At 72.5% G+C, this 114382-nt stretch carries 100 protein-coding genes, 5 tRNA genes and 1 pseudogene (2 of these 106 running past the window's edge); 73 read left to right on the top strand and 33 right to left on the bottom strand.

All coding sequences use genetic code 11. From position 1 onward, the window contains the following. A protein-coding gene (locus ACSHWO_RS10805; RefSeq protein ID WP_361088700.1) for an N-acetylmuramoyl-L-alanine amidase crosses the window boundary here: on the bottom strand, positions 1-228 show its 5' end (the start). The gene continues 456 nt to the left of window position 1, outside the view; 228 of the gene's 684 nt are visible here — the first part of the coding sequence; its start codon is at positions 226-228; its stop codon lies beyond the left edge, outside the window. A gap of 69 nt (positions 229-297) precedes the next feature. Here ACSHWO_RS10805 and mnmA point away from each other — a divergent pair, with 69 nt between their 5' ends. Further along, positions 298-1431, top strand: a complete 1134-nt coding sequence (mnmA, locus tag ACSHWO_RS10800; RefSeq protein WP_385846391.1) for a tRNA 2-thiouridine(34) synthase MnmA — start codon at positions 298-300, stop codon at positions 1429-1431. Between the two features lie 40 nt (positions 1432-1471). Here mnmA and ACSHWO_RS10795 read toward each other — a convergent pair whose 3' ends face one another. Next, on the bottom strand, positions 1472-2401 hold the full coding sequence (locus ACSHWO_RS10795) for an NADP-dependent oxidoreductase (protein ID WP_438311446.1): 930 nt from the start codon (positions 2399-2401) through the stop codon (positions 1472-1474). A 113-nt stretch (positions 2402-2514) separates the two neighbouring features. Between ACSHWO_RS10795 and ACSHWO_RS10790 the strand changes: the two genes are divergently transcribed. From ACSHWO_RS10790 to gatB, 10 genes are all read left to right on the top strand, one after another. Further along, positions 2515-3486: a GlxA family transcriptional regulator gene (locus tag ACSHWO_RS10790; RefSeq protein WP_438311444.1), complete on the top strand. Its 972-nt coding sequence runs from the start codon at positions 2515-2517 to the stop codon at positions 3484-3486. 85 nt (positions 3487-3571) lie between these two features. Next, on the top strand, positions 3572-3919 hold the full coding sequence (locus ACSHWO_RS10785) for a DUF1330 domain-containing protein (RefSeq protein ID WP_385846406.1): 348 nt from the start codon (positions 3572-3574) through the stop codon (positions 3917-3919). 67 nt (positions 3920-3986) lie between these two features. Continuing rightward, positions 3987-4676, top strand: a complete 690-nt coding sequence (locus ACSHWO_RS10780) for an SDR family oxidoreductase (protein WP_361088690.1) — start codon at positions 3987-3989, stop codon at positions 4674-4676. Continuing rightward, positions 4673-5656: a methionine synthase gene (locus ACSHWO_RS10775; RefSeq protein ID WP_438311440.1), complete on the top strand. Its 984-nt coding sequence runs from the start codon at positions 4673-4675 to the stop codon at positions 5654-5656. Before ACSHWO_RS10780 ends, ACSHWO_RS10775 begins: the two co-directional genes overlap by 4 nt. 31 nt (positions 5657-5687) lie before the next feature. After that, entirely contained in the window at positions 5688-7889 is a 2202-nt protein-coding gene (ligA, locus tag ACSHWO_RS10770) for an NAD-dependent DNA ligase LigA (protein ID WP_438311438.1), read from the top strand. Between the two features lie 387 nt (positions 7890-8276). Next, positions 8277-10475, top strand: a complete 2199-nt coding sequence (locus tag ACSHWO_RS10765; RefSeq protein WP_438311436.1) for a putative bifunctional diguanylate cyclase/phosphodiesterase — start codon at positions 8277-8279, stop codon at positions 10473-10475. Positions 10476-10604: 129 nt separating this feature from the next. Next, a complete protein-coding gene (gene gatC, locus ACSHWO_RS10760; RefSeq protein ID WP_179177790.1) occupies positions 10605-10901 on the top strand; it encodes an Asp-tRNA(Asn)/Glu-tRNA(Gln) amidotransferase subunit GatC in 297 nt (98 codons plus the stop codon). 5 nt (positions 10902-10906) lie between these two features. After that, positions 10907-12406 (top strand): Asp-tRNA(Asn)/Glu-tRNA(Gln) amidotransferase subunit GatA, encoded by a 1500-nt coding sequence (gene gatA / locus ACSHWO_RS10755; RefSeq protein WP_385846422.1) that lies wholly within the window; start codon positions 10907-10909, stop codon positions 12404-12406. Further along, a complete protein-coding gene (locus ACSHWO_RS10750) occupies positions 12403-12642 on the top strand; it encodes a hypothetical protein (protein ID WP_361088682.1) in 240 nt (79 codons plus the stop codon). Before gatA ends, ACSHWO_RS10750 begins: the two co-directional genes overlap by 4 nt. A gap of 72 nt (positions 12643-12714) precedes the next feature. Next, on the top strand, positions 12715-14166 hold the full coding sequence (gatB, locus tag ACSHWO_RS10745; protein WP_385846556.1) for an Asp-tRNA(Asn)/Glu-tRNA(Gln) amidotransferase subunit GatB: 1452 nt from the start codon (positions 12715-12717) through the stop codon (positions 14164-14166). A 123-nt stretch (positions 14167-14289) separates the two neighbouring features. Here the strand turns inward: gatB and ACSHWO_RS10740 are convergent, their stop codons facing one another. The 4 genes from ACSHWO_RS10740 to ACSHWO_RS10725 form a co-directional block, all read right to left on the bottom strand. Continuing rightward, positions 14290-14904, bottom strand: coding sequence for a GNAT family N-acetyltransferase (locus tag ACSHWO_RS10740; protein WP_438311432.1), 615 nt, complete (start codon positions 14902-14904; stop codon positions 14290-14292). Beyond that, a complete protein-coding gene (locus ACSHWO_RS10735; protein ID WP_438311429.1) occupies positions 14901-16964 on the bottom strand; it encodes a penicillin acylase family protein in 2064 nt (687 codons plus the stop codon). The genes ACSHWO_RS10740 and ACSHWO_RS10735 overlap by 4 nt, the downstream gene beginning before the upstream one ends. 82 nt (positions 16965-17046) lie before the next feature. Continuing rightward, a complete protein-coding gene (locus ACSHWO_RS10730) occupies positions 17047-17547 on the bottom strand; it encodes a DinB family protein (protein ID WP_361088674.1) in 501 nt (166 codons plus the stop codon). Positions 17548-17636: 89 nt separating this feature from the next. Next, the gene (locus ACSHWO_RS10725; RefSeq protein ID WP_438319040.1) at positions 17637-18446 is read right to left on the bottom strand and encodes a GNAT family N-acetyltransferase; all 810 of its coding nucleotides are present in this window, start codon (positions 18444-18446) and stop codon (positions 17637-17639) included. Positions 18447-18506: 60 nt separating this feature from the next. Here ACSHWO_RS10725 and ACSHWO_RS10720 point away from each other — a divergent pair, with 60 nt between their 5' ends. The 5 genes from ACSHWO_RS10720 to ACSHWO_RS10700 all read left to right on the top strand — a co-directional run bounded on the left by ACSHWO_RS10720 (position 18507) and on the right by ACSHWO_RS10700 (position 25466). Then, the gene (locus ACSHWO_RS10720; protein ID WP_361088672.1) at positions 18507-18896 is read left to right on the top strand and encodes a signal peptidase I; all 390 of its coding nucleotides are present in this window, start codon (positions 18507-18509) and stop codon (positions 18894-18896) included. A 219-nt stretch (positions 18897-19115) separates the two neighbouring features. Next, positions 19116-21365 carry an MMPL family transporter gene (locus ACSHWO_RS10715; RefSeq protein WP_438311427.1) on the top strand — a complete coding sequence of 750 codons (2250 nt, stop codon included), beginning with the start codon at positions 19116-19118 and terminating at the stop codon, positions 21363-21365. A gap of 39 nt (positions 21366-21404) precedes the next feature. Continuing rightward, positions 21405-21959 (top strand): GNAT family N-acetyltransferase, encoded by a 555-nt coding sequence (locus ACSHWO_RS10710; protein WP_385846444.1) that lies wholly within the window; start codon positions 21405-21407, stop codon positions 21957-21959. Between the two features lie 172 nt (positions 21960-22131). Further along, positions 22132-22329, top strand: coding sequence for a hypothetical protein (locus tag ACSHWO_RS10705; RefSeq protein ID WP_385846449.1), 198 nt, complete (start codon positions 22132-22134; stop codon positions 22327-22329). 80 nt (positions 22330-22409) lie between these two features. Then, positions 22410-25466, top strand: coding sequence for a helix-turn-helix transcriptional regulator (locus ACSHWO_RS10700; RefSeq protein WP_438319038.1), 3057 nt, complete (start codon positions 22410-22412; stop codon positions 25464-25466). Here ACSHWO_RS10700 and ACSHWO_RS10695 read toward each other — a convergent pair. From ACSHWO_RS10695 to ACSHWO_RS10685, 3 genes are all read right to left on the bottom strand, one after another. Then, entirely contained in the window at positions 25429-25599 is a 171-nt protein-coding gene (locus tag ACSHWO_RS10695) for a DUF6191 domain-containing protein (protein WP_385846567.1), read from the bottom strand. The genes ACSHWO_RS10700 and ACSHWO_RS10695 overlap by 38 nt on opposite strands. 51 nt (positions 25600-25650) lie before the next feature. Beyond that, a complete protein-coding gene (locus tag ACSHWO_RS10690; protein WP_438311424.1) occupies positions 25651-26919 on the bottom strand; it encodes a PQQ-dependent sugar dehydrogenase in 1269 nt (422 codons plus the stop codon). A 122-nt stretch (positions 26920-27041) separates the two neighbouring features. Further along, entirely contained in the window at positions 27042-28049 is a 1008-nt protein-coding gene (locus ACSHWO_RS10685) for an aldo/keto reductase (RefSeq protein ID WP_438311421.1), read from the bottom strand. Between the two features lie 73 nt (positions 28050-28122). Between ACSHWO_RS10685 and ACSHWO_RS10680 the strand changes: the two genes are divergently transcribed. The 7 genes from ACSHWO_RS10680 to ACSHWO_RS10650 all read left to right on the top strand — a co-directional run bounded on the left by ACSHWO_RS10680 (position 28123) and on the right by ACSHWO_RS10650 (position 38674). Beyond that, on the top strand, positions 28123-29070 hold the full coding sequence (locus ACSHWO_RS10680; protein WP_361088658.1) for a 2-hydroxyacid dehydrogenase: 948 nt from the start codon (positions 28123-28125) through the stop codon (positions 29068-29070). A 272-nt stretch (positions 29071-29342) separates the two neighbouring features. Further along, complete coding sequence (locus tag ACSHWO_RS10675) at positions 29343-32279, top strand: putative bifunctional diguanylate cyclase/phosphodiesterase (RefSeq protein ID WP_438311419.1); 2937 nt, start codon at positions 29343-29345, stop codon at positions 32277-32279. 204 nt (positions 32280-32483) lie between these two features. Beyond that, positions 32484-34370: an acetolactate synthase large subunit gene (locus ACSHWO_RS10670; RefSeq protein WP_361088656.1), complete on the top strand. Its 1887-nt coding sequence runs from the start codon at positions 32484-32486 to the stop codon at positions 34368-34370. Between the two features lie 31 nt (positions 34371-34401). Then, complete coding sequence (ilvN, locus tag ACSHWO_RS10665; protein WP_189809055.1) at positions 34402-34926, top strand: acetolactate synthase small subunit; 525 nt, start codon at positions 34402-34404, stop codon at positions 34924-34926. Positions 34927-35038: 112 nt separating this feature from the next. After that, positions 35039-36040 (top strand): ketol-acid reductoisomerase, encoded by a 1002-nt coding sequence (gene ilvC, locus ACSHWO_RS10660; RefSeq protein WP_361088653.1) that lies wholly within the window; start codon positions 35039-35041, stop codon positions 36038-36040. A gap of 271 nt (positions 36041-36311) precedes the next feature. Then, a complete protein-coding gene (gene serA, locus ACSHWO_RS10655) occupies positions 36312-37904 on the top strand; it encodes a phosphoglycerate dehydrogenase (RefSeq protein ID WP_385846478.1) in 1593 nt (530 codons plus the stop codon). Positions 37905-38044: 140 nt separating this feature from the next. Further along, complete coding sequence (locus ACSHWO_RS10650) at positions 38045-38674, top strand: TetR/AcrR family transcriptional regulator (RefSeq protein WP_438311414.1); 630 nt, start codon at positions 38045-38047, stop codon at positions 38672-38674. Positions 38675-38781: 107 nt separating this feature from the next. Here the strand turns inward: ACSHWO_RS10650 and ACSHWO_RS10645 are convergent, their stop codons facing one another. After that, positions 38782-40155: a PucR family transcriptional regulator gene (locus tag ACSHWO_RS10645; protein ID WP_438311411.1), complete on the bottom strand. Its 1374-nt coding sequence runs from the start codon at positions 40153-40155 to the stop codon at positions 38782-38784. 200 nt (positions 40156-40355) lie between these two features. Here ACSHWO_RS10645 and ACSHWO_RS10640 point away from each other — a divergent pair, with 200 nt between their 5' ends. Both ACSHWO_RS10640 and pruA read left to right on the top strand, forming a co-directional pair. After that, on the top strand, positions 40356-41282 hold the full coding sequence (locus tag ACSHWO_RS10640) for a proline dehydrogenase family protein (RefSeq protein ID WP_438311409.1): 927 nt from the start codon (positions 40356-40358) through the stop codon (positions 41280-41282). 256 nt (positions 41283-41538) lie between these two features. Beyond that, complete coding sequence (gene pruA, locus ACSHWO_RS10635; protein WP_361088643.1) at positions 41539-43170, top strand: L-glutamate gamma-semialdehyde dehydrogenase; 1632 nt, start codon at positions 41539-41541, stop codon at positions 43168-43170. 115 nt (positions 43171-43285) lie between these two features. Here pruA and ACSHWO_RS10630 read toward each other — a convergent pair whose 3' ends face one another. After that, a complete protein-coding gene (locus ACSHWO_RS10630; RefSeq protein ID WP_385846485.1) occupies positions 43286-43987 on the bottom strand; it encodes a nitroreductase family protein in 702 nt (233 codons plus the stop codon). 88 nt (positions 43988-44075) lie between these two features. Here ACSHWO_RS10630 and ACSHWO_RS10625 point away from each other — a divergent pair, with 88 nt between their 5' ends. Next, positions 44076-44783, top strand: coding sequence for a tyrosine-protein phosphatase (locus ACSHWO_RS10625; RefSeq protein ID WP_438311406.1), 708 nt, complete (start codon positions 44076-44078; stop codon positions 44781-44783). Beyond that, positions 44780-45328: a GNAT family N-acetyltransferase gene (locus ACSHWO_RS10620; protein ID WP_438311403.1), complete on the top strand. Its 549-nt coding sequence runs from the start codon at positions 44780-44782 to the stop codon at positions 45326-45328. Before ACSHWO_RS10625 ends, ACSHWO_RS10620 begins: the two co-directional genes overlap by 4 nt. A 46-nt stretch (positions 45329-45374) precedes the next feature. Here the strand turns inward: ACSHWO_RS10620 and ACSHWO_RS10615 are convergent, their stop codons facing one another. Further along, positions 45375-47411, bottom strand: coding sequence for a phosphocholine-specific phospholipase C (locus ACSHWO_RS10615; RefSeq protein WP_438311401.1), 2037 nt, complete (start codon positions 47409-47411; stop codon positions 45375-45377). A gap of 119 nt (positions 47412-47530) precedes the next feature. After that, positions 47531-48544 carry an NADP-dependent oxidoreductase gene (locus ACSHWO_RS10610; RefSeq protein ID WP_438311399.1) on the bottom strand — a complete coding sequence of 338 codons (1014 nt, stop codon included), beginning with the start codon at positions 48542-48544 and terminating at the stop codon, positions 47531-47533. Between the two features lie 101 nt (positions 48545-48645). Between ACSHWO_RS10610 and ACSHWO_RS10605 the strand changes: the two genes are divergently transcribed. From ACSHWO_RS10605 to ACSHWO_RS10585, 5 genes are all read left to right on the top strand, one after another. Further along, complete coding sequence (locus ACSHWO_RS10605; RefSeq protein ID WP_438311396.1) at positions 48646-49554, top strand: LysR family transcriptional regulator; 909 nt, start codon at positions 48646-48648, stop codon at positions 49552-49554. Positions 49555-49811: 257 nt separating this feature from the next. Continuing rightward, positions 49812-49946 (top strand): hypothetical protein, encoded by a 135-nt coding sequence (locus ACSHWO_RS10600; protein ID WP_361088629.1) that lies wholly within the window; start codon positions 49812-49814, stop codon positions 49944-49946. A 95-nt stretch (positions 49947-50041) separates the two neighbouring features. Then, entirely contained in the window at positions 50042-51082 is a 1041-nt protein-coding gene (locus ACSHWO_RS10595) for a 3-isopropylmalate dehydrogenase (RefSeq protein WP_438311394.1), read from the top strand. A 230-nt stretch (positions 51083-51312) separates the two neighbouring features. Next, the gene (locus ACSHWO_RS10590) at positions 51313-52398 is read left to right on the top strand and encodes a branched-chain amino acid aminotransferase (protein WP_361088625.1); all 1086 of its coding nucleotides are present in this window, start codon (positions 51313-51315) and stop codon (positions 52396-52398) included. 248 nt (positions 52399-52646) lie between these two features. Further along, the gene (locus tag ACSHWO_RS10585) at positions 52647-53078 is read left to right on the top strand and encodes a hypothetical protein (protein WP_385846516.1); all 432 of its coding nucleotides are present in this window, start codon (positions 52647-52649) and stop codon (positions 53076-53078) included. Between the two features lie 69 nt (positions 53079-53147). Here the strand turns inward: ACSHWO_RS10585 and ACSHWO_RS10580 are convergent, their stop codons facing one another. Continuing rightward, the gene (locus tag ACSHWO_RS10580; protein ID WP_438311392.1) at positions 53148-54587 is read right to left on the bottom strand and encodes a cytosine permease; all 1440 of its coding nucleotides are present in this window, start codon (positions 54585-54587) and stop codon (positions 53148-53150) included. A 166-nt stretch (positions 54588-54753) separates the two neighbouring features. Here ACSHWO_RS10580 and ureA point away from each other — a divergent pair, with 166 nt between their 5' ends. From ureA to ACSHWO_RS10550, 6 genes are all read left to right on the top strand, one after another. After that, positions 54754-55470: an urease subunit gamma gene (ureA, locus tag ACSHWO_RS10575; protein WP_438311389.1), complete on the top strand. Its 717-nt coding sequence runs from the start codon at positions 54754-54756 to the stop codon at positions 55468-55470. Continuing rightward, positions 55467-57200 (top strand): urease subunit alpha, encoded by a 1734-nt coding sequence (locus ACSHWO_RS10570; RefSeq protein ID WP_438311387.1) that lies wholly within the window; start codon positions 55467-55469, stop codon positions 57198-57200. Before ureA ends, ACSHWO_RS10570 begins: the two co-directional genes overlap by 4 nt. A gap of 27 nt (positions 57201-57227) precedes the next feature. After that, the gene (locus ACSHWO_RS10565; protein WP_438311385.1) at positions 57228-58277 is read left to right on the top strand and encodes an agmatine deiminase family protein; all 1050 of its coding nucleotides are present in this window, start codon (positions 57228-57230) and stop codon (positions 58275-58277) included. 39 nt (positions 58278-58316) lie between these two features. Further along, a complete protein-coding gene (locus ACSHWO_RS10560; RefSeq protein ID WP_361088613.1) occupies positions 58317-58925 on the top strand; it encodes a TetR/AcrR family transcriptional regulator in 609 nt (202 codons plus the stop codon). A 281-nt stretch (positions 58926-59206) separates the two neighbouring features. Next, positions 59207-60835, top strand: coding sequence for a citramalate synthase (cimA, locus tag ACSHWO_RS10555; protein WP_361088611.1), 1629 nt, complete (start codon positions 59207-59209; stop codon positions 60833-60835). A 107-nt stretch (positions 60836-60942) separates the two neighbouring features. Next, on the top strand, positions 60943-62259 hold the full coding sequence (locus ACSHWO_RS10550; RefSeq protein WP_438311381.1) for a hypothetical protein: 1317 nt from the start codon (positions 60943-60945) through the stop codon (positions 62257-62259). A 61-nt stretch (positions 62260-62320) separates the two neighbouring features. On the opposite strand, the gene ACSHWO_RS10545 is transcribed toward ACSHWO_RS10550, so the two are convergent. After that, a complete protein-coding gene (locus ACSHWO_RS10545) occupies positions 62321-62932 on the bottom strand; it encodes a YceI family protein (protein ID WP_438311379.1) in 612 nt (203 codons plus the stop codon). Positions 62933-63188: 256 nt separating this feature from the next. Here ACSHWO_RS10545 and ACSHWO_RS10540 point away from each other — a divergent pair, with 256 nt between their 5' ends. Together ACSHWO_RS10540 and ACSHWO_RS10535 are read left to right on the top strand one after the other, a co-directional pair. Then, a complete protein-coding gene (locus tag ACSHWO_RS10540) occupies positions 63189-64772 on the top strand; it encodes an acyl-CoA carboxylase subunit beta (protein ID WP_438311376.1) in 1584 nt (527 codons plus the stop codon). Between the two features lie 23 nt (positions 64773-64795). Beyond that, positions 64796-64999 carry an acyl-CoA carboxylase subunit epsilon gene (locus ACSHWO_RS10535; RefSeq protein ID WP_438311374.1) on the top strand — a complete coding sequence of 68 codons (204 nt, stop codon included), beginning with the start codon at positions 64796-64798 and terminating at the stop codon, positions 64997-64999. Positions 65000-65269: 270 nt separating this feature from the next. Here ACSHWO_RS10535 and ACSHWO_RS10530 read toward each other — a convergent pair whose 3' ends face one another. The 8 genes from ACSHWO_RS10530 to ACSHWO_RS10495 form a co-directional block, all read right to left on the bottom strand. Further along, a complete protein-coding gene (locus ACSHWO_RS10530; protein ID WP_037792108.1) occupies positions 65270-65851 on the bottom strand; it encodes a GTP-binding protein in 582 nt (193 codons plus the stop codon). Further along, positions 65832-66386, bottom strand: a complete 555-nt coding sequence (locus ACSHWO_RS10525; RefSeq protein WP_385850000.1) for a DUF742 domain-containing protein — start codon at positions 66384-66386, stop codon at positions 65832-65834. The genes ACSHWO_RS10530 and ACSHWO_RS10525 overlap by 20 nt, the downstream gene beginning before the upstream one ends. 93 nt (positions 66387-66479) lie before the next feature. After that, positions 66480-66893 carry a roadblock/LC7 domain-containing protein gene (locus tag ACSHWO_RS10520; RefSeq protein ID WP_114058494.1) on the bottom strand — a complete coding sequence of 138 codons (414 nt, stop codon included), beginning with the start codon at positions 66891-66893 and terminating at the stop codon, positions 66480-66482. A gap of 10 nt (positions 66894-66903) precedes the next feature. Then, positions 66904-70086: a sensor histidine kinase gene (locus ACSHWO_RS10515; protein WP_385850001.1), complete on the bottom strand. Its 3183-nt coding sequence runs from the start codon at positions 70084-70086 to the stop codon at positions 66904-66906. 292 nt (positions 70087-70378) lie between these two features. Further along, positions 70379-70960: a GTP-binding protein gene (locus ACSHWO_RS10510; protein WP_114054330.1), complete on the bottom strand. Its 582-nt coding sequence runs from the start codon at positions 70958-70960 to the stop codon at positions 70379-70381. After that, a complete protein-coding gene (locus tag ACSHWO_RS10505) occupies positions 70941-71336 on the bottom strand; it encodes a DUF742 domain-containing protein (protein WP_125541140.1) in 396 nt (131 codons plus the stop codon). Before ACSHWO_RS10505 ends, ACSHWO_RS10510 begins: the two co-directional genes overlap by 20 nt. Positions 71337-71487: 151 nt before the next feature. Further along, a complete protein-coding gene (locus ACSHWO_RS10500; RefSeq protein WP_179172601.1) occupies positions 71488-71901 on the bottom strand; it encodes a roadblock/LC7 domain-containing protein in 414 nt (137 codons plus the stop codon). A gap of 9 nt (positions 71902-71910) precedes the next feature. Further along, positions 71911-75663 (bottom strand): nitrate- and nitrite sensing domain-containing protein, encoded by a 3753-nt coding sequence (locus ACSHWO_RS10495; protein WP_438311369.1) that lies wholly within the window; start codon positions 75661-75663, stop codon positions 71911-71913. Positions 75664-76229: 566 nt separating this feature from the next. On the opposite strand from ACSHWO_RS10495, the gene ACSHWO_RS10490 reads away from it, so the two are divergent. The 9 genes from ACSHWO_RS10490 to ACSHWO_RS10450 all read left to right on the top strand — a co-directional run bounded on the left by ACSHWO_RS10490 (position 76230) and on the right by ACSHWO_RS10450 (position 80299). Beyond that, on the top strand, positions 76230-76415 hold the full coding sequence (locus tag ACSHWO_RS10490) for a hypothetical protein (protein ID WP_361095149.1): 186 nt from the start codon (positions 76230-76232) through the stop codon (positions 76413-76415). Positions 76416-76558: 143 nt separating this feature from the next. Then, positions 76559-77377 carry a fumarylacetoacetate hydrolase family protein gene (locus ACSHWO_RS10485; RefSeq protein WP_438311367.1) on the top strand — a complete coding sequence of 273 codons (819 nt, stop codon included), beginning with the start codon at positions 76559-76561 and terminating at the stop codon, positions 77375-77377. Next, positions 77370-78854: a glutamate--tRNA ligase gene (gene gltX, locus ACSHWO_RS10480; protein ID WP_438311365.1), complete on the top strand. Its 1485-nt coding sequence runs from the start codon at positions 77370-77372 to the stop codon at positions 78852-78854. The genes ACSHWO_RS10485 and gltX overlap by 8 nt, the downstream gene beginning before the upstream one ends. A 130-nt stretch (positions 78855-78984) precedes the next feature. Further along, positions 78985-79710: an HAD family hydrolase gene (locus tag ACSHWO_RS10475; RefSeq protein WP_385849186.1), complete on the top strand. Its 726-nt coding sequence runs from the start codon at positions 78985-78987 to the stop codon at positions 79708-79710. An 88-nt stretch (positions 79711-79798) separates the two neighbouring features. After that, positions 79799-79870: transfer RNA gene (locus ACSHWO_RS10470), tRNA-Gln, on the top strand. 28 nt (positions 79871-79898) lie between these two features. Beyond that, a tRNA-Glu gene (locus ACSHWO_RS10465) sits at positions 79899-79971 on the top strand. A gap of 61 nt (positions 79972-80032) precedes the next feature. Continuing rightward, positions 80033-80105: transfer RNA gene (locus tag ACSHWO_RS10460), tRNA-Glu, on the top strand. A gap of 22 nt (positions 80106-80127) precedes the next feature. Then, positions 80128-80199 (top strand) — tRNA-Gln (locus ACSHWO_RS10455). Between the two features lie 27 nt (positions 80200-80226). Continuing rightward, positions 80227-80299 (top strand) — tRNA-Glu (locus tag ACSHWO_RS10450). Positions 80300-80465: 166 nt separating this feature from the next. Here ACSHWO_RS10450 and ndgR read toward each other — a convergent pair. Next, complete coding sequence (ndgR, locus tag ACSHWO_RS10445; protein WP_114054338.1) at positions 80466-81182, bottom strand: IclR family transcriptional regulator NdgR; 717 nt, start codon at positions 81180-81182, stop codon at positions 80466-80468. 184 nt (positions 81183-81366) lie between these two features. Here ndgR and leuC point away from each other — a divergent pair, with 184 nt between their 5' ends. The 4 genes from leuC to ACSHWO_RS10425 all read left to right on the top strand — a co-directional run bounded on the left by leuC (position 81367) and on the right by ACSHWO_RS10425 (position 84584). Then, positions 81367-82791 (top strand): 3-isopropylmalate dehydratase large subunit, encoded by a 1425-nt coding sequence (gene leuC, locus ACSHWO_RS10440; RefSeq protein ID WP_438311361.1) that lies wholly within the window; start codon positions 81367-81369, stop codon positions 82789-82791. A gap of 3 nt (positions 82792-82794) precedes the next feature. Then, positions 82795-83388, top strand: a complete 594-nt coding sequence (gene leuD / locus ACSHWO_RS10435) for a 3-isopropylmalate dehydratase small subunit (protein ID WP_438311359.1) — start codon at positions 82795-82797, stop codon at positions 83386-83388. Positions 83389-83525: 137 nt separating this feature from the next. Next, positions 83526-83753, top strand: coding sequence for a hypothetical protein (locus ACSHWO_RS10430; protein WP_361095164.1), 228 nt, complete (start codon positions 83526-83528; stop codon positions 83751-83753). Between the two features lie 144 nt (positions 83754-83897). Further along, a complete protein-coding gene (locus tag ACSHWO_RS10425) occupies positions 83898-84584 on the top strand; it encodes an HU family DNA-binding protein (protein ID WP_361095167.1) in 687 nt (228 codons plus the stop codon). Between the two features lie 289 nt (positions 84585-84873). Here ACSHWO_RS10425 and cofC read toward each other — a convergent pair. Further along, positions 84874-85551: pseudogene (gene cofC / locus ACSHWO_RS10420) on the bottom strand (2-phospho-L-lactate guanylyltransferase); the annotation flags it as partial. A gap of 170 nt (positions 85552-85721) precedes the next feature. Between cofC and ACSHWO_RS10415 the strand changes: the two are divergent. From ACSHWO_RS10415 to ACSHWO_RS10405, 3 genes are read left to right on the top strand one after another with little or no spacing between them, the layout of a single operon-like run. Continuing rightward, on the top strand, positions 85722-86474 hold the full coding sequence (locus ACSHWO_RS10415; protein ID WP_361095170.1) for a lysophospholipid acyltransferase family protein: 753 nt from the start codon (positions 85722-85724) through the stop codon (positions 86472-86474). After that, positions 86471-87481: an NAD(P)H-dependent glycerol-3-phosphate dehydrogenase gene (locus ACSHWO_RS10410; protein ID WP_361095173.1), complete on the top strand. Its 1011-nt coding sequence runs from the start codon at positions 86471-86473 to the stop codon at positions 87479-87481. The genes ACSHWO_RS10415 and ACSHWO_RS10410 overlap by 4 nt, the downstream gene beginning before the upstream one ends. Before the next feature lie 39 nt (positions 87482-87520). Continuing rightward, on the top strand, positions 87521-88678 hold the full coding sequence (locus ACSHWO_RS10405; RefSeq protein WP_385849188.1) for a D-alanine--D-alanine ligase family protein: 1158 nt from the start codon (positions 87521-87523) through the stop codon (positions 88676-88678). A gap of 76 nt (positions 88679-88754) precedes the next feature. Here ACSHWO_RS10405 and ACSHWO_RS10400 read toward each other — a convergent pair whose 3' ends face one another. Further along, entirely contained in the window at positions 88755-89252 is a 498-nt protein-coding gene (locus ACSHWO_RS10400) for a DUF3515 domain-containing protein (RefSeq protein ID WP_438319036.1), read from the bottom strand. A 23-nt stretch (positions 89253-89275) separates the two neighbouring features. Beyond that, on the bottom strand, positions 89276-89509 hold the full coding sequence (locus ACSHWO_RS10395) for an Lrp/AsnC family transcriptional regulator (protein ID WP_179172577.1): 234 nt from the start codon (positions 89507-89509) through the stop codon (positions 89276-89278). 245 nt (positions 89510-89754) lie between these two features. On the opposite strand from ACSHWO_RS10395, the gene ACSHWO_RS10390 reads away from it, so the two are divergent. Next, entirely contained in the window at positions 89755-90738 is a 984-nt protein-coding gene (locus ACSHWO_RS10390; RefSeq protein ID WP_385849189.1) for a thiamine-phosphate kinase, read from the top strand. Continuing rightward, complete coding sequence (thiD, locus tag ACSHWO_RS10385) at positions 90735-91538, top strand: bifunctional hydroxymethylpyrimidine kinase/phosphomethylpyrimidine kinase (RefSeq protein ID WP_438311354.1); 804 nt, start codon at positions 90735-90737, stop codon at positions 91536-91538. Before ACSHWO_RS10390 ends, thiD begins: the two co-directional genes overlap by 4 nt. Positions 91539-91699: 161 nt before the next feature. On the opposite strand, the gene rpmB is transcribed toward thiD, so the two are convergent. Then, positions 91700-91885 carry a 50S ribosomal protein L28 gene (gene rpmB / locus ACSHWO_RS10380; protein ID WP_064070327.1) on the bottom strand — a complete coding sequence of 62 codons (186 nt, stop codon included), beginning with the start codon at positions 91883-91885 and terminating at the stop codon, positions 91700-91702. Between the two features lie 240 nt (positions 91886-92125). Here rpmB and ACSHWO_RS10375 point away from each other — a divergent pair, with 240 nt between their 5' ends. The 9 genes from ACSHWO_RS10375 to mutM all read left to right on the top strand — a co-directional run bounded on the left by ACSHWO_RS10375 (position 92126) and on the right by mutM (position 101230). Beyond that, positions 92126-93796, top strand: coding sequence for a DAK2 domain-containing protein (locus ACSHWO_RS10375; RefSeq protein ID WP_438311351.1), 1671 nt, complete (start codon positions 92126-92128; stop codon positions 93794-93796). 16 nt (positions 93797-93812) lie between these two features. After that, a complete protein-coding gene (gene recG, locus ACSHWO_RS10370) occupies positions 93813-96026 on the top strand; it encodes an ATP-dependent DNA helicase RecG (RefSeq protein ID WP_438311349.1) in 2214 nt (737 codons plus the stop codon). 85 nt (positions 96027-96111) lie between these two features. Further along, complete coding sequence (gene rsmD, locus ACSHWO_RS10365; RefSeq protein ID WP_361095192.1) at positions 96112-96690, top strand: 16S rRNA (guanine(966)-N(2))-methyltransferase RsmD; 579 nt, start codon at positions 96112-96114, stop codon at positions 96688-96690. Positions 96691-96719: 29 nt separating this feature from the next. Continuing rightward, on the top strand, positions 96720-97199 hold the full coding sequence (coaD, locus tag ACSHWO_RS10360; protein ID WP_361095465.1) for a pantetheine-phosphate adenylyltransferase: 480 nt from the start codon (positions 96720-96722) through the stop codon (positions 97197-97199). Positions 97200-97302: 103 nt separating this feature from the next. Further along, on the top strand, positions 97303-98409 hold the full coding sequence (locus tag ACSHWO_RS10355) for a cell division initiation protein (protein WP_438311347.1): 1107 nt from the start codon (positions 97303-97305) through the stop codon (positions 98407-98409). A gap of 111 nt (positions 98410-98520) precedes the next feature. Next, complete coding sequence (locus tag ACSHWO_RS10350) at positions 98521-99189, top strand: YceD family protein (protein ID WP_385849194.1); 669 nt, start codon at positions 98521-98523, stop codon at positions 99187-99189. Between the two features lie 2 nt (positions 99190-99191). Then, positions 99192-99365 carry a 50S ribosomal protein L32 gene (gene rpmF / locus ACSHWO_RS10345; RefSeq protein WP_026165248.1) on the top strand — a complete coding sequence of 58 codons (174 nt, stop codon included), beginning with the start codon at positions 99192-99194 and terminating at the stop codon, positions 99363-99365. Positions 99366-99384: 19 nt separating this feature from the next. Then, positions 99385-100215 (top strand): ribonuclease III, encoded by an 831-nt coding sequence (gene rnc / locus ACSHWO_RS10340; protein ID WP_361095199.1) that lies wholly within the window; start codon positions 99385-99387, stop codon positions 100213-100215. Between the two features lie 154 nt (positions 100216-100369). Further along, positions 100370-101230, top strand: a complete 861-nt coding sequence (gene mutM, locus ACSHWO_RS10335; protein ID WP_361095203.1) for a bifunctional DNA-formamidopyrimidine glycosylase/DNA-(apurinic or apyrimidinic site) lyase — start codon at positions 100370-100372, stop codon at positions 101228-101230. On the opposite strand, the gene ACSHWO_RS10330 is transcribed toward mutM, so the two are convergent. Continuing rightward, positions 101203-101583 carry a winged helix-turn-helix transcriptional regulator gene (locus ACSHWO_RS10330; RefSeq protein ID WP_361095206.1) on the bottom strand — a complete coding sequence of 127 codons (381 nt, stop codon included), beginning with the start codon at positions 101581-101583 and terminating at the stop codon, positions 101203-101205. The two genes, mutM and ACSHWO_RS10330, sit on opposite strands and share 28 nt — an antisense overlap. 94 nt (positions 101584-101677) lie before the next feature. Then, positions 101678-102688, bottom strand: coding sequence for a CAP domain-containing protein (locus ACSHWO_RS10325; protein ID WP_438311342.1), 1011 nt, complete (start codon positions 102686-102688; stop codon positions 101678-101680). A gap of 136 nt (positions 102689-102824) precedes the next feature. Here ACSHWO_RS10325 and ACSHWO_RS10320 point away from each other — a divergent pair, with 136 nt between their 5' ends. The 4 genes from ACSHWO_RS10320 (at position 102825) to ACSHWO_RS10305 (ending at position 109108) form a co-directional block, all read left to right on the top strand. Next, positions 102825-103106: an acylphosphatase gene (locus ACSHWO_RS10320; RefSeq protein ID WP_438311339.1), complete on the top strand. Its 282-nt coding sequence runs from the start codon at positions 102825-102827 to the stop codon at positions 103104-103106. Between the two features lie 350 nt (positions 103107-103456). After that, on the top strand, positions 103457-103672 hold the full coding sequence (locus ACSHWO_RS10315) for a hypothetical protein (protein ID WP_030162422.1): 216 nt from the start codon (positions 103457-103459) through the stop codon (positions 103670-103672). A gap of 154 nt (positions 103673-103826) precedes the next feature. Then, a complete protein-coding gene (gene smc / locus ACSHWO_RS10310) occupies positions 103827-107438 on the top strand; it encodes a chromosome segregation protein SMC (RefSeq protein ID WP_438311336.1) in 3612 nt (1203 codons plus the stop codon). A 230-nt stretch (positions 107439-107668) separates the two neighbouring features. After that, positions 107669-109108 (top strand): sugar porter family MFS transporter, encoded by a 1440-nt coding sequence (locus ACSHWO_RS10305; RefSeq protein WP_361095218.1) that lies wholly within the window; start codon positions 107669-107671, stop codon positions 109106-109108. Positions 109109-109156: 48 nt separating this feature from the next. Here the strand turns inward: ACSHWO_RS10305 and ACSHWO_RS10300 are convergent, their stop codons facing one another. Beyond that, entirely contained in the window at positions 109157-110143 is a 987-nt protein-coding gene (locus ACSHWO_RS10300; RefSeq protein ID WP_438311333.1) for an LLM class flavin-dependent oxidoreductase, read from the bottom strand. An 85-nt stretch (positions 110144-110228) separates the two neighbouring features. After that, positions 110229-111710, bottom strand: coding sequence for a cytosine permease (locus tag ACSHWO_RS10295; protein ID WP_385849198.1), 1482 nt, complete (start codon positions 111708-111710; stop codon positions 110229-110231). Positions 111711-111888: 178 nt separating this feature from the next. On the opposite strand from ACSHWO_RS10295, the gene ftsY reads away from it, so the two are divergent. Next, the gene (gene ftsY / locus ACSHWO_RS10290; RefSeq protein ID WP_438311330.1) at positions 111889-113106 is read left to right on the top strand and encodes a signal recognition particle-docking protein FtsY; all 1218 of its coding nucleotides are present in this window, start codon (positions 111889-111891) and stop codon (positions 113104-113106) included. A gap of 86 nt (positions 113107-113192) precedes the next feature. Here the strand turns inward: ftsY and ACSHWO_RS10285 are convergent, their stop codons facing one another. Then, complete coding sequence (locus tag ACSHWO_RS10285) at positions 113193-113861, bottom strand: bifunctional DNA primase/polymerase (protein ID WP_404242064.1); 669 nt, start codon at positions 113859-113861, stop codon at positions 113193-113195. Between the two features lie 394 nt (positions 113862-114255). On the opposite strand from ACSHWO_RS10285, the gene nsdA reads away from it, so the two are divergent. Further along, on the top strand, positions 114256-114382 hold the 5' portion of the coding sequence (gene nsdA / locus ACSHWO_RS10280) for a transcriptional repressor NsdA (protein WP_438311327.1). Its footprint extends 1379 nt past the window's final position; 127 of the gene's 1506 nt are visible here — the first part of the coding sequence; the start codon lies at positions 114256-114258; its stop codon lies beyond the right edge, outside the window.

Raw genomic sequence — 114382 nt, 5'->3', positions numbered from 1 at the left:
CCAGTTCGCCGGCGAGGCCGCGGTCCAGCCCGCGCCCGCGTAGTCCAGCTCGCCCTCCTTGCGCGGCTTGGACACCCCGGGCAGCAGCCACCACAGCCGTCGCGCCTCGTCGGCTCCGGCCACCCCCGCCACCGCGAGGAGCCCGAGCCCCCCGAACAGCACCGCCCGGCGGGTCCTGCTCCTCCCCGCCCCGGCCGCCGCCCCCGTCGTCGCACCCTTGTCCGCCATGTGATCCACCCCCTGCACCCGACAACGCGCTGTGACCCCGGACGGTTCCCCCGTACTCTGGAAGGCGCTATGACTGAGAACCCGCAGCGCACCGCCCGTCCCCTCCGCGTCCTGGCCGCCATGTCCGGCGGCGTGGACTCCGCCGTCGCCGCCGCCCGCGCGGTCGAAGCCGGGCACGACGTGACCGGGGTCCACCTGGCACTCTCCGCGAATCCGCAGTCCTTCCGGACCGGCGCGCGCGGCTGCTGCACCATCGAGGACTCCCGCGACGCCCGCCGCGCCGCCGACGTCATCGGCATCCCGTTCTACTGCTGGGACCTCGCCGAGCGCTTCCGCGAGGACGTCGTCGAGGACTTCATCGCCGAGTACGAGGCCGGGCGCACCCCGAACCCCTGCCTGCGCTGCAACGAGAAGATCAAGTTCGCGGCGCTGCTGGACAAGGCCCTCGCCCTCGGTTTCGACGCCGTCTGCACCGGCCACTACGCGACGATCGTGGTCAACGAGGACGGCTCCCGCGAGCTGCACCGCGCCTCCGACATGGCCAAGGACCAGTCGTACGTCCTCGGCGTCCTCGACGAGCAGCAGCTCGCCCACGCCCTCTTCCCGCTCGGTGACACGATCACCACCAAGGAGGAGATCCGCGCCGAGGCGGAGCGCCGCGGGCTCGCCGTCGCGAAGAAGCCCGACAGCCACGACATCTGCTTCATCGCCGACGGCGACACCCAGGGCTTCCTCGCGAAGCGCCTCGGCAAGGCCGAGGGCGACATCGTCGACGAGTCCGGTGCCAAGGTCGGCAGCCACGACGGCGCGTACGGCTTCACCATCGGCCAGCGCAAGGGCCTGCGCATCGGCCACCCGGCCCCCGACGGCAAGCCGCGCTACGTCCTCGACATCTCCCCGGTGAACAACACGGTCACCGTCGGCCCCGCCGAGTCCCTCGACGTCGGTGCCCTCACCGCGATCCGCCCCCGCTGGTGCGGCTCCACGCCCGCCGCCGCGGGCACCTACACCGCGCAGCTGCGCGCCCACGGCGGCGAGACCGAGGTCTTCGCCGAGGTGGTGGACGGCGAGCTGCGGGTGCGCTTCACCGAGCCGGTCCGCGGCGTGGCCCCCGGCCAGGCGATCGTGCTGTACGACGGCACCCGCGTCGTCGGCTCCGCCACCATCGCGACGACCACCCGCGCCGCCGCCGCGTCCGTCTGAGCCCTCGGGCCAGGCGGGCCCGGGGGGCCGGAGGGAGCGGTCAGGCCACCGTCAGGACGATCTTGCCGGTGGTGCGGCCCTGCTCGCCGATCTCGTGGGCCTTCGCGGCCAGCTCCAGCGGCAGCACCGTCTCGACCAGCGGCCTGAGCAGCCCCCGGTCGGCCAGGGCGGCGATCTCCTCCAGGCCCTTGCGGTCCGGCTCGACCAGCGTCCAGGCCGCGTGCACCCCGCGCTCCGCGGCCCCGGCCGGGACGTCGTCCGGCCCCGGCAGGGACACCAGGCGCCCACCCGGCTTCAGGACCTCCAGCGACCGCTGGGCGATCTCGCCGCCCAGGGTGTCCAGCACCACGTCCACGTCCGCGACGACCTCGGCGAAGTCCTGCGACCGGTAGTCGACGACCTCGTCGGCGCCCAGCTCGCGCAGGACCCCGTGCTTGGCGGCGCTCGCGGTGCCGATCACGTACGCCCCGCGGGCCTTGGCGATCTGCACGGCGAGGTGCCCGACGCCGCCGGCCGCCGCGTGGACCAGGACGCGCTCGCCCGGCCGGACGTCCGCACCGTCCACCAGGGCCTGCCACGCGGTCAGCGCCGCCAGCGGCAGCGCGGCCGCCTCGACGTGGTCCAGCGAGGCCGGCTTGCGGGCGAAGTGCCGGGCCGGAGCGGCCACGTACTCGGCGTACCCGCCCGCCTGCCGCGGGAAGTGCGGCATGCCGTACACCTCGTCGCCCGGGCGGTACAGCGTCACGCCCGGACCGACCGCCTCGACGGTGCCCGAGACGTCCCAGCCCACGATCGGGACCTCACCCCAGCCGATCAGGGCGCCGCTGGCCCGGGTCTTCCAGTCCACCGGGTTCACACCGGCCGCGTGGACCCGCACCAGGATCTCGTTCAGGCCCGGCTCCGGCCGGGCCGTCTCGACCTCGGTGAGGACCTCGGGACCGCCCCACTCGCTGACGACGACGGCACGCATGAATGTCTCCTTGCTGATGATCTGTGCCGGTTTTCCCGGCCGTGCCACCAGCTTGGACCGCCGCGCACCCTCGTGGTGGTGGCCGGATGGCCACCATGTGACAGAATCTGGCCATGCACCGTGTAGCCGTACTCGCCCTGGAGGGCGTCGCCCCTTTCGAGCTCGGCATGCCCTCGCGGGTCTTCGGGAACGCCGTCACCGAGGACGGCAGCGCCCTGTACGAGGTCACCGTCTGCACCGCCGACGGCCGTCCCGTGGCCAGTGACGCCGGCTTCACCATCGGCGTCACCGCCGGGCCCGAAGCCCTCGCCGCCGCCGACACCGTGATCGTCCCGCCCACCCACGGCATGCCCGGCCTGCTGCGCGGCGAGCCCCTGCCACAGCCCCTCGCCGAGGCCCTGGCCGGGATCCGCCCCGGCACCCGTACCGTCTCCATCTGCACCGGCTCCGAGGTCCTCGCCGCCGCCGGGCTGCTCGACGGCCGCACCGCCACCACCCACTGGGTGCACGCGCCGGAGTTCCGGCGGGCCTTCCCGCGGGTCAGGCTCGACGAGGACGTCCTCTTCGTCGACGACGGCGACGTCCTCACCTCGGCCGGCGTCGCCGCCGGCATCGACCTGTGCCTCTACCTCGTGCGCGCCGACCACGGCACCGCGGTCGCCAACCGCGCCGCCCGGCTGTGCGTCGTGCCGCCGTGGCGCGACGGCGGCCAGGCCCAGTACATCGACCGGCCCGTCCCGGAACCCACCGTCGCCACCACCACCGAGGCCCGCGCCTGGGCCATGGAACACCTCGACGAGCCGCTCACCCTGGGCCAGCTCGCCGAGCAGGCCCGGATGAGCCTGCGCACCTTCACGCGACGCTTCCGCGACGAGGTCGGCATGACCCCGGTGCAGTGGCTGACCGCACAACGCCTCGACCTGGCACGCCAGTTGCTGGAATCCAGCGACCTGCCCGTGGACCTCGTCGCGCACCGCTCCGGCTTCGGATCCGCCAACTCCCTGCGCCAGCACATGCGCAGCTCGCTCGGCACCTCACCGATCGCCTACCGCCGGGCGTTCCGCCCGGCCGCCGCGGCGGCATGACCCCACAGGTCATCGACGCGCCCGCCCGCCCCTTGCGACGATGACCCCAACAGCCCGCGCACCGCACGGAAGTTGGGGGAACACCATGACCGCCTACGCCATCGGCCACATCCGCCCCGAGACGATGAACGAGGACATCCTCCGCTACATCGAGACCATCCAGGCCACGATGGACCCCTTCGGGGGCCGCTTCCTCGTCCACGGCGGCGGCCCGGTCGAAGTCCTGGAGGGGTCCTTCACCAGCAGCCTCGTGATCATCGCCTTCCCGGACATGGAGCGCGCCCGCGCCTGGTACGCCTCGGAGGCCTACCAGGAGATCCTCCCCCTGCGCACCCGCCACATCGAGGGCGACATCTTCCTCGCCGAGGGCGTCCCGCCCACCTACGACGCCACCCGCACCGCCGCCCGGATCCGCGAGGAAGCAGGCCTGTGACGCCGCCGCGGCCGGGCGCGCGGGCCGGGGAGCGGGGGTGGGGCCCCGGGGTGCGAGCATGGGCGGTATGGCTACTCATCTGATCACCGGGGCCGGTGCCGGCATCGGCGCCGCCGTCGCGGACCGGCTGCACGCCCGCGGCGACGACCTGGTCCTGCTCGCCCGCGACGCCGGCCGGGCCCGGCAGCTCGTCGAGCGCTACCCCGGCGCCCGCACGCTCGTCGGGGACCTCGCCGACCCCGACCGGCTGTCCTGGGCCTTCTCCCACCAGACCGTCCCCGACCGGATCGACTCCCTGCTGCACATCGCCGGGATCGTCGACCTCGGGCCGGTGGGGGAGCTCGGCCCCAAGACCTGGCACGAGCAGCTCAACGTGAACCTGGTCGCCCCCGCGGAGGTCACCCGGCTGCTGCTGCCGACCCTGCGCGTCTCCAAGGCCACCGTCGTCTTCGTCAACTCCGGCGCCGGCCTGACCGCCCACGCCGACTGGAGCGCGTACGCCGCCTCCAAGCACGGCCTCAAGGCGCTCGCCGACTCGCTGCGCGCCGAGGAGCGGGCCAACGGCATCCGCGTCACCTCCGTCTACCCGGGCCGCACCGCCACCGCGATGCAGGCCAAGGTGCACTCCCAGGAGGGCAAGGAGTACGACCCGGCCGCCTGGATCGACCCGGAGTCCGTGGCGACCACGATCCTGATGGCCCTCGACCTCCCCCGCGACGCCGAGGTCAACGACCTGACCGTGAGGCCCGGCCGATGACCGCGAGCGCCACCGGCGTCGGCTCCCTGCCCGGCGGAGACGCCCGCGAGGCCGCCAAGACCGTCACCGGGTCCTTCGAGGACTTCCCGTACCTGGCCGAACTGCCCGCCCGCGGGCCGGGCGCCGACATGATCGGCCGCTCGCTCGGGCTGCTCGTCGACCTGTACGCGCACGTCGAGCCCAGCGGCTGGCGGCTCAGCGACCGGCCCGGCCGCGACACCCGGCGCTCCCGGTCCTGGCTCGGCGAGGACCTGGACGCCCTGGAGGAGTTCACCCAGGGCTACGAGGGCAAGCTCAAGGTCCAGGCCGTCGGCCCGTGGACGCTGGCCGCCGCCCTGGAGCTGCACAGCGGCGAGGCGGTGGTCCGGGACGCCGGCGCCTGCCGCGACCTGGCCGCCTCGCTCGCCGAGGGGCTGCGCGGACACCTCGCCGAGGTGCGCAAGCGGATCCCCGGCGCCGAGATCGTCCTCCAGTTCGACGAGCCGTCGCTGACCGCGGTGCTGCGCGGCCGGGTGCGCACGGCCAGCGGGTACCGCACCTACCGGGCCGTGGACCGGCAGGTGGTCGAGGGGACCCTGCGCGAGCTGTTCGCCGTGCACGACGGGGAGGTGGTCGTGCACTCCTGCGCGCCCGAGGTCCCCTTCGACATGCTCCGGCGCGCCGGCGCCGCCGGGGTTTCGTTCGATTTCTCCCTGCTCACGGAGCGCGAGGACGACGCCCTCGGCGAAGCCGTCGAGAGCGGCATGAAACTCTTCGCCGGAGTGGTGCCGGGGACCGATGCCCCGTTGTCGGACCCGGGCGGTAGCGTCATGGGTGTCAGGAAGCTTTGGCGCAGGCTGGGGCTGGCTCCGGGGACTCTGGCGGAGTCCGTCGTGGTCACCCCGGCGTGCGGTCTGGCGGGCGCCTCGCCCGCCTACGCCCGCGCGGTGCAGGCGCACTGCGTCAGGGCGGCGAGATCGCTCGCCGACAACCCTGAGTGACGGACCGAGACGGGGCACGGGAGGACACGGCATGGCAGCCGAACAGCAGGACGCGGCGGTACCGGCGGAGGTGCGCGAGCAGCACCAGCTGCTCGCCGAGCAGGTCGAGGAGCACCGCTTCCGGTACTACGTGAAGGACCAGCCGGTCATCAGCGACGCCGAGTTCGACCAGCTGCTGCGTTCCCTGGAGGCGCTGGAGGAGCAGTACCCGGAGCTGCGCACGCCCGACTCGCCGACCCAGAAGGTGGCCGGGTCGTACGAGACGGACTTCGCCTCCGTCGAGCACCGCGAGCGCATGATGTCCCTCGACAACGCCTTCGACGACGCGGAGCTCTCGGCCTGGGCCGACCGGGTCGCCCGCGACGTGGGCTCCTCGCAGTTCCACTACCTGTGCGAGCTCAAGGTCGACGGCCTCGCCGTCAACCTCACGTACGAGCACGGGCGCCTCACCCGGGCCGCCACCCGCGGCGACGGCCGCACCGGCGAGGACATCACCCCGAACGTACGGACCATCGCGGAGATCCCGGACCGGCTCAAGGGCGACCGGATCCCGGCGCTGGTGGAGATCCGCGGCGAGGTCTTCTTCCCCATGGAGAAGTTCGAGGAGCTCAACGCCCGGCTGGTCGCGGCCGGGGACAAGCCCTTCGCCAACCCGCGCAACGCCGCCGCCGGTTCGCTGCGCCAGAAGGACCCGAAGGTCACCGCCACCCGCCCGCTGCACATGGTGGTGCACGGCCTCGGCGCCCGCGAGGGCTTCGAGATCGGCCGGCTGTCCGAGGCGTACGCCCTGCTGCACGAGTGGGGCCTGCCCACCGCCCGGCACAACGAGGTCGTGGGCAGCCTGAAGGAAGTCCAGGCCTTCATCGCCCGGTTCGGCGAGAACCGGCACTCCGTGGAGCACGAGATCGACGGCGTCGTCGTCAAGCTCGACGAGATCCCGCTACAGGGCCGGCTGGGCTCCACGGCACGCGCCCCGCGCTGGGCCATCGCCTGGAAGTACGCGCCGGAAGAGGTGAACACCAAGCTGGTGGACATCAAGGTCGGCGTCGGCCGCACCGGGCGGGTGACCCCGTACGCCCAGGTGGAGCCGGTGACGGTGGCCGGCTCCGAGGTCGAGTTCGCCACCCTGCACAACCAGGACGTGGTCAAGGCCAAGGGCGTCCTCATCGGGGACACGGTGGTGCTGCGCAAGGCCGGGGACGTCATCCCGGAGATCCTCGGCCCCGTGGTCGACCTGCGCGACGGCACCGAGCGGGAGTTCGTGATGCCCGCCGAGTGCCCCGAGTGCGGCACCCCGCTGCGCCCGATGAAGGAGGGCGACATCGACCTCCGCTGCCCGAACGGGCGGACCTGCCCGGCGCAGCTGCGCGAGCGGCTGTTCTACCTGGGCGGCCGCCAGTGCCTCGACATCGAGAACTTCGGCGCCGTGGCCGCGGCCGCCCTCACCCGGCCGCTGGAGCCGGCCGAGCCGCCGGTGGTCGACGAGGGCGACCTGTTCGACCTGACGATCGAGCAGCTGCTGCCCATCAAGGCGTACGTCCTCGACCCCGACAGCGGGCTGCCCAGGCGCGACCCGAAGACCGGCGAGGAGAAGATCGTCACGGTCTTCGCCAACCAGAAGGGCGAGCCGAAGAAGAACACCCTGGCGATGCTGGAGAACATCGCCGCGGCCAAGGACCGCCCGCTCGCCCGCGTCATCAACGGCCTGTCGATCCGTCACGTCGGCCCGGTGGCCGCCGAGGCGCTGGCCCGCGAGTTCCGCTCCGTCGAGCGGATCGAGCGGGCCACCGAGGAGGAGCTCGCCGCGACCGAGGGGGTCGGCCCGATCATCGCCGCCTCCCTCAAGGAGTGGTTCGCCGTCGACTGGCACCAGGAGATCCTGCGCAAGTGGCGGGCGGCCGGCGTCCGGATGGAGGAGGAGGGTTCCGGCGAGGAGGAGGGGCCGCGCCCCCTGGAGGGCCTCACCGTCGTCGTCACCGGCACCCTGCAGGACCACACCCGGGACGGCGCCAAGGACGCCCTGCAGAGCCGGGGCGCCAAGGTGACCGGATCGGTCTCCAAGAAGACCGACTTCGTCGTGGTCGGCGACAACCCCGGCTCGAAGTACGACAAGGCGGTCCAGCTGAAGCTGGCCATTCTCGACGAGGCGGGCTTCGCGGTGCTGCTGGAGCAGGGCCCCGACGCGGCGCGCGGGGCGGCCCTCCCGCTGGACGGCGGCACTGCGGCGGAATAGCACGGCCGGACGACGCCGCCCGGGGAACCGGGAAAGGTGGACGGATGCGTGGCGTGCGGCCTTACGAGCGGGCGCACGCCCGGCGCGACAGACGGTGGTAAACGGCCGGTACAGGGCTGTTCCCGGGGCAGTTGGCTGTCAGATCATCGGATGGGTGACCCGGGGGTCCTGGTCCAAACTCACCTGTTCGGCGGATACCGTACTGATGAGGATGGCTGGGTCGCATTCGGGCAACCGCCGCCGACCGGTGCCCCTGGGAGCCTCTCGCGTCCTACTGTTGAGGGGTGCGCCTGTCGTGCACGGCTGCGTGATGCGATTCCAGCCGTGATGGCATGACATCGGGGCCATCGCGTGGCATCGGCAGTGCCGGCTGTGAGAGGGACGGGCATGAAACCCACCGAAAGCGCCGACCCGTCACCTGATTTCGGCGGGGAGATCCCGCCCATGCGGACGGGCCGGCCCGGGGTCCTGCGTGCCAGGACACGGGACGGGCACCCGCTCGACACCGGAGCGGGAGCGGCCGGGGCGAAGCAGCGCACCGTGCTGCCCTTCACCGTCGTGGGCCTGGCCGCCGTGGTCCTCGTGGCGGGCATCGCCGCTGCGCTGACCCACCGTCACGCCCTGTTCCCCGGCGGCACGGTCGGCTGGGCGCTCGCCCTGCTGACCGGCATCATCGTGGGCCACCTCGTCGCCCTCGGCCGGGACCGCTGGTGGGGCGGCACCGGATCCGGCGCGGCCCTCACCCTCGGCGTGCTCCTCCTCTACGGCTGGGTGCCCGCCGGGCTGGTCTCCCTCGCCGTGGTCACCCTGGTCGGGGCCGCGCGCCGGCACCGCTGGCGACAGGGGCTGCTGCACGGCGCCGCCGACATCCTCGGCATCGGCGCGGGGGCCCTCGTCCTCGCCTCCTTCGGACAGGCGCCGACCGTGGAATCGCCCTGGCGGCCCACCGAATGGGGGCTGGCGGCCGCCCCCGAGGTCGTCCTGGTCGCCGTGGCCTACCTGCTGGCCAGCCGGCTGCTGCTGTGGCTCGCGCTGACGCCGCGCGGCGGGGGCCTGCGCACCGCCGCCCGCACGGCCCTGCTCCGGCAGGCCTTAGTGGCCGTCGCGCTGCTCGGTATCGCCCCGCTGATCTGCGTGGTGGCCGTCGCGCAGCCGGTGCTGCTGCCGCTGTTCGCCGTACCGCTGATCGCCCTGGACTCCACCCTGTGGATCGCCCGGGCGCGGGCCGAGGAACAGCTGCGGGACCCGCTGACCGGGCTGCCGAACCGGCAGTGGCTGCTGGAGCGGGCCTGGTCCGCACTGGACGAGGCCGAACGCCTGGGTACGCGCTCGGCCCTGGTGCTGATCGACCTGGACCGGTTCCGGGCGGTCAACGACACCCTCGGTCACCTCGCCGGCGACCGGCTGCTGCTCCAGATCGCCGACCGGCTGCGGCAGGCCCTGCCCGAGGAGGCCGAGGCCGCTCGCCTCGGCGGCGACGAGTTCGCCGTCCTCCTGCCCGTCGCCGACTCCACCACCAGCGCCCAGCGGGTCGCCCGCCACCTGGTCGCGGAGCTCAGCTCGCCGCTCGACCTGGACGGCCTCACCCTCGTCCTGGAGGCCAGCGCCGGCCTCGCCGTCTTCCCCGACCACGCGCTGGACGCGGAGGGGCTGCTGCGGCGTGCCGACGTCGCCATGTACCAGGCCAAGCGCGACCGCACGGGCGTGGAGGTGTACGAGTCCAAGCGCGACAGCAACACCCCCGACCGGCTCGGCCTCCTCGGCGACCTGCGCCGGGCCCTGGACGCCGGCGAGGTGGAGCTCCACTACCAGCCCAAGGTCCGCTTCGACGGGCAGGTGGCCGGGCTGGAGGCGCTGGTGCGCTGGGTGCACCCCGAGCGCGGAAGGGTCTCCCCGGACGAGTTCATCGCGATCGCCGAGACCTCGGGGCTGATGCCCCACCTCACCGAGTACGTGCTGGAGACCGCCCTCGCCCAGGTCGCCCGGTGGCGCAAGCAAGGCCTGAAGGTCCCGGTGGCGGTCAACGTCTCGCCGCGCGACGTCCACACCCCCGGCTTCGCCGGCGCCGTCGCCGCCCGCCTCGCCCGGCACGGCGTCCCGGCGAGCGGCCTCCAGCTGGAGATAACGGAACACGTGCTGCTGGAGGACCCCCAGCGGGCCGCGGACACCATGGCGGGCCTGACCGGCCACGGCGTGAAGATGTCCCTGGACGACTTCGGCACCGGCTACTCCTCCCTGGTCCACCTGCGCCGGCTCCCGGTGAGTGAGCTGAAGATCGACCGTTCCTTCGTGGCGCGGCTCGCGGTCGACGCCCAGGACGCGGAGATCGTCCGCTGCACCGTGGACCTCGCGCACTCCCTGGGGCTGCTCGTGGTGGCCGAGGGCGTGGAGGACGACGAGACCTGGGAGCGGCTGCGGGACCTGGGCTGCGACGCCGTCCAGGGCTGGCTGGTCGCGGCCGCCATGCCCCCGCAGGAGGCCACGGCCTGGCTGCTGGCCCGCGGCGAGCGGGGCTGGCGCCGGCCCGCGGACATCACGCGGGAGCTGTCGTCGGCTCCGGCCACGGCGGAGTCCCCGGCCCCGTAGTTCCGGCGGGGCGGCCGCCCCGCCGGGGCCCGCGGCCCTCCCGGGTGGAAACGGTTTCGTGGCTCAGGGGCCCGGCCCCATAGGATTGGGCAGGAAACCACTCACTCACCACCCCCAGAGGATCGCTGCATGCCTGGCATTTCGCGCGAGGAGGTCGCCCACCTCGCTCGGCTGGCACGTATGGAACTGTCCGACGAAGAGCTCGATCACTTCGCCGGACAGCTCGACGACATCATCGGCGCGGTCGCCCGCGTGTCCGAGGTCGCCGACCAAGACGTGCCGCCGACCTCCCACCCGCTGCCGCTGACGAACGTCATGCGCGCGGACGAGGTCCGACCGTCGCTCACCCCCGCGCAGGCGCTCTCCGGCGCCCCCGCCCAGGAGCAGCAGCGTTTCAAGGTGCCGCAGATCCTGGGGGAGGACTAATCACCATGGCTGACACCCACATCATCAAGCTCACGGCCGCCCAGACCGCCGAGAAGATCGCCTCGGGCGAGCTCACGGCCGTCGAGGTCACCGAGGCCCACCTGGCCCGCATCGACGCGACCGACGAGAAGGTCCACGCCTTCCTCCACGTCGACCGCGAGGGCGCGCTGGCCCAGGCCCGCGCCGTCGACGCCAAGCGCGAGCGCGGCGAGGAGCTCGGCCCGCTGGCCGGCGTCCCGCTCGCCCTCAAGGACATCTTCACCACCGTCGGGGTCCCGACCACCGTCGGTTCGAAGATCCTCGAAGGATGGATCCCGCCGTACGACGCCACCCTGACGCGCAAGCTGAAGGAAGCCGACGTCGTCATCCTCGGCAAGACCAACATGGACGAGTTCGCCATGGGCTCCTCCACCGAGAACAGCGCCTACGGCCCCACCGGCAACCCGTGGGACCTCACCCGCATCCCCGGCGGCTCCGGCGGCGGCTCCGCGGCCGCGCTGGCCGCCTTCCAGGCGCCCCTGGCCATCGGCACGGACACGGGCGGCTCCATCCGCCAGCCCGCCGCCGTCACCGGCACCGTCGGCGTGAAGCCCACGTACGGCGGCGTCTCCCGCTACGGCATGGTCGCCTTCTCCTCCTCCCTCGACCAGGGCGGCCCGTGCGCCCGTACGGTCCTGGACGCGGCGCTGCTGCACGAGGTCATCGCCGGCCACGACCCGCTGGACTCCACCTCCGTCGACGCGCCGGTCCCGCCGGTCGTCGAGGCGGCCCGCAACGGCTCCGTCGCGGGCATGCGCGTCGGCGTCGTCAAGCAGTTCCGCGGCGAGGGCTACCAGGCGGGCGTCGTGCAGCGCTTCGACGAGTCCGTCGAGCTGCTCAAGGAGCTCGGCGCCGAGATCGTCGAGCTGGACTGCCCGTCCTTCGACCTCGCGATGGCCGCGTACTACCTGATCGCGCCGTCCGAGTGCTCCTCGAACCTGGCCCGCTTCGACGCCATGCGCTACGGCCTGCGCGTCGGCGACGACGGCACCAGGTCCGCCGAGGAGGTCACCGCGCTCACCCGCGACGCCGGCTTCGGCGACGAGGTCAAGCGCCGCATCATCCTCGGCACGTACGCCCTCAGCTCCGGCTACTACGACGCCTACTACGGCTCGGCCCAGAAGGTCCGCACCCTCATCAGCCGGGACTTCGACAAGGCCTTCGAGCAGGTCGACGTGATCGTCTCCCCGACGACCCCGACCACCGCCTTCGCGATCGGCGAGCGCACCGACGACCCGCTCGCCATGTACCTCGCGGACCTGTGCACCATCCCGACCAACCTGGCCGGCAACGCCGCCATGTCGCTCCCCTGCGGCCTGGCGCCGGAGGACGGACTCCCGGTCGGACTGCAGATCATCGCCCCGGCGATGAAGGACGACCGGCTGTACAAGGTCGGTGCCGCCGTCGAGGCCGCCTTCGTCGAGCGCTGGGGCCACCCCCTGCTTGAGGAGGCTCCGTCCCTGTGAGCGCACTGTCCAAGGCCAAGGGCTTCAAGAAGTCGAAGTCCGGCACCTACCTGTCGATCGCGACCACCGCTTTCGGCGCCATCAGCGTGATCAAGCAGGCCAAGAGGGCCCGCACCGAGCACGACACGCTCCAGCTGGTCGACGCCGTCGTGTCCGCCGCCGCCATCGTCACCGGGCTCGCCATCCTGTACCGCGAGCTGAAGCGCCTCGGCGACGACGACGTCCTGCTGGGCTGAGAGGGAAGTTTCACTGTGACCGTCACCGAACTGCTGTCGTACGAGGACGCCCTCGCGTCGTACGACCCCGTCATGGGCCTGGAGGTCCATGTCGAGCTCGGCACCAGGACCAAGATGTTCTGCGGCTGCTCCACCGAGCTGGGCGCCGAGCCCAACTCGCAGACCTGCCCCACCTGTCTCGGCCTGCCCGGCTCGCTCCCGGTCGTCAACGCGACCGGCGTCGAGTCCGCGATCAAGATCGGTCTCGCCCTGAACTGCGAGATCGCCGAGTGGTGCCGCTTCGCCCGGAAGAACTACTTCTATCCGGACATGCCGAAGAACTTCCAGACCTCCCAGTACGACGAGCCCATCGCCTTCAACGGCTACCTGGACGTCCAGCTGGAGGACGGCGAGGTCTTCCGCGTGGAGATCGAGCGCGCCCACATGGAGGAGGACACCGGCAAGTCGCTGCACGTCGGCGGTGCCACCGGCCGTATCCACGGCGCCTCCCACTCCCTGCTGGACTACAACCGCGCCGGCATCCCGCTCATCGAGATCGTCACCAAGCCCATCGAGGGCGCGGGCGAGCGGGCCCCCGAGGTCGCCAAGGCGTACGTGGCCGAGCTCCGCGAGCTCATCAAGGCCCTCGGCGTCTCCGAGGCCCGGATGGACAAGGGCCAGATGCGCTGCGACGTGAACCTGTCGCTGCGCCCGAACGGCACGAAGGAGTTCGGCACCCGCTCGGAGACGAAGAACGTCAACTCGCTGCGCTCCGTCGAGCGCGCGGCGCGCTTCGAGATCCAGCGCCACGCGGCCGTGCTGTCCTCCGGCGGCACGATCGTGCAGGAGACCCGTCACTTCCACGAGGAGGACGGCTCCACCACCTCCGGCCGCATCAAGGACAACGCCGAGGACTACCGGTACTTCCCGGAGCCCGACCTCGTCCCCGTGGCCCCGGCCCGCGCGTGGGTCGAGGAGCTGCGCGCGGCCCTGCCCGAGATGCCGCGCGTGCGCCGCAACCGCCTCCGCGAGGAGTGGGGCGTCAGCGAGCACGACATGCAGTCGATCCTCAACGCGGGCGCGGTGGACTCCATCGTCGCCACCATCGAGGAGGGTGCCGACTCGGCCGCGGCCCGCAAGTGGTGGATGGGCGAGCTGGCCCGCAACGCCAACGAGCAGGGCGTCGTCGTCGACGAGCTGCCGATCACCCCGGCCCAGGTGGCCCGGGTGGCGGCCCTGGTCGCGGACGGCTCGCTCAACGACAAGCTGGCCCGCCAGGTCATCGAGGGCGTCCTCGCCGGCGAGGGCACCCCGGACGAGGTCGTCGAGAAGCGCGGCCTGAAGGTCGTCTCCGACGAGGGCGCGCTCGGCACGGCCGTGGACGAGGCCATCGCCGGCAACGCGGCCATCGCCGACAAGATCCGCGGCGGCAAGGTCGCCGCCGTGGGCGCCCTGGTCGGCGCGGTCATGAAGGCCACGCGCGGCCAGGCCGACGCGGCCCGCGTCAAGGAGCTCATCCTGGAGAAGCTGGGCGTCTCCGAGTAGGACCCGCCCGGCTCCCGCAGCGCACGAACGCCGAACGGCCCGCACCCCGCCAGGGGGCGGGCCGTTCGGCGTTCCGTCGCGACGGCGGTCACCGGCCGGGCCGGATCGGCGTACCGGCCCCGGTCACCGGCTTTCCGGCAGGGGCCCGCCGAGGAAGGCCAGTCGGGCCCGCTTCGCCGGGAGGTGTACCTCGGGCAGGTCGATCTCCGGCAGCTCGACCTCCGGGCCGAGGATGAAGCCGCTGCGCTCCAGTCGGGCGATCGCCTTGGTGTTGCGGGCGTCCGGCTCCGCGACGATCCGGCGCGTGGTGCCGTCCGAGCGCACGAACGCCAGGAAGAGGCCGATCAGCATCGCGCTGAAGCCGTGCTCCGCCCCGGCCCCGGGCCCGGCCGGGGCGAGCAGCACGTGCACACCGGTGTCGCCGGGCTGCGCCTCGTAGCACTCGGAGACCCGGTCCTCGGCGCACTCGTACGTCTGGAAGAGCCCGACGGGCACCCCGTCGCGGCGGGCGATGAACGCGTGGTGCGTGGTGCGCCGGTCGACGTCCTCGTAGATCTCCCGGACCAGGTCCGGGCCCGCCCCGGTCATGCCCCAGAAGCGGGCCCGCTCCTGGCTCACCCAGCCGTGGATCAGCGCGGCGTCGGCGGCCGGGTCGACCGGGGACAGGGTCACTGTGCCGAAGCCCTCGACGGCACGGGTGAACACGGGCTGCCGCGTCCCGGCGGCGGGCCCGGTCACACGGACTCCCGGGTCAGGCGGGCCCAGTCGGTGACGACGGGGACGAGCTCGCACCGCGCCCACAGCGGGAGCTGGTCGCGGTGGTGGGGGGCGCCGGCGACGCCGTCCGCGCCGAGCGGGACCGCCCACAGGCTGTCCTCGCGGCGGCCGAGGTCCCAGACGTAGCGGGCCGCGGACGCCCGGGCGGTCAGATCGGTGAAGCCGGGGACGGAGGAGGTGGCGTTCACGCAGTCGTGGTCGCCGCCGAGGCCCGGCCACTCGGCGTCCGGGTCCGGGAGCGCCGACCAGGGGACGAGGCGGTGCACCTGCGACCACGGGACGTCGGGGTCGCCGGCCGCGGCCGTCTCCTCCAGGGCGGCGCGTACGTGGCCCACCCGGTCCAGGTCCGGCAACAGGTCCGTGGCCAGCAGCCCTTCGAGGGCGTAGCCGATCCGCGGCACCAGGTACAGCCAGGGGTGGAACACCTCGGGGCCGGTCGGTGCGCCCGCCAGGGCGGCGAGGGCGGGGTCGGCGGCGAAACGGCGCACGGTGGCCGTCCGCAGCGCGGAGAAGACCGTCGCGTCCGTGCTCTGCGCCTCCATGTGCCGGTCCCAGGCCAGCAGCCGGGTGCGCAGTGCCTGCGCGGCCGGCGTCAGCCCCTCCAACCCGGGCAGCAGGGCCAGCAGCGGCTCGGCCGAGGCCAGGTGGGTGTCCCGGTGTACGTCCGCCATCGCGCCGGGCGACCAGTCCGCCGAGCCGGACAGCAGCGCGCGGATCCGGTCGGCGCGGTGCGGCGGTGCGAACTCCACGCCCAGCGGCGAGGCGATGCCGCGCGCGTTCGCCATGACGGCGAAGCCCTGCACCGGCTCGGCCGGGGTCTCGGCCCAGCCCCGCCAGGCGTGCCGGGCGTCCCACGCGGGCACGGGGCGCAGCCGGTTGGCCGGGTCGCGCAGCGGGACCGCGCCGGCGACGCGGTGCAGCAGGCCGCCCTCGGTGTCGGCGGCGTGGACGACGTTGACGGGCTCGGCCCAGCCGTCGAGGGCCCGGTCGATGTCGGCGACGGTACGGGCGCGCAGCAGGGCCGGCAGCACCGCGAAGCCCAGGTCGCGGCGGACGCGGGGCGGGTAGCGCAGGGAGAGCGTCTGGTCCGCGGTCTCCTCGCGGGTGACCACCGGGCCGCGCGCGGTCTCCAGGACCTCCACCTCGACGGGCTCGGCCCCGGCGACCGCGATGGTCTCGGTGTGCCGGTGGACCGGCTCCCAGGTGCCGTCGGGGCCCAGGGCCTCCACGGACAGGCCGTCGGCGGAGGAGCGCAGCTGCTCGACGTACAGGTCCTGGTAGTCGGCCATGGCGTTGGTGATCGCCCAGGCGGCGCTGCCGGTGTGGCCGAAGTGGGCCAGGCCGGGGATGCCCGGGACGGCGAGGCCGAGGACGTCGTACTCGGGGCAGGACAGGCGTATCTGCTGGTAGACGCCCGGGTCCTCGATGAAGCGGTGCGGGTCGCCCGCGATGATCGCGGCGCCGGTGGCGGTGCGGTCGCCGGGGACGAGCCAGCCGTTGCTGCCGGCGGTGCCGGGGCCGTCGGTGGCGAACAGGGTGGTGGCCTCCGGCCCGAGGGCGCGGGCCGCTCGCTCGCGCCACAGCTTGGTGGCGAAGCCGGCGAACAGGATGTGCGTGGCGATCCAGATGCCGAGCGGGACCCACGGCTCCCAGGGCGCCGGGGTGTGGCCGGTGCGGGCGAAGCGCTCGTCGCGGGCGGCGCCGGCGGCCAGGCCGTCGTTGACGCCGTCGACGTACGCCCCGACCCAGACCGCGGTCTGCGGGTCCAGTGCCTCGTGGCAGCGGCGGGCCGTGTCGTCGAGGCGGCTCTGCCGGGCGAACCGGTCCCAGGCGACGGACTCCGGGCCGAGGAAGGCGGCGCTGGAGCCCTGGGAGCGGTGCCGTTCGACCTCCAGCTGCCAGGCCCGGTCCAGGGCGGTGGCGCGGCCCTGGGCGTAGGCCAGGCGGAGGGCGTCGGGGGCGCGCAGATGCGGGATGCCCCAGTCGTCCCGGTACAGCTCGAAGTCGTCCGCGTCGGTCACAGGCTCACACTCTTCCCCAATGAATTAGGTTAGGCTGCCCTAACTATAGGGGGTCGGGGTGCGGGGGCCGGCCGACGGGGCGTCAGGCGCCGGTGACCCCGTCGATCGCCTCCCGCAGGAAGTCCGCGTGGCCGTTGTGGCGGGCGTACTCGTGGATCAGGTGCAGCATCACCAGGCGCAGCGAGGCCTCCTCCCGCCAGCTCGCCACGTATGCCGTCACGTCGAGGGACTCCGCGGCGGCCTCGATGCGCCGGGCGTGCCCGATCTCGGCCTCCCAGGCGGCGAAGGCCTCCTCGCGGGTGGCGCCGGCGGCGTCGTACGCGGCCTGGAAGTCGTGCCGGTCGGACCAGAGGTGGGGGAGGTCCTCGCCGGCCAGGGTGCGCCGGAACCAGTGGCGCTCCACCTCGGCCATGTGCCGGACCAGGCCCAGCAGGGACAGCGTGGACGGCGGCATCGAGGGGCGGCGCAGTTCCTCGTCCGTCAGCCCCTCGCACTTCCAGGCGAGGGTGGCGCGGTGGTAGTCGAGGTAGGCGCGCAGGGTCTCCCGCTCGCCGCCGGCCAGGGGAGGGGCGGTGCGTTCCATACCGTGAGCCTTTCGCTTTGCGGGCACGCGCGGAAGGGTGCCCGGGGGAGCCCGGGGGGGGTGTGCCCGGGTCGGGGATCGGGTCGCGGCTACACGGGCCCTGCGTCCCGCCCGGGCTCCCATGCGTACGGGACGGTCCGGCCCAGCGCCTCGAAGCCCAGGCGCTGCAGGATCGGGCGGCTGTCGTCGGACGCGTCCACATGGAGGTAGCGGATCCCCCGCTCGGCGGCGATCCGGGCCCGGTGGGCGACCAGGAGGCGGTACAGGCCCCTGCCCCGCCACTCGGGAAGGGTGCCGCCGCCCCACAGGCCGGCGAACGAGCAGCCCGGGCGCATCTCCATCCGGGCCGCGCTGACCGGGGTGTCCCCGGCCATCGCCACCACCGCCGCCACCGTCTCCGGCTCGTCGCGCAGCAGCGTGAGCAGCAGCTGCCGGATGCGGGGCCGGTGCGTGCCGAAGGCCTTCGCGTGGACGTCCATCATCAGCTCCACCCCGGCCTCGTCCTCCACCGTGCGCAGGGTGATCCCCTCCGGAGGCTCGACCGGCAGCGCGGCCAGCTCCTGCGCCCGACCCACCAGCACGGTCTCGGCCGGTTCCGGCACGAAGCCCGCCGCCCGCAGCCGCTCGGCGAGGTCCGCCGGCCGGTCGTGGTCGTACAGCTTCCACTCGAACCCGGAGCCGAGGCCTTCGAAGTACGCCACCTGCGCCGCGATCTCCGCATCCGCGGTGTCCTCGGCGAGGTCCGTCCAGAGCACCCCGTTCCAGCCCTCCCCGGGTGTGGTCTGGCGCACCACGGCACCCGCCCGCTCCACCCGGGCCGCCGCCGTGTCCGGCACGGCGTCACGCCGTAGCTCCCGGTCGTAATCCGACCGCACCCTTACCAGTTCGTCATGATCCATCGTCATGGCTGCAGCCGACCACCGGCCTGGCGGCCCGCGCAACTGCATTAGCCTCGCCCCGTGACCGACGTTTACATCCACACGGGCAAGGCCACCCCCGACGCCGCCGCCGACCGCGGCTGGCTCCTCGGCCACTTCAAGGACCCCGACGACCCGCGCCACAGCAAGGAGGTGGAGATCAAGTGGGGCGTCCACCCCAAGGGCGACGAGCGGGCCAGGTGGACGGTCGGGGAGGAGCGCACCGCCCTCCTGGTCCTCATCAGCGGCCGCTTCCGGATGGACTTCCCGGGCCGCAGCGTCGTCCTCGACGAGCAGGGGGACTACGTGGTCTGGGGCCGGGGCGTCGACCACTCCTGGTACGCGGAGGAGGAGTCGGTGGTCCTCACGGTCCGCTGGCCCTCCGTCCCCGGCTACCGCGTCGACGAACCGGCCGGCCCGGCCGCCGTCTGACGGGGCCTCCACCCGCCGGCGCGCTGCCGTCCGCCGTTGTGACGATGCACACGAAACGGGCCAACGATCACGAAACGCTGCGATCGTGGCGTGGTAGACCATCTCGGCCCCAGCCCGGAGCGATCCTCCCGGGCCCTCGGCCGTGCCTTCACGGGTTCCGGCGTTCCTTGCGTCGGGCGGCCTCCCGGTAAAGAACCGAACCCTCAGGGAGCACGTCCCTTGGCAGCAATCGCACGGTGGTGCATGCGGCACCGACTGGCGGCCGTCCTGATCTGGCTGCTCGCCCTCGGCGGGACCGCCACCGCAGCCGTCACCGCCGGAACGGCGTTCTCCAACGACTACGAGGTCCCCGGCACCGAGTCCAGCCGCGCCCACGCCCTGCTGCGCCAGGGCTTCCCCGGCCAGGGCGGTGACACCGACACCGTGGTCTGGCGGACGCCGGAACACCAGACGGCCCGCACCCCCGGCGTCGAGCAACGCATGACCCGGGCCCTCGCCGCCATCGCCGAACTGCCCGGCGTCGGAGCGGTCGCCGGCCCGTACGGCCCCGGCCCCGAGAGCGCGGCCCGGATCAGCGCCGACGGGCGCACCGCGTACGCCGTGGTGACCTTCGACCTGCCCGCCGACTCCGTACCCAAGGCGCAGGCCAAGGCCGTGGTCGACGCCGCCAAGAACCCGTCCACCGAGGCGGACGGCCTCCGCGTCGAACTCGGCGGCCGGGCGGTCGGCCTGACCGAGGCGCCCACCGCCCACCTCGCCGAGGTCATCGGCGTGGCCGTCGCCGCCCTCGTCCTCTTCCTCGCCTTCGGCTCCCTCGCAGCGAGCACCCTGCCCATCGCGACCGCACTGGTCAGCGTCGGCACCGCCTATTTCGGCATCACCCTGCTCGGGCACGCCATGGCGGTCGCCGACTTCGCCCCGATGCTCGGCACCCTCGTCGGACTCGGCGTCGGCATCGACTACGCGCTGTTCATCGTCACCCGGCACCGCAAGGCCCTCAAACGGGGCCTCGCCGTCCACGAGGCGGCCGAGCAGGCGGTGGCCACCACCGGCCGGGCCGTCGTCTTCGCCGGCGCGACCGTCTGCATCGCCCTGCTCGGCATGCTGGTCCTGCGGCTGAACTTCCTGAACGGCGTCGCGATAGCCGCCTCCCTCACCGTGGTCCTCACGGTCGCCGCCTCGGTGACGCTGCTGCCCGCCCTGCTGTCGTACATCGGCATGCGCGCCCTCTCGCGCCGCGAGCGCCGCAAGCTCGCCGAGCACGGCCCGCAGCCCGAGCTGCCCACCGGCTTCGCCGCCCGCTGGTCGGCCTTCGTCGAACGGCACCCCAAGCTCCTCGGCCTGGTGGCCGCCCTGGTCATGGCCGGGCTGGCGCTGCCCACCCTCTCGCTCCACCTGGGCACCTCCGACCAGGGCAACAACCCGCGGACCTCCACCACCCGGCAGGCCTACGACCTCCTCGCCGACGGCTTCGGCCCCGGTGTGAACGGCCCGCTCACGGTCGTCGCCCGGCTCGACGGGGCCGGCGACCGGCTCGCCGTGGAGAACCTGGCCGCATCGCTCCGCTCGGCCGAAGGCGTCGCCTCCGCCGGGCCCGCGGTCTTCAACCGCAGCGGCGACACCGCCTTCGTGACGGTCGTACCCGACTCGGCCCCGCAGTCCCGGGCCACCAGCGACCTCGTCGCCGACCTGCGCGAGGAGGTCATCCCGCGGGCCGCGCACGGCAGCACCATGCAGGTCCACGTCGGCGGTGTGACCGCCGGCTACGACGACTTCGCCGACGTCATCGTGGGCAAGCTGCCGCTCTTCGTCGGGGTGGTCATCGCCCTCGGCTGCGTCCTGCTCCTGCTGGCCTTCCGGTCCATCGGCATACCCCTCAAGGCCGCGGCCATGAACGTCGCCGCGGTCGCCTCCTCCTTCGGCGTCGTCGTCGCGATCTTCCAGTGGGGCTGGGGGAGCGAGCCCATGGGCCTGGGCAGCGCCGGCCCCATCGAGCCCTTCCTGCCGGTGATCATGGTGTCGGTCCTCTTCGGACTCTCCATGGACTACCAGGTCTTCCTGGTCAGCCGGATGTACGAGGAGTGGCTGGAGACCGGCGACAACCGGCGGGCCGTCCGCGTCGGCCTCGCCGAGACCAGCCGGGTCATCAACTCGGCCGCCGTCATCATGATCTCCGTGTTCCTGGCCTTCGTGCTCAGCGGGGACCGGATCATCGCCATGTTCGGCATCGCGCTCGCCGCGGCCGTGGCACTCGACGCGTTCGTCCTGCGCACCCTCCTCGTGCCCGCGCTGATGCACCTGCTCGGCGGCGCCAACTGGTGGCTGCCCGCCTGGCTGGACCGCCGGCTGCCCAAGATCAGCATCGAGCCGCCGGACTCCCTCCCGCATGCGACACTTCCGGTGCAGCGCACCGGCACGGAAGCCGCCACGAGCGAGGACGGCGCCGAGCCCGCCGCACCCTCCCGGTGATCCGGCCACCCGCCGCACGAGACCCAAGGACGTAGCCGCATGTTCTCGACAGCCCTCGCCGACGACGCCCACCTGTTCCCCCTGGAGCCGTGGCACGCCGAGGAGTTCCTGGCCCACATGGACCGCGGCCGGGAGTACATCGGGGAGCACATCGTCCTGGCCGACGTCGTCACCGACCCCGAATCGGCGCGCGGGTTCCTGGCCACCTACGCGCAGAAGGCGGCCGCCGACAGCGGACGCATCTACGGCATCCGGGTCGGCGGCACCCTCGTCGGAGGCGTGCTGTTCCGCACCTTCGACGCCCGGTCCGGCACCTGCGAGGTCGGCTGCTGGCTGGAGCCGGCCGCCGCCGGTCGGGGCCTGGTGACCAAGGCCTGCCGCATCCTGCTCGACTGGGCCTTCCACGAGCGCGGCATGCACCGCGCCGAGTGGTACGCCTCCGCCGCCAACAAGAAGAGCCTCGCCGTCGCCGAACGGCTCGGGATGACCCGCGAGGGCGTCCTGCGGCAGAACCACCCCCACCGCGGGATCCGCCAGGACACCGAGGTCTGGGCGGTCCTCGCCCACGAGTGGCCCCCGGCCCCCGCCGCCTGACCCGGGTCCTCCCCGCCCGGGCACACCCCGCCCGGCCCCCGGCCCGCGCGGGCCCCGGCGCTGCATGAGGCCCCCCGTCCCCGCTCTAAGGACCCCCCGCCCCCGCAGATGCGGCATGCGCCCGATGCGGCGGCACCTCCTGGGACGCGAAGCTCGGATCACACCGGACGACGTGTCCGCAGACGCCACCAGGGGGAACGAGATGCTCGAGTACGAGATGGCCGCCGCCCGCAGCGCCGACCTGATCCGCGAGGCCGACCGGTACCGGCGGATCCGCGAGGCCAGGGAGGCGAACCGCGCCTCCTCGCGCAGCCAGGACCGCGAAGGGCCGGTGAGGGGGAACCGGAACCGCTTCACCCGCGCCGCATGACCGTCGCGGAGCTCCGCTACGGCCGGCACACCGCGGGCGGCGCGGCGATATCGGGTGCCGCCGGCCGGGAGTCCTGTGCGATGCTCGGCGGCGTGGAGAGCAGAACCGTCAGCCCGGTGTTCGTCGGCCGCGCCGACGAACTGGCCGTCCTCACCGACGCATTGGGGCGCGCCGCCGGCCGGGAGCCCCAGGCGCTGCTCATCGGGGGAGAGGCCGGAGTCGGCAAGACCCGCCTCACCGAGGAGTTCCTCGGCGAGGCGGCCCGCAGCGGCGCCGTGGTCGCCGTCGGAGGATGTGTCGAGATCGGGGCGGAGGGACTTCCCTTCGCCCCGTTCTCCACGGCCCTGCGGACCCTGCACCGGCTGCTCCCCGGGGAGTTGGCCGCAGCGGCCGCCGGCCAGGAGGACGAACTCGCCCGGATCCTGCCGGAACTCGGCGACACCCCCCGCGGCCCCCACGACGAGGAAAGCACCGCGCGGCTCTTCGAGTTGACGTCCCGCATGCTGGAGCTGCTCGCCTCCGACCGCACCCTCGTCCTCGTCCTGGAGGACCTGCACTGGGCCGACACCTCCACCCGGCACCTGCTCTCCTACCTCTTCCGCACGCTCACCAGCGGCCGCCTGGTCCTCGTCGCCACCTACCGGGCTGACGACGTCCACCGCCGCCACCCGCTGCGCCCCCTGCTCGCCGAACTGGACCGGCTGCGCACCGTCCAGCGCATCGAACTGGCCCGCTTCAACCGGGCCGAGGTGCGCCGCCAACTCGCCGGCATCCTCGCCCAGGAACCAGACGAGGCCTTCGTGGACTCGGTGTTCGACCGCTCCGACGGCAACGCCTTCTTCGTCGAGGAACTCGTCGCCTGCCGGGAGAGCGCCTGCCCGGCCGGCCTGACCGAGTCCCTGCGCGACCTGCTGCTCGTCCGCGTCGAGGTGCTGCCCGACGACGCCCAGCGCGTGGTCCGCACCGTCGCCGAGGGCGGCTCCACCGTGGAATACGCCCTGCTGCTCGCCGTTGCCGGGCTCATCGAGGACGAGCTCATCGAGGCCCTGCGGGCCGCCGTCGGCGCCAACATCCTCCTCGCCAGCACCGACGGGGACGGCTACCGCTTCCGGCACTCGCTGGTCCGCGAGGCCGTCAGCGACGACCTGCTTCCCGGCGAACGCGCCCGTGTGAACCGGCGCTACGCCGAGGCCCTGGAAGCCGACGGCACGCTGATCCGCGCCGAGGAGCGGGTCATCCGGCTCGCCAGCTACTGGTACTACGCCAACGACCCCGCCCGGGCCCTGCCCGCCGTGCTCGCCGCCTCGGTCGCCGCCCGCCGCCGGCACGCCTACTCCGAGCAGCTGCGGCTGCTGGAGCGGGCCCTCGACCTGTGGGAGAGCGCCCCGGAGGAGGTCCGCGAGAACCTCCGCCCCGCCGACTACACCGAGGTCTACCCGCCCTGCGGCTGCGACCCGGCGACCACCCCGCTCCGGCGGCTCGACCTGCTCGCCGAGGCCGCCGTCGCCGCCCGCTTCGGCGGCGAACGCGAACGCGCCCTGAAGATCACCAAGACGGCGCTGCGGCTGCTGGAGGAGGACCCGGACCCGCTGCGCGCCGCCTGGTTCTGGACCGAGCGCTCCCGGCTGGTCTCCAGCCTGGCCCGCGGCGACGGCTGGGCGGAACTCGCCAAGGCCCAGGAACTCGTCAAGGGGCTGCCCCCGTCCCAGGTGCACGCCGAAGTCCTGGTCCGGGCCGCGGGCTGGGGCATGCTCCACAGCCCCGGCCCCGACAACCTCGACGCCGCCGAACGCGCCGTCGCCTACGCCCGCATGATCGGGGCCGAGGAGATCGAGCTCAACGCCCGGATCACCGTCGGGGCCCTGCTCACCGACTCCGGCGATCCCGAACGCGGCCTCGCCGAAATGCACGCGGTCAAAGAACGGGCCGCCCGGCTCGGCCTCGGCATGCTGACGGGACGTGCACATATCAACCTCTCCTCTCAGCTGGAAGGGATGGGCCGTTCCCGCGAGGCCGTGGAACTGGCCGCACAGGGTGCCGACCTGGTCAGGAAGCCACGCCTGCTGGACACCGAGGCGTGGCTCTGCGGCAACATGGCGGAGAGCCTCTACAGCCTCGGCCGCTGGGACGAGGCCGCCGAAGCGGCCCGACGCACCCTGCGCGTGGGCCAGAGCGCGGCACCGCGCGGATCCGCCTCCGCCCGGCTGTCCTACCTCGCCCTCGCGCGCGGCGAACTCACCGAGGCGGCCGCCCAACTCGCCGCGGCCCACACCCACTTCGGCACCCACGACATCCAGCCCCAGCACCGCATACCGCTGTTCCGCCTCGCGGTCGGCATCGCCGCGGGGGAGGGCCGCATCGCGGACGTCCGCGCGGAGACCACCGCCGCGATCGACTACGGCTTCCCGCTCGGACACCACCGCTACGCCTGGCCGCTGCTGCTCGCCTCCGCCTCCGCCGAGGCGGACACCCGAGGGCTTCCCGTCGCCGACGCCGGCCGCGGGCCCGCGCTGGCCGCCCTGCGCGCAGCCGCCCGCACCCTGGCCGCGCCCGCGCCCGTGTGGACCGCGCACGCCGATTTCCTCCGCGCCGAACTGCTCCGCGCCGAGTCACGGGACACCGTCGCCGACTGGGCCGGCGTCGAGGAGGCCGTCCGCCCGCTGGAGCGCCCGTACCTGCTGGCCCGCGCCCGCCACCGGCTCGCCGAGGCGGTGCTGTCCACCGGAGGCGACCGGGAGCCCGCGGCCGCCCTGATCCGCGAGGCCTACGCCACCGCCGGACGGCTCGGCGCCCGCCGGCTGCGCGAGGACCTGTCCCTGCTCGCCCGGCGCGCCCGGCTCCCGCTCACCGGGACCGACACCCCGGCGGCCGAGGCCGCCCCGGACACCGACCCGGTCGAGGCACTGGGCCTGACCAGCCGCGAACGCGACGTCCTGCGCCTGGTCGCGGCCGGCCACAGCAATCGCCGCATCGCCGAGGAGCTGTTCATCTCCCCGAAGACGGCCAGCGTGCACGTCTCCAACATCCTGGCCAAACTGGGTGTCGCCGGCCGCGGCGAGGCGGCCGCCCTCGCCCACCGGCTGCGCCTGTTCGGGCCGGTCACGGTCGAGGCGGGGTCTCCTCCTCGACGCGTATGAGCACCTTCCCGGAGTCCAGGTCTATGGGACCGCGCCCCGGATCGCCGTCGTTCACGTCGGTCCGGGACAGCTCCAGCCGCTTGCGCTCCTCGTCCGTGTGCCTGCGCCCCGGGTTGAAGAGCTCCTCGATCATGTTGAACACCGTGCCCACCCCGCCTTCCGCCCCCTCCCCGGAGGCCGTGCGTCACTGCACCGTCAGTGTCAGGATCCTGTCGTCGCCGGGCTGCGGCGATCCGCGTCCGTCCGTCTCGCTCGTGACCAGCAGCAGCCTGTCGCCGCCGAGGGCGATCACCGAGCGCAGCCGGCCGTACTTCCCCTCCAGGAAGGCCTCTGGCGCGGCCACCGGAACCGCCCCCGCCATCGGGATCCGCCACAGCCGCTCGCCCTTCAGCCCGGCCATCCACACCGAGCCCTGCGCCCAGGCGATCCCGCTCGGCGAGGCCTCGTCGGGCCGCCACACCGCCACCGGATCGCGGAAGCCCGGTCTGCCCGCCTTGCCCTCGGCCTCGGGCCAGCCGTAGTTCCCGCCGGGCTCGACCAGGTTCAGCTCGTCCCAGGTGTTCTGGCCGAACTCGGAGGCCCACAACCGCTTGTCCTGGTCCCATGCGAGGCCCTGCACATTGCGGTGGCCGTACGAGTAGACGACCGAGTCGGCCTCGGGATTGCCGTGCACCGGCTGCCCGTCCGGCGTCATCCGCAGGATCTTCCCGCCCAGCGACTTCTTGTCCTGGGCGAGCCCGGGCTCACCCGTCTCGCCCGTCCCCGCGTACAGCATCCGGTCGGGGCCGAACGCGATCCGGCCGCCGTTGTGGAAGACGCCCTTGGGGATGCCGCGCAGCACGGTGTCCGGCGCGCCCAACTGCTGCCCGGGGTCCCGGTGCTCGTCGTACCGCATGCGGGCGATCCGGTTGTCCGACGCCGTGGTGAAGTACGCGTACACCATCCGGTCCGAGGCGTACGACGGGGACACCGCGAGGCCGAGCAGGCCTCCCTCACCGCCGGGGTCCACCCCCGGCACCTCCCCGATCTGCGTCACCTTCCCCGTACCCGGAGCCACCCTGCTGATCGTGCCCTTGTCCCGCGAGGCGACCAGCAGGTCCCCGTCGGGCAGCACGGCCACCCCCCACGGCGAAGCGAGGTCCTTGGCGATCTCGCCCGCCACCGTCACCGATCCCTTCGCCGGCGCCACCGGACGCTGCGCCGCACCGGACGCCCCGCCCGGCGACCCCGACCCGGACGCACTGGGCGCCGCCCGCGGGGGCGAGCTGCCCGGCGCGGCGCCGGGGCCGCCCGCCGGAGCGCACCCCGCCGCCAGCAGGACCGCGCACCCCGCCAGCAGCGCACCCCCCGGCACCCCGCGGCCCCGCCCCGACACCCCGCCACCGGGTCCGCCGCCGCACGACCCGCCGTACACCCGGCCGAGCCCGCGTCCGTCCTTCACACGCTGTCGCATCGCCCTGCTCCCCTCCGGTCCGCGCGACCGCCACACCCGCGATCGTGCCCGTCATCCGTCTCAACAGACGGCACGGCCCCCGAAGTTCCACCACTCGTACACCCGATCGAGTGGTAGTCGGCTCAGTCCCAGGCCCCCACCGCCGCCGGCAGCCCGCCGATCTCCGCCAGGTCCGCCGCCGTCAGCCGCAGCCCGGCCGCGGCCGCGTTCTCCGCCGCCCAGTGCGCCCGGTCCGCCCCCGGCACCGGCACCACCTGCGGTCCCTGCGCCAGCACCCACGCCAGTGCCACCTGCGCCGCCGTCACCGCGGGCCCGTGCCGCCGGGCCACCCGCCGCAACCCCGCGATCAGCACCTGGTTCGTCGCCATCGCCTCTGCCGTGAACCGCGGGTGCCGGGCCCGGACGTCCTCCCACTCGAAGCCCTCCCCGGGAGTCAGGGTCCCGGTCAGGAACCCGCTGCCCAGCGGCATCGCGGCCAGGAATCCCACCCCGCGCGCCGCGCACCACGGCAGCAGCTGCCGCACCGCCTCCGGGGACCACACGGACAGCTCCGCCTGCACGGCGCTGACCGGGAACACCTGCTGCACCCGCTCCAGGTGGCGCAGCGTCGTCCGGTACTCCCGGTCCCCCCGCCGCCCCGCTCCCGGCCCGGCCCCCGCCCCCAGCGCGCAGAACCCCAGCGCCCGCACCTTCCCGGCGGCCACCAGCTCCGCCATGGCCCCCCAGGTCTCCTCCACCGGGACCTCCGGGTCCACCCGGTGCAGCTGGTAGAGGTCGATCACGTCCGTCCGCAGCCGCCGCAACGACGCGTCACAGGCCCGCCGCAGGTACTCCGGCCGCCCGCAGGCCACCACGTGCTGCTCGCCGGCCCGCAGCCCCACCTTGGCCGACACGAACGCCTCGGCCCGGCGCTCGCGCAGCGCGCGCCCCAACAGCAGCTCGTTGGTGAAGGGCCCGTACAGGTCCGCCGTGTCGAGCAGGCTCGCCCCCAGGTCCAGGGCCGTGTGCACCGTGGCCAGCGACTCCTCGCCGCGGCGTCGCGAGGGCGCGTACGCCCAGCTCATCGGCATGCACCCGAGCCCGACGGCGCCCACCGCCAGCGCCCCCGCCCCGATAGACCTGCGCTCCACCCGTGTGTCCCCCTCCACATCCGGCCATCAAAGTAACGGGTTGATCAGGATCCCTTGGCATAGCCTCGTGATCATGACTGCAAAGACCCCGGACGTGTGGCTCCCGTTCCCCGCGGAGCAGGTCGAAGGACTCCCCGACGCCTTCCGCTACCGTCACTGGGACGGCGAGGAGACCTTCCCGGCCGACCCTGCCGCCTGCGCCTTCTACGTCACCCCCTACATGAAGTCCGACGAGGTCACCCTGCGCCCGCTGGCGGCCATGCCCGACGTGGAGGTCGTGCAGACCCTCACCGCCGGCGTCGACCACGTCCTCGGCGGCCTCGACCTGCTGCGCCCGGGCGTCCGGCTGTGCAACGCCCGCGGTGTCCACGAGGCGAGCACCGCCGAGCTGGCGGTCACCCTGACCCTCGCCTCCCTGCGCGGCATCCCCGGCATGGTGCGCGGCCAGGACGCCGAGCAGTGGCTCTCCGGCTTCTACCAGGCCCTCGCCGACAAGTCCGTCCTCATCGTCGGCTACGGGTCCATCGGCGCGGCCGTCGAGGACCGGCTCGCGGCCTTCGAGTGCGCGCGGATCGCACGGGTCGCACGCTCGGCGCGCACCACCGTGCGCGGTCCGGTCGAGGCACTCGGCGAGCTGCCGCGGCTCCTCCCGCATGCCGACGTGGTGATCCTCTCCACCCCGCTGACCGACGAGACCCGCGGCCTGGTCGGCGCCGACTTCCTGCGGCGCATGAAGAACGGCGCCCTGCTGGTGAACGTGGCCCGCGGCCCCGTCGTGGACACCCCCGCCCTGCTGGCCGAGCTCCGGTCGGGCCGGCTGCGCGCCGCCCTCGACGTCACCGACCCGGAACCGCTGCCCGCCGGCCATCCGCTGTGGCATGCTCCGAACGTCCTGATCACGCCCCACGTCGGCGGCAGCAGCTCGGCCTTCGAGCCGCGGGCCAAGCGACTGGTGGCCCGCCAGCTCACCCGGTTCGCCGCGGGGGAACCCCTGGAGAACACGGTCCTGATCACCGACTGACCCACCGCCCGACACGCTCCGCATCCGTCCGGATGCACACAGTGGCATCAACTCCCCATGTTGTCACGGAGAGTAGGGCGTCTATGTCCCTGAGTGACGAAAGTGGTGTATCGTCCGGAACAAGGGGCTGCGCCACGAACGTCTGGCGCTGGGGTGATCGGACACTTTGGGGGGCGACGGGCGATGCACGGCCAATGGACGAAGGATCCGAAGCGGCACAGCCGCCGGGGGCGACGATGGGGTGCGCCGGAACCAGCCGGCGAGGGGGAGCGGTGACCGCCAAAGGGGCGGCCCTGCCGATCCGGCCGGCCGCCCCGAGCGGGGGCAGGGGCCTGGCGATGCAGCTGCTCCTCGCCATCGTCAGCGCCGCTTACGCAGTAGGGGCCGCCCTGGGCTGGGGCTCCGAGGAACTCGCCGAGATCATGGGCGACTTCGGGCTCAGTGCGGCCGCGATGCTCGCCGCCGTCTCCTGCTACACCTACGCACGGACGATCGACAGCCGCGAGCGCCCCGCCTGGCTGCTGTTCGCCTTCTCCTCCCTCATGGGCGCCTGCGGCAACGCGATCTGGGGCTGGTACGAGGTGATCCTCGCCATGCCCATGCCGAAACCCTCGCTCGCCGACGTCGCCTTCCTGTGCTTCGCCCCGCCCGCCATCGTCGGCCTGCTCGTACTCGCCAAAAGGCCCGTCACCCGGGCCGGCTGGGTCTGCCTCGCGCTCGACTCCTGGCTCATCGGCGGCTCCCTGCTCACCCTGTCCTGGAGCCTGGCCCTCGCGAACACCGCGCGGATCGCCAGCGAGTCCGGCGCCGTCGGCAGCGTCCCGCAGGCCGCGTTCTCCCTCGCCTACCCGCTGCTCGACATCGCCCTCGTCTCGATGGTGCTCGTCCTGCACTTCCGGCGCTCGGAGATCAACCGCTCCGCCGTCAACACCGCCATCGCGGCCCTCGCACTGACCGTGCTCAGCGACGCCCTGTTCACCTCGCCGCTGCTGAGCGCCGCGTACCAGTCCGGGCAGCTGCTCGACGCCGGCTGGTTCGCCGGCTCGCTGCTCCTCGCGTACGCGCCCTGGGGCGCCCGGCGCCTGCCCGCGGCGCCCGGCACCCCCGGCCCCGCGCGCGCCGAGCGGTCCGTCAGCCGCCCCATCACCGGCTCGCTGCCCGCCCTGACGCCCTACCTCGCGGCAGCCGTCTGCACCCTCGGGATCCTGTACAACGTGGTCGACGGCCGGAAGGTCGACCGGGTGGTCGTCCTCACCGGCTGCACCGTCGTGCTCGCCCTGGTCATCCGGCAGGGCATCATGCTCCTCGACAACATCGCGCTGACCCAGGAGCTGGCCCAGAAGGAGAACCACTTCCGCTCCCTGGTCCAGGGCTCCAGCGACGTCATCATGATCGCCGCCCCCACCGGCACGCTGCGCTACGTCAGCCCCGCCGCGGCGGGGGTCTACGGCCGCGACGCCGAGGAGCTCGTCGGCGCCGAGCTCGCGAGCCTCATCCATCCGCACGACCTCGGCCGCGTCGTCCACGAGGTGCGCCGCTTCCTCGCCTCGCCGCCCGCCGAGGAGCCCACCACGCGCATCGAGTGCCGGTTCAAGTCGGGCAGCGGCGAGTGGCTCAACGTGGAGTCCACCGTCAACCGGCACCAGGGCGGCCTCATCCTCAACAGCCGCGACGTCACCGAGCGGGTCCGCCTCCAGGCGCAGCTCCAGCACAGCGCCGAGCACGACCCGCTGACCGACCTGCCCAACCGGGCCCTGTTCACCCGCCGGGTCCGCCAGGCGCTCAGCGGCCGGCGTGCCGGGGACCACAGCACCGCCGTGCTCTTCATCGACCTCGACGGCTTCAAGGCGGTCAACGACTCCATCGGCCACCAGGCCGGCGACGAACTCCTGGTCGAGGCCGCGCGCCGGCTCCAGGACTCCGTCCGTGCCGGGGACACCGCGGCCCGCCTCGGCGGCGACGAGTTCGCGGCCCTCATCCTGGGCGACGGCAGCCGCGACCGCAGCGCCCGTGAGTACCAGGTCCACGAGATCGCGGACCGGCTGCGCACCACGCTCTCCCGACCGTACCGGATCGGCGGCAGCGAGGTCCGGGTCGCCGCCAGCATCGGCGTGGCCTTCGCCGACCCCGGCATCACCCCGTCGGACCTGATGCGCAACGCGGATCTCGCGATGTACCGGGCCAAGGCGGGCGGCAAGGACCGGGTCGAGCTGTACGTCCCCCAGATGCAGGCCGAGGTCCTACGGAAGGCCGAGCTGGCGGGCCGGCTGCGCACCGCACTCCACGACGGCGAGTTCGCCCTCTTGCACCAGCCCGTGGTCTCCCTGGAGACCGGAGAGGTCACGGCCGCGGCGGCGCTGGCCCGCTGGCGCTCCGCCCGCGGGATCCTCTTCACACCGGCCGAGTTCTTTCGGATCGCCGAGCACCGGGAGGGCTCCGGCCCGGTGCCCGCCCCGCCGGACGGCCCCGTCGGCGCGGCCGCCGCCCCCGCGCGCGCCGAAGAGCTCGGGCGCTGGCTCCTGGAGCAGGCCGTCGGCCAGGCCGCCGAACGGCACCGGGCAGGACACAGCGTGCCGGTGGCCGTGCGGACGAGCGCCCAGCGGCTGCTCGACCCGGGGGCGTCACCGGGCGCGGCCGACGGGGCGATGTCCCCGGGCCTCGTGGAAGCGCTGCTCGCCCGGCACGGGCTTCCCCCGGGCGCCCTGGTGATCGAACTGGCCGACAGTGACCCCAGGGTCCCCTTCGACGAGCTGGAGCGGCGCCTTGCAGCCCTGCGCCGACTCGGCGTCCTGGTGGCCCTCGACGGCTTCGGCAGCGGCTACGCCGCCATCAGCGCGCTGCGGCGGCTGCCCGTGGACATCCTGAAGCTGGACCGGGGTCTGGTCGAAGGCGTAGTGGAATCCGCCCGCCTCCGCAAGATCACCGCCGGCCTGTTGCGCATCGCGAACGACCTGGGCATGCATTCGGTGGCCGAGGGGGTGGACCTGCCCGAGCAGGTCCTGGCCCTGCGCGCCATGGGATGCACCCACGGCCGGGGACTGGCGTTTTCCGGCCCGCTCGACGAGTACAGGCTGCGCCGGGCGCTCGTGCGCGGTACGTTCCCAGTACCGGGCGGGGCGGTCCAGCCCGCCTTGGCCGGTGGTACGTCCGGGGGCTCGATGGCCATCCGTAGAGGCTCACATAATGAGACGCCCGTCCCACCCACTTGACATCGCCCTCCCGCCGGAGGGAGGGTCTGTGCCATGCGCACCCGAATTCTCGTACTTGGAAAGCGCGTCGGCTGAAGCCGGGACCTCCCTGTCCCCGCTCCGTGCACCCGACGCGCTCCCCTCGCTTGCCATCCGGCACGAGGGGTTTTTTGTTGCACTGGCACACCTTCGAACCGTCGTAAAACCCTCAGCTTCGAGAAGAGAATGCCGATGACCGAGCAGGCCTCCGGGGCCCAGCATCCGCAGCCGCGGCCCCGTTCCGGCGGAGCGCAGCCCGCCGCAGTTGAGCACGTCACGGGTGCCCAGTCCCTCATCCGCTCGCTCGAAGAAGTGGGGTGCGACACCGTTTTCGGCATCCCGGGCGGAGCGATCCTCCCGGCGTACGACCCGATGATGGACAGCGCCAAGGTCCGCCACATCCTGGTCCGGCACGAGCAGGGCGCCGGCCACGCCGCGACCGGCTACGCCCAGGCCACCGGCAAGGTGGGCGTCTGCATGGCGACCTCCGGCCCCGGCGCCACCAACCTGGTCACCCCGATCGCCGACGCCCACATGGACTCCGTCCCGCTCGTCGCGATCACCGGCCAGGTCTCCTCCAAGGCGATCGGCACCGACGCCTTCCAGGAGGCGGACATCGTCGGCATCACCATGCCGATCACCAAGCACAACTTCCTGGTCACCAAGGCCGAGGACATCCCGAAGACGATCGCCGAGGCGTTCCACATCGCCGCCACCGGTCGCCCCGGCCCCGTCCTCGTCGACATCGCCAAGGACGCCCTCCAGGCGAAGACCACCTTCTCCTGGCCCCCGACCCTGGACCTGCCCGGCTACCGGCCGGTCACCAAGCCGCATGCCAAGCAGATCCGCGAGGCCGCCAAGCTCATCTGCCAGGCCAAGCGCCCCGTCCTGTACGTCGGCGGCGGGGTGATGAAGTCCGGCGCGACCGCCGAGCTGAAGGTCCTGGCCGAGCTGTCCGGCGTCCCGGTCACCACCACCCTGATGGCCCTGGGCTCGTTCCCCGACAGCCACCCGCTGCACGTCGGCATGCCCGGCATGCACGGCTCGGTCACCGCCGTCACCGCCCTGCAGAAGTCCGACCTGCTGATCGCCCTCGGCACCCGCTTCGACGACCGCGTCACCGGCAAGCTCGACAGCTTCGCCCCCTACGCCAAGGTCATCCACGCGGACATCGACCCCGCCGAGATCGGCAAGAACCGCGAGGTCGACGTCCCGATCGTGGGCGACGCCCGCGAGGTCATCGCCGACCTGGTCCAGGCGATCCAGGCCGAGCACACCGAGGGCAACGCCGGTGACTACTCCGCCTGGTGGAAGGACCTCAACCGCTGGCGCGAGACCTACCCGCTGGGCTACGAGACCCCCGCCGACGGCATGCTCTCCCCGCAGCAGGTCATCCAGCGCATCGGCGAACTCGCCCCGGAGCACACCGTCTTCGCGGCGGGCGTCGGCCAGCACCAGATGTGGGCCTCGCACTTCATCGACTACGAGGAGCCCCGCACCTGGCTGAACTCCGGCGGCGCCGGCACCATGGGCTACGCGGTCCCCGCCGCGATGGGCGCCAAGGTGGGCCTGCCGGAGCGCACCGTCTGGGCGATCGACGGTGACGGCTGCTTCCAGATGACCAATCAGGAACTGGTCACCTGCGCGCTGAACAACATCCCGATCAAGGTCGCGATCATCAACAACGGGGCGCTGGGCATGGTCCGCCAGTGGCAGACCCTGTTCTACAACCAGCGTTACTCCAACACCGTGCTGCACGCCGACGAGACCGGCCACGACACGGTCGGCTCCCAGCTCGGCGAGTCCACCGCCCCCCGCAAGGGCACCCGCGTCCCGGACTTCGTCAAGCTGTCCGAGGCCATGGGCTGCGTGGCGCTGCGCTGCGAGGACCCGGCGGACCTGGACAAGGTCATCGCCGAGGCCAACGCCATCAACGACCGGACCGTCGTGATCGACTTCATCGTCCACGAGGACGCCATGGTGTGGCCGATGGTGGCCGCCGGCACCTCCAACGACGAGGTCATGGCCGCCCGGGGCGTCCGTCCCGACTTCGGCGACAACGAAGACGACTGAGCCGAGAGAGCCGAGAGAGAGAACGCCCCACATGTCCAAGCACACGCTCTCCGTCCTGGTCGAGAACACGCCCGGCATCCTCGCCCGGATCGCCGCCCTGTTCTCCCGCCGCGGGTTCAACATCGACTCCCTCGCGGTCGGCGTCACCGAGCACCCCGACATCTCGCGGATCACCATCGTCGTGAACGTCGAGGACCTCCCGCTGGAGCAGGTGACCAAGCAGCTGAACAAGCTGGTCAACGTGCTCAAGATCGTGGAGCTGGAGCCGTCCAACGCCATCGAGCGTGAACTCGTGCTGGTGAAGGTCCGGGCCGACAACGAGACCCGGTCCCAGATCATCGAGATCGTCCAGCTGTTCCGCGCCAAGACGGTCGACGTCTCGCCCGAGGCGGTCACCATCGAGGCGACCGGCGGCGCCGACAAGCTGGGCGCCATGCTCAAGATGCTGGAGCCGTTCGGCATCAAGGAGCTCGTCCAGTCGGGCACGATCGCCATAGGGCGCGGCGGACGGTCCATCACGGACCGCAGTCTGCGCGCGCTCGAGCGCAGCGCCTGACCGGCCCGGGGGCCCGCGCCTCTTTGCCTCTCGCATGGCGAGACCAGGAAACTTCGTCCACGTTCCCCGCCGTACGGTGGGAGCAACACCAGCGCACCAAGGAGATATCCCAGTGGCCGAGCTGTTCTACGAGAACGACGCCGACCTGTCCATCATTCAGGGCCGCAAGGTCGCGGTCATCGGCTACGGCAGCCAGGGCCACGCCCACGCGCTGTCGCTGCGCGACTCCGGCGTCGACGTCGTCGTCGGCCTGAAGGAGGGCTCGAAGTCCAAGGCCAAGGCCGAGGAGCAGGGCCTGAAGGTCCTGCCCGTGGCGGAGGCCGCCGAGTGGGCGAACCTCATCATGATCCTGACGCCGGACCCGCTCCAGGCCGAGATCTACGAGGAGTCCATCAAGGACCACCTGAAGGAGGGCGACGCGCTCTTCTTCGGCCACGGCTTCAACGTCCGCTACGGCTTCATCAAGCCCCCGGCCAACGTGGACGTCGCCCTCGTCGCCCCGAAGGGCCCGGGCCACCTGGTCCGCCGCCAGTACGAGGAGGGCCGCGGCGTTCCGTGCATCGCCGCCGTGGAGCAGGACGCGTCGGGCCAGGCCTTCGCCCTCGCGCTCTCCTACGCGGCCGGCATCGGCGGCACCCGCGCCGGCGTCATCAAGACCACCTTCACCGAGGAGACCGAGACCGACCTGTTCGGTGAGCAGGCCGTCCTCTGCGGTGGCGCCTCCGCGCTGGTCAAGGCCGGTTTCGAGACCCTGACCGAGGCCGGCTACCAGCCGGAGATCGCGTACTTCGAGTGCCTGCACGAGCTGAAGCTCATCGTCGACCTCATGTACGAGGGCGGCCTGGAGAAGATGCGCTGGTCGGTCTCCGAGACCGCCGAGTGGGGTGACTACGTCACCGGCCCCCGCATCATCACCGACGCCACCAAGGCCGAGATGAAGAAGGTCCTCGACGAGATCCGCAGCGGCGAGTTCGCGAACACCTGGATGGCCGAGTACAAGGCCGGTCTGCCCAAGTACAACGAGTACAAGAAGGCCGACGAGGAGCACCTGCTGGAGACCACCGGCAAGAAGCTGCGCAAGCTGATGAGCTGGGTCGACAGCGAGGACAACTGATCGCCCGCGGGGCCGGGACGCCCGTCGTCCCGGCCCCGCGCCGCATCCCCGGTAGGCTGCAATGGAGAGATCCTGTAGTACGCCTTGTCCACCCCGGCCAACCCCGGACGGGTGATCCTTCCGCACAGGCGGAAATCCGGTCCGCGTCCGCCACTACACTGCTCAACACAACGCGTCAGGCCCACAGTGTCGTGCGTCTTCCACGCGGCTACCCCCTCCACCGCCTGCGGCCGTCGGGACGGCCGTCCGCACTGGACTTGTGAGGACCCACGTGAGCTCGAAACCTGTCGTACTCATCGCCGAAGAGCTGTCGCCCGCCACCGTCGAGGCGCTCGGCCCGGACTTCGAGATCCGACACTGCAACGGCGCCGACCGCGCCGAGCTGCTCCCCGCGATCGTCGACGTCGACGCCATCCTCGTGCGCTCGGCGACGAAGGTCGACGCGGAGGCCATCGCCGCCGCCTCGAAGCTGAAGGTCGTCGCCCGCGCCGGTGTCGGCCTCGACAACGTCGACGTCGCCGCCGCCACCAAGGCCGGCGTGATGGTCGTGAACGCCCCGACCTCCAACATCGTCACCGCCGCCGAGCTCGCCTGCGGCCTGCTCATCGCCAGCGCCCGCCACATCCCGCAGGCCAACACGGCCCTGAAGAACGGCGAGTGGAAGCGCAGCAAGTACACCGGTGTCGAGCTCAGCGAGAAGACCCTCGGCGTCGTCGGCCTCGGCCGCATCGGCGTCCTGGTCGCCCAGCGGATGTCCGCCTTCGGTATGAAGGTCGTCGCGTTCGACCCGTACGTGCAGCCCGCGCGCGCCGCCCAGATGGGCGTCAAGATGCTGACGCTGGACGAGCTGCTGGAGGTCGCCGACTTCATCACGGTGCACCTGCCGAAGACCCCCGAGACGATCGGTCTCATCGGGGACGAGGCCCTGCACAAGGTGAAGCCGTCCGTCCGCATCGTCAACGCCGCGCGCGGCGGGATCGTGGACGAGGCAGCCCTGTACGCGGCACTGAAGGAGGGCCGCGTCGCCGGTGCCGGTCTCGACGTGTACGCGAAGGAGCCCTGCACGGACTCCCCGCTCTTCGAGCTCGACCAGGTCGTCTGCACCCCGCACCTCGGCGCGTCCACGGACGAGGCCCAGGAGAAGGCCGGTATCGCGGTCGCCAAGTCGGTGCGCCTCGCGCTCGCCGGCGAGCTCGTACCGGACGCGGTCAACGTCCAGGGCGGTGTCATCGCCGAGGACGTCCGCCCGGGCCTGCCGCTCGCCGAGAAGCTCGGCCGCATCTTCACGGCCCTCGCGGGCGAGGTGGCGGTCCGCCTCGACGTCGAGGTCCGCGGCGAGATCACCCAGCACGACGTCAAGGTGCTGGAACTGTCCGCCCTCAAGGGTGTGTTCGAGGACGTCGTGGACGAGACCGTCTCCTACGTCAACGCCCCGCTGTTCGCGCAGGAGCGCGGCGTCGAGGTGCGCCTGACCACCAGCTCCGAGTCCCCGGACCACCGCAACGTGGTGACCGTGCGCGGCACTCTGTCGGACGGTCAGGAAGTCTCGGTCTCCGGCACCCTGGCCGGACCCAAGCACCTCCAGAAGATCGTCGGCGTCGGCGAGTACGACGTGGACCTCGCGTTCGCCGACCACATGGTCGTCCTGCGCTACACCGACCGCCCCGGCGTCGTCGGCACCGTCGGCCGGATCCTGGGCGAGGGCGGGCTGAACATCGCCGGCATGCAGGTGGCCCGCGCGGAGGAGCACGGCGAGGCGCTCGCCGTCCTCACCGTCGACGACACCGTCCCGCAGGACATGCTCACGGACATCGCGGAGGAGATCGGCGCCACGTCTGCCCGCTCGGTGAACCTGGTCGGCTGATCGGGAAGCCGTAGGGAAGGGCCCGGGGCCGTCCCCGGGCCCTTCTGCACGTCCGCGTTCCCCCGACCGGCGCGGACGTCCTGTATAGGACGCTCGTATGGATCGATTGTCTGGGACGCTCGTCTTGCTACCGTGAGCCCATGGGACACCGTGAAGACCTCCTTGAGGGCGCCAAGAAGTGCCTGGCCGAGAAGGGTTTCGTGCGGACGACCGCGCGGGACATCGTCAACGCCTCGGGCGCGAACCTCGCGTCGATCGGCTACCACTACGGCTCCAAGGACGCCCTCCTGACGCAGGCGTTCGTCGAGCTCGCCCAAGAATGGGGCGACGCCTTCCGGCCGGACGTCACGGGCGAGGGCGGATCGCTGGAGCGCTTCCGCTCGGTCTGGGAGGGCATCCTCGGCCGGCGCGAGCAGGCGGCCCCGATGTGGGCGGCCAGCATGGAGATCGCGCTCAGCCGCGACGCGCTGCCGGAGCTGCGCGAGACGCTCCTGGCCTCGGAGCCCGAAGGCCGCAGGGGGCTGGCCTCGATGTTCACCGGGATCCCGGAGGGCGAGCTCGACGAGCGCGACGTGCGCACCCTCGGCGGGCTGTACCAGGCCCTGCTCACCGGGGTCATGACGCAGTGGCTGTACGACCCCGAGGGCGCGCCCACCGCGCAGGAGCTGACCGAGGCGATGCGGCGGGTGGCGGAAGGCCTGCTGGGCGCCAAGGCCGGGAGCGGCAGGCGGGGGACCGGCGTCAAGGGCGGGGCGGACGGCGAGGGCTGACGGGCCGTCGGCCGGACCGGCGCGCCCGGGTCCGCAGCTCCCGCCGCGACGCTGGCGCCGGGCCCGCCCGGGCCCGCCCGGGCCCGCCCGGGGCCGTCAGCGCCGGTTCACCGCCGGGGCGGCCGCGCGGCCCGGTCGCCGTGCAGGCGGGCCGTCTTGAGGGCCATGTGGAGCAGCAGCCGGTCCTCGCCCTCGTCCAGGTCGAGCCCGGTCAGCTGCTCCACACGGGACAGCCGGTAGTAGAGGGTCTGGCGGTGGACGCCCAGCGCGGCCGCCGCCCGGCCCGCCTGCCCGGCGCAGTCCAGGAACACCTCGGCGGTGCGGGCCAACTCCGCGTGGGCAGGGGAGAGCAGGGCGTGGACCGCCGGGTCCTCCACCGGCTCCGCGGCCGCCAGCGCGGACAGCATCCGGTACGGGCCGATCTGCGACCACCGGGCCACCGGCCCGAACCGCGGCTGGGCCGCAGCCGCCCGGGCCGCCGCCGCGGCCTGCTCCCAGCCCTCGGCCAGCCGGGCCAGCCCCGCCACCGGCTCGGCGATCCCGGCCGCCGGTCCGGACACGGCGGCCGGGCACGCGCCCGCGCCGCCCGCGCCCCCCGCGGCACGCGCACCCTGCGCCCCCCGCTCCGGGGCGGGCGTGCGCGCCGCGGCGGAGACGGTCGCGTGCGCCGCAGCCGCCGTCCTCGCCCCGGCCGGAGCCGCGGCAGTACGGGCGCCCCCGCCGCCCCCCGGGCCGGTCCCGGGCGGGAGCAGCCGGGCCGCCACCGCCTCGGCCGGGGCGAGGACGTCCGCCGAGCGCAGCCGGACCAGTACCGCCAGCGCCTGGTCGGCGGCCCCCGCCGAGGGTGCCCCGCCGCCCGGACCCCGCCCCGGAACCACGCACACCGCGGCCGCGCCCGGCACCGAGGTCGGGGCCTCGCCGGACCAAGGGGCCACACACACCACCGCGTGCGGCCCCTGCGCGGCGGGGCCGAGCGCCGTCCGCAGCGCGGCCACCGCCATGTCCTGCGGCCAGCCCCGCCCGGCCGTCAGGACCGTCAGGAACTCCCGGGACAGGTCCGCCCCGGCCTTCGCCTCCCGCGCGAGCAGGATCCCGATCCGGTCGGCCACATCCATGGCGGCGGCCAGCGCGTCCGGTCCCGGGCCGGGCTCCTGGTCCAGCAGCCACACATAGCCCTGGACGACCCCGCGGTACCGGACCGGCAGGCAGATCCGGCCCCGGAACACGCCCGCGTCCGGCGCCGCCGGGATCCGCACCGGGCCCGTGGCCCGGGCGATGCCGAAGCCCTCGAACCAGGACCGCACGGCCGCCGTCGACTGGCGGGTCAGGATCGAGCGGGTGCGCACCGGGTCCATGGCGAGGTCGTCCTCGCTGTCGTGCGCACCGAAGGCGATCAGACGGAAGTCCCGGTTCTCCAGCGTCGCCGGGGCGCCGAGCAGCTCGGAAATCTCGTCCACCAGGTCCTGGTAATCGCCTTTCACTCGGACATTCTCCCACCACAGACCAGGGTCTTCAGACACATGTATGAGATCGCGGCCACGGATGCGTGACAGCTGTCGATGGCCGAGGATCGGGTCCATCCTTAGGTTTCACGGTGGTTTCACTTGCGTTTTCCTGACGGCCTCCGCGCCCATCCCCCGGGTGGCGGACGTCTGCTTCTGCCACCTGTTGGAGGTGCCCCGTGCTGGGTCCCGCGATCCTCGCCGCTTCGCGCAGCGACAAGATGCGCCGAATCGTCTCTGCCGCCCCGGTGACCAAGCCCGTGGTGACCCGGTTCATCCCCGGCGAGACGGTCGACCAGGTCATCCCGATCGTCGAGGACCTCGCGCGGAAGGGGCTCGAGGTCACCCTCGACGTCGTCGGCGAGGACATCACCACGGTGGAGCAGTCCTACGCCGCCCGTGACGCCTACCTGGAGCTCATCGGCCGGCTGAAGGAGCTGGAGCTGGGCGAGCGGGCCGAGATGTCGGTCAAGCTCTCCATGTTCGGCCAGGCGCTGGAGGGCGGCCACGAGCTCGCCCTCGCCAACGTCCGTCCGGTCGTCGAGGCCGCCGCCGCGATCGGCACCACCGTCACCCTCGACGCCGAGGACCACACCACCCTCGACTCGATGTTCGCCATGCACGAGGAGCTGCGGAAAGACTTCCCGCAGACCGGCTGCGTCATCCAGGCGTACCTCTTCCGCACCGAGGCCGACGCCCGGCGCCTCGCCGCCAACGGCAGCCGGGTCCGGATCGTCAAGGGCGCCTACAAGGAGCCCGCCGAGGTCGCGTACCAGGACAAGGCCGAGATCGACAAGGCGTACGTCCGCATCCTGAGGACCCTCATGGAGGGCGAGGGCTACCCGATGATCGGGTCGCACGACCCGCGCCTGATCGCCATCGCGCAGGAACTCGCCCGGGCGGCCGGGCGCAAGCTGGACGAGTACGAGTTCCAGATGCTGTACGGCATCCGCAGCGAGGAGCACCTGCGGCTCGCCGCCGAGGGCCACCGCATGCGCGTCTACACCGCGTACGGGACGGACTGGTACGGCTACTTCATGCGCCGCCTGGCGGAGAAGCCCGCCAACCTGCTCTTCTTCCTCCGCTCGATGATCACCAAGAACTGATGGGGGGTGGCGGGCGACGGTCGGCCTCACCCGGGTGCACCCTGAGAGACGACGACCGTCGCCCGCTCACCGGCCGGCTGAGCCGGCCCACGTCTGGACGAAGGAGTTGCCAGACCCGTGACTCCGCCACGAAGGGCTTCTCGCTCATCCGCAGCCGCGGACTCATGACGGTCAAGCCCTGACCGCTTCTCAAGCTATGCAATCGCTTCAGTCTGCGTCGGCTGAAGTCAGGAATTCACCCGGAAGAGGTGCCGCCATGGATGCTGTGACCCAGGTCCCCGCGCCGGTCAACGAGCCGGTTCACTCGTACGCCCCCGGCAGCGCCGAGCGCGCACGTCTCGAGACCCAGCTCAAGCAGCTGTCCGAGAACCCGATCGACCTGCCGATGACGATCAACGGCGTCAAGCGGATGGGCGGCGGCGAGCGCTTCGACGTGGTCCAGCCGCACGACCACAAGTCGGTGATCGGCACCTTCGCCAACGCCACGCAGGCCGACGCCCAGGAGGCCGTCGACGCCGCCCTGGCCGCCGCCCCGGCCTGGCGCGCGATGTCCTTCGACGACCGTGCCGCGATCATCCTGCGCGCCGCCGAGCTGCTGGCCGGCCCCTGGCGCGAGAAGATGGCCGCGTCCACCATGCTGGGCCAGTCGAAGACCGCCCAGCAGGCCGAGATCGACACCCCCTGCGAGCTCGTCGACTTCTGGCGCTTCAACGTCCACTTCGCCCGCCAGATCCTGGCCGAGCAGCCCGTCGCGAACTCCGCCGGCGTGTGGAACCGCAGCGACCACCGCCCGCTCGAGGGCTTCGTGTACGCGATCACCCCGTTCAACTTCACCGCCATCGCCGGCAACCTGCCGACCGCCCCCGCCCTCATGGGCAACGTGGTCGTCTGGAAGCCGTCCCCGACGCAGACCCACTCCGCGGTCCTCCTCATGGAGCTCCTGGAGGAGGCCGGCCTGCCGAAGGGCGTCATCAACCTGGTGACGGGCGACGGCATCGCCGTCTCCGAGGTGGCCCTGAACCACCCCGACCTCGCCGGCATCCACTTCACCGGATCGACCAAGACCTTCCAGTACCTGTGGAAGACGGTCGGCAACAACATCGAGAAGTACAAGTCCTACCCGCGCCTGGTCGGCGAGACCGGCGGCAAGGACTTCGTCGTCGCGCACCCCTCCGCGGACCGCGCCGTCCTGAAGACCGCCCTGACCCGCGGCTCCTTCGAGTTCCAGGGCCAGAAGTGCTCGGCGTCCTCCCGCGCCTACGTCCCGGCCTCCATCTGGAACGACGGCTTCAAGGAGGCCTTCGCGGCCGAGGTCGACGGCATCGCCATGGGTGACGTCCGCGACCTGACCAACTTCATCGGCGCCGTCATCGACGAGCGCTCCTTCGCGAAGAACAAGGCCGCGATCGACCGGGCCAAGGCCGACCCGACCTGCACGATCGTCGCGGGCGGCACGTACGACGACTCCGAGGGCTACTTCGTCCGCCCGACCGTCATCGAGTGCACCGACCCGGAGAACGAGGTCTTCACGACCGAGTACTTCGGCCCGATCCTCGCCGTGCACGTCTACGAGGACGACAAGTTCGACGAGATGCTCGCCCAGATGGAGTCGGTGTCCGCCTACGCGCTGACCGGCTCGATCATCGCCGGCGACCGCTACGCCGCCGCCGACGCCATGGAGAAGCTCCGCTTCGCCGCGGGCAACTTCTACATCAACGACAAGTCCACCGGCGCCGTCGTCGGCCAGCAGCCCTTCGGCGGCGGCCGCGCCTCCGGCACCAACGACAAGGCGGGCGCCGCGAGCAACCTCCAGCGCTGGGTCTCGACCCGCTCCATCAAGGAGACCCTGGTCCCGCCGACCGAGTACGGCTACCCCCACATGGGCTGACCGTCCTCGGCAGGGCCGACCGCCCCCGCTGAACCCCCGCCCCCGCTCCGGTACCCCCAAGCCCGGAGCGGGGGCGGTATCCATGTCCGGGCCCGCCCGCCGGGCCGTGGCGGGTTCAGACCTCGACCAGGACCTGGGGCAGGGACTTGCGGACCAGGTCGGGGACCTCGCAGTCGTCGGCGGGGTAGCCGACCGGGATCACGGCGAACGCCTTCTCGTTCTCCGGGCGGCCCAGCACGTGGGACAGGAAGCGCATCGGACTCGGCGTGTGGATCAGTGCGGCCAGCCCCGACAGGTGTAGTGCGGTCAGGAGCATGCCCACCGCGATGCCGACCGACTCGTCCACGTAGTAGTGCTTGCGCCTCGCACCGTCGGGGCCGAGCCAGTAGCGCTGCTGGAAGACGACGACCAGGGCGGGGGCATCGGTGAGGTGGGTCTTGACCGCGTCCGTCCCGAGGGGGCGCAGGGCCGCCAGCCACTCGTCGCCGAGGCGACCGTCGTAGGAGATCTCCTCCTCCTGCTCGGCCGCGGCCCGGATCTGCCGGCGCACCGCCGGATCCTTGACCAGGACGAAGGTCCACGGCTGCTGGTGCGCCCCGGACGGCGCCGTCGCGGCGCAGGCGATGGCGTCGCGGACGACCTGCTCGGGCACCGGGTCGGAGGAGAACCGGCGTACGGTGCGCCGCTCGTCCATCCGGGTGCGCAACTCGGCGGCGCGCGCCAGCGATTCGCTGCTCGGCATCCGCTCGGGCCGGTACGCGACGGGCCGGTACGGCTCGCCGTGGGTCGGGGTCCACTGCTGGGCGGTAGGTGACATGGGGCGAGTGTGCCGAGCGGGGAACCGCACGGGCCAGGACCGCGTCCCGGTCGATTGTCCGTTGTGTGCCGACAGGGGGGTATTGGCGGTGACGAGCACCGGCCGTTTCCTGGACTGGGAAGGCTGTTTCAACGTCCGCGAGCTGGGAGGGCTGGGGGAGGTGGCGCCGGGCCGGGCGGTCCGCGCCGACGCCCTGGACCGGCTCACCGCCCGCGGCTGGACCGCACTGGCCGACCACGGGGTGCGCACCGTCGTCGACCTGCGCAACGACGGCGAGCCGGAGGCGGACCGCGCACCGCGCCCGGCCGGGCTGCGGACCGTCCGCATCCCGCTCGACGGGATCGAGGACCGGGAGTTCTGGGACCGGTGGTGGGGGCGTCCGGGTTTCGGCACCCCCGCCTGTTTCCGGCCTTTCCTGTCCCGCTTCCCCGAGCGCGTCGCCGCCGTCGCTGAGGCCGTCGCCGACGCCCCGCCCGGCGGTGTGGTCTTCCACTGCGGCCTGGGCCGCGACCGTACCGGCATCATCGCCCTCGTGCTGCTGCGCCTGATGGGCGCGGGCCCCGAGGAGATCGCCGACGACCACGGACTGAGCGAGCCCCGGGTGCGCGCGCTGTACGCCGCGCGGGGGCGCGCGTACGACAGCACCGAGGTCGAGGAGTACGTCGCCGGACTCGGGACGACCGTGCACCGGCTCGCCCTCGACGCCGCGCGGTGGCTGGACCCCGAGCCGTACCTGCGCGCGGGTGGCCTGAGCACGCCCTCGTTGCAGCGGTTGTGCCGGAGACTGGGGGGATGAGCGATACGCCGGTACGGCTCGCGCACACCTCGCAGTTGGTGGAGGCCGAGCTCGACGGGATCAGGGACCTGCTCCGCGAAGCCTTCGACGGGGACTTCGGCGCAGACGACTTCGAGCACGCGCTCGGCGGCATGCACGCCCTGGCGTACGGCCCGGGCGGGGAGCCCATCGCGCACGGCAGCGTCGTCCAGCGGCGGGTGCTGCACGCAGGGCGGGCGCTGCGCTGCGGATACGTCGAGGCCGTGGCCGTACGCCCCGGGGCGCGGCGGCGGGGCCTGGGCGGCGCCGTCATGGCGGAGCTGGAGCAGGTGATCGCCCGGGCGTACGTGCTCGGTGCCCTCTCCGCCTCCGACGAGGGGGCCGCGCTGTACGCGGGCCGCCGCTGGACGGTGTGGGCCGGGCGGATCGGGGCGCTCTCGCCCGACGGGCCGGTCCGCCTCGCCGAGGAGGAGGGCTCGACGTACGTGTGGACGCCCCGGGGCGGAGCCCTGCCGGACCCCGCCGAGGGACTGTGGTTCGACTGGCGGGACGGGGACGTGCTCTGACCGCCGGGCCGGCCCGCCCCGCCCCGTCCGAACGCCCGGTCCGGACCTAGCTGCCCGAGACGCTGGGGGCGCCGGTCTCGATGTGGCCGGTGTAGCGGCGCGACCAGGTGCCGTCGTTGTCCGCGAGGAAGGTGAAGTCGTACCAGCCGCCCGAGTACGCCACCGCGTTGAAGAAGTCCTCGCGGGAGGAGTTCGCCGGGACGGTGTACGTCCACGGGCCGTCCGTACGGTAGGCGTTGGCCCGGATGGTGAAGGTGACGGGCGCTGCGGAGGTGTTGGTCATCTTGAACCAGACGGCCGTCTTGCCGGTGCCCTTCTCGACCGCGAAGCGGGCCGCGACCTCGATCGCCCGGCCCGCCTTCGACGCGTCGCCGATGAAGCGGCGCAGGAAGCGGTTGGGCCCGTACATGGAGATGTCGTACGCGCCGAGGCCGTTGCCGAGGCCGATGTTGAAGTAGTCGGTGGCGGTGGTGCCCGGGTCGACCGTGTACTGCCAGGGCGTCGTGTCCCGGTGCTGGTGCGGGTGGATCGAGAAGTGCGCGGCCCGCTTGGCCTGCGCGCCCTGGTTGGCCATCGAGAACCAGGCGCGGATCTGGCCGGCCGGGCCGGACTCGAACCGGTCCAGGTTGCCGTTCACCTGGTACGGGAGGGCCCGCGCCGGCCGGGTCCCCGGCTCCTGCGAGGGCTGTGCGTTGTCCTGCGGGACCGGGTTGGGCAGCGGGCCGCAGGTCTGCTGGCCGATCACCTTCGCGGTCGCGGGCAGCCCGGAGGGGACCCCGTGGACCGGGCGGGCGAAGTCGAAGACGCCGGTGAGGTCGCCGGTCACCGTGCGGCGCCAGTCGCTGATGTTCGGGCAGAGGGCCGGGGTGCCCAGCGCGGTCGTCCACGTCTCCATGAAGCGCAGGACGGAGGTGTGGTCGAAGACCTCCGAGCTCACCCAGCCGCCGCGGGTCCACGGGGACACGACCAGCACAGGCACCCGGAAGCCGAGCCCGATCGGCACGCCGTCGAGGTACTCGCCCGGGGTCCCCGGCGGGGCCACGGGCGGCGCGACGTGGTCGAAGAAGCCGTCGTTCTCGTCGTAGTTGAGGAACAGCACGGTGGAGTCGAAGACCTCGGGGTCCGCCGCCAGCGCCCGGTAGACCAGGTCCAGGAAGTGCGCGCCGTCCCCGGGCGGGGCGTACGGGTGCTCGGAGAAGGCCTCGCTGGCAACGACCCAGGAGACCTGCGGCAGGGTGCCGGCGACGACGTCGGCGCGGAGGGTGGCGGCGATGTCGTCCGGGGTGGAGCCGGTGACCTTGGGGACGGAGCCCATGCCGCGGTCCCACAGCGGGTCGCCGGGCCGGGCGTCGGTGAACCGCTTGAAGTAGGCCAGACCGTTGTCCCCGTAGTTGTCCCGGGCGTTCTGGTAGACCTTCCAGCTCATGCCGGCCCGCTGGAGGGCCTCCGCGTAGGTCTCCCAGGTCAGGCCGGACTCCTCGCCGCCGTCCTTGCTGGACGCGTCGATCTTCCCGCTCCACAGGAAGGTGCGGTTCGGGCCGGTCGCGCTGAGCGCCGAACAGAAGTACGCGTCGCAGATCGTGTAGGCGTCGGCGAGGGCGTGGTGGAAGGGGATGTCGCCGCGGTCCAGGTAGCCCAGGGTGCGGACGTTGCCGACCCCGGTCACCCAGCCGTCCATCCGGCCCTTGTTCCAGGCGGCGTGCTGCGAGGTCCAACTGTGCGGGAGGTCCCCGTTGCACTGGGCTAGGGTCTCGCCGTCCACACCGCCGGCCGGCGGTGTGGCGCTGAGCTTCCACGGGTACTGGCGGCCGACCCAGTCGGGCTGGTTGAAGGTGCCCCAACCGCCCGGGATGTTGCCGGCCGAGCGGTCGCCGAACCCGCGGACCCCTTTCAGCCTGCCGAAGTAGTGGTCGAAGCTGCGGTTCTCCTGCATCAGGACCACCACGTGCTTCACATCGGTGATCGTGCCGGTCGCCGCGGCCGCGGCCGCGGCCGCCGTCGCCGGGACGGCCGCGGGCAGGGCCGCCCCGGCCACCAGCCCGGCGCCGATACCCACGAACCCTCTGCGGCTGATCGGTGTCACTGGCTCCTCGCCTCCAACTCCCGTGCCCCGTAGGCACGTCGACGGACAGGGTGGCGGCGGCCGCGCCAAAGGTCCACAGCCGTGCGGTCATCAGTCGGTGAACATCCGGGCGAGCGGTCTCAGCCGTCGAGACGGACCAGCATCTTGCCCGTGTTGTCCCCGTGCAGCACCCCCAGGAAGGCCCCCACCGTGCGCTCGATGCCCTGGACGACGGTGGTGTCCGTGCCGACGCGGCCGCTGCGCAGGTGCGGGACGACGAACTCCTCCAGCTCCTCCTGGAGATTGGTGTGGTGGCTGACCAATACCCCCTCGAGGCGCAACGACTTGTGCACCACCTCGAAGAGGTTGCGCGGTGCGGCGGGCGAGCGGTCCCCGTTGTACATGGAGATGGCGCCGACCCAGGCGATCCGCCCGAACTCGCGCAGCGAACCGATCGCGCCCTCCAGGTGCTCCCCACCCACGTTGTCCACATAGACGTCGATGCCGTCGGGCGCAGCCTTCGCCAGCTGCTCGCCGACCGGCCCGTCGTGGTAGTCGAAGGCCGCGTCGAAGCCGAGCACCTCGGTGAGGTGGCGGACCTTCGCCGCGGACCCCGCGCTTCCGATGATCCGGCGGGCGCCCATCAGCCGGGCGAGGTGTCCGACCGCGGTGCCGACGCCGCCCGCCGCGGCCGAGACGAAGAGGTCCTCGCCCGCGCGCAGGGCCGCGGTCCGGGTGAGGGCGGCGTACGCGGTGAGGCCGGTGCCGCCGAGGATGCTCAGGTACGCCTCCAGCGGGACCCCCTCGTACCGGCGCAGCAGGCGGGCGCCCTCGACGCCGAGGGTGACGAGCGCGTGGGTGCGCCAGCCCTGGCGGTGGAAGACCAGGTCGCCCTCGTGCAGCCCCGGGTCGCGGGAGGCGAGCACCCGGCCCACCGCGCGGCCCTCCAGCGGGGTGCCGAGCTCGAAGCCGCCCTCGCCGCCGTCCATCAGCCCGCGGTGGTAAGGGTCCACGGAGAGCAGCAGGTTCTGCACGAGGGCGGTGCCCGGGGCCGGCTCCGGGACCGCGGTGCGGACGAGCGTGAAGTCGGAGGCGGTGGGGAAGCCGGTGGGGCGGGCGGTCTGGTGCACGGCGTAAGCGGTGTTCTCGGTCATGGGAAGGACCGTAGGGAGGAATCCCGGGCCCGGGCAGAGGGTTGCGATCATGTAAGCCGCAGATCCATGAAACCTGCTCATACGACGAGGTGGGAGCCCCCATGACAGCAGCCGGACCGGCCGAACTCGCCCCGCGCGAACTGCGGGTCCTGGTCGCCGTCGCCGAGACCGGCGGCTTCTCCGCCGCCGCTGTGCGCCTCGGCCTCACCCAGTCGGCCGTCTCGCACTCGGTGCGCGGCAGCGAGGCGAAGCTCGGCGCGGTCCTCTTCGAGCGCGGGCGGGCCGGCGCCTCGCCCACCGCCGCGGGGGAGCGGGCCGTGGCCCTCGCCCGGCGGATCCTCCGGCTGTACGAGAGCCTCGGCTCCGAGGTGCGGGCGGCGGCGGGGACGGGCGGCGGCGTCGACCGCGGCGCCCTGCGGGGGGTGCTGCGCATCGCGGCCTTCCGCAGTGCGGCCCTGCACCTGCTGCCGCCCGCCCTGGACCGGCTCACGGCCCGGTACCCCGGCGTCCGCCCGGAGGTGAGGGTGGTGCGCGAGCTCGGCGCCGGCACCGCGGGGGAGGTGGCGGCCGGCCGCGCCGACCTGGCCGTCGCCACGCTGAACGCGGACGGCTCCGGGCTGCCACCGGGCCTGCTCGGCGGGGTGCTGGTGGAGGAGGCGTACGCCCTGGTCCATCCGGCGGGCCACGCGGACCCGAGGTCGCTGCCCCTGCTGGACTGGGACGAGAACTGCGGCTCGTACACCCGTGCGTGGTGGCGGGCCCAGGACTGGATCCCCTGCGCCACGGTCAAGGCGGAGGACGACGGGATGGTGCTCACCATGGTGGGGCGCGGGCTCGGCATGGCGATCATGCCGGAGCTGTCGCTGCGTGAGGCGGGCGACTCCGTCGGCATCACCGATCTGGGCCCGTCGAGGCCGGTGAGGCACGTGGGATACGTCACTGCCCCGGAATCCGCTGCCACTGTCGCCGTAAGGGCTCTGATCAGGGAACTCCGCTCCGAGAAGGTCTGAAACCGGATGCCCGAAGAGATCCTTTCGTGGGGGTGCGCGTCTCAGATAGTAGGAAGTCCGAGTAATTGCGGAGACATCCAGCGGGGCCTGCCCTAGCGTTGTAGGAGCCGAACGTCTCGCTGATCAGGCGAATGGCGGCCGACGACGCGCGCCCCCGGCAGGCAACCCCTGCGGCGCAGCGCTCCCGCCCTTTCCGGCGCCTTGAAGGAATCCCTCGTGCGGCCCCCTCATGCCGCGATCCCAAGGAGTCGATCACCATGACGAAGACCTCCCCCGCTTCCGTCCGCCGCGTCCGCCGCTCCACCACGGCCGACGCCGACCGCAAGAACGCCGCCGCCGCCCTGCAGCGCGCCCTCGACCGCCGCGACAACGGCGGCTCGGCCGGCCACTGAGGCGACCCCGGGCGGACCCGTCCGGGCGGGGCATATGGAGTCCACATGGTGGACGCAATATGTCTGAAGCTTGGGACAGGGAGTACGGTTCCGACATGTCGACCAGCATCAATCTCGCAGTGATCCCCGGTGATGGCATCGGCCAGGAAGTCGTGGCTCAGGGCCTCAAGGTCCTTACCGCGGTCCTGCCGCAGGATGTGAAGCTGGAGACCAAGGAGTACGACCTCGGCGCCCGCCGCTGGCACCGCACCGGTGAGACCCTCCCGGACGCGGAGCTGGAGGAGCTCAAGCGGCACGACGCGATCCTGCTCGGCGCCATCGGCGACCCGTCGGTGCCGTCCGGCGTGCTGGAGCGCGGCCTGCTGCTCAAACTCCGGTTCGCCTTCGACCACTTCATCAACCTGCGCCCCTCGAAGCTCTTCCCGAACACGGCCACCCCGCTCGCCGGCCGGCCGGAGATCGACTTCGTCGTGGTCCGCGAGGGCACCGAGGGCCCGTACACCGGCAACGGCGGCAGCCTGCGCACCGGCACCCCCGCCGAGGTGGCCACCGAGGTCAGCGTCAACACGGCGTACGGTGTCGAGCGCGTCGTCCGCGACGCCTTCGAGCGGGCCAACGCCCGCCCGCGCAAGAAACTGACGCTGGTGCACAAGAACAACGTCCTCGTGTACGCGGGCCACCTGTGGAAGAACACCTTCGACAAGGTCGCCCGGGAGTACCCCGCGGTCACCACCGACTACCTGCACGTCGACGCCGCGACGATCTTCTTCGTCACCCAGCCCGAGCGCTTCGACGTCATCGTCACGGACAACCTCTTCGGCGACATCCTCACCGACCTGGCCGCCGCCGTGACCGGCGGGATCGGCCTGGCCGCCTCCGGGAACATCAACCCGACCGGCGCCTTCCCGTCCATGTTCGAGCCCGTCCACGGCTCCGCCCCGGACATCGCCGGCACCGGCAAGGCCGACCCGACCGCGACGATCCTCTCCGTCGCCCTCCTGCTGCGCCACCTCGGCCACGAGGAACGGGCCGCCCGCATCGAGGACGCCGTCTCCGCCGATCTCGCGGAGCGCGACGGCACCTTCCGCACGACCGACCAGATCGGCGACGCGATCGCCGCACGAGTAGCCGGCTGACCCGGCAGCTCCACCCAGGAAGCCGCCGGGTCGCGCGACCGACGCACCCGGCGGCTTTTCCTGTGCGGCCCCGGGTGCCACCATCTCCCCTGGGCCGCACACTCCCCGCTTCACCGCGGACGGCTCGCGCGCGATAATCGAACGCGAGACCGCGGAATGCGGGGAAGCTCGGACGTCATGTACGCCGTGAGCGCGGTCCGCCATACACAACCGGTGAAGGACATGCACTCATGACGATGCCCACGATCGAGCTCAAGCCCTCCTCGAACCCGCTGTCCGACGCGGAGCGCGAAGCGATCCTGGCCGCCCCCGGCTTCGGCCGCCACTTCACCGACCACATGGTGACGATCAAGTGGACCGAGGGCCGTGGGTGGCACGACGCAGAGCTGGTCCCGTACGCCCCGCTGTCCATGGACCCGGCGAACATGACCCTGCACTACGCGCAGACGATCTTCGAGGGGCTCAAGGCCTACCGCCAGCCCGACGGCAGCGTCGCCACCTTCCGCCCGGAGGCCAACGCCGAGCGCTTCCAGGCCTCCGCCCGCCGCATGGCGATGCCGGAGCTGCCGACCGAGCTGTTCATCGAGGCCTGCGACGCGCTCATCAAGCAGGACAGCGCCTGGGTGCCCTCCTCCGGTGAGGCCTCCCTCTACCTGCGGCCGTTCATGTTCGCCACCGAGGTCGGCCTCGGCGTCCGCCCGGCCAACGAGTTCCTCTTCATGGTCATCGCCTCGCCCGCCGGCGCCTACTTCGCCGGCGGCGTCAAGCCCGTCTCCGTCTGGCTCTCCGAGGAGTACGTGCGCGCGGTCAAGGGCGGCACCGGCGCCGCCAAGACCGGCGGCAACTACGCCGCCTCCCTCGTCGCCCAGGCGCAGGCCGCCTCGCACGGCTGCGACCAGGTGGTCTGGCTGGACGCCGTCGAGCACCGCTGGGTCGAGGAAATGGGCGGCATGAACCTGTACTTCGTGTACGGCGACCGCATCGTCACCCCCGAGCTGACCGGTTCGCTGCTGCCGGGCATCACCCGCGACTCGCTCCTCGCCATCGCCCGCGACCTCGGCTACACGGCCGAGGAGGGGCGCATCTCCACCGAGGACTGGAAGCGCGACAACGAGAACGGCACCCTGACCGAGGTGTTCGCCTGCGGCACCGCCGCCGTCATCACACCGGTCGGATCCGTCAAGTCCGCGCGCGCCGACTGGACCCAGGGCGACGGCGAGCCCGGCGAGGTCACGATGAAGCTGCGCAAGGCCCTGCTGGACCTGCAGACGGGCCGCGCCGAGGACACCCACGGCTGGATGCACCCGCTCGGCTAGACCGCTGGCACGACCGCCCGCGAAGGGGCCCCGGCCGACCGGCCGGGGCCCCTTCGCGCGTCCGCCGCCCCGCGTCCGCCGGCCCCACCCGTACGGACCCGGCGGGCGTGCGGGGCGCGCGCCGCCGTGCGAGGTTGACGGTGCCTGCCGATCCGGCGCCGGGCACCGGCACGGGCGGCACGGGCACGCCCCCAACGGGGTGGATCTCTCGTGCGCCGGCCACCGGGGCCGGCGGAAAGGCGGGTCCCATGAAGCGGTTCGTTGCCTCCGGTCTGCTCTGCGCAGCCGTCGTCCTCGGCGCATCGGCATGCTCGAACAACGACACGACCCCGCAGGAAGAGGCCACGAAGGCCGCCGCCGAGCTGTGCACCAACCTGGTCCAGCTGAAGTCGGACAGCGCCGCGCTGAAGGCGCTGAATCCGGCGACGGCCACCAAGGACCAGATGCAGAAGGCCTACCAAGCCGTCCAGACGGACTGGAAGAACGTCAAGGAGAGCAAGCAGGCGATGAAGTCGGCCGAGCGGGAGGCCGTCCAGTCGGCTGCGGAGAACCTGAAGAAGGGCTACGAGGACCTGCCCGGCGACACCACGGGCAAGGACGCGCTGACCCAGCTCCAGCCGCAGATCCAGGCGTTGGACATGGCGGTCGGCGAGGCGGCCGACCGGCACGACTGCCGCTGACCGCAGCGGGCCCCGGGAGCTGTTCCCGGGGCCCGCGGTGTGCTCCGGGGCTCAGTCCCCGCGGCGCCGTCAGTCGGTGGCGAGCGTGATCCCCCGGGCCGGTGCGGCCGCCCGCGCGGTCCCGGACGCGGGGGTGGTCCGGAACGTCAACGCCGCGTAGGCCAGACCGCCGGCCAGCCCGGACAGGACGAAGCTGCAGTCCACGCCGCCGGTCAGGGCCAGCAGCGGGCCCTCGTACAGCGGCGTGGACACGGCGGCCGAGCCCACCAGCGCGCCCAGCGCCCAGGACGCCGTCGCGCGCAGGTTCCACCCGGCGCTGTACCAGTAGACGCCGCCGCGGGCCCGGCGGTTGAACACCTGGAGCGCGTCCGCGTCGTACACGCCGCGGCAGCGCACGTAGCCGATCAGGGTGATCACGGCCCAGGGGGTGCCGATCGCGGTGAGCAGCAGCACGAACGAGGTCATCGCGGACTGCACGTCCCATTCGAAGGAGCCGACGAAGACGAACGCGGTGGCGACGGCGGCGGCCACCAGCGTGGCCGTGGCGCGGGTGGCCCGGGGCACGATCGCGTCGAGGTCGAGGCCCATGGAGTAGAGCATCAGCCCGGCGTTGCCGACCGATCCGGCCGCGGCGGCGGCCAGCAGCGGCACCAGGTACCACAGGGGGGCCGCGGCGACCAGCGGTCCCGCGTAGTCGGCCCCGGCCCGGGCGGCGAGCGCGGTGTACGTGCCGAACAGCTGCGGTACGAGCAGGCCGACCAGCAGTCCCAGGCCGGTCGCCCGCAGGACCCTGCGGGGGCTGTGGGTGCGCGGGGAGATGTAGCGGGTGTAGTCGCCGAGCAGGGTGATGAAGGCGACGGGGCCGCTGAGCCCGGCGGCGACGGCGGCGAGCAGCCAGGTCGGCCAGAAGGAGCCGAGCAGGTAGGCGGTGTCCGGGGGTGCCGCGGTGGTGAACCCGGGGGCGTACGCGTACACGCCGACGGCCAGCAGGACCACCATGCCGATGGACAGCAGCTTGCTCATGCGCAGCAGCAGCCGGTAGCCGAAGACGGCCCCGACCACGGTGAACGCGGCGAGCACCCCGTACATCACGGCCCGGGTGAGGCCGGTGTCCGGGAGCCCGGTGAGCCGGGACAGGGTGCCGGCCATCACGTCCCCGCCGATCCACAGGGTCAGTGCGGTGTAGCCGAGGGCGAGGAGCAGGCCGACGACCGAGCCGACGAGCCGTCCGCGTACGCCGAACTGGGCGCCGCTGGAGGTGGACAGGTTGGTGGCGGTCCGCAGGGAGACCAGGGCCAGCGGGGCGGTGAAGGCGATTCCCACGAGCGTGCCGGTCACGACGGCGGTGACCGAGGGCCACAGGCCCAGCCCGAAGGACGGGGGCAGCCAGCCGAAGACGATCACGCCGAGGCAGAGGTTGGATCCGAGCAGGATCGAGACCAGGTCACGGGGACCGCTCGTGCGCTCTTCCTCGGGGATGGTGTCGACTCCGCGCTGTTCGATCGGCATGGGGACTCCCTTGCAGGGCGGCGGGACGGCGCAGCAATGGATGCGTGAATGTTTGAGCGACACTCAATGTGAACCAAGCCCTGCTCCCGGGTCAATGATTCCGCGAGTGGAAGTGAAGAGTTAGAGTGATGCTCTAATCCGTTGACCCGAGAGGTGGTGGATCGTCGTGCGGCTGACCCCTACGGAGCGCGACCGGCTGCTGCTGCGCAGCGCCGCGGAACTGGCCAGGGCCCGGCGGGCCCGCGGCCTGCGGCTCAACGTCCCGGAAGCGACCGCCCTGATCGCCGACACGGTCTGCGAGGCCGCGCGCGACGGCAAGCGGCTGGCGGAGGCCATCGAGGAGGCCCGCAGCGTCCTCGGCCCGGACGACGTCCTGCCCGGCGTGGCGGACGTGGTCACCGAGGTGCACGTGGAGGCCGTCTTCGACGACGGCTCCCGGCTCGCGGTGGTCCCCGCGCCCGTCCGGGGCGCGGTCCCGCTCGGCGGCGACGCGCCCGGAGCGGTCGTGCCGGGCCCCGGCGCCCCGCAGCCGGAGCCCGAGGTCCGCCTGCACGTGCGCAACACGGCCCCCGTACCGGTGAGCGTGACCTCGCACTTCCACTTCTTCGAGGCCAACCCGCGCCTCGACTTCGACCGCGCCGCCGCCTACGGCATGCGCCTGTGCGTCCCCGCGGGCTCGTCCGTCCGGTTCGACCCGCACGGGGAGGGCGAGGTCGGCCTCGTCCCCATCGGCGGCGACCGCATCGCGATCGGGTTCGCCGGGCTGGTCGACGGCCCGCTGGACGCCCCCGGCGCCAGGGAGCAGGCGCTGGCCCGCGCCGCCGCCTGCGGCTACCTCGGCGCCGCAGGGCGCACCGCCCGCACCGAAGGAGAGCAGGAGTGAGCAGGCAGACCAGGCACAGCGACCACTGCGCGCCGGGCAGCCGGCACGTCGACCCGCACGAGTACGCCGCCGTCTTCGGCCCCCGCGCCGGGGACCGGGTCCGGCTCGGCGACTCCGGGCTCACCGTGCGCGTCGAGTCCGACGCGCAGAAGCCGGGCGACGAGTTCCTGGCCGGCTTCGGCAAGACCGCCCGCGACGGCCTGCACCTCAAGGCGGCCGCCGTCCGGGAGACCTGCGACGTCGTCATCAGCAACGTGCTGGTCATCGACGCCGTCCTCGGCATCCGCAAGGTGTCGATCGGCATCCGCGGGGGCCGCATCCACGCGATCGGCCGGGCCGGGAACCCCGACACCCTCGACGGCGTGGACGTCGTCGTCGGCACCGGCACGAGCATCGTCTCCGGCGAGGGGCTGATCGCCACGGCCGGCGCCGTGGACACCCACGTCCACCTCCTCTCGCCCCGGATCATGGAGGCCTCGCTCGCCGCCGGCGTCACCACCGTCATCGGCCAGGAGTTCGGCCCCGTGTGGGGCGTCGGCGTGAACTCGCCGTGGGCGCTGAAGCACGCCTTCAACGCCTTCGACGCCTGGCCCGTCAACATCGGCTTCCTGGCCCGCGGCTCCTCCTCGGACACGGCACCCCTCGTCGAGGCCCTCGCCGAGGGCGGCGCCAGCGGTTTCAAGGTCCACGAGGACATGGGCGCCCACACCCGGGCCCTGGACACGGCGCTGCGGGTGGCCGAGGAGCACGACGTGCAGGTCGCCCTGCACTCGGACGGCCTCAACGAGTGCCTCTCCGTCGAGGACACCCTGCGCGTGCTGGAGGGGCGCACCATCCACGCCTTCCACATCGAGGGCTGCGGCGGCGGGCACGTCCCGAACGTCCTCAAGATGGCCGGTGTGCCGAACGTCATCGGCTCCTCCACCAACCCCACCCTGCCCTTCGGCCGGGACGCGGTCGCCGAGCACTACGGCATGATCGTCTCCGTCCACGACCTCAAGCCCGACCTGCCCGGCGACGCCGCCATGGCCCGGGACCGGATCCGGGCCGGCACCATGGGCGCCGAGGACGTCCTGCACGACCTGGGCGCCATCGGCATCACCTCCTCCGACGCCCAGGGCATGGGCCGCGCCGGCGAGACCGTCCGCCGCACCTTCGCCATGGCCGCCAAGATGAAGGCCGAACTCGGCCCGCTCGAAGGCGACGGCGAGAGCGACGACAACGCGCGGGTCCTGCGCTACATGGCCAAGCTGACGATCAACCCGGCCATCGCCCACGGCCTGGCCCACGAGATCGGCTCGATCGAGGTCGGCAAGCTCGCCGACATCGTGCTGTGGCGTCCTGCGTTCTTCGGCGCCAAGCCGCAACTGGTCCTCAAGTCCGGCTTCCCCGCGTACGGGGTCACCGGCGACCCGAACGCCGCCACCGACACCTGCGAACCGCTCGTCCTCGGCCCGCAGTTCGGCTCGTACGGGGCGACCGCCGCCGACATCTCCGTCGCCTTCGTCTCGGCGGCCGCCGCGGCCCTCGGCGGCGACGCCATGCCCACCCGCCGCCGGCGCGTCGCCGTGCGCGGCACCCGCGGCATCGGCCCCGCCGACCTCCTCCTCAACTCCCGGACGGGCGCGGTCGACGTGGACGCGCACAGCGGGCTCGTCACCCTCGACGGCGACCCGCTGCGTTCCGAAGCGGCCGAATCGGTCCCGCTCAACCGCCTGTACTTCCTGTAACCCGGCCCAGCCCCAAGGACCCACACCATGACGATCAAGCCCGCCGCCGACGGCTTCCGGATGCCCGCCGAGTGGACCGCCCACGAGCGGACCTGGATGGCCTGGCCGAGTCCCAACCCGACCTTCACCGACGAGCGGGAGCTCGCCGGGGCCCGCGAGGCCTGGGGCGCCGTCGCCCGCGCCGTGCGCGCGTACGAGCCCGTCACCCTGGTGGTGTGCCCGGGTGACGCCGAGGGCGCCCGCGCGATCGCCGGCGCCGGCGGGGGCCACGAGCTCACCGTGGTCGAGCGCGAACTCGACGACGCCTGGATGCGCGACATCGGCCCCACCTTCGTCGTCGGCGACGGCGGCGAGCTCGCGGCCGTCGACTGGACCTTCAACGGCTGGGGCGCCCAGGAGTGGGCCCGCTGGGAGCACGACTCCAAGATCGCCCGCCACGTGTCGGACCTCGTCGGAACCCGCACCTTCAGCACCCCCCTGGTCAACGAGGGCGGCGCCATCCACGTGGACGGCGAGGGCACCGTGCTGCTCACCGACACCGTCCAGCTCGGCCCGGGCCGCAACCCCGGCTGGACCCGCGAGCGGGTCGAGGCCGAGGTCCACGCCCACCTCGGCACCACCAAGGCGATCTGGCTGCCGTACGGCCTGGCCGGCGACTACGGCACCTACGGCACCCAGGGGCACGTCGACATCGTGGCCGCCTTCGCCCGGCCGGGCGTGGTGATGGTGCACACCCAGCCCGACCCCGCCCACCCGGACCACGAGCGCTGCAAGACGATCGCCGCCCTCCTGCGCGCGGCCACCGACGCCCGCGGCCGGCGGCTGGAGGTCGTGGAGGTCCCGGCGCCCACGGTGCTGGAGGAGGACGGGGAGTGGGTCGACTACTCCTACATCAACCACTACCTGTGCAACGGCGGCGTCGTGCTGTGCTCCTTCGACGACCCGCGCGACGAGGAGGCGGCCGACATCTTCCGCGGCCTGTTCCCGGAGCGGACCGTCACCCTCGTCGACGCACGTACGATTTTCGCCGGGGGCGGCGGTATCCACTGCATCACCCAGCAGCAGCCGAAGGTCTGACCGGAGGCGGACCGACAGCACGACGACGAGGAGCAGCCCATGGCGGCGGGTGGAGCACGCGCGGCACGGAAGAACGCACCGCCGCGCGAGGACGTACTCGCCGCCGCCATGGCCACCATCGCCGCGCGCGGCCTGGAGGGCCTCACCATGGCGGGCCTGGGCCGCGAGGTCGGCATGAGCAGCGGCCACCTCCTCTACTACTTCGGCAGCAAGGACGAACTGCTGCTGCAGACCCTGGAGTGGAGCGAGGCCGCGCTCGGCGCCGAGCGGCGGGCCCTGCTCGCCCGCCGCGGACCGGCGGGCGAGCGCCTGCGCGCGTACGTGGACCTGTACGTCCCCAAGGAGGCCCGGGACCCGCACTGGACGCTCTGGCTGGAGGTCTGGAACCGCTCGCAGAACGCCGGCCCCGGCGAACGCGACCGGCAGGCCGCCATCGAGGGCGCCTGGCACCGCGACCTGGTGGCGCTGCTCGCCGAGGGCATCTCGCGCGGCGAGTTCCGGGCGGTGGACCCCGACCGCTTCGGGGCCCGGCTGCGGGCCCTGCTGGACGGCTTCAGCATCCAGGTCGCGGTGGGACTGCCCGGGATCGGGCGGGAGGACATCCTGGCCCATGTCTCGGAGTTCCTGGACCAGTCTCTCGTATCGTGAGACGCCCCCGTCGTACGGCGGCGCCGTGTGACACACTGCAAACGTGCTTGCTCAGCTTGTGATTATCGGCAGCAGCGCGCCGGTCCGCAGTGGCCGCTGAACCGTGGAAGACCTTCGCGGCGGCGGCCACCGTGCCCCAGACCCGCGCGCAGACCTCTCGCACCCGCGAGGGGTCTTTTCGTTTACCGGCGCCCATCCTGCCGGGACGGCGATGCGCGCGATGATGGGGGCAGTGGAGCCCGGGCATCCGGAACCACTCATCCGACAGGAGTCAGACCAGCATGACGACGACAGAGGCGACGGCGCCGGACGCGGCCCGGGGACCCGACGACGACTTCCACGTCTTCGACACGACCCTGCGCGACGGCGCCCAGCGTGAGGGCATCAACCTCACTGTCGCGGACAAGCTGACGATCGCCCGGCACCTGGACGAGTTCGGAGTGGGCTTCATCGAGGGCGGCTGGCCGGGCGCCAACCCCCGTGACACCGAGTTCTTCGCCCGCGCCCGCGCCGAGATCGACTTCAGGAACGCCAAGCTCGTCGCCTTCGGCGCGACCCGCCGGGCGGGCGGCTCGGCCGCCGCCGACCCGCAGGTGCGGGCCCTGCTGGAGTCCGGCGCCCCGGTGATCACCCTGGTCGCCAAGTCCCACGACCGCCACGTCGAGCTCGCCCTGCGCACCACCCTCGACGAGAACCTGGAGATGGTCCGCGACACCGTCTCCCACCTCGTCGCCCAGGGGCGGCGGGTCTTCGTCGACTGCGAGCACTTCTTCGACGGCTACCGGGCCAATCCCGAGTACGCCAAGTCCGTCGTCCGCACTGCGCACGAGGCCGGTGCCGACGTGGTCATCCTCTGCGACACCAACGGCGGCATGCTGCCCGCGCAGATCAGCGCCACCGTCTCCACCGTGCTCGCCGACACCGGGGCCCGCCTCGGCATCCACGCCCAGGACGACTCCGGCTGCGCCGTGGCCAACACCCTCGCCGCGGTCGACGCGGGCGCCACGCACGTGCAGTGCACCGCGAACGGGTACGGCGAGCGCGTCGGCAACGCCAACCTCTTCCCGGTCGTCGCCGCGCTGGAGATCAAGTACGGCCGCCGGGTGCTGCCCGCGGGGGCGCTCGCCGAGATGACCCGCATCTCGCACGCCATCGCCGAGGTCGTGAACCTGACCCCGTCCACCCACCAGCCCTACGTCGGCGTCTCCGCCTTCGCGCACAAGGCGGGCCTGCACGCCTCGGCCATCAAGGTCGACCCGGACCTGTACCAGCACATCGATCCCGAGCTCGTCGGCAACACCATGCGGATGCTGGTCTCCGACATGGCCGGCCGCGCCTCGATCGAGCTCAAGGGCCGGGAGCTCGGCGTCGACCTCGGCGGGGACCGCGCCCTGATCGCCCGGGTCGTCGAGCGGGTCAAGGAGCGGGAGCTCTCGGGCTACACGTACGAGGCCGCGGACGCCTCCTTCGAGCTGCTGCTGCGCGCCGAGGCCGAGGGCCGCGCCCGCAAGTACTTCCGCACCGAGTCCTGGCGGGCGATCGTCGAGGACCGGCCCGACGGCACCCACGCCAACGAGGCCACGGTCAAGCTGTGGGCCAAGGGCGAGCGGATCGTCGCCACGGCGGAGGGGAACGGCCCGGTCAACGCGCTGGACCGGGCCCTCCGGGTGGCCCTCGAACGCTTCTACCCGCAGCTGGCCAAGTTCGAGCTGACCGACTACAAGGTCCGCATCCTGGAGGGCACGCACGGTACGGAGTCCACGACCCGCGTCCTGATCTCCACCACGGACGGCACCCGCGAGTGGTCGACGGTCGGCGTCGCCCCGAACGTGATCGCGGCCTCCTGGCAGGCCCTGGAGGACGCCATCACCTACGGCCTCCTGCACGCAGGAGTCGAACCGGCCGAGTGACGCGGAGCAGGCACGGCCGCCCCGGCGGGCCCAGCGGGCCCGCCGGGGCGGCCTGTCTTTTATGCCTGGCTCACACGGAAATGAGGGGGTTCCGGTAGCGTCGGAGTATGAGGACCAGGCTGATATCCGCACTGTCGGGGCTCCTGCTGGCCCTGGCCGCCACCGTCCTCGGCGCCGCCCCGCAGGCGTCGGCGGCGACCGGGCCCGAAGCGGTGGCGGAGGCCCTGGAGCGGGGCCCCGTCTACGTCGACCCGCGCGCCGCCGCGCAGCTGCCGAAGGCCGAGGCGGACGCACTGGCGAAGAAGATCAGGGATGCCGGCAAGCCGGTGTTCGTCGCGGTGCTGCCGGCCACCTCGGAGTTCCCGGCCGGCAGCGTGCTGCGCACCGTGCGCACCGAGACGGGGATCACCGGGCTCTACGCGATCCGGCTCGGCGACGGGTTCAACGCCGGCGCCGACCCCGTGGTCATGCGGCCGACCGCCGTGCGCAACCTGACCGATGCGGTGAAGGCCGGCGGGCCGGTGGACGCGACGACCCAGCTGAACAACTTCGTCGACCAGGCCCTGCCCCAGGTCAGGGGCTCCGCCCCGGCCTCCTGGAGCGGCGGCGCCGGATCGGGCGGCGTTCCGGTCGGCGGGCTCGTGACCCTCGGCGCGGTCGCCCTGATCGGCGGCGGCGGTGCGTACGCCCTGGTGCGCCGCAGTCGCAGGAAGAAGGAGGAGGCGGAGCGCGCGGCGGTGGAGAAGCTCCGCACGGTCGTCGACGAGGACATCACGGCCTTCGGCGAGGAGCTGGACCGGCTGGACTTCCACCCCGCGGAGCCCGGCGCCGACGACGCCATGCGGGCGGACTACACCCGGGCCCTCGACTCGTACGAGAAGGCCAAGGACGTCATGGCCGCGGTGCAGCACCCGGAGGAGGTCAGGGGGGTCACCCAGGCCCTGGAGGACGGCCGCTTCGCCCTGGCCAACCTGGACGCGCGGCGCCGGGGCAGGCCGCTGCCCGAGCGGCGACCGCCCTGCTTCTTCGACCCGCGGCACGGGCCCAGTGCCGAGGACGCCGACTGGGCGCCGGCGGGCGGTGCCTCCCGCAGCGTGCCGGTGTGCGCGGCGGACGCGGTCCGGCTGCGCGAGGGCCGGGACCCGATGGTGCGGACCGTGGACACCGAGTACGGGCCGCGCCCGTACTACGACGCCGGCCCCGCCTACGGCCCGTGGGCCGGCGGGTACTTCGGCGGGGGCGTGCTCCCCGGCCTGCTGGTGGGAACCCTGCTGGGCTCGATGATGTCGCCCGGTCACGCCTACGGGTCCGACTTCGGCGGGTACGAGGGCGGGGACTTCTCCGGAGCCGACTTCGACCCCTCCGGCTTCGGCGGAGGGGGCTTCGACGGCGGGGGCGGCTTCGACGGCGGGGGCGGCTTCTAGGGCCGCCCCCGGATCCGGCGGTGGTGGCGGTGCGATGCCCCGGCGGGCGCAGCTCCGCGGATCAGGCCTGGCGGACGGCCGAGATGTCGAACGTCAGCTTCACCTTGTCGCTGACCATGACACCGCCGGCCTCCAGCGCGGCGTTCCAGGTCAGGCCCCAGTCGGAGCGCAGGATCTCGGCGGCCCCCTCGAAGCCGACGCGCTCGTTGCCGTAGACGTCGGTTGCGGATCCGTTGAACTCCAGGTCGATGGAGAGCGGCCGCGTGACGTCCTTGATCGTCAGGTCGCCGGTGATGCGGTAGGTGTCCCCGCCGACCCGGGCGGCCGCGGTGGACCGGAAGGTCATCTTCGGGAAGGTCTCGGCCGAGAAGAAGTCGTCACCGCGCAGGTGGGCGTCGCGGTCGGCGATGCCGGTGTCCACGGAGGCGATCTCCACGTCGATGGAGGCGGCGGAGCGGGACGGGTCGCCGCCGTCGAGGTGCAGCGTGCCGGAGTAGTCGCCGAACGTCCCGCGGACGTTGGTGACCATCGCGTGGCGGACGGTGAAACCGATGCTGCTGTGGGCGGCGTCGATGGTGTAGTCGCCGGTCAGGGCGGCCAGGGCCGGGTCCACGTCAAGGGTGGCGACGGCGGTGGGGGCGTCCTGTCGGGTGCGGCGGGTGAACAGTCCCATGACTCTCTCCTCGGGAAGTGCTGGTGTCAAAGTCGTTGAACCTTCAACGAGAACGACCATAGACCGATTCAGTTCAAATTTCAACTTCCGGTCAGGGTGTCAGGCGGTTTTGTGGGACCACCACAACCTGCGGCCGTCACGCCTGGTGGTCTTCCTGCCCCGCCGCGCGGTTCTGTGCGGGCCAGACAGCGGAACACGGCCGAGACTGTGCAGAACCAACGGAGGTTTTTCATGGTCGGCTTCGTAAGGTCGGTACATGACCGTTGTGGACCAGACTCCGAGCGAGCCGACGGACGCCCGCGGGCGCGTGGCCGAGCTGCACTCCCTGCGCGAGCAGGCGCGGCGTGGACCCAGTGACCGGGCGACGGAAGCCCAGCACGCGAAGGGGAAGCTGACGGCGCGCGAGCGCATCGCGCTGCTCCTCGACGAGGGTTCCTTCAAGGAGGTCGAGCAGCTGCGCCGCCACCGGGCGACGGGCTTCGGCCTGGAGGGCAGGAAGCCCTACACGGACGGTGTCGTCACCGGCTGGGGCACGGTCGAGGGCCGGACGGTCTTCGTCTACGCGCACGACTTCCGGATCTTCGGCGGCGCGCTGGGCGAGGCCCACGCCGCGAAGATCCACAAGATCATGGACATGGCCATCGCGGCCGGTGCCCCGCTGGTCTCCCTGAACGACGGCGCCGGCGCCCGTATCCAGGAGGGCGTCTCCGCGCTCGCCGGCTACGGCGGCATCTTCCAGCGCAACACCAGGGCGTCGGGCGTGATCCCGCAGATCTCGGTGATGCTCGGCCCGTGCGCGGGCGGCGCGGCGTACTCGCCGGCGCTGACCGACTTCGTGTTCATGGTCCGTGACACCTCGCAGATGTTCATCACCGGCCCTGACGTCGTGCGCGCCGTCACCGGCGAGGAGATCAGCCAGAACGGGCTGGGCGGCGCGGACGTGCACGCCGAGACCTCCGGCGTGGCGCACTTCGCGTACGACGACGAGGAGACCTGCATCTCCGAGGTGCGCTACCTCATCTCGATGCTCCCCTCCAACAACCGCGAGAACCCGCCGGTCCACGAGACCACCGACCCGGCCGACCGCCGCTCGGACGTCCTGCTGGACCTGGTCCCCGCGGACGGCAACCGCCCGTACGACATGCACAAGGTGATCGAGGAACTCGTCGACGACGGCGACGTCCTGGAGATCCACGAGCGCTGGGCCCGCAACATCATCTGCGCCCTGGCGCGCCTGGACGGCCAGGTCGTCGGCATCGTCGCCAACCAGCCGCAGACGCTGGCCGGCGTCCTCGACATCGAGGCCTCCGAGAAGGCCGCGCGCTTCGTCCAGATGTGCGACGCCTTCAACATCCCGATCATCACCCTGCTGGACGTGCCCGGCTTCCTCCCGGGCGTCGACCAGGAGCACGGCGGCATCATCCGCCACGGCGCCAAGCTGCTCTACGCGTACTGCAACGCCACCGTCCCGCGGATCTCGCTGATCCTGCGCAAGGCCTACGGCGGCGCGTACATCGTCATGGACTCCCAGTCCATCGGCGCCGACCTCACCTACGCCTGGCCGACCAACGAGATCGCGGTCATGGGCGCCGAGGGCGCCGCCAACGTCATCTTCCGCAAGCAGATCGCGGAGGCCGAGGACCCCGAGGCCATGCGGGCGCGCATGGTCAAGGAGTACAAGGCCGAGCTGATGCACCCGTACTACGCGGCCGAACGCGGCCTCGTCGACGACGTCATCGACCCCGCCGAGACCCGCGAGACGCTGATCAGCGCCCTCGCGATGCTCCGCAGCAAGCACGCCGACCTGCCGTCCCGCAAGCACGGCAACCCGCCGCAGTAACGAGCGAAGGAGACCTGCCACCCATGAGCAAGACCGCCGACACCCTGCTGCGCGTCGAGAAGGGCAACGCCGAGCCGGAGGAGCTGGCCGCGATCACCGCGATCCTGCTCGCCCGCGCCGCCGCCACGCCGGAGGCCCGCCCGATGCACCGCGTCGGCACCCAGGCCGGCTGGCGCCGCCTGGAGCGCGCCCGGGGCTTCCGCGCCCCGCACAGCTGGCAGGGCTGACCCGCAGCCGCTTCGTCAGGCCCCGCACCCGGGAAGGGTGCGGGGCCTGACGCATGCCCGGGGGCGGACGGCCGGGACGCACGGGGCCCGCGTTGCTCCGGGGACAGCCACCGGAGCCGCTGGGAGCCCCTCCACGGGCCTCCCGGCCCCCGGATGGACCTTGCAGGCGCCGACGCGACACCGGGGCCCCAGGAGGCCGCCTACGGCGACAACGGAAAAGGCCCCGGGTCCACGGGGGACACGGGGCCTTCGCGTACGCGCTGCGCGGTGCTACCGCAGCCGTGCCATGAGGGCGTGCTCGACCAGGGTGATGAGCGCGCTCTTGGCGTCGGCCCGGTGGCGGGCGTCGGTGGTGATGATCGGGGCGTCGGGGCCGATCTGGAGTGCTTCCCGGACTTCTTCGGGGGTGTAGGGCTGGTGTCCGTCGAAGCCGTTGAGGGCGATGACGAAGGGCAGGCCGCTGTTCTCGAAGTAGTCGACGGCGGGGAAGCAGTCGGCGAGTCGGCGGGTGTCGACGAGGACGACGGCGCCGATGGCGCCGCGGACGAGGTCGTCCCACATGAACCAGAAGCGGTCCTGTCCGGGGGTGCCGAACAGGTACAGGATGAGGTCCTGGTCCAGGGTGATGCGGCCGAAGTCCATGGCGACGGTGGTCGTCGTCTTGTCCCCGGTGTGGGTGAGGTCGTCGATGCCGGCGGAGGCGCTGGTCATCACGGCTTCGGTGCGCAGCGGGTTGATCTCGGAGACCGCGCCGACGAACGTGGTCTTGCCCACGCCGAAGCCGCCCGCCACCACGATCTTCGCGGAGGTGGTGGAGCGAGCCGCTCCGCCGTTAGAGCTTGCGAAGTCCACTGAGCACCCTTTCGAGCAGTGTCACATCTGGCTGGCCACCGGCGGATTCGTCGCCGCCGGGCTGGTGAATGGCGACAAGGCCCGCCTCCGCCAGGTCGGCGACGAGAATGCGGGCGACACCAAGAGGAATGGAGAGGAGTGCCGAGATCTCCGCAACGGATTTGATCTCAAGGCACAGGCGGCAGATGCGCTGGTGCTCGGGCAACTGCCCGTGCAGCCGCGCAGGGTCTGCCGTGGTACTGACCAGCGCCTCGATGGCGAGCTGGTAGCGCGGCCGCGTACGGCCGCCGGTCATCGCGTACGGGCGCACCAGCGGGTTGTGGGCCTTCGGGGCCTGCGGCTGTCCACCACGGAGGGACTGCTGCGAGGGCCGCTGGGGCGCCTGCTGCTGGGGCCGGCCGTACGGCTGTTGCTGGTGGGGAGACTGCTCCGGCACGGGGTGGCTTGGCGCGGAGGGGAAGTTGAAGCGGTTCTGGTCGTGCCCACCCTGCGGCTGCTGAGCGCCGCCATAAGGATGTCCTCCGGGTGTTGTCACGTCTCCTCCTCCGACTCCAAGAACGCAGTACTCCCTGTGGAACCGCGCCACCGCACCCTACGGTGCGATGGCGCGAAACGCACTGCCTGTTTGCTAGTTGAGAAGGCTGCCCTGCAGTTCGGCGCGCAGGTCCGGGGTGAGGACCGTGCCCGCTCGATCCACGAGGAGGGCCATCTCGTAGCCGACGAGACCGATGTCGCACTCGGGGTGCGCGAGCACCGCGAGCGAGGACCCGTCGGAGATGGACATGAGGAAGAGGAATCCCCGGTCCATCTCGACCACGGTCTGGTTGACGGCGCCGCCCTCGAAGATGCGGGAGGCTCCGGCGGTCAGCGAGGTCAGTCCGGAGGCCACGGCCGCCAGCTGATCGGCGCGGTCACGCGGGAATCCATCGGACATCGCCAGAAGGAGGCCGTCGGCGGAGACCACCACCGTGTGGGACACCCCGGGGGTGTTGTCCACGAAGTTGGTGATCAACCAGTTCAGGTTCTGTGCCGCCTGGCTCATCGGGCTCACACTAACGCTCCTGGTCATAGCTGTTACTTGACTGCTCAGTACCCGCGCTCCGGCCCTGCTGGACACCGCGCCGCAGATTGCTCAACCTGCCGCGCACGTCCTCCGGAGCCCGGGAGACCTGGGGGCCGTCCTGCGGAGTGGTCTCCGCAGAACCTTCGACCAGGTTGGCCTTGGGCACCCGCCGAGGCAGACCGGACGCGGTGACCCCGCCCGCCTTCGGCTCACGGAGTTTCCCGGCCTGCTGCCAGCGCTCGTCGTTCTTCGAGCGCCAGCCGGTGCCGGTCTCCTCGCCCCGCTCCGAATCGGCGGGCTGCTGCTGTCGCGGCGACCGCTGTTCGAAGAGGGACCCGGGGGACTCCGCTTCCTGCTGCGCCGGCTGCCACTGCTGCTGGCTGCCGCGGCGCGGCAGGCCCGCTCCGGTCATTTCGTGACCGGTGTCGGCAGCGGCGCCCGGACGATCGAAGCCTACGCGGTCCGCGGCGGGTTCGGGAGCGGCCGGGGGTTCCGATTCAGTCCGGTACTCCTGCTGGTAGCCGTCGGAGTACGTGTTCTGCTCGGGCCACTCCGCGTGCCCCGACTGGGCAGCGTAGCCGTTGTCGTAGCCCTGCGCGTCCTGCTGGGGCTGCTGGTAGCCCGCTTCCGCATAGGTGTAGTCCTGCTGCGGGTAGGCCTCGTAGCCCTGCTGGCCCGCGTGGGCCTGCTGCTCGTCGTACGCAGCGTCGTAGCCCTGCGCGGGCTGCTGCTCGTACTCCGGGTACTGCTGGTAGCCGTGCTCGGGCTGCGGTTCCGCATATTCCTGCTGCGCGGCGTACTCGTCGGCCGCGGGCGACGGCTGGTGCAGCTGCGCCTCCAGGGCCGCACGACGCTCCTGCTGGCCGAGGGAGCGGCCCACCGCGTCCAGGCCGCCCTCGGCGCCCTGACCGTCGTAACGGGAGTCGTCGAAGCCGAGTTCGGCCGCCGTGCGCATCGGCGCGGCCTGCTGGACCTGCTGCTGCGGGATCATCGAGGAGACGGTGAACTCGTCGTCCGGGATGCCCTCGCCACCACCACCGTGGGTGATGGCGTCCGGGAGCATGATGAGCGACGTCGTACCGGCCGCCTCGCCCGACGGGCGCAGCTGGACGCGGATGTGGTGCCGGTCCGCCAGGCGGCCGACCACGAAGAGACCCATGCGCTGCGAGATCGCGGCGTCCACGGTCGGCGGGTTGGCCAGCTTGTGGTTGATGTCCGCGAAGTCCTCGGCGGTCAGGCCGATGCCCTTGTCGTGGATCTCGACCATGACGCGGCCGTCCGGCAGACGCGTGGCGTTGACCCGGACCTTGGTCTGCGGGGAGGAGAACGTGGTGGCGTTCTCCAGCAGCTCGGCGAGCAGGTGCACGAGGTCGGTCACGGCCCGGCCGTGGATCTCCGCCTCGGAGATGTTCGAGAGCTCGATGCGCTCGTACTGCTCCACCTCGGAGGAGGCGGCGCGCAGCACGTCGACGAGGGGCACCGGCTGGTCCCAGCGGCGGCCCGGCTCCTCGCCCGCGAGGATGAGGAGGTTCTCGCCGTTGCGGCGCATACGGGTGGCCAGGTGGTCCAGGCGGAAGAGGTTCTCCAGCTGGTCCGGGTCGGCCTCGTTGTTCTCCAGCTCGGTGATCAGGCTCAGCTGGCCCTCGATCAGCGACTGGTTGCGTATGGAGAGGTTCGTGAAGATCGCGTTGACGTTGCCCCGCAGGAGCGCCTGCTCGGCGGCGAGCCGGACGGCCTCCCGGTGGACCTGGTCGAAGGCGCGGGCGACCTCGCCGATCTCGTCCTGGGAGTCGATCGGGATCGGCGCGACGCGGGTGTCGACCTTGCCCGGGTCGGTGCGCGAGAGCTGGTCGACGAGCATCGGCAGGCGCTGCTCGGCGACGTCGAAGGCGGCGGAGCGCAGACGGCGCATCGAGCGGCTCATCTGGCGGGCCACCATGCCGGCCAGGATGAACGCCGCGAGCAGGGCCACGACCACGGCGGCGCCGGTCCAGATGGCGACGTTGCGGGCGTCGTCGGAGATCACGACGGTGTCCTTGACGGCCTTGTCGAGGAGGTCCTTCTCGATCTCGGCGTAGCCCTCGAACTTGGCGGTGGCACCGGCCTGCCAGGCGGCCGGCGTGACGCCGACCTTCGCCAGGGCGGCGGGCTTCTCGCCGCCGGCTATCGCCTCGGTCATGCCCGTGAGCACCGAGCCGTTGACCGGGGTCGGGGACTTGAACGGGGCGCCGGTCTGCTCGGCCTGCGCCTTCGCGGCGGCGAGCTTCGCGGCCCCGTCCTGGGACTTCTTCTGCATGACGTCTTTGAAGCGGTTGACGTCTTCGTCGGTGCCCGCGGCGATGTACTCGCCGACCGCGATCTCCTCGAGGTAGGCGTACGAGGAGAAGGCGACGAGCTGGGCCTTGCGGACCTCTTCGTTCTCGTTCGGCCGGACCAGCAGGTGCGTGCCGATGGCGCGCTGGAGCGACTCGGCGGCCTTGGCCAGCTCGATCGCGTAGACCATGCGGCCGTAGCTGGTCACGTTGCCGGTGCCCAGGCCCAGTTCGTTGGAGAACTGCATGAGGTAGTGCTGGACGAGGAGGTAGCCGTCCTCGGTCGGGATGGGGCCCGCCTGGTTGGGAAGGGCCTTCTTCGCCGTCTCGGGCGCCTTGAAGGCCGTCTTGCGGACCGCCTCCAGCTTGGGCTCCTCCTGGCGGAAGAGCTGCAGGCGCCGCTCCAGACCCTGGTTCTGGGGGAGGTCCTTGACGGCCTCCGCGAACTTCGCCTTCGCCGTGTCCGTGGCCTCGTAGGCCCTGGTGACGGCGGCGTTGCCCGTGTCGCCCTTCAGCAGCGGCTCGGCCGTGAGGTCGCGCTCGTTGAGCAGCGCCTGGCCGTACTCCGCCGCCGCCTGCACGATGCGGACGGTCTTCTCGGCGTCCTTGGCCTCGTTCCAGGTGTCGAGCGAGCCCTTCACCTGGAAGCCGCCCATGACCAGGCCCACGAGGACCGGCACGAGCAGGATGGCGTTCAGACGGGTCGCCACACGCCAGTTGCGGGGCGAGAACCTGCTGGTGCTGCCGCTCTTCGGCGCCGGTTCCACGGGCGCGTCGACGGGCGACGCGGCCGCACGCTGCGGCGGGGTGAAGTTGCCGCGCGCGGGTTCATCCGCGGGGCTCGAGTTGCTTCGCCTCACTCGACCAACAACCTCTCGGCGGTGCTACTAGCTAGTTAGTTGAATTCCAGCATGGTCAAGGGCCGTGTTCCAAACAGTTGGATTCGGCCGGTCCCGGAGACCTGCGACACACGTAAAACGGACATAAAGAGCGAGCGGCGGCAAATACCGGGCCGCATGTGCGCGCAGCGGTACCGCCCGAACGCGCCGTGTGCAGGGGGGCGGGCAATTCTCTGTCGAAACGTTATGAACGAGAAGGGCGGGCCGTGTCGTACGACACAGCCCGCCCTCCCGGTCCGCACGGCAGGCCGGACTACTTCAGCCGTGCCATGAGGGCGTGCTCGACCAGGGTGATGAGCGCGCTCTTGGCGTCGGCCCGGTGGCGGGCGTCGGTGGTGATGATCGGGGCGTCGGGGCCGATCTGGAGTGCTTCCCGGACTTCTTCGGGGGTGTAGGGCTGGTGTCCGTCGAAGCCGTTGAGGGCGATGACGAAGGGCAGGCCGCTGTTCTCGAAGTAGTCGACGGCGGGGAAGCAGTCGGCGAGTCGGCGGGTGTCGACGAGGACGACGGCGCCGATGGCGCCGCGGACGAGGTCGTCCCACATGAACCAGAAGCGGTCCTGTCCGGGGGTGCCGAACAGGTACAGGATGAGGTCCTGGTCCAGGGTGATGCGGCCGAAGTCCATGGCGACGGTGGTCGTCGTCTTGTCCCCGGTGTGGGTGAGGTCGTCGATGCCGGCGGAGGCGCTGGTCATCACGGCTTCGGTGCGCAGCGGGTTGATCTCGGAGACCGCGCCGACGAACGTGGTCTTGCCCACGCCGAAGCCGCCCGCCACCACGATCTTTGCCGAGGTGGTGGAGCGAGCCGCTCCGCCGTTAGAGCTTGCGAAGTCCACTGAGCACCCTTTCGAGCAGTGTCACGTCCGGCGTGCCGCCGGCCTCTCCGTTGCCCGGCTGGTGGATGGCCACCATGCCGGCCTCTGCCAGGTCGGCTACGAGGATCCGGGCCACACCGAGCGGCATGGACAGCAGCGCGGAGACCTCCGCGACCGACTTGACCTCGCGGCACAGCGTGCAGATCCGCTGGTGCTCGGGCAGCAGGCCGGACAGGTGCATCGGATCGGCCGTGGTGCTCACCAGCGCCTCGATGGCGAGCTGGTAGCGCGGCCGGGTCCGTCCGCCGGTCATGGCGTACGGGCGCACGAGCGGCTGGTCGCCCTCCGAGTACGACGAATCGTCGTACGCATCGGAATAGGCGGGGGGCGGGGTCATTGATCCTCCGGGCTGGACAGCAGTGGTCAGCGTGCCGTCTGACGGGGCGGCCGGTGGGGGGACGGTATGACGGCCTGGCGGTGGTACTGGGCACCGGGGCGGGGGCCCCGGTCCCCCGGCCGGAAGTACCGTCCGGCCGGGAGATGGTCAGTCAGATGAGCAGGCTGCCCTGCAGTTCGGCGCGCAGGTCCGGGGTGAGGACCGTGCCCGCTCGATCCACGAGGAGGGCCATCTCGTAGCCGACGAGACCGATGTCGCACTCGGGGTGCGCGAGCACCGCGAGCGAGGACCCGTCGGAGATGGACATGAGGAAGAGGAATCCCCGGTCCATCTCGACCACGGTCTGGTTGACGGCGCCGCCCTCGAAGATGCGGGAGGCTCCGGCGGTCAGCGAGGTCAGTCCGGAGGCCACGGCCGCCAGCTGATCGGCGCGGTCACGCGGGAATCCATCGGACATCGCCAGAAGGAGGCCGTCGGCGGAGACCACCACCGTGTGGGACACCCCGGGGGTGTTGTCCACGAAGTTGGTGATCAACCAGTTCAGGTTCTGTGCCGCCTGGCTCATCGAACTCAACTAACGCTCCTGCTGGTAAGTGGGGTCGATGTGGTAGCTGCCGGTCGCCGGACCGTTGTTCCCGGCCTGGCGACCCTGCTGGATACCGCGTCGGAGGTTGGTCAGACGGCCCCGGACCTCGTCCGGTGCGCGCGAGACCTGGGGACCGGCCTGAGTGTCGGTCTGCTGCTGCGCAGTGCCGGCCACGAGGTTCGCCCGCGGTACCCGGCGGGGCAGCCCCGAAGTGGTGATGCCACCGGCGGCGGGCTGGCGCACGCGCTCGGCCTGGCGCATCAGTTCGTCGTTCGGCGAGGACCGCCAGCTGACGGTCGGCGCGCTGCCGTTCGCCGTCTGGGCGGAGTCCGCCGAGGGATCCTGGCCGCGCTGCGGCAGCGACTGCTGCGAGCGCTGGCGCGGAGCCGGAGCGGGGGCCGGGGCCTGCGGGGCGGCCTGCGGCTGCTGGTACCCGGACGGCGCCTGCCCGGACGGCTGCGGGCCGTCCTGCGGGTACCAGTTCGACTCCAGCGTGTCGAAGATCGGGCTGCGCTCGCCGCCCGGGCCACCGGCCGGCGGCAGGGCCTCCGGCTGCGGGGCCTGCGGCAGCTGCGGCGCCTGCGGTGCCTGCGGCGGCGGCGGGAAACTGCCGACGCCGGGGCCGCCGGGACGCGGGGCCTGGAACTCGGGGCGGGCGAACTGGCCGGTGCTGGACGGGTCCATCTGGCTGCGCGCGTCGGGACGCTCGAACTGTCCGGTCGTGCTGTTGCCGCCGGCCTGCGGGCGCGGGCCACCGAAGTCCGGGCGCGGGAACTCGGCCGTGGAGCCGGGACCCGAGAACTCGTCGTGGCCGCGCGGGACCTCCTGGCCGCCGGGGCGGCCCGGGGCGGCGCCCCAGCTGGTGGCCTGCGGGGCACCGCTGGACGGAGCACCGGCACCGCCGGCACCCGGGAGCTCGGGGCGCGGGCCGCCGTCGCGCGGCGGCAGCTGCGGCCGCGGGCCGCGCTGGGCCGGGGCCTCGGGGGCCTGGCCGAACGGGGCCTGGCCGAAGGGGGCCTGCCCGGCGGGGGCGGCGGGCTGCGGCGGCTGCGGCCGCTCGAAGCCGTTGCCCTGCGGGAAGCCGGTCTGGCCGGAAGCGGAGGGGGCGGCTGCGGGCCGGCCCTGCGGAGCACCGGCGGGACCGCGGCCCGGCTGCGGGCCGTTGCCGCCGAAGGAGCCCTGACCCTGGCCGGCCGGGGCACCCGGACCGGCCGGGGCACCGGGCGCGCCGGGACCACCGTGGCCGCCGGGCATGCCGGGGCCGCCCTGCGGACGGCCGCCGGGAGCACCCTGCTGCGGACGCCCCGGGAGGCCCGGCGGACCGCCGGCCGCGCCGGCGCCGCCCTGCTGGGCCAGCGCGGCACGCTGGCCCATGGCCGCCGCCACGCCGCTGCGCTGGGGGCCGGAGCCCACGGGCTGGCGGGCACCGCCCGGGCCGGAGCCCTGGCCGGCGGAGCCGCCGGGGCCGCCCTGCTGGCCCGCGGAACCCTGGCCGCCGGGGCCGCCGGGGCCGCCGGGCTTCTTGCCGCCCTGGGCGACGTCCACCGGGAGCATGACGAGGGCCGTCGTGCCGCCGGAGTCGGACGGGCGCAGCTGGATGCGGATGCCGTGTCGCAGGGACAGGCGGCCGACCACGAAGAGGCCCATGCGGCGGGAGACGGAGACGTCCACGGTCGGCGGCGCGGCGAGCCGCTCGTTGATCGCGGCGAGGTCCTCGGGGGAGAGGCCGATGCCGGTGTCGTGGATCTCGACGAGCACGCGGCCGTCGGGCAGCGCGTGACCGGTGACCTTGACCTTGGTCTGCGGGGAGGAGAACGAGGTCGCGTTCTCCAGCAGCTCGGCGAGCAGGTGCACGAGGTCGTTGACGACGCGGCCGGCGACCTCGGTCGCCGGGACCGCCGCCAGTTCGATGCGCTCGTACTGCTCCACCTCGGACGCCGCGGCGCGGAGCACGTCGACGAGCGGGACGGGGCGGGTCCACCGGCGGCCCGGCTCCTCGCCCGCGAGGACGAGGAGGTTTTCGCCGTTGCGGCGCATACGGGTCGCGAGGTGGTCGAGCTTGAAGAGCGAGGACAGCTGGTCCGGGTCGGCCTCGCGGGACTCCAGTTCGGAGATGAGCGAGAGCTGACGCTGGATGAGGCCCTGGCTGCGGCGCGAGAGGTTGGTGAACATCGCGTTGACGTTGCCCCGGAGGAGGGCCTGCTCGGCGGCGAGGCGGACGGCCTCGCGGTGCACGTCGTCGAAGGCCGCGGCCACCTGGCCGATCTCGTCGCGGGTGTGCAGGCCGACGGACTCCACGGACGTGTCGACGTCCTGCGGGTCGGACTCGGACAGCTGCTTGACGAGCTCGGGCAGACGTTCCTGGGCGACCCGGGTCGCGGTGTCCTGCAGGCGGCGCAGCGAGCGGATCATGGACCGGGCCATGACGAAGGCGCCGACGAGGGAGACGCCGAGGACGAGGAGGATCAGGGCACCGTTGATGATCGCGTCGCGCTGCGACTCGTTCTTCAGCTCACGGGCCTTCTGCTCCATGTCCTCGAGCAGCGTCAGCTCGATGACCTTCATGGCCTGGAGCTTGGTGTCGTCCGCGTCGTACCAGTCCATCCAGGACTTGTACTGGGTCTCCTTGGAGAACTGGTCCTTGGTGGACAGGACGCGGCGGGTGTAGTGGTCCGCCTTGCCGATCTCCGGGTTGCCGTCGCCGAGCGCGGCGAGGAGGTCCTCGGTCTTGCCCTGGTAGACGAGTTCGAAGGTCTTCTTCGCCTGGCTCTCGCCGCGGAGTGCGGAGAGCGCGTAGAGGCGGTCGTTCTCGGAGAGCGAGCCGGCCTTCTCGTTGCTGTCGGGCAGCGAGGCGGCGATGATCGCGCGCTGGATGGAGGCGTACTCCTTGGCGGAGGAGAACGCCGCCAGGGCACGGGTACGCTTGATCATCTCGGGACTGGACGTGGCCTGGGCCATGTCCTGGGAGAGCGAGAGCAGGGAGACGATCAGCGAGTTGTACTCGGTGACGGTCTGCTGGGCGCCGTTCTGGTACGCCTTCTTGCGGATCGCCTCGATCTCGGTGAGCTGACGGCCGATCTGCAGGATGTTGTTGCGGATCGACTTGAGCGTCTCGTCCTTGTCCTCCGTGGCGTCGACCTTGTCGGTCGCGGCGGCGAAGGACTTCAGGGCGGCGTCGGTCTGTCCCCGGACACCCTGGACGAGGCTGTCGGGCTTGCCCGACTTGTCGATGGACAGCGGACCCGCCGACTTGTCGCGCTCCTCCTGGAGGGCGGCGGCCAGGTTGGTGGCCTGACGCGTCATCGTCGTCAGCAGCTGCATGTGCTCGAGCTGCGAGATGTCGTTGAGCGAGTCGTTGATACGGAAGCCACCGAGCGTGGTGGCGGCGACGACCGGCAGGGTCAGCAGCGACACCAGTCGCGTGCTGATTCGCCAGTTCTGCATGTGCAGACGAGATCCGGGCCCGGCAGGGGCCTTCGGTATCGCGGTGTCCTTGTCGGCCGGCTCCTCGACCGCCACCTTGCCCTTGGACTTGCCCCGGGGCTTGATGCGGGAGGCCTTGCTCTTCACTCCCGAAGGGGCGGGGCCCGTGCCTTCGGTGGCCGGCCCGCGGCCCTGGGCGTGCTGGGGCGATGAGCCGCGGTCGGTCCCGCCGCGCGGGTCCTGCTCCGCAGCAGCGTCCCCTCTGCCCTGAAGGGCCTGGGGAGACCCCTTGCCGTCCTTCTTGAATCGTCCCTGCACTAGCGTCGCAACCTCTGGACCAGGCGTCCCGCCGGGCGACCGGTGGGACGGTGTCGAGTCGTGGGGCGCTGTCGCAGCCCCATGGTGGTCGTCGGTGACCGGCGCGTCTCCTTCTTGCCACCGCCGCTGGGCGCGGTCTCGCGCCACCTGCGCGCCGGCTGTCTAGCGCGGCGGTCTCGCGCATTCCAGCACAGTGGCGGATCTCCAACAAGGTGCGCGAGCCACCCCCGTCGACCTTCGACGGAACGTAAGCATCCGGCTACGGATTGTGTGGCGCCTTTCGGGGTGAAACGGACTTACGCCAATCAAACGCAAGGGCTGCCAAGGTGTCCCAGTCGAGATGATCAGGAGCGGAATGGCTGCTTCAGTGGCGCAATGTCCGTTTCGCCGCCCTGAATTGACCGTCTGTTATGTCCGTATTGCCGGGTCGCTGGTGAGCAAACTCACATGGTCGAGCCCAATACTTCCCGGTTCAGGCCGCGAATCGGATGTTTAGCCTTGCCCTTTACAGGGTTGACGGAACCGACAACCCCACCCGACAACCGAGCCGAGGGCCCGAGACTCCGATGAAGACGACGATGATGTTCCGCAACATAGCCAACCCGCGCCGCACCACCCTCGCGCACCTGAAGGACGCCGAGGACCTGCAGCAGCCCCAGGCTCCGGAGCACGCCGTCGAGCTGCCCACCCAGACCGCCAACCCGCGCCGCACCGTGCTGATGGACGCCCCGGTCGCGACCGCCGCCGAGTAGGGCGCAGCAGCAGGGGAGGAACGGGCGGCAGCGGCACGCCGGCGCAGGGCGCCGGCAGGAACGCGGAGCCCTGCCGCCCGCCGCGTTAGCCTGGAGTCCGCAGACTCCAGCCAGCGGAAACACAAGAGGGGCAGGCGCAAGGCGTGCGCATCGCCAGGTTCTCGATCGACGGCAACGTCGCGTTCGGCGCGGTCGAGGGCGGCACCGCCCCCGGCGCCGAGGGTGAGCTCGTCCTCGACATCATCAAGGGCATCCCGTTCGCGGACTTCGAGCTCTCCGGCACGAAGGTCCCGCTGAGCAAGGTCCGGCTGCTGCCGCCCGTGCTCCCGAACAAGGTCGTGGCCGTCGGCCGCAACTACGCGGAGCACGCCGCGGAGCTCGGGCACACCGTCTTCGACGACCAAGGCCGTCCCGAGGCGCCCATCACCTTCTTCAAGCCCTCCACCTCGGTGGTCGGCCCGGGCGACCCGATCACGTACCCGTCCTTCTCCCAGGACCTCCACCACGAGGCGGAGCTCGCCGTGGTGATCGGCCGCATGTGCCGCGAGGTCCCGCGCGAGCGCGTCAAGGACGTCATCCTCGGCTACACCTGCGCCAACGACGTCACGGCGCGCGACGTGCAGCAGCGCGAGCAGCAGTGGGCCCGGGCCAAGGGCTTCGACAGCGCCTGCCCGCTCGGCCCCTGGATCGAGACCGGCCTGGACCCGGCGGCGATCGCCGAGGGCCTGGCCGTCCAGTGCACCGTCAACGGCGAGCAGCGCCAGCTCGGCAGCACCCGCGACATGATCCGCTCCGTCGAGGAGCTGGTCGTCCACGTCACCGAGGCCATGACGCTGCTGCCCGGCGACGTCATCCTCACGGGGACCCCGGCCGGAGTCGGCCCCCTCAACGTCGGCGACGAGGTCGCCGTCACCATCGAAGGCATCGGCACTCTCACCAACAAGGTGATCAAGCGTGGCTAGCGCATCTCCCGTACGTGTACGGTTCTGTCCCTCGCCGACCGGCAACCCCCACGTGGGCCTGGTCCGCACCGCCCTCTTCAACTGGGCGTTCGCCCGCCACCACGGCGGCACGTTCGTCTTCCGCATCGAGGACACCGACGCGGCCCGCGACTCCGAGGAGTCGTACGACCAGCTCCTCGACTCGCTGCGCTGGCTCGGCTTCACCTGGGACGAGGGCCCCGAGGTGGGCGGCCCGCACGCCCCGTACCGCCAGTCGCAGCGCATGGACATCTACGCGGACGTCGCGCAGCGCCTCCGCGACGGCGGCTACGCGTACGACTGCTACTGCACCACCGAGGAGCTCGACGCCCGCCGCGCGGCCGCCCGCGCCGCCGGCAAGCCCTCCGGCTACGACGGCCACTGCCGCGAGCTGACCGCCGTGCAGCTGGAGGCGTACCAGGGCGAGCACCGCACGCCCATCGTCCGCTTCCGGATGCCCGACGAGCCGATCACCTTCACCGACCTGGTCCGCGGCGAGCTGACCTTCACCCCGGAGAACGTGCCGGACTTCGGCATCCTGCGGGCCAACGGCGCGCCGCTGTACACGCTCGTGAACCCGGTCGACGACGCGCTGATGCAGATCACCCACGTGCTGCGCGGCGAGGACCTGCTGTCCTCCACCCCCCGCCAGATCGCGCTGTACAAGGCGCTGATGGAGCTGGGCATCGCCACCGGCATCCCGCAGTTCGGCCACCTGCCGTACGTGATGGGCGAGGGCAACAAGAAGCTCTCCAAGCGCGACCCGGAGTCCTCGCTCAACCTGTACCGCGAGCGCGGCTTCCTGCCCGAGGGCCTGCTGAACTACCTCTCGCTCCTCGGCTGGTCCTTCTCCAAGGACCAGGACGTCTTCTCGATCGAGGAGATGGTGGCGAAGTTCGACATCCCGGACGTGAACGCGAACCCGGCGCGCTTCGATCTGAAGAAGGCCGAGGCGATCAACGCCGACCACATCCGCCGGCTGGACCCGAAGGCCTTCGCGGACGCCTGCGCCCCGTGGCTGCAGGCCCCGTTCGCCAACTGGGGGCCCGAGGAGTTCGACGCCGAGGCCTGGGCGGCCATCGCGCCGTACGCCCAGACCCGCGTGACCGTCCTGTCCGACATCACGGCCAACGTGGACTTCCTCTTCCGCAAGGAGCCGGTCGAGGACCAGGCGTCCTGGGACAAGGCCATGAAGGGCGAGCCGGCGGCCCTGCTGACCAGCGCCCGCGCCCACCTGGACACGGCCGACTGGAGCGACCCGGAGTCCCTCAAGCAGGCCGTCCTGACCGCCGGCGAGGCCCACGGCCTCAAGCTCGGCAAGGCCCAGGCCCCGGTCCGCGTCGCCGTCACCGGTCGCACCGTCGGCCTGCCGCTCTTCGAGTCCCTGCAGATCCTGGGCAAGGAGCGCTCGCTGGCCCGCATCGACGCGGCCCTGGCGAAGCTGGCCGCCACCGCGTAGGCGGTACGCGCCCGTCGTCCCGCAGGGGGCGGTCCCCGGTTCGTCCGGAGGCCGCCCCCTGCGGCGTTCTCCGTGACGGACTTCACCGTCCGGCCGTCGCGGGCGGGGGAGTCGGCGTAGCCTCGGCGGTATGCCGATCCGCGCCGTGCTGTGGGACATCGACGACACCCTGTTCGACTACACGGGTGCGGACACCGCGGGGCTGTCCCGCAGGCTCGCCGAGGAGGGCCTGGACGGGCGCTACGGGTCCCCCGAACAGGCGCTGGCCCGGTGGCGGGAGGCCACCACCCGGCACTGGGACCGCTTCGCCGCCGGCGAGGTGACCTTCCAGGGGCAGCGCCGGGACCGGGTGCGGGACTTCCTCGACGAGCCCGCGCTGGGGGACGCGCAGGCCGACGCCTGGTTCGACCGGTACGTGGAGCACTACAAGGCCGCCTGGACCGTGTTCCCGGACGTCGTGCCGGCCCTGGACGCCCTGGCGGGCCGCTACCGGCACGGCGTGCTCTCCAACTCCTCCAGCGCCAACCAGGACCCCAAGCTGCGCGCCCTCGGCCTGCGCGAGCGCTTCGAGGTGCTGGTGTGCGCCGCGGAGCTGGGGGTCAGCAAGCCCGAGGAGGCCGCCTTCCGCGCCGGCTGCGACGCGCTGGGGCTGCCGCCCGGCGAGGTGGCCTACGTGGGCGACCAGCCGGAGATCGACGCCCGGGGCGCCCGCGACGCCGGACTGGCCGCGGTGTGGCTCGACCGCGTCGACAGGGGGCCCGGACCGGCCGGCGTGCACCGGATCGAGGGGCTTGCGCAGCTCGCGGAGGTGCTGGCCGGGGATACCCGTTTTGGAGCACGGTCAGCCATCCGGTAATGTTCTTTCTGCGCCGCCGGGGCGGGCCGAAAGGCCGGGAACCGGAGGAGCAGCCCGAAGGAAATCCTCGCAAGGGATTGACTTCTGGTGGGGTATGGTGTAATTGGCAACACGAGGGTTTCTGGTTCCCTTATTCTAGGTTCGAGTCCTGGTACCCCAGCGCAGTGCAGCAGTAATCGCAGTGCTTTGCCCCCGTTGTGTAGCGGCCTAGCACGCCGCCCTCTCAAGGCGGTAGCGCCGGTTCGAATCCGGTCGGGGGTACAGATCCTTCCCGCGAGGGGTCCTGGGTAGCTCCCGGACATCTTGATGCAGGATCGCTAGGGCCCCCGTTGTGTAGCGGCCTAGCACGCCGCCCTCTCAAGGCGGTAGCGCCGGTTCGAATCCGGTCGGGGGTACTCAGGTTGGTTTAGACCACCTTGGGCTATGGTGTAATTGGCAACACGAAGGTTTCTGGTTCCTTTGTTCTAGGTTCGAGTCCTGGTAGCCCAGCGCAGTACAGCGCACGCTGTACAGCACGCCCCCGTTGTGTAGCGGCCTAGCACGCCGCCCTCTCAAGGCGGTAGCGCCGGTTCGAATCCGGTCGGGGGTACGTTCAGGAGAGGCCCTCCGCGTTCGTCGCGGAGGGCCTCTTCGTCGTTCCCGTGCGGGCCCGCCCGGCGTGCGGTGCACAAGGACGGGCCCGGAGGCGCGTGTTCGGACGTGTGCGGCGTCGTACGCGCCCCCGGGCCCGGGGGGAAGGGGAAGAGGTCGGGAGGTCAGCCGGCGCGGCGCAGGGCCTCGGTCAGACGCGCCGCGGCGTCGATGACGGCCTGGGCGTGCATCCGGCCGGGGTGGCGGGTCAGCCGCTCGATCGGCCCGGAGACCGACACGGCGGCCACCACGCGGTTCGACGGCCCGCGCACCGGCGCCGAGACGGACGCCACACCGGGCTCGCGCTCACCGATCGACTGCGCCCAGCCGCGCCGCCGCACGCCCGAGAGGGCCGTCGCCGTGAAGCGCGCGCCCTGCAGCCCGCGGTGCAGCCGCTCGGGCTCCTCCCAGGCCATGAGGATCTGCGCGGCCGAGCCGGCCTTCATCGGGAGCGTGGAGCCGACGGGCACCGTGTCCCGCAGGCCGGACAGCCGCTCCGCGGCCGCCACGCAGATGCGCATGTCTCCCTGCCGGCGGTAGAGCTGCGCGCTCTCCCCGGTCACGTCCCGGAGGTGGGTGAGTACCGGTCCCGCCGTGGCCAGCAGACGGTCCTCGCCGGCCGCGGCGGCGAGCTCCGCCAGCCGCGGTCCGAGGATGAACCGGCCCTGCATGTCCCTCGCCACCATCCGGTGGTGTTCCAGTGCCACGGCCAGGCGATGTGCCGTGGGTCGTGCGAGCCCTGTCGCCGCGACCAGCCCGGCGAGGGTGGCCGGACCGGACTCCAGTGCGCTCAAAACCAGAGCTGCCTTGTCGAGAACGCCGACGCCGCTAGAGTTGTCCATGAAACGATATTCACGTCTCACACTGTGAAACGCAAGTTCAATTTTTCCAAGAACCAGCGAGTCTGTATGTGCGGGTCCACGAACCACTGGGTCCGAGGCCGTCGTCCGGCACGTGGGGTACCGGCGATCGGCGCACCACATCTCTATGAAGCGCCGGCCGCACCGGCCGGCCGGAGGGAAAGCGATGGGTAGGACACTCGCGGAGAAGGTTTGGGACGACCACGTCGTCCGGCGCGCCGAGGGCGAGCCCGACCTCCTCTTCATCGATCTGCACCTGCTGCACGAGGTGACCAGCCCCCAGGCCTTCGAGGGCCTGCGCCAGGCCGGCCGCAAGGTCCGCCGTCTCGACCTCACCATCGCGACCGAGGACCACAACACCCCCACCCTCGACATCGACAAGCCGATCGCGGACCCGGTCTCCCGGGCCCAGCTGGAGACGCTGCGCAAGAACTGCGCCGAGTTCGGCGTACGGCTGCACCCGCTCGGCGACGTCGAGCAGGGCGTCGTCCACGTCGTGGGACCGCAGCTCGGCCTGACCCAGCCGGGCACCACCGTGGTCTGCGGCGACTCGCACACGTCCACGCACGGCGCCTTCGGCGCCCTCGCCTTCGGCATCGGCACCAGCCAGGTCGAGCACGTCCTGGCCACTCAGACGCTGCCCCTGGCCCGGCCCAGGACGATGGCCATCACCGTCACGGGCGAGCTGGCCGAGGGCGTCACCGCCAAGGACCTGATCCTGGCGATCATCGCCAAGATCGGCACCGGCGGCGGGCAGGGCTACGTCATCGAGTACCGCGGCGAGGCCATCGAGAAGCTGTCGATGGAAGCCCGCATGACCATCTGCAACATGTCGATCGAAGCCGGCGCCCGCGCGGGCATGATCGCCCCCGACCGGACCACCTTCGACTACCTCGCGGGCCGCGACCACGCCCCGACCGGCGAGGACTGGGACGCGGCCGTCGCCTACTGGAAGACCCTGCGCACCGACGAGGACGCCGTCTTCGACGCCGAGGTCGTCATCGACGGCGCCGCCCTGTCGCCGTTCGTCACCTGGGGCACCAACCCGGGCCAGGGCGCCCCGCTGTCGGCCAGCGTCCCCGACCCGGCTTCGTACGAGGACGCCTCGGAGCGCCTCGCCGCCGAAAAGGCCCTGGAGTACATGGGGTTGACGGCCGGGCAGCCGCTGCGGGACATCAAGGTGGACACCGTCTTCGTAGGCTCCTGCACCAACGGCCGGATCGAGGACCTGCGCGCCGTCGCCGACGTCATCAGGGGCCGCAAAGTCGCCGACGGCGTACGGATGCTGGTCGTCCCCGGCTCGGTCCGCGTCGCCCTCCAGGCCGTCGAGGAGGGCCTGGACCAGGTCTTCAAGGAGGCCGGCGCCGAGTGGCGGCACGCCGGGTGCTCCATGTGCCTGGGCATGAACCCCGACCAACTGGCCCCCGGTGAGCGCTCCGCGTCCACCTCCAACCGCAACTTCGAGGGGCGGCAGGGCAAGGGCGGCCGTACGCACCTGGTCTCCCCGCAGGTGGCCGCCGCCACCGCGGTGCTGGGCCACCTGGCCTCGCCCGCCGACCTGTCCGACGTCAACGCCACCGCCGGAGTCTGAACCATGGAAGCCTTCACCACCCACACCGGCCGGGCCGTGCCGCTGCGCCGCAGCAACGTCGACACCGACCAGATCGTCCCGGCCCACTGGCTGAAGAAGATCACCCGCGACGGGTTCGAGGACGGGCTCTTCGAGGCCTGGCGCAAGGACCCCGAGTTCGTCACCAACCGCCCCGAGCGCGCGGGTGCCACGGTGCTGGTCGCCGGCCCCGACTTCGGCACCGGTTCCTCCCGCGAGCACGCCGTCTGGGCCCTGCAGAACTTCGGCTTCAAAGCGGTCATCTCCTCCCGCTTCGCGGACATCTTCCGCGGCAACTCGCTGAAGAACGGACTGCTGACCGTGGTCCTCCCGCAGGAGACCGTCGACCGCCTGTGGGAGCTGACCGAGTCCGACCCGGCCGCCGAGGTGACCGTCGACCTGGTCTCCCGCCAGGTCCGCGCGGCAGGAATCGAGGCGGAGTTCGAACTCGACGACAACGCCCGGTGGCGTCTCCTGGAGGGTCTGGACGACATCTCCCTCACCCTTCAGAACGAAGCTGACATCGCCGCGTACGAAAGCGCCCGGCCCGCCTTCAAGCCGCGTACGATTCGCGCCTGATTACAGCCTGATCAGGGGTTATTCACTTCCTGATGATCACGCGGACATGACTGTGCCCCCCGCCCGACGGCGGGGGGCACAGTCGTGTGTTGAGGCCCCGTGAGGCGACAACTCGCCCCAGATGGCACAATCTGTGCATGGAACGCGACAGTCAACTGGAGCTCTACCGACAAGTCGCGGACCGATTGAAAGAAGCACACACACGGGTGCGCACACTGCAAGTCCCGGAGGGCGTAAGGATGGCGCTGTCCCGGAAGCTGTTGGTCGTCACAGCCGCGGCGAAGCATGATCTCGCCGATGCGGCAAGGCGCCTGGACAGGTTGATGAAGGACCTCGACGAGGGTCGATTCCCTGAAGGCGACTGATGCGAAGGAACTCCGCAACGGGCACTTCCGTTGCGGCACTAGGGTGATTAGCCCGTTTCGTGTTTGATTTGCGGTATATATCCGCCTAACGTGCGAAATAAGCTTGAACACATTCGTTCTGGCGATGTCTCCGAAGGGGAAGACGTGAACAAGGCGCAGCTCGTAGAAGCGATTGCCGACAAGCTGGGCGGCCGCCAGCAGGCCGCCGACGCTGTCGACGCGGTACTGGACGCCATGGTCCGCGCGGTCGTCGCAGGCGACCGGGTCTCGGTCACGGGCTTCGGCTCGTTCGAGAAGGTCGACCGGCCGGCCCGCTACGCCCGCAACCCGCAGACGGGTGAGCGCGTCCGGGTCAAGAAGACCTCCGTTCCCCGGTTCCGTGCGGGTCAGGGCTTCAAGGACCTGGTCAGCGGCACCAAGAAGCTCCCCAAGGGCGACGAGGTGGCCGTGAAGAAGGCGCCCAAGGGCAGCCTGACCGGCGGCGCTTCCGCCACGGTCAAGAAGGCCGCGGCCAAGAAGACCACCGCCGCCAAGAAGGCGGCCGTGAAGAAGACGACGGCGGCCGCCGCGAAGAAGACCACCGCGACCAAGAAGACGACCGCCGCCGCGAAGAAGACCACCGCCGCCAAGAAGACGACGCCCGCGGCGAAGAAGACCACCGCCGCGGCGAAGAAGACGACGCCCGCGAAGAAGACGGCCACCGCCAAGAAGACCGCCCCGGCCACCAAGGCCGCCGCGAAGAAGGCCCCGGCCAAGAAGGCCACGGCGCGCTCGACCGCCGCGAAGAAGACCACCACCGCCGCGAAGAAGACCACCGCCCGCAAGAAGTAGGGCAGCACACGTCTCACACGCCGGGCCGGCTTCCCCCAGGGGAGCCGGCCCGCGGTGCTTCGTCGCCGGTCAGAGGCGTTCTTCGTCAGAACGTCTGCAAGGTGACCAGGGTGATGCGCAAGCTCGTGCCCGCTCCTGCGGTCTCGATCCGGACCCGCTGGCCGGGGCGCAGCAGCCGCAGCCCGCCCGCGTCGAACGCCGGGGCGTCGAACGGCACCGGCGTGCCGTCGTCCAGCAGCACACTGCCGCTGCGGGTCTGGGGGTCGTACGTGTACGCGGTCGCCTGCATACCGGCACTGTATCGGGCGGTGTGGGGACCGACGCCCAGGGAGAGCGCCCGGCGCAGATCCGCCCCCGTGTCCACGTCGCGGCGGACGCTGTCCACCCCCGACAGGGCGATTTCCGCCGCCCCCGAAGCGGAATGCCGGGCCCGAGACGAGCCTCCGAACGAGGGTGCCAATTCCGTATCCGGACCGGCGGAAAGCAGGGTGGTGCCGATTCCCGCGGCATCCGCGAGAAATGCCCGGGGAAATACGGAAGCCGCTTCGAGCACGCGTAGCAATTCCGGCGGACGCAGCGCGGGAAGATCCGCGTTCATCGCGGCGAGCGCCGCCCGGGGCCGGGTCGCGCGTATCTCCCGCGCCCCGTGGACCAGGGCCGCGTTGAGGCCCGCGCCCGGCGCGTCCGGCACGATCCGCGCCCCCAGCCGGGCCAGTTCCGCTCCCGCCCGGGCGTCGTCCGTGACGACCACCACATCCGCCACCGCCGGGCAGGCCAGCGCCCCCGCCACGGTGTCCTGCGCGAACGCCAGGGCCAGCCCCGGCCGCGAGCGGCCCACGGCGGCCGCGAGGCGGCTCTTGGCCACGGCCAGGGGCTTCAGCGGGATCACCAGGCTCCAGGCGGCGTACGTGGCGGTCCCCTTCCCTCCGGTGCCCGGCGGCACCCCCGCGAGCCATGGCCGGGTCATGAGCCGGTCATGCATCGGTCCATTGTCGCCGCCGCCGACCGACCGGGGGCTCCGGCGGGCTGAGCGGGGCGTACGGTGTTCTCGACAGGGACCGGGCCAAAGGCCACACTTGCGGCCGACGAGGTGCCGAAGCCGTGCACCGGTCCACGATCCCAGAGGAAGGTGTCCGAGTGTCCCGCCGCAGAATCGGCTTCTGGTACCGCCTGGCGGCGGTCATCGCAAAACCGCCGCTGGTGGTGCTCTTCAAGCGGGACTGGAAGGGAATGGAGCACATTCCGGCCGACGGCGGATTCATCACCGCCGTCAACCACAACTCGTACCTGGACCCGCTCTCCTACGCGCACTACCAGTACAACACCGGGCGCGTGCCCCGTTTCCTGGCCAAGGCCGCGCTCTTCAAGGTGCCGTTCGTCGGCGCCATCCTGCACGGATCCGGGCAGATCCCCGTCTACCGCGAGACCACCAACGCCCTGGACGCGTTCCGGGCCGCCGTGGAAGCCATCGAGCGCGGCGAGTGCGTGGCCTTCTACCCGGAGGGCACCCTCACCCGCGACCCCGACGTGTGGCCGATGGCCGGCAAGACCGGCGCCGCCCGCGTCGCCCTGATGACCAGGGCGCCGGTCGTCCCGGTGGCCCAGTGGGGCGCCAACCTGGTCATGCCGCCGTACGCCAAGGAGAACAAGGTCCGGCTGTTCCCCCGCAAGACCCTCCAGGTGCTCGCCGGGCCGCCCGTGGACCTCTCCGCGTACTACGACCTGGAACCGACTCCGGAGGTCCTCAAGGAGGCCACCGAGGCCATCATGGCGGCCATCACGGCCCTCCTGGAGGAGCTGCGCGGCGAGAAGGCGCCCGACCAGCCGTACGACCACCGCAAGGCCAGGGCGGAGCAGCGGCGCAAGGCCGCGGGGGAGGGCACCAAGTGACGCGTCCCGTCAAGGCAGCCGTCTTCTCGGCGGGCTCCTGGGGCACCGCCTTCGGCATGGTGCTCGCCGACGCCGGCTGCGAGGTCACCCTGTGGGCCCGCCGCCCCGAGGTCGCCGACGCCATCAACACCGGCCGCACCAACCCGGACTACTTCCCCGGCGTGGAGCTCCCGGCGAACCTGCGCGCCACCACCGACCCGGCCGAGGCCGCCCGCGGCGCCGACTTCACCGTCCTGTCGATCCCCTCCCAGACCCTGCGCGGCAACCTCGCCGAGTGGGCCCCGCTGCTGGCGCCCGACACCGTCCTCGTCTCGCTGATGAAGGGCATCGAACTGGGCACGGCCAAGCGGATGAGCGAGGTCATCGAGGAGGTGGCCAAGGTCCCCGCCGAGCGGGTCGCCGTCGTCACCGGCCCCAACCTGGCCCGCGAGATCGTCGCCCGGCAGCCCGCCGCCGCGGTCGTCGCCTGCTCCGACGGAGCCGTCGCGCAGCGCCTCCAGGCCGCCTGCCACACCCCGTACTTCCGGCCGTACACGAGCACCGACGTCGTCGGCTGCGAGCTCGGCGGCGCCGTGAAGAACGTCATCGGCCTCGCCGTCGGCATCGCGGACGGCATGGGCCTCGGCGACAACACCAAGGGCTCCCTCATCACCCGCGGCCTGGCCGAGGCCACCCGGCTGGGCGTCGCCATGGGCGCCGACCCGCTGACCTTCTCCGGTCTCGCGGGCCTCGGCGACCTGGTCGCCACCTGCTCCTCGCCGCTGTCCAGGAACCACACCTTCGGCACCAACCTCGGCCGCGGGATGACCCTGGAGGAGACCATCGCGGTCACCAAGCAGACCGCCGAGGGCGTCAAGTCCTGCCAGTCGGTGGCCGATCTGGCCCGCCGCCACGGCGTCGACATGCCGATCACCGACACGGTCGTCGAGATCGTCCACCACGGCAAGCCGCCGCTGGTCGCACTGAAGGACCTCATGGCGCGCAGTGCCAAACCGGAACGTCGCTGACACCTTTCCGGACGTTTGAGCGGGTACCCTCGTGGCGATATGAGCAGCGAGAACCTCCCCCAGACCCCTGAGCAGCAGGGCCGCAAGCCCCGCGTGGCCGTCGTGTTCGGCGGCCGCAGCTCGGAACACGCCATCTCGGTCGTCACGGCGGGCGCCGTGCTGCGCGCCATCGACCGCTCCAAGTACGAGGTGCTGCCCATCGGCATCACCACGGACGGGCGGTGGGCGCTGACCGCCGACGAGCCCGAGCGGATGGCCATCGCCGACCGCAAGCTCCCGAGCGTCGCGGAGCTCGCCGAGTCCGACGAGGGCGGCGTCGTGCTCTCCGTGGACCCGGCCAGCCGCGAGGTCGTCTACACCGAGCCGGGCGCCGTTCCCAAGGCGCTGGGCGAGGTCGACGTCGTCTTCCCGATGCTGCACGGCCCGTACGGCGAGGACGGCACCCTGCAGGGCCTGCTGGAGCTCTCCGGCGTCCCGTACGTCGGCTCGGGCGTCCTGGCCTCGGCCGTCGGCCAGGACAAGGAGTACATGAAGCGCGTCTTCACCTCCTTCGGCCTGCCCGTCGGTCCGTACCTGACCGTCCGCCCCCGCGAGTGGGAGGCCGACGCGGAGGCCGCCAAGGCCCGGATCCTGGACTTCGCCGGCGAGCACGGCTGGCCGCTGTTCGTCAAGCCCGCCCGGGCCGGGTCCTCCATCGGCATCACCAAGGTCGACGACGCCTCCGGGCTGGACGCGGCGATCAGCGAGGCCCGCCGCCACGACCCGAAGGTCATCGTGGAGGCGCTGCTGCGCGGCCGCGAGATCGAGTGCGGCGTGCTGGAGTTCGAGGACGGGCCGCGCGCGAGCGCACCCGCGGAGATCCCGCCGGTCTCCAGCCACGACTTCTACGACTTCGAGGCGAAGTACATCGACTCCGCCGCGGGCATCGTGCCCGCCCCGCTCACCCCGGAGCAGACCGCCGAGGTGCAGCGGCTCGCGGTCGAGGCCTTCGAGGCCGCGTCCTGCGAGGGCCTGGTGCGCGCCGACTTCTTCCTCACCGAGGACGGCACCTTCGTCATCAACGAGATCAACACCATGCCCGGTTTCACGCCGATCTCCATGTACCCGCGGATGTGGCAGGAGACGGGCATCTCCTACCCGGAGCTGGTGGACCGGCTGATCCAGGCGGCCCTGCGCCGCTCCACCGGGCTGCGCTAGCCGCCGCCCGCGGCACGGCACGCCCGCCCGCACACGCGAAACCGCCCGCCGGGATTCCCGGCGGGCGGTCGGTGTGTCAGTACGAGGAGATCCCCTCGGGAACGGTCTTGGCCACGGCGTCGGAGAGCCCGACCAGCATCCCCGCGTCCGTGGCGTGCTCCTTGTCGACCCGCACTTCCGTGTACGCCAGCCGCATCCCGGTGGTGAACCGGAAGGAGCCGTCGTCGAGCTTCTCCAGCAGCCAGGCCACCTTGTTCACGTGGACGCCTTCCTGCTTGGGATCGGCCATCTTGGCGGGCTTGGGGATACCGCACCGCAGTACGATCGCCGAGCCGCCCCACGCGGCGGTCAGACCGGACTCCGGGTCGGTGGGAGTCCGTGCCAGACCGGCCACCGTCTCCGGGAGCTCCTCGTGCAGCGCCGCACAGAACCCGGCGACGTCGGCGGGCGGTGTCGGCGGCGGGTCCACCCGGGCCGCGCTGCCGCCCGGGGAGCAGCCCGCGAGGGCTGCTGCCGTGACCAGGGCGGACAGGGCGGGCACACGGACACGGAGCGGCCGGCGGTGCAGTGACATCACCGGCCAAGAGTAGACGGGGGCTACAGATGGACCACCGGGCAGGTCAGGGTGCGGGTGATGCCCTCCACCTGCTGGACGCGGGCGACCACCATCCGGCCGAGATCGTCGACGGTGTCCGCCTGGGCGCGCACGATCACGTCGTACGGGCCCGTCACGTCCTCCGCCTGGATCACCCCCGGGATCTGGCTGATGGACTCGGCGACGAACGACGCCTTGCCCACCTCGGTCTGGATGAGGATGTACGCCTGTACCACGGAACCTCCAGAGCGGCCACGAGGATCGATTCCCCTAACCTCAGGATGGGCCCGTGGACAGCGGGCGGGCCCGGGGAAGAAGGGACGCCACGGTACCGCGTCGCCGTGCACCACGGGGAGACCCGGGTGATCGGTGCCACGCACAGCGGGGCGTACGAAGAGCAGAAGTTGACGTATCAGTTGACGGTACCCAGAGCTGTGACGGGGCGCGACCGCAAGCGGACTGGGCAAGAAGGGGCACAGCGATGAAGGGCACTGTGGGCGAGCTGGGGGAGTTCGGGCTCATTCGGGAGCTCACCTCACGGCTCACCACCACCCCGGCGGTCCGGCTCGGGCCGGGCGACGACGCCGCGGTGGTGTCGGCCCCCGACCGCAGGGTCGTGGCGAGCACGGACATCCTGCTGGAGGGCCGGCACTTCCGGCGCGACTGGTCCACGGCCTACGACGTCGGACGCAAGGCCGCCGCGCAGAACCTCGCCGACATCGCCGCCATGGGCGCGGTACCGACCGCGCTCCTGCTCGGCCTGGTCGTCCCGGCCGAGCTGCCGGTCACCTGGCCCACCGAGCTCATGGACGGCCTGCGCGACGAGTGCCAGGTCGCCGGAGCGGCCGTGGTCGGCGGGGACGTCGTCCGCGGCGACACCATCACCGTCTCCATCACCGCCCTCGGCGACCTGCGCAACCACGAGCCGGTGCTGCGCTCCGGCGCCCAGCCCGGCGACGTCGTCGCCGTCACCGGCTGGCTCGGCTGGTCCGCGGCCGGCTACGCGGTCCTCAAGCGCGGCTTCCGCTCCCCGCGGGCCTTCGTCGAGGCGCACCGGCGCCCCGAGCCGCCGTACCACGCGGGCCCCGCGGCGGCCGGGCTCGGCGCGACCGCGATGACCGACGTGAGCGACGGACTGATCGCCGACCTCGGGCACATCGCGGAGGCCAGCAAGGTGCGGATCGACCTGCGCTCGACGGCCGTCGACATCCCGACGCAGATGCACGACATCGGGCAGGCGGTCGGCGTCGACCCCCTGCAGTGGGTGCTCACCGGCGGAGAGGATCACGCCATCGTGGCGACCTTCCCGCCCAGCGTGAAGCTGCCCGCCCGCTGGAAGGTCATCGGGGAGGTGCTGAACCGGTCCGCGCTGCCCCAGGTGACCGTGGACGGGGCGCCCTGGACCAGCACCGGCGGCTGGGACCACTTCGGCTCCGACCCGTCCCCCGAGGAGATGCCCCGATGAGCGACGCGCCACCGCTGTGCCTGACCGTTGCCGGATCGGACTCCGGTGGTGGCGCCGGCATCCAGGCCGACCTCAAGACCATGCTCGCCCTCGGCGCGCACGGGATGAGCGTCGTGACCGCCGTGACCGCGCAGAACTCCCTCGGCGTGCGCGGGGTATGGGAACTGCCCGCCGAGGCCGTCACCGCCCAGTACCGGGCCGTCGTCGACGACATCGGCGTCCGGGCGGTGAAGACCGGGATGCTCTCCTCCGCCGCCCTGGTGGAGACCGTCGCCGAACTGCTGGCCGGTACGGACGCCCCCGCCGTCGTGGACCCCGTCGGGGTCTCCAAGCACGGGGACGCGCTGCTCGCCCCCTCGGCGCTGGACGCCGTACGACGGGAGCTGCTGCCGCGGGCCACCGTGGCCACGCCCAACCTGGACGAGGTGGCGCAGCTCACCGGCCTGGTCGTGGAGAGCGAGGACGACATGCGGCGGGCCGCCGACGCCGTCCTCGCCCTCGGGTCCGAGTGGGCCCTGGTCAAGGGCGGGCACCTGGCCGCCCACGGCGGCGAGGCGGCCGACCTGCTGACCGACGGCGATACGCAGCTGTGGCTGCGGGCCCCGCGCCACGACAACCGGCACACCCACGGCACCGGCTGCACCCTCGCCGCCGCGATCGCGGCCGGACTCGCCAAGGGACGGGACGTGCCGCAGGCCGTCACGGAGGCCAAGGAGTACGTGACCGGTGCCATCGCGGCCGGCTTCGCACTCGGCGGCGGCATCGGCCCGGTCGACCACGCCTGGCAGTGGCGGCGCTGACACCGCCCACCGGACCCCCGCAACGGACGGAAGCCCGCCGCATCACGTGATGCGGCGGGCTTCCTGGACGGCACACGGCCGGGCAAGGCAAAAGGCCGGTCCACTGGGTGGACCGGCCTTCCGAGCAACCGGAAAGGGCTGCGCTACGACGACGGGACGCGTCAGCGCGAGACCTTGCCGGCCTTGATGCACGAGGTGCAGGCGTTGAGGCGCTTCGGCGTCCCACTGACCACGGCACGCACGCGCTGGATGTTCGGGTTCCAGCGACGGGACGTACGGCGGTGCGAGTGCGAGATGTTGTTGCCGAAGCCCGGCCCCTTGCCGCAAACGTCGCAGTTGGCAGCCACAGGTCACTCCAAAGACTTCAGATGCACTTACAGTGAAATCCGGCGCACCGGATCAGAGATCTGAAGTGGTTTGCCGGGGGAAAACCCGATTCTCATCGGGCAACCGGAGCAGCATACAACGACTGCTGCCGTCCAAGAAAACTACCATGGCCGCCGCTGGGCCCGCCCCGCGGTCCCCGACTGCCGGAGACGCTTCGTTACCCTGCGGTGAACCCTGGCCCGCACAAGGAGGAACGCCCGGTGCCGCACGAGCCGCAGCCGCAGCCCCCCGACGAGCTCGACGCCGCAGCGGTGCGCACCTGGAGCTCGCTGGCCCTGGCCGCGCTGGACCGGGCCCGCGAGGACATCGACGCGATCAACGTCTACCCGGTCGCGGACGCGGACACCGGCACCAACCTCTACCTGACCGCCGAGTCGGCCGACCGCGCCCTGGACGCCGCCGGCACCGCCGCCTCCCTCGGCCAGGCCGTACGGGCCTGGGCGCACGGCGCGCTCATAGGCGCCCGCGGCAACTCCGGGACCATCCTGGCCCAGCTGCTGCGCGGGGTGGCCGACGTCCTGGACGACGAGCCCGCGGGGCGGGGGCCGGACCGGCTGCTGGCCCAGGCCCTGACCCGGGCCGCGCAGGAGGCGTACGAGGCGGTCGCGCACCCCGTCGAGGGGACCATGCTCACCGTGGCCGCCGCGGCGGCGCGGGCCGCCGAGACCGCCGCGGGAGCCGCCGGTGCGGCCGCCGGCAGCGTCGCGGACGTGGCCCGGGCCGCCTACGACGGGGCCCGCGCGGCCCTCGACGACACCCCCCGGCAGCTGGCCGAGCTGGGCCGGGCCGGGGTGGTCGACGCCGGGGGCTGCGGGCTGGTCGCGGTGCTCGGGGCGCTGTGGCAGGCGCTGTCCGGGCAGGAGCCGCCGGCCGCGGAGGCGGTCCGCGGCCGGGGCACCGGGCCCGTACCCGCGTCCGTACCGCAGCAGCAGCGGCAGTGCGACGCCCACGACGAGCCGGACGGACCCGCGTACGAGGTGGTCTACCTGCTGGAGGCCGCCGAGGAGGCGGTGGCGGCGCTGCGCGGGCGACTCGACGGCCTCGGCGACTCCCTCGTCGTGGTCGGCGGCGACCGGCTGTGGAACGTGCACGTCCACGTCGACGACCCCGGAGCCGCCGTGGAGGCCGGCGTCGTCGCTGGACGGCCCTACCGGATCCGCATCACCCACTTCGGCGACGAGCGGCGCCGGGCGGCGCGCGGCGAGTGCGCCCAGCGGGCCGTGGTCGCCGTGGTCCCCGGCGAGGGCCTGGCCGGACTGTGCGCCGAGGCCGGCGCGACCACCGTCCTCACCCCGCCCGGACGGGCCCCCGACCCCGGCGAGCTCGTCGACGCCGTCCGACGGGCCCACGCCCGCGAGGTGGTGCTGCTGCCCGGCGGGGCCGACCAGCGCGCGGTCGCGGCCGCCGCGGCCGAGCGGGCCCGCGCCGACGGCGTGCGGGTCGCGGTGATCCCCACCCGGTCCGCGGTCCAGGGCCTGGCAGCGCTCGCCGTCCACGACCCGGAGGCCACCTTCGACGAGGACGTGGTCGCCATGACCGCGGCCGCCGGCGCCACCCGCTACGCGGAACTCGCCGTCGCCGAACGGCAGTCCTTCACCTCCGCCGGGATCTGCCAGGCCGGCGACGTGCTCGGGCTCATCGACGGCGACGTCGCCGTCATCGGCTCCGGCCTCGCCGACACCGCCGAGGCGGTCCTGGAGCGGATGCTCGGCTCCGGCGGCGAACTCGTCACCCTGGTCCTCGGGCCGCAGGCGCCGGACGCGCTCGCCGCACGGCTGGAGGCGTACGTCCAGCACGGGCACCTGGCCGTGGACACCGTCGTCTACCGGGGCGGCCGCCACTCGGCGCCCCTGCTGATCGGGGTCGAATAGCCGTCTTGTCGGCGCCATGGTGTGCAATGAACAGGTGCCCGCGCTCGACGAAGACCTCAAGAAGACGCTCGGCCCCGCCACCGCCAAGGTGCTGGCCGAGCAGCTCGGCCTGCACACGGCCCTGGACCTGCTCCACCACTACCCGAGGCGGTACGCCGAGCGCGGCGAGCTGACCTCGCTGGACGGGCTCGCCGACCAGCTCGACGAACACGTCACCGTCGTCGCCCAGGTCGCCGACGCCCGGGTCCTGACCTTCAACGGCGGCCGCGGCAAACGCCTGGAAGTGACCATCACCGACGGCAACGGCCGGCTCCAGCTGGTGTTCTTCGGCGCGGGCGTGCACAAGCCGCACAAGGAGCTGCTGCCCGGCCGGCGCGCCATGTTCGCGGGCAAGGTCTCCCTGTTCAACCGCAAGCTCCAGCTGGCCCACCCCGCCTACGAGCCGCTCGGCGCCGACGCGGGCGAGTCCGACGCGGCCGCGGCCTTCGCCGGCAAGCTCATCCCGATCTACCCGGCCTGCAAGCAACTGGAGTCCTGGAAGATCGCCAAGGCCGTCGACGCCGTCCTGCCGCGCGCGGCGGAGGCCGTGGACCCGCTGCCGCCCGCCCTGCGCGAGGGCCGCGGCCTGGTCCCGCTCCACGAGGCCCTGCTGAAGATCCACCGGCCGGGCACCAAGGCCGACATCGAGGACGCCCGGCAGCGCCTGAAGTGGGACGAGGCCTTCGTCCTGCAGACCGCCCTGGCCCGCCGCCGGCACGCGGACTCCCTGCTGCCGGCCGTCCCCCGGCGCCCCGCCCCCGGCGGCCTGCTCGACTCCTTCGACGCCAAGCTGCCGTTCACCCTCACCGAGGGCCAGCAGACCGTCTCCCGCGAGATCTTCGACGACCTGGCCACCGAACACCCCATGCACCGCCTCCTCCAGGGCGAGGTCGGCTCCGGAAAAACGATGGTCGCGCTGCGGGCGATGCTGGCCGTCGTCGACAGCGGAGGGCAGGCCGCGATGCTCGCGCCCACCGAGGTCCTCGCCCAGCAGCACCACCGCTCGATCACCGAGATGATGGGCGAACTCGCCGAGGGCGGAATGCTCGGCGGCTCCGAGCAGGGCACCAAGGTCGTCCTGCTCACCGGCTCCATGGGCGCACCCGCGCGCCGGCAGGCCCTGCTCGACCTGGTCACGGGCGAGGCCGGCATCGTCATCGGCACCCACGCCCTCATCGAGGACAAGGTCCAGTTCCACGACCTCGGTCTGGTCGTCGTCGACGAACAGCACCGCTTCGGCGTGGAGCAGCGGGACGCGCTGCGCTCCAAGGGCAAGCAACCGCCGCACCTGCTGGTGATGACCGCGACCCCGATCCCGCGCACGGTCGCGATGACCGTCTTCGGGGACCTGGAGACCTCCGTCCTCGACCAGCTGCCCGCGGGCCGCTCCCCGATCGCCACCCACGTCGTCCCCGCCAAGGACAAGCCGCACTTCCTCACCCGGGCCTGGGAGCGGGTCCGCGAGGAGGTCGAGGCCGGCCACCAGGCGTACGTGGTCTGCCCCCGTATCGGCGACGACATCGACCAGGCCGACCAGCGCAGGAAGAAGCCGTCCCCCGAGGACGACAGCGAGAAGCGGCCGCCGCTGGCCGTCCTGGAGGTCGCCGAGCAGCTGGCCCGCGGCCCCCTGGCCGGGCTGTCCGTCGAGGTGCTCCACGGCCGGATGGACCCGGCCGACAAGGACGACGTCATGCGGCGCTTCGCCGCCGGCGAGGTCCAGGTGCTGGTGGCCACCACCGTCATCGAGGTCGGCGTGAACGTCCCGAACTCCACCGCCATGGTGATCATGGACGCGGACCGGTTCGGCGTCTCCCAGCTCCACCAGCTCCGCGGCCGCGTCGGCCGCGGCTCCGCCCCCGGCCTGTGCCTGCTGGTCAGCGAGATGCACGAGGCGAGCCCCGCCCGGGCCCGGCTGGCCGCCGTCGCCGCCACGCTCGACGGCTTCGAGCTCTCCAGGATCGACCTCGAACAGCGCCGCGAGGGCGACGTGCTCGGCCAGGCCCAGTCGGGCGTGCGGTCCTCCCTGCGGATGCTCGCGGTCATCGAGGACGAGGAGGTCATCGCCCAGGCCCGCGAGGAGGCCACCCGCGTGGTCGCCGCCGACCCGGAACTGGAGGGGCTCCCCGGCCTCCGGGGCGCCCTGGAGGCCCTGCTCGACGCCGAGCGCGAGCAGTACCTGGAGAAGGGCTGAGCGGGCCGGGCGAGGGCCGGGCGGAACGGCCGGGAGGCACGGCATATCGTGGAGACGCTGTGATCGCCGTAGTGAAGGACCCCAGATGACCCGCGTGATCGCCGGCACCGCCGGAGGGCGACGGCTGGCCGTGCCGCCCGGTACCGGCACCCGGCCGACCTCGGACCGGATGCGCGAAGGCCTGTTCTCCACCTGGGAGTCGCTGCACGGCGTCCAAGGGGCCCGGGTGCTCGACCTGTACGCCGGCTCCGGCGCCGTCGGCCTGGAGGCCCTCTCCCGCGGCGCGGAGCACGCCCTGCTCGTCGAGGCCGACGCCAGGGCCGGCAAGGTGATCCGGGACAACATCAGGAGCCTGGGCCTGCCCGGCGCCGAGTTCCGCGCCGGCAGGGCGGAGCAGATCGTGGCCGTCCCCGCCGGCGGGGAGCCGTACGACGTGGTCTTCCTGGACCCGCCGTACGCCGTGGGCCACGGCGATCTCGGCGAGATCCTGCTCACACTCCGCGCCAACGGCTGGATCACGGACGACGCGCTCGTCACCGTGGAGCGCGGCACCAGGAGCGGTGCGTTCCCCTGGCCCGAGGGATTCGAGCCGCTCCGCTCCCGCAAGTACGGCGAAGGCACCCTGTGGTACGGCCGCGCCGTCTTCACCAGCGAAGAGTCATGATGACCGCTCCTGAGAGCAAGGGGACCAAGTTGCGCCGCGCCGTCTGTCCGGGGTCCTTCGACCCCGTCACCAACGGACACCTCGACATCATCGGCCGGGCCTCCCGGCTGTACGACGTCGTCCACGTCGCCGTCATGATCAACCAGTCCAAGAAGGGGCTGTTCACCGTCGAGGAGCGGATCGAGCTGCTCCGCGAGGCGACCGCCGGGTACGGCAACGTCGAGGTCGAGTCCTTCCACGGACTGCTCGTCGACTTCTGCAAGCAGCGCGACATCCCCGCCATCGTCAAGGGGCTGCGCGCCGTCAGCGACTTCGACTACGAGCTGCAGATGGCGCAGATGAACATCGGACTCACCGGCGTCGAGACCCTGTTCGTGCCCACCAACCCCACCTACAGCTTCCTGTCGTCCTCCCTGGTCAAGGAGGTCGCGGCATGGGGCGGAGACGTCTCCCACCTACTGCCCCCGCACGTGCACGCGGCGCTGACCGCGAGGCTCGCCGAACGCTGACCGGCTGACGGGGCCCCAACCGGTGTCCGGCGCCGCTCCCGTGGGCTTACAGTCGTCCCGTCCGTCTCGGGACCTGCCCGAGGCCGAGGAACTGCGAGCCCCCATGGACGTGCAGAAGAAGCTCGACGAGATCGTCGCGGCCGTCGGCAGCGCCCGCTCCATGCCCATGTCGGCCTCCTGCGTGATCAACCGCGCCGAGCTGCTCGCCCTGCTCGACGAGGTGCGCCAGGCGCTCCCCGGCTCGCTGGCGCAGGCGCAGGAGCTCATCGGCGGCCGTGAGCAGATGGTCGAGGAGGCCCGGCGCGAGGCGGAGCGGATCATCGAGTCCGCCCACCACCAGCGCGGCACGCTGATCTCCGACACCGAGGTCGCGCGCCGCTCGCGGGAGGAGGGGGACCGCATCCTCGCCGAGGCGCACCGGGAGGCCGCGGAGGTCCGCGCGCAGGCCGACGACTACGTCGACAGCAAGCTCGCGAACTTCGAGGTCGTGCTCACCAAGACCATCGGCTCGGTGGACCGCGGCCGCGAGAAGCTGCTGGGCCGCGGTCCCGGGCTGGACGAGCGCGGCTACCCGGACGCGGACGCCCCCGAGCCCAGCGCCGACCCGGAGACCCGGCGCCGGCAGGCGGACGCGTACGTGGACACCAAGCTGGCGACCTTCGAGGCGGTGCTCAGCAAGACCCTGGAGGCGGTCGGCCGCGGCCGGCAGAAGCTCCTGGGCCAGGTGCCCACGGACGACCTGGGCGCCCACGTCGCCGCCCAGGACGCCGCGGGCGTGCCGCAGTCCCGGTCGACCAGCGACGCCGACTTCCTGGCGGGCCTGGCCGAGCCGGAGCAGCCCCTCCGGGCCCCGGCCCCCGTGATCCCGGCGCAGGCCGCGGCGGAGCCCGCCTACGACGCGTACGGCTACGGGCAGCAGCCCGGCCCGCAGGACGGCTATGCAGCTCCGGGCGGCGGTCCCACCGCAGCGGCGGCCTACGCCGCGCCGTCCTACGCGGACCCGTACGGGTACCAGCAGCAGCCCCCGGCCCAGCCGGACCCGTACGCGGCGGCCTACGGCGGCCAGTCCGACCCGTACGCGGCCTACGGGCAGCAGGGGGCGGCGGCAGGGGCGGGACGCCCGCAGCAGGGCGCGCTCGACGAGACCAGCTTCTTCGACACGGGCATGATCGACCTCGACCAGCTCCGCCGCTACGAACAGGGTCGCTGAACCCGGATTGGGCTCAGGGCGGAGCGCCGGGTATCCTGGCTGTTCGGTCGCGCGTATGCGTCGCGATCCCTGCTGCCCTTGAGCGGCGGAATTCTTGATCTTCAGCGATCTGTGAAAGCAGGAACGGCCCTGAACACCCGCCTCGACCACCGCAACCCCCTCGTGTTCGACACGCACGAGCTGGGTCGGCGTCCTGGTGCCATGCAGCGGCTGTCCCGCGAGATCGCGGCTCCGGCGGACCTCGGTATCGCCGGCGTCATCGAAGTGCCGGAAGGTGCTCCGCTGGAGCTGGAACTCCGTCTGGAGTCGGTCATGGAAGGGGTGCTCGTCACAGGCACCGTCCGTGCATCGGCCGAGGGGGAGTGCGTAAGGTGTCTGGAGCCCGTCGGTCGCGAGATCGATGCGGACTTCCAGGAGATGTTCTCGTACCCTGACGCCGACGACCGGGGCCGCCCCAAGGCGGAGCCGGCCGACGACGCCGAGGACGACGAGGACACGCTCTACCTCGAGGACGGCCTGTTCGACCTCGAACCCGTGCTGCGTGACGCGGTGGTGCTCGCACTGCCGCTGCAGCCGGTGTGCCGGGAGGACTGTCTCGGACTGTGCCCGCAGTGCGGTGCCAGCCTGAACGACGACCCGGAGCACCACCACGACGCCGTCGACATCCGTTGGGCGGCTTTGCAGGAACTCGTCGGGACCGATCAGGACGGCGAGAAGGACAACATGAGCGGCACTGCATCTGACGACGTTCAGAGCGCCGCCGAGAAGCAGGAGAAGTAGCCGTGGCTGTTCCGAAGCGGAAGATGTCGCGCAGCAACACGCGCCACCGCCGGTCGCAGTGGAAGGCTGCGGTCCCCACCCTGGTTTCGTGTGAGCGTTGCCAGGAGCCGAAGCAGCAGCACATCGCGTGCCCGAGCTGCGGCACCTACAACAAGCGCCAGGTCCTCGAGGTCTGAGCGGCTGGTGAGAGGCGCAATGTCTGAGCTGTCCAACGCTGAAGAGCAGGCAGACAGTAAGAACGCGGCCTCGTCCCACACGCTTCTGGAAGGGCGGCTCGGGTATCGACTCGAGTCCGCCCTTCTGGTGCGTGCCCTGACCCACCGCTCGTACGCGTACGAGAACGGCGGCCTGCCCACGAACGAGCGTCTGGAGTTCCTCGGGGACTCCGTTCTCGGACTGGTGGTCACGGACACGCTGTACAACACCCACCCCGACCTGCCGGAAGGCCAGCTGGCCAAACTGCGGGCCGCGGTGGTGAACTCGCGTGCTCTGGCGGAAGTGGGGCGCGGCCTCGACCTCGGCTCCTTCATCCGGCTCGGCCGGGGCGAAGAGGGCACGGGCGGCCGGGACAAGGCCTCCATCCTCGCCGACACCCTGGAAGCGGTGATCGGCGCGGTCTACCTCGACAAGGGGCTCGACGCGGCTTCTGAGCTGGTGCACCGGCTCTTCGACCCGCTGATCGAGAAGTCCTCCAACCTCGGGGCCGGCCTGGACTGGAAGACCAGCCTCCAGGAGCTGACGGCCGCCGAAGGCCTTGGCGTGCCCGAGTACCTGGTCACCGAGACCGGTCCGGACCACGAGAAGACCTTCACTGCTGCCGCCCGCGTCGGTGGTGTCTCGTACGGCACCGGCACCGGCCGCAGCAAGAAGGAAGCGGAACAGCAGGCGGCCGAGTCCGCGTGGCGCGGCATCCGCGCCGCGGCGGACGAGCGGAAGGCGGCGGAGGCCGCCGCCTCCGACGGCGCTCCGGCCGGGGCCGGGGAAGGCGGGTCGCCGACGCCCGCCGGTCCCACGCCGAAGGTCTGACCCTTCCTTCCGATCCCCCGCGGATCCTCCCGCCCGCCCCCTGCCCGCGCAGGGGCGGGCGGTTCTGCGTTTCCGGGCGGGGGCCGGGCACGGGTGGCGGGCCGGTAGGCTCGCGGCGGAGCCCCGAACAGCCGTACCCCACCGGAGGAACACCGTGCCCGAGTTGCCCGAGGTCGAAGTGGTGCGGCGGGGCCTGGAGCGCTGGGTGGCCGGGCGGACCGTCGACGCCGTCGAGGTGCTGCACCCGCGCGCCGTGCGCCGGCACCCGGCCGGCGGGGCCGACTTCGCGGCGCGGCTGGCGGGCCAGACCATCGGCGTGCCGCAGCGGCGCGGGAAGTACCTGTGGCTCCCCCTGGAAGGGCGGGAGCTGTCCGTCCTCGGCCACCTCGGCATGAGCGGACAGCTGCTGGTGCAGCCCGAGGACGCACCCGACGAGAAGCACCTGCGCATCCGCCTGCGCTTCAAGGACGACACGGGCACCGAGCTCCGCTTCGTCGACCAGCGCACCTTCGGCGGGCTCTCGCTCCACGACACCACGCTCGACGGGCTGCCCGACGTCATCGCGCACATCGCCCGCGACCCGCTGGACCCGCTCTTCGACGAGGACGCCTACCACCGCGCGCTGCGGGCGAGGCGGACCACGGTCAAGCGGGCCCTGCTCGACCAGTCCCTGATCAGCGGCGTCGGCAACATCTACGCCGACGAGGCGCTGTGGCGGGCCCGGCTGCACTACGAGCGCCCCACCGCCACCCTCACGCGCCCGCGGAGCACGGAACTCCTCGGCCACGTCCGGGACGTGATGAACGCGGCCCTGGCGGTCGGCGGCACCAGCTTCGACAGCCTCTACGTCAACGTGAACGGCGAGTCGGGCTACTTCGACCGCTCGCTCGACGCCTACGGGCGCGAGGACGAGCCCTGCCGGCGCTGCGGCACCCCGGTGCGCCGCCGCCCCTGGATGAACCGCTCCAGCTATTTCTGCCCGCGCTGTCAGCGGCCGCCGCGCGTGGTGTCGTAGGACTCCCGGGCGGCCAGGACCTGCGGCATGCTGCCCTCCAGGAAGTGGATGAGGGCGAGCAGCCGGTCGGCCACCTCGATCCCGAGCGGGGTCAGCTCGTAGTCGACGCGCGGTGGGTTCGTCGGCTGCGCCTCGCGGTGGACGATGCCGTCGCGCTCCAGCGCCTGGAGGGTCTGCGAGAGCATCTTCTCGCTGACGCCGTCCACCTTGCGGCGCAGCTCGTTGAAGCGGCAGGAGCCGTCGCGCAGGGCGCCCACGGTGAGGCTGCCCCAGCGGCCGGTGACGTGCTCCAGCGTCTCCCGGGACGGGCAGGCCCGGGCGAAGGCGTCGAACGGCAGTGCTGTCGTCTCCATGCGGGCAGCTTAGCCGCGCACAGCGCTTGCGGACAGACAGCGCTGTCGTGCGGTTAGTGGGCGGGCCCGGGCCGGCCCCGGGCCCGGGGCCGGGTCAGTAGCCGAAGTCCTGGGTCCACCAGGGGCCGCCGGCCGCGACGTGAACGCCCACGCCGAGGGTGCGGAACTCGCAGTTGAGGATGTTGGCCTTGTGGCCGGGGCTGTTCATCCACGCGTTCATCGCGGCCTGGGCGTCGCCCTGGCCGCGGGCTATGTTCTCGCCGCCGAGACCGGAGATGCCCGCGTTCGTGGCGCGGTCCCACGGCGTGTTGCCGTCGGGGTCGGTGTGGTCGAAGAAGCCGCGGACGGCCATGTCCTTGCTGAAGGCCGCGGCGAGCGCCGCGAGCGGCGGGTTGGCCCGCACCGGACCGCAGCCCGCCTGTGCGCGCGCCTGGTTGACCAGGGTGACCACGGCGGCCTCCTCGGCGGAGTGGCCGTCGTCGGGCGTGGGCGCGGCGGTGGGCGGCTTCGGCGCGACCGGTACGGGCTTGGGTGCGACGGGCAGGGGCTTCGGTGCGGCGGGCACGGGCTTCGGGGCGACCGGCTTCGGGGCGACCGGCTCCGGCTTGGGCGGGACCGGCTTCGGCGCGACCGGCTCCGGCTTGGGCAGGACCGGCTTCGGCGCGACCGGCTGGGGAGCCGCCGGCTCGGGGGCGGTCGCGGCCCTCTCCGACGCCTCCGCCGCGGCGGACGGGGAAGGCGAGGCGGCAGCGCTCGCCGAGGCCGACGGGGAGGGGGAGGCCGACGGGGACCCGGAGGGCGAGGTGGTGGCCGACCCGGGGGCGGAGGAGGCGCGGCCCGACAGGTTGGCGAGGCCGCCGACCTGGTGCTCGACCGGGGCGGTGGGCCGGGTGGGGGGCGTGGGCCTCGCCTGCGGGCGGTCGGTGGCGGAGCCGGCGGGGGCGACCCCCACGTACGGGAAGGAGGAGCCCACCGGGACCACGCCGGTGGTGACGGCCGCCGTGGCCAGGACCACGGCGACGGAGGCACCCAGCAGGCCGGCGCGCGCGGTGGTGCGGCGCCTGTCGACACGGTGCGGCGCCGCGGGGAGTCGGTGGCGTCCCATCGGTCCTGCCTTCCTCATAAGTCCAAGATCAACCTTTGTGCACCCAAATGGGTGAGTTCATTGCTGCGCGACTGTACCGTCGGCGGTGCCCGGGGGCGATGCCCTGCGTGATCGCGCGCCCGGTTAGCGTTCACGCATGAACGAAGACGTCCGTCTGACCGCCTGGGTGCGCGGTCGTGTGCAGCGAGTGGGCTTCCGCTGGTTCACCAGGGCTAATGCGCTGGAGATCGGCGGGCTCGTCGGCTTCGCGCTCAACCTCGACGACGGGCGAGTGCAGGTGGTCGCCGAAGGTCAACGTGAGAATTGCCACCGGCTGCTCGACTGGCTGCGTTCCGCCGACACGCCCGGGAGGGTCGACGGAGTGACGGAAATCTGGGGGACTCCGCGCGGCGGCTACGACGACTTCGGGATCAGGTGAGCGCTCGGATGATCATGCACTGATCAGATCTCCGGACCTCGCACACAGGGCCGGATCTGCGCATTCGTCCCCGGCGCGTTGCCGGGGGCGTCGAACCGTGGAAGGCTCGGAAGAGCAGACGATCTCCGTGCCCCCTGGGAGGGCCGGGCGGCCCGCCGATACGGGGCGTGATCGTGTTGACCGTCAAACTTTTTGGTGAGACGCTGGAAGCCCCGCGCACCTGAGCTGTTTGGCAGTGATGGAGAGTAGTAAGCGCAGTGACTGACCGTCGCTGTCGGACATCCGCGGGTGCGATTCCCTCACGACCCACACCGCTTCGGTCGGTCACTCAGTGTGGAGGACCATCCATCATGGCAAAGGCGCTTCTCGGTTACGTCGGCGGCTCCGACCCGCGACTCCTCGCCGAGATGCGACGGCTTCAGCAGCGCGTCCAGGACCTCGAGTCCGAGCTCGTACGGATTCAGTCCGAAAACGACGCGCTGAACGCGGCCGCCGCTCAGCACGGAGACTCGCTGCTGGACCGCATCGACATCGACGTACCCCAGGCGGAGCCTGCGCTCACCTGATCCGCGCTCACTCGTCGCTCGATTCCAGCCCGGCACGATCTGCAAGGGACGCTTCGGCGTCCCTTCTTCCTTTCGCGAAGCCGAATTCCCTGACGTCACTTGTGCCCTGCACCTTCGTGGGTGAAACCGAAAGCGCGAGGTAGAGTCCGGCGGCGTGCACCTCAAGTCCCTGACCCTGCGAGGCTTCAAGTCCTTCGCGTCCGCCACCACCCTGCGCTTCGAGCCCGGCATCACCTGCGTGGTGGGCCCCAACGGCTCCGGCAAGTCCAACGTGGTGGACGCACTGTCCTGGGTCATGGGGGAGCAGGGCGCCAAGTCCCTGCGCGGCGGGAAGATGGAGGACGTCATCTTCGCCGGGACGACCGGCCGGCCGCCGCTCGGACGCGCCGAGGTCTCGCTGACCATCGACAACTCCGACGGCGCCCTGCCGATCGACTACGCCGAGGTCACCATCACCCGGATCATGTTCCGCGGCGGCAGCAGCGAGTACCAGATCAACGGCGACACCTGCCGACTGCTCGACATCCAGGAGCTGCTCTCCGACTCCGGCATCGGCCGCGAGATGCACGTCATCGTCGGCCAGGGCCAGCTGGACTCCGTCCTGCACGCCGACCCGGGCGGCCGCCGCGCCTTCATCGAGGAGGCGGCCGGCGTCCTCAAGCACCGCAAGCGCAAGGAGAAGGCGCTGCGGAAACTGGACGCGATGCAGGCCAACCTGGCACGCGTCCAGGACCTCACCGACGAGCTGCGCCGCCAGCTCAAGCCACTGGGCCGACAGGCCGCGGTGGCCCGGCGGGCGGCCGTGATCCAGGCCGACCTGCGCGACGCCCGGCTGCGGCTGCTCGCCGACGACCTCGTCACCCTGCGCACGGCCCTGGCGGCGGAGATCGCCGACGAGGCGGCTCTGAAGGAGCGCAAGGAGGCCGCCGAGGCCCAGCTCGCCGGGGCGCAGCGGCGGGAGGCGGAGCTGGAGGAAACGGTGCGGCAGCTCACGCCGCGGCTCCAGCGGGCCCAGCAGACCTGGTACGAGCTGTCGCAGCTGGCCGAACGGGTGCGCGGTACGGCCTCCCTGGCCGAGGCGCGGGTCAAGTCGGCCACCGCTGGGCCCGAGGACGAGCGGCGGGGCCGTGACCCCGAGGACATGGAGCGCGAGGCGGCCCGCATCCGCGAGCAGGAGGCGGAGCTGACGGCTGCCCTGGAGGCGGCCTCCCGCGCCCTGGAGGACACGGTCGAGCACCGCGCCGAGCTGGAGCGGGCCCTCGCCGCGGAGGAGCGGCGGCTGCGGGACGCGGCCCGGGCCCTCGCCGACCGGCGCGAGACCCTGGCCCGGCTGACCGGGCGGCTGGGCGCGGCCCGCTCCCGGGCCGGGGCTGCCCAGGCGGAGATCGAGCGGCTGGTGGCGGCCCGCGACGAGGCGCAGCTGCGGGCGGGCGCCGCGCAGGCGGAGTACGAGGCCCTGGCCGAGGAGGTCGGCGGGCTCGACGACCCCGGGGCGGACGGCGACTACGAGGCCGCGCGGGCCGAGCTGGCCGCTGCGGAGGCGGACCTGACGGCCGCGCGGGACGCGGCCACGGCCGCCGAGCGCTCCCGGGCCGCGGTCGCGGCCCGCCGGGACGCACTCGCGCTGGGGCTGCGCCGCAAGGACGGCACCGGGGCGGTGCTCGCCGCCAAGGAACGGCTGACCGGGCTCCTCGGTCCGGCCGCGGAGCGGCTGACGGTCACCCCGGGGCACGAGGCCGCGGTCGCCGCCGCCCTCGGCGCCGCCGCGGACGCGGTGGCCGTGGCCTCGCCGACCGCGGCCGCCGGAGCCATCCGCCACCTCCGCACGGCGGACGCGGGCCGAGCGGCCTTCCTGATCACCCCGGGCCCGGACCCAGCCGTTCCGGCTGCGCCAGGTGGGCCGGCTGTGCCCGGTGACGGCGTGTCCGGTGGTGCCGGGACGCCCGTGGCCGGGACGCCCGTGGCGGACGTGGTGCGCGGGGAGCCCGGACTGGTGCGGGCCGTGGCGCGGGTGCTGCGGGAGTACGTCGTCGTCGGGACCCTGGAGGAGGCCGAGGCCCTCGTCGCGGCGCACCCCGACGCGGTGGCCGTGACCCTCGAAGGCGATGTGCTCGGGGCGCACCACGCGCACGGCGGTTCCGCAGCCGCCCCCAGCCTGATCGAGGTGCAGGCCGCGGTCGACGAGGCGGGCGCCGAGCTGGACCGGTTGGACGGGCAGTGCGAGGAGCTCGGCGAGGCCCAGGAGGCCGCCCGGGAGCGTCGCCGCGAGCTCGCCGCCCGCGTCGAGGAGGCCGGTGAGCGCCGCCGCGCCGCGGAGCAGGCCAGGGCCGGGGTGGCCCAGCAGCTCGGCCGGCTCGCCGGGCAGGCGAAGGGCGCCGCCGGTGAGGCCGAGCGCACGGCGACCGCCGCGGCCAAGGCGCAGGACGCGCTGGAGCAGGCCCTGGCCGAGGTGGAGGAGTGCGCCGAACGGCTCGCCGCCGCCGAGGAGAACGACCCCGCCGGGGACGAGGGCGAGCAGGAGCCGGACACCGCCGTGCGGGACCGGCTCGCCGCCGACGGGGCCAACGCCCGGCAGACCGAGATGGAGGCCCGCCTCCAACTGCGTACGCACGAGGAGAGGGTCAAGGGCCTGGCCGGCCGGGCCGACGCCCTCGACCGCGGCGCCCGCGCCGAGCGCGAGGCCCGGGCGCGGGCCGAGCGCCGCCGCCGGCGGATGCAGTACGAGGCCACGGTGGCGCGGGCCGTCGCCGACGGTGCCCGCCAGCTCCTCGCCCACCTCGACGTATCCCTCGGCCGCGCCGAGCGGGAGCGCGCGGCCGCCGAGCAGGCCAAGGCCCTGCGCGAGCGGGAGCTCGCCGAGGCCCGCAGCCGCGGCCGCGACCTCAAGGGCGAGCTGGACAAGCTCACCGACTCCGTGCACCGCGGCGAGGTCCTCGGGGCCGAGAAGCGGCTGCGCATCGAACAGGTGGAGGGCCGCGCCCTAGAGGAGTTCGGGGTCGAGGCCGCCGCCCTCGTCGCCGAGTACGGGCCCGACCAGCCGGTACCGCCGAGCCCGCCCGCCGAGGGCGAGGAGCTCCCCGCTGACCCGGAGCATCCCCGCAACCGGCCCGGACCGTACGTGCGGGCGCAGCAGGAGAAGCGGCTGAAGGCCGCCGAGCGGGCCTACCAGCAGCTCGGCAAGGTCAACCCGCTCGCGCTGGAGGAGTTCGCGGCCCTGGAGGAGCGCCACCGGTTCCTCAGCGAGCAGCTCGAGGACCTCCGCAAGACCCGCGCCGACCTGCTCCAGGTCGTACGGGAGGTGGACGAGCGCGTCGAGCAGGTCTTCACGGAGGCCTACCGGGACACCGCCCGGGAGTTCGAGGGGGTCTTCGCGCGGCTGTTCCCCGGCGGCGAGGGCCGGCTCGTCCTCACCGACCCCGACAACATGCTGACCACCGGTGTCGACGTGGAGGCCCGGCCGCCCGGCAAGAAGGTCAAGCGGCTGTCGCTGCTGTCGGGCGGCGAGCGGTCGCTGACGGCCGTCGCCCTGCTGGTGTCCATCTTCAAGGCCCGGCCGAGCCCGTTCTACGTGATGGACGAGGTCGAGGCGGCGCTCGACGACACCAACCTCCAGCGGCTGATCCGCATCATGCAGGAGCTCCAGGAGAGCTCGCAGCTGATTGTCATCACGCACCAGAAGCGGACGATGGAGGTCGCCGATGCCCTCTACGGCGTATCCATGCAGGGCGACGGAGTCTCCAAAGTGATCAGCCAGCGGCTCCGCTGACCTCCTCTCGCTTCAAGAAATGAATCCCTTAACCCGAGTGCCGTGGGACGGTACGGCATCTCGTTCGCTTCATGGCGTTGCTCTCGTCCTATTGACTTCAAGAACTGAACACATAAGCTCGCTCCGCCGCCATATCCATTCGAGTGGTGCCGGATCTTCGGCTGTGCGCCACTGGAAGCACCACCCACCCACCCCGTCCGCCACCGCAGCCGGGCACGCAGGAGCACACCTTGAGCAGCAGCAGGAGCGCAGCGCCGCCGCCGCCCGCGAGCAGCGGGCGCGCCGCCCACCCCGACCACCTCGGGCACGTCGTCTTCATCACCGCCGCCGCCGCGATGGGCGGCTTCCTCTTCGGCTACGACAGCGCCGTGATCAACGGCGCCGTCGAGGCGATCCGGAGCCGGTTCGACATCGGTTCCGAGGCGCTGGCACAGGTAATCGCCGCCGCGCTGATCGGCTGCGCGATCGGCGCGGCCACGGCGGGCCGGATCGCCGACCGGATCGGCCGCATCCGGTGCATGCAGATCGCGTCGGTCCTGTTCGCCGCCAGCGCGGTCGGCTCGGCCCTGCCGTTCGCCCTGTGGGACCTGGCCATGTGGCGGGTCATCGGCGGCTTCGCCATCGGCATGGCCTCGGTCATCGGCCCGGCCTACATCGCCGAGGTCTCCCCGGCGGCGTACCGGGGCCGGCTGGCCTCCTTCCAGCAGGCCGCCATCGTCATCGGCATCGCCGTCTCCCAGCTCGTCAACTGGGGCATCCTCAACATGGCCGGCGGCGAGCAGCGCGGCGAGCTCGGCGGGCTGGAGGCCTGGCAGTGGATGCTGGGCGTGATGGTCATCCCGGCCCTGCTCTACGGCCTGCTGTCCTTCGCCATCCCCGAGTCCCCGCGGTTCCTGATCTCGGTGGGTCGCACCGAGCAGGCCAAGAAGGTCCTCACCGAGGTCGAGGGCTCCGGCATCGACACCGACGTGCGCGTGGCCGAGATCGACCGCGCCATGCGCTCCGAGCACAAGTCCACCTTCAAGGACCTGCTCGGCGGCCGCTTCGGCCTGCTGCCCATCGTCTGGGTCGGCATCGGCCTGTCGGTCTTCCAGCAGCTCGTCGGCATCAACGTGATCTTCTACTACAGCTCCTCGCTGTGGCAGTCGGTCGGCATCGACCCGAGCAGCTCGTTCTTCTACTCGTTCACCACGTCGATCATCAACATCATCGGCACCGTGATCGCGATGGTCTTCGTCGACCGGATCGGCCGCCGTCCCCTCGCCCTGATCGGCTCCGCCGGCATGGCCCTCTCCCTCGGCGCCGCCGCCTGGGCGTTCTCGTTCAAGACCGAGACCGGCGGGGAGATCTCCATCCCCGAGACCCAGGGAACCGTCGCCCTCGTCGCCGCGCACTGCTTCGTGCTCTTCTTCGCCCTCTCCTGGGGCGTGGTGGTCTGGGTGCTGCTCGGCGAGATGTTCCCCAACCGGATCCGCGCCGCGGCGCTCGGCGTCGCCGCGGCCGCCCAGTGGGTCGCCAACTGGCTCGTCACCGTCACCTTCCCGACGCTGTCGGACTGGAACCTGTCCGGCGCCTACATGATCTACACCGGCTTCGCCCTGCTCTCGATTCCGTTCGTCCTCAAGTGGGTGCCGGAGACGAAGGGCAAGGCGTTGGAGGAGATGGGGTAACCACCCCCGCCAACAACCCCGCTCCTCTCGCACGGGTGCTGCCCCGGCTCAGTCCTTGAGCCGGGGCAGCACCTGTTCGCACAGCAGGTGCAGGCTGCGCCAGCCCTCGTCCGGCGGCATCCCGCCGCACAGCGGGTGCAGCACCAGGTTCCCCGCCCCGCCCGCCGCCCGGGCGTACGCGACCGTCTCGTCCGGGGTGAGCACCCGGTACACGCCCTCCGCGCGCAGCTCGTCCACGGTCCGCGCGTGCGAGCGCACGGCGCTGCGGATCTCCTTCGACTGCCAGGAGGCGTACGTGCCGGCCTCGTGCAGGAAGCAGCCGCCGTACCCGGCCCACACCCGGTCCGGGTCCTCGGCGACGTGCAGCAGCGGCGTATCGGCCGCCGGCATCAGGCAGAAGCCCTCCGTGCCGTACTCCGCCAGCCGCTCCGTGTAGTACGCATGGAGCTCCGGCAGGTGCGCGCTCGGGAAGAACGGCAGCCCGAGCCGGGCCGCCCGGCGCGCCGCGGCCCGCGAGCTGCCCCCGACCAGCAGCAGCGGGTGCGGCCGGGTGAAGGGCGCCGGGGTCACCCGCACGGTGCGGCCGCGGAAGGCGAACGGCTCGCCCGTCCACGCCGCCAGCAGCGTTTCGAGCAACTCGTCCTGGAGCCGGCCGCGCCGCCCCCAGTCGACGCCGTGCTGCTCGTACTCCTCGGGCCGGTAGCCGATCCCCGCGACCGTGACGAGCCGGCCGCCGCTCAGCAGGTCCAGTACGGCGATGTCCTCGGCCAGCCGCAGCGGGTCGTGCAGCGGGCCGATGACCGCCGAGACGGTGACGGAGATCCGGCGGGTGGCGCCGAGGACCGCGCCCGCGAACGCGAACGGCGAGGGCAGCCAGTTGTTGCCGGTGCCGTGGTGCTCCTCGGTCTGGACGGTGTCGACGCCGCGGTCGTCCGCGTACCGCGCCATCTCCAGGGCGGCCCGGTAGCGGGCGGACAGGCTCTCGGGGGTGCCGTTCGGATCGACGAGGTTGAACCGGGCCACGGTGACGGGCATGAGGAAAGTCCCCCTTCGCCGGGTGCGGGTGGACGGGCGAAGGGGGACGGTAGCTGACGGTGAGTCAGTTGGACAGGGGGGCGCGTCAGCCGGACAGGGACGCAGCCCGCTCGGACCGCCCGGCCCCCGCCCCCGGCTGCCCGCCCGCCGGGTCCGCCGCCGGGTCCGCCGGCTCCGTCCGCGCCGTGCGCGGCAGGACCGCGTACAGCGCCCCGGAGGTGAGGATGCCGGCCACCCACCCCAGGCCGTTCACCCCGACCCAGGTGCCGGCCAGCGGCCCGGCGAACCAGTCGACCCGGGTGAACAGCAGGCCCACCGCGAGGGCCGCGCCCCACGCCGCCATGGCCTGCCAGGCGTACCCGCCCCGGTACCAGTAGGCGCTGGTGCGGGAGGTGTCCAGCAGGGCGGCCCCGTCGTAGGACGTGCGGCGCAGCATGTCCACGCCGAAGACGCCGATCCACGCCGAGAAGGCCACCGCCAGCAGCGTCAGGAAGGAGATGAACGAGCCGAAGAAGCTGGTGGCGACGACCATCAGCAGGAAGCCGAAGACCAGGCTGATGGCCGCGTTCACGCTGACCGCGGCCGCGCGCGGCACCTTGATGCCGAGCGTCTGCGCGGTGAACCCGGCCGAGTACATCGACATCGAGTTGATCAGCAGCATGCCGACCAGCGCGATCAGCAGGTACGGGACCGCGATCCAGGCGGGCAGCAGACGGCCGATGAAGGAGACCGGGTCCTGCGCGGAGGCCAGGTCCGGGGTTCCGACCGCCATGACCGCGCCCATCAGCACCATCGGGATGACCACGACGGCCGCCCCGCCGACGGTGGCGCCGACCACGCCCCGCGTCGACGCCGTGCGCGGCAGGTAGCGGGTGAAGTCCGGGCCCGACGGCACCCAGCTGATGCCGCCCGCGGCGATCGTTCCGATGCCCGCGACCGTCATCGCGGTGGAGCCGGCCGGCTTGTCGAACACCGCGGACCAGTCCGTCTCGGCGACCAGCCAGCCCAGCACCAGCAGGCTGAACGCCCCGAACAGGTACGTCGACCAGGTCGAGCACACGCGCAGCGCGCCGATGCCGAGCCCGGAGACCAGGAAGGTGCAGCCGACGAACAGCAGCAGGGTGACCACGATCAGGGCGGTGTTCTTCTGCACGCCGAACAGCAGGTCCAGCACCGTCAGCAGCGCGAACGCGCCGCTGACCGCGTTGATCGTCTCCCAGCCCCAGCGGGCGATCCAGATCAGCGCCCCGGGGAAGAGGTTGCCGCGCTGCCCGAACACCGCCCGCGACAGCGCCATGCCGGGCGCGCCGCCGCGCCGGCCGGCGATGGAGATCAGGCCCACGAGCCCGTACGAGACGACCGGCGCGGTCACCGCGACGACCAGCACCTGCCAGATGTTCAGTCCGTTGAAGATCACCAGCCCGGCGCCCATGGTCAGCAGCAGCACGCTGATGTTGGCGGCGACCCAGGTGGGGACGAGCTCGCGGACCCGTCCGGTGCGCTCGTCGTCGGGTACGGGCTCCAGGCCGCGGGTCTCTATCGCGCCGTCGGGGGAATCGGCAGGCATACGTGCTCCGATGGGGTGATGTGCAGAGAGTCACCCATCATCGCCGTTACCGCCTGAAAGGTACAAACCACAGCGGAAGGCCGGAGAGCGGGACGGTCCGGACCCGGCCCGCCGCAGCCGCGGCCCGGACCGGGATGCCCCGGCCCGGGGGACCGGGTCGCGCATACTGAAACGCGTTATGGACATCCTCATCATTGCTGTACTCATCGCCCTGGTCGCGGTCGTCGTGGCCGGCGGGCTCGTGGTCGGCAGCCGCAAGAAGAAGCAGCTGCCGCCCCCGGCGCCGCCGAGCACGCCGACCATCACTGCCCCGCCCGCCGAACCGCAGGTGGGGGAGGACGCCGCCACGACGGCGGAAGAGCCGCGCCGCACGATCGAGGAGGTCGTACTCCCCGAGGCGGAGGCGGCGGCCCCCGAGGCGCCGGTCGTCCCGGCCCAGACCGCTCCCCCCGCCCCCGAGATCGAGGTGCCGGAGCCCACCGCCGGCCGCCTGGTCCGGCTCCGCGCACGGCTCGCGCGCTCGCAGAACTCCCTCGGCAAGGGTCTGCTCACGCTGCTGTCGCGCGAGCACCTCGACGAGGACACCTGGGAGGAGATCGAGGAGACCCTCCTCATCGCCGACGTCGGCGTCGTCCCCACCCAGGAGCTGGTCGACCGGCTCCGCGAGCGGGTCCGGGTGCTCGGCACCCGCACCCCGGCAGACCTGCGCACCCTGCTGCGCGAGGAGCTGCTGACCCTGGTCGGCACCGACCTCGACCGCGCCGTGAAGACCGAGAGCGGCGCCGACACCCCCGGTGTTGTGATGGTCGTCGGCGTCAACGGCACCGGCAAGACCACCACCACCGGCAAGCTCGCCCGCGTGCTCGTCGCCGACGGCCGCAGCGTCGTGCTCGGCGCTGCGGACACCTTCCGCGCCGCCGCCGCGGACCAGCTGCAGACCTGGGGCGAGCGGGTCGGTGCGCGCACCGTGCGCGGCCCCGAGGGCGGCGACCCGGCCTCGATCGCCTTCGACGCGGTCAAGGAGGGCATCGCCGAGGGCGCCGACGTGGTCCTCATCGACACCGCGGGGCGCCTGCACACCAAGACCGGCCTCATGGACGAGCTCGGCAAGGTCAAGCGCGTCGTGGAGAAGCACGGCCCGCTGGACGAGGTGCTGCTCGTCCTCGACGCGACCACCGGGCAGAACGGCCTCACCCAGGCCCGCGTCTTCGCCGAGGTCGTGGACATCACCGGCATCGTGCTCACCAAGCTCGACGGCACCGCCAAGGGCGGCATCGTCGTCGCCGTGCAGCGCGAGCTCGGCGTCCCCGTCAAGCTCGTCGGCCTCGGCGAGGGCCCGGACGACCTGGCCCCCTTCGAGCCGGAGGCCTTCGTCGACGCCCTGATCGGCGACTGAGCCCCCGCACGCGCTCGTACGCACCTCACGCCGGCGCCCCCGCGTTCCGCCCGGAACGCGGGGGCGCCGACGTACCGCCGCGGGCGCTACCGCCGCAGCCGGTGGCAGATGTACGCGAGCGTACCCAGCAGGAGCCGGGCCTGCGGGGGGCCGCCCGCGGAGTCGAGCGCGGGCGGGCGCAGCCAGCCGACGGGGCCGAGACCGGCGTGGTCGGACGGCGGGGCGGTCACGAAGGCCCCCGGCCCGAGGGCGCGCAGGTCGAGGTCGGCGTCGTCCCAGCCCATCCGGTAGAGCAGCTGCGGCAGCTCGGCCGCAGCGCCCGGGGCCACGAAGAACTGGGCCCGGCCGTCCGGGGTCGCGGTGACCGGCCCGAGCGGCAGGCCCATCCGCTCCAGCCGGACCAGCGCCCGCCGCCCCGCCTCCTGTGACACCTCGATGACGTCGAAGCCGCGGCCCACCGGCAGCAGGACCGCTGCGCCCGGGTACTCGCCCCAGGCCGCCGTGACCTCGTCCAGGGTGGCGCCCGCCTTGACGGTGGGGGCGAGCGGGAGCGGGTGCGCGCCCGGCGCGGGGCAGGCCGCGTGGCCGCAGGAGCAGTTGCGGGCGGGGGCCGCGGCCCGGGCGCCGGGGACCACGTCCCAGCCCCACAGTCCGGTGTACTCCGCCACCGCCGTGCACTCCGACGTCCGCCCCCGGCGCCGGGTACCGGAGCGGAACTCCTTGGTGCTGCGGCTGCTGCCGATCGTGAAGCCCATGCCCATGCCCCCTCCAACGGGTTGGATGCGCCGGTGGTTACGACGTCGGCAGGTACGGGTCGGGCCCGGCTTCCGGCGGTCCACCCGGCGCACTCCTCGCCGCGCGCGCCCCGAGCGCACTCCCGTCCAACCGATCATTTCTGGCTCGCTGCCAAGTGAATCGCGCCTGGCGGGTGGCTTCTCCGAGCGCAGGGGTGGCGAATGGTGGCGTTTCGACGATCGGCCTCGCCCTGGGGGTGATCGTAGGATTACTTTCGGTGCACGAACCCGAAAGGCGGACCCGAATGTGGTTATGCCGGAGGCAAGGAGTGAAGGACCTGTGAAGGTCCCCGGCGGCGCCCGCCGTCACGGCCAGGGTTTCGTGAGAACGGACTGAGCGGATGGGGGCGTTCCAGTGGGCGGCAACGGCGCAAGCGGAACGAGCGGAGAACCGGACCTCCCGGGCCCAGCCGCCCGCAACGAACAACTGACCTCGTGGTTCGTGCGCAGCGGCTGGTCCAAGGGCGAACTCGCCCGGCAGG

This window comes from Streptomyces pallidus (ex Mingjun et al. 2026) (assembly GCF_051550185.1).
Lineage (GTDB): Bacteria > Actinomycetota > Actinomycetes > Streptomycetales > Streptomycetaceae > Streptomyces.
The sequence above is the reverse complement of the archived record's forward strand: the minus strand, read 5'-3'. Positions and strand labels throughout refer to the sequence as shown.

Coding starts and splice junctions, on each gene's coding strand:
- ACSHWO_RS10585 (WP_385846516.1), top strand. CDS start 52,647: ATGAAGCGGTTCGTTGCCTCCGGTCTGCTCTGCGCAGCCGTCGTCCTC.
- ndgR (WP_114054338.1), bottom strand. CDS start 81,182: ATGGACAACTCTAGCGGCGTCGGCGTTCTCGACAAGGCAGCTCTGGTT.
- ACSHWO_RS10700 (WP_438319038.1), top strand. CDS start 22,410: ATGCTCGGCGGCGTGGAGAGCAGAACCGTCAGCCCGGTGTTCGTCGGC.
- ACSHWO_RS10405 (WP_385849188.1), top strand. CDS start 87,521: ATGAGCAGCGAGAACCTCCCCCAGACCCCTGAGCAGCAGGGCCGCAAG.
- ACSHWO_RS10590 (WP_361088625.1), top strand. CDS start 51,313: ATGACGATGCCCACGATCGAGCTCAAGCCCTCCTCGAACCCGCTGTCC.
- ACSHWO_RS10785 (WP_385846406.1), top strand. CDS start 3,572: ATGACCGCCTACGCCATCGGCCACATCCGCCCCGAGACGATGAACGAG.
- thiD (WP_438311354.1), top strand. CDS start 90,735: ATGAGCGACGCGCCACCGCTGTGCCTGACCGTTGCCGGATCGGACTCC.
- ACSHWO_RS10595 (WP_438311394.1), top strand. CDS start 50,042: ATGTCGACCAGCATCAATCTCGCAGTGATCCCCGGTGATGGCATCGGC.
- cimA (WP_361088611.1), top strand. CDS start 59,207: ATGACGACGACAGAGGCGACGGCGCCGGACGCGGCCCGGGGACCCGAC.
- ACSHWO_RS10670 (WP_361088656.1), top strand. CDS start 32,484: ATGCCGATGACCGAGCAGGCCTCCGGGGCCCAGCATCCGCAGCCGCGG.
- ACSHWO_RS10475 (WP_385849186.1), top strand. CDS start 78,985: ATGCCGATCCGCGCCGTGCTGTGGGACATCGACGACACCCTGTTCGAC.
- ACSHWO_RS10610 (WP_438311399.1), bottom strand. CDS start 48,544: ATGACCGAGAACACCGCTTACGCCGTGCACCAGACCGCCCGCCCCACC.
- ACSHWO_RS10300 (WP_438311333.1), bottom strand. CDS start 110,143: ATGCCCGTCACCGTGGCCCGGTTCAACCTCGTCGATCCGAACGGCACC.
- rnc (WP_361095199.1), top strand. CDS start 99,385: ATGTCTGAGCTGTCCAACGCTGAAGAGCAGGCAGACAGTAAGAACGCG.
- ACSHWO_RS10795 (WP_438311446.1), bottom strand. CDS start 2,401: ATGCGTGCCGTCGTCGTCAGCGAGTGGGGCGGTCCCGAGGTCCTCACC.
- ACSHWO_RS10325 (WP_438311342.1), bottom strand. CDS start 102,688: ATGGGACGCCACCGACTCCCCGCGGCGCCGCACCGTGTCGACAGGCGC.
- ACSHWO_RS10580 (WP_438311392.1), bottom strand. CDS start 54,587: ATGCCGATCGAACAGCGCGGAGTCGACACCATCCCCGAGGAAGAGCGC.
- ACSHWO_RS10605 (WP_438311396.1), top strand. CDS start 48,646: ATGACAGCAGCCGGACCGGCCGAACTCGCCCCGCGCGAACTGCGGGTC.
- leuC (WP_438311361.1), top strand. CDS start 81,367: ATGGGTAGGACACTCGCGGAGAAGGTTTGGGACGACCACGTCGTCCGG.
- ACSHWO_RS10400 (WP_438319036.1), bottom strand. CDS start 89,252: ATGTCACTGCACCGCCGGCCGCTCCGTGTCCGTGTGCCCGCCCTGTCC.
- recG (WP_438311349.1), top strand. CDS start 93,813: ATGGTGTGCAATGAACAGGTGCCCGCGCTCGACGAAGACCTCAAGAAG.
- ACSHWO_RS10520 (WP_114058494.1), bottom strand. CDS start 66,893: ATGAGCCAGGCGGCACAGAACCTGAACTGGTTGATCACCAACTTCGTG.
- ftsY (WP_438311330.1), top strand. CDS start 111,889: ATGGACATCCTCATCATTGCTGTACTCATCGCCCTGGTCGCGGTCGTC.
- ACSHWO_RS10560 (WP_361088613.1), top strand. CDS start 58,317: ATGGCGGCGGGTGGAGCACGCGCGGCACGGAAGAACGCACCGCCGCGC.
- ACSHWO_RS10710 (WP_385846444.1), top strand. CDS start 21,405: ATGTTCTCGACAGCCCTCGCCGACGACGCCCACCTGTTCCCCCTGGAG.
- ACSHWO_RS10390 (WP_385849189.1), top strand. CDS start 89,755: ATGAAGGGCACTGTGGGCGAGCTGGGGGAGTTCGGGCTCATTCGGGAG.
- ACSHWO_RS10695 (WP_385846567.1), bottom strand. CDS start 25,599: ATGATCGAGGAGCTCTTCAACCCGGGGCGCAGGCACACGGACGAGGAG.
- ACSHWO_RS10775 (WP_438311440.1), top strand. CDS start 4,673: ATGACCGCGAGCGCCACCGGCGTCGGCTCCCTGCCCGGCGGAGACGCC.
- ACSHWO_RS10765 (WP_438311436.1), top strand. CDS start 8,277: ATGAAACCCACCGAAAGCGCCGACCCGTCACCTGATTTCGGCGGGGAG.
- ACSHWO_RS10505 (WP_125541140.1), bottom strand. CDS start 71,336: ATGACCCCGCCCCCCGCCTATTCCGATGCGTACGACGATTCGTCGTAC.
- gatB (WP_385846556.1), top strand. CDS start 12,715: ATGGGCCTGGAGGTCCATGTCGAGCTCGGCACCAGGACCAAGATGTTC.
- ACSHWO_RS10790 (WP_438311444.1), top strand. CDS start 2,515: ATGCACCGTGTAGCCGTACTCGCCCTGGAGGGCGTCGCCCCTTTCGAG.
- ACSHWO_RS10630 (WP_385846485.1), bottom strand. CDS start 43,987: ATGTCACCTACCGCCCAGCAGTGGACCCCGACCCACGGCGAGCCGTAC.
- ACSHWO_RS10545 (WP_438311379.1), bottom strand. CDS start 62,932: ATGGGACTGTTCACCCGCCGCACCCGACAGGACGCCCCCACCGCCGTC.
- ACSHWO_RS10315 (WP_030162422.1), top strand. CDS start 103,457: ATGGCAAAGGCGCTTCTCGGTTACGTCGGCGGCTCCGACCCGCGACTC.
- ACSHWO_RS10780 (WP_361088690.1), top strand. CDS start 3,987: ATGGCTACTCATCTGATCACCGGGGCCGGTGCCGGCATCGGCGCCGCC.
- ACSHWO_RS10650 (WP_438311414.1), top strand. CDS start 38,045: ATGGGACACCGTGAAGACCTCCTTGAGGGCGCCAAGAAGTGCCTGGCC.
- ACSHWO_RS10690 (WP_438311424.1), bottom strand. CDS start 26,919: ATGCGACAGCGTGTGAAGGACGGACGCGGGCTCGGCCGGGTGTACGGC.
- ACSHWO_RS10565 (WP_438311385.1), top strand. CDS start 57,228: ATGACGATCAAGCCCGCCGCCGACGGCTTCCGGATGCCCGCCGAGTGG.
- ACSHWO_RS10500 (WP_179172601.1), bottom strand. CDS start 71,901: ATGAGCCAGGCGGCACAGAACCTGAACTGGTTGATCACCAACTTCGTG.
- ACSHWO_RS10725 (WP_438319040.1), bottom strand. CDS start 18,446: ATGGATCATGACGAACTGGTAAGGGTGCGGTCGGATTACGACCGGGAG.
- gatC (WP_179177790.1), top strand. CDS start 10,605: ATGCCTGGCATTTCGCGCGAGGAGGTCGCCCACCTCGCTCGGCTGGCA.
- ACSHWO_RS10330 (WP_361095206.1), bottom strand. CDS start 101,583: ATGGAGACGACAGCACTGCCGTTCGACGCCTTCGCCCGGGCCTGCCCG.
- ACSHWO_RS10540 (WP_438311376.1), top strand. CDS start 63,189: ATGACCGTTGTGGACCAGACTCCGAGCGAGCCGACGGACGCCCGCGGG.
- rsmD (WP_361095192.1), top strand. CDS start 96,112: ATGACCCGCGTGATCGCCGGCACCGCCGGAGGGCGACGGCTGGCCGTG.
- ACSHWO_RS10620 (WP_438311403.1), top strand. CDS start 44,780: ATGAGCGATACGCCGGTACGGCTCGCGCACACCTCGCAGTTGGTGGAG.
- ACSHWO_RS10295 (WP_385849198.1), bottom strand. CDS start 111,710: ATGCCTGCCGATTCCCCCGACGGCGCGATAGAGACCCGCGGCCTGGAG.
- ACSHWO_RS10490 (WP_361095149.1), top strand. CDS start 76,230: ATGAAGACGACGATGATGTTCCGCAACATAGCCAACCCGCGCCGCACC.
- ACSHWO_RS10285 (WP_404242064.1), bottom strand. CDS start 113,861: ATGGGCTTCACGATCGGCAGCAGCCGCAGCACCAAGGAGTTCCGCTCC.
- mnmA (WP_385846391.1), top strand. CDS start 298: ATGACTGAGAACCCGCAGCGCACCGCCCGTCCCCTCCGCGTCCTGGCC.
- ACSHWO_RS10320 (WP_438311339.1), top strand. CDS start 102,825: ATGAACGAAGACGTCCGTCTGACCGCCTGGGTGCGCGGTCGTGTGCAG.
- pruA (WP_361088643.1), top strand. CDS start 41,539: ATGGATGCTGTGACCCAGGTCCCCGCGCCGGTCAACGAGCCGGTTCAC.
- ACSHWO_RS10355 (WP_438311347.1), top strand. CDS start 97,303: ATGGACGTGCAGAAGAAGCTCGACGAGATCGTCGCGGCCGTCGGCAGC.
- gatA (WP_385846422.1), top strand. CDS start 10,907: ATGGCTGACACCCACATCATCAAGCTCACGGCCGCCCAGACCGCCGAG.
- ACSHWO_RS10600 (WP_361088629.1), top strand. CDS start 49,812: ATGACGAAGACCTCCCCCGCTTCCGTCCGCCGCGTCCGCCGCTCCACC.
- ACSHWO_RS10550 (WP_438311381.1), top strand. CDS start 60,943: ATGAGGACCAGGCTGATATCCGCACTGTCGGGGCTCCTGCTGGCCCTG.
- ACSHWO_RS10680 (WP_361088658.1), top strand. CDS start 28,123: ATGACTGCAAAGACCCCGGACGTGTGGCTCCCGTTCCCCGCGGAGCAG.
- leuD (WP_438311359.1), top strand. CDS start 82,795: ATGGAAGCCTTCACCACCCACACCGGCCGGGCCGTGCCGCTGCGCCGC.
- ilvN (WP_189809055.1), top strand. CDS start 34,402: ATGTCCAAGCACACGCTCTCCGTCCTGGTCGAGAACACGCCCGGCATC.
- ACSHWO_RS10730 (WP_361088674.1), bottom strand. CDS start 17,547: ATGGAACGCACCGCCCCTCCCCTGGCCGGCGGCGAGCGGGAGACCCTG.
- ACSHWO_RS10430 (WP_361095164.1), top strand. CDS start 83,526: ATGGAACGCGACAGTCAACTGGAGCTCTACCGACAAGTCGCGGACCGA.
- ACSHWO_RS10535 (WP_438311374.1), top strand. CDS start 64,796: ATGAGCAAGACCGCCGACACCCTGCTGCGCGTCGAGAAGGGCAACGCC.
- ligA (WP_438311438.1), top strand. CDS start 5,688: ATGGCAGCCGAACAGCAGGACGCGGCGGTACCGGCGGAGGTGCGCGAG.